A 110969-nucleotide genomic window follows, 5' to 3' on the forward strand; every position below is an offset into this window, starting at 1 on the left:
TTCCAGCAGCAGAACCACATTTTTCAACATCTGATAATATCTTCAAAGCATAACGTTTGGTTTTCTCAGAAAATCCTAGATCATTGGATAATTTAGTCAGAAATGAGGAGATATTGTATTGAGGCAATACAAGTCCAAATTCATTAATTAAAACTCTGACTGATTTTTGTAGATGTTTCTTTGTAATGTTGGCAATTTCAGAAATATCCTCCAGACTTCTAGGGGTCATAGTTTGTCTACATGAAACATACAAAGCTGCTGCCATCAAATCATCAGAACTTCTTCCTCGGATCAATTGATGTTTTTGTGCCCTTCTAAATAGTGACGATGTACCTTCTATTGTATTCTCAGAAATGCCTAACTTTCCTTTTAATCCGTTTAGAAAAGTTAGAGATTTTACAAGAGTTCTTTCTGATGATTTTCTTGCTTTGCTTCTACTATCTAATACTCTTAGTCGATTAAATCTTGATTTGTTAGATGAGCTTAATGATTTACCTTTAGCATCTTTATCTTTTCCAATGATAGATGACATTCCTTTGTCATGTATTGAAAGGGATTGCTTTGAACCAACTTGACTCTTACTCATGAAATCCTCTAAACTATGAACGGGTGTTTCATTATGATTATCTAATTTTTCTTCGATAACTGTGCCACAATTTGCACAAAAAATCTCTCCATTAAATGTGTCTGTGATTAATTTACTATTACTGCAATTATGAATTTGGTACTTTTGTAACATAAATATAATGCATGTCTTTGTCTTTTAAACCCCGACAAAATTAGTTCTAGCTACTATCAATACAAAATAAAACATAATTAATTAGATATTGTTGAATTTTCTAGAATAAAATAATCTTTTTTATTTTAGGGCATACAATATCAAAGTAAACAACTGACTGAAACTTAAGACCAATACAGGATGTATACTGGTGAAAGTTTCATTAATCATTACTATGTTAAGTGAGTATTTGTAGAATGCTGATAATTTTGTATGTCTTGTTTACATAACCATCAGTTTCTTTTAACTACTAATTTCACTATATGGTATTATGGAAGAGAAACAAATTAAAGATAATCACAATTCCGACAAATGTTTACATTGTATTGATATCTGCCGAATCTACTATGAACATAGAACCTACTATTGATGAAATAATTCGATCATTGAAGGATATGCCGTAAAAGGATTAGTCTAAAAAATTGTGTACAAAATTAAAGCAATAGTGAGAAATTCAACTTTGTCTGACGTCAAAAAATCTCTGATGGATATTTCGACTTTTTCAGCATATCAAGTTCAGATTACAGAAATATCTTATGCACATAAAGGATTGAAATCTGATATCAGTAATTACATTCCTAAATCAAAAATTGAACTTTTGTGTGCAGATAAAGATAAAGAGGAAATTATTAGCACTATACAAAAAACTGCAAGCACGGGCCAAAAAGATGATGGCGTAGTGGTTAGTTATAAAATTGATAAATTTGGAAAAATTTGTGATATTGGAGTTGACCTTATTACATACTAAGATATTGTTTCAATTTTTAGCACGATTGTAATTAATTTCCAAAGCAAAATGCCTCTTAAATTGTAGACTGGCTGTGCCTGCCTATTTGATACATGCTATAAGCAGTTATTTTGTATTGTGAGTAGGTTATGAATAATTGAGCAGAACTACCAGTCCTAAAGCAGTTGAAATTATAAAAAGAAAATCCATTGCGCCTACCTTTGATCCTAGTATGAAAACTTTGATGCGAATAGTAAAATTTATGACTGAACACCAATCTGAAGGTAAAACCCAGATGGCCCTTGATACCAAACTAAATTATGCAAGGCTTGCAAAACATATTGTTTGGATGGAGAAAAAAGGTCTGGTTAAATCTACCGTTAAGGATGGTAAAGTTCTCATTGTTCTGACCTCCCTGGTAGAGATTTTTCAAAAGTAATTTCTAAAATTTTTTAGATTAAAGTACTTACCAATATGTCTACTATGTTATCACATTTGTATGTCGAACCAACATTTATGTCAGCGTTATTCAAATGTACTTGCTTTATTAAAATAATGGTTAGATAATGAGTAAAAGTAGAAATTTTATTGGAATTGGTATTGCAAGTGTTGCAATAATCATGGTATTTCTTTTTACCAACATATTTGATCTTGCAGAACCTGCAGTTGGTCAATACGTTGTTTCTGCAAAGGAGAATGTCTCACAGGTAGATGGTGAAGATGTTGTATCTGGAGCGGAATTACTATCTTCAAGTATTGCAAACGAGACATCTAAAATAAAAATACAAAACCCCCTTCCTTAATTGCAAAATTTTATTTTATAAATAATAATTGTTAATAGCCCTCTAGATACAATATTCCAAAATTTGTAGATTGCACTAACAAATATGTATATGAAATAAACAAATATGTCAGCGTTTCTTAATTACTATTTTTTTGAATTAAAATAAGTTGACTCCTATTAACAGATGTAAAAGCATACAATACATATCACAATCAAAAAAATTTCTGGTATTATCGTTTATTTCATTAGCTATTGTTTATTCTATGTCTTCAGAAGCAAGTGCTGCAAATGCTCCAAATCCTCCAAACAACTTTTCTATTCAAGCAGTTTCAGACGATCAAATTAATCTTTCATGGTCCGCCCCATATGATGGAGGTTTCCCAATTACTGGATATGTGATAACATATGTAGTAGATAATGGGTCATTCGTAGAATTAGATACAATCGATGGGAATATCACAAACTATTCACACACAAATCTTGTGACGAATCACATTTACTTTTACCAGGTTTCTGCAATAAATTCAGTTGGCCAAAGTATTCCGACAAAGTTTTTGAGTGGTACAACATTACATGGCACTTCTGTTCCTGATTCTCCTACATCACTTCAAGCAAACCCTGTATCACCTACAAGTGTTTTTCTATACTGGAATGCACCTCAAAATAATGATGATTCTATAATTACAGGTTACATGATAGAATATGGCACTATAACGAATCAATGGCATGTTTTGGTTTCAAATACTGGAATTCCTCAGACATCGTATTATCATTCAGGTATTGATGCTGGTAAAAACTACAATTACCGTGTTTCTGCAATTAATTCTAATGGCGTTGGAAATCCCTCAAATGTCGTCTCTATTGTTCCTGAGGTAACAACTTCTCCTACAATAACATCCATCGTGATTAATCCTACACAAGTTACATTGAGCTGGATTGCTCCATCGTATACCTATGGTGAACGAATAATTGGATATGCAATTGATACAAAAATAGATGATGACGTATATGAGCACACAGTTGAAAATACTGGACTTGTAACAAGTTACACTATTTCAGGACTCACAACAGACAAAACATACACCTTTAGACTAATTGCTCTTTTCGATGAAGGCACTCGAAGTATCTCTTCCCGTGATGTATCTGTAATTCCAACTTATACATCGTATTATCCATTTCAAACACAAAATAATCTTCCAATTGGTACATCAGTTTACACAGGACAACAATCTCCACATTCTACTAACACTGTAGTATTTTCAAATCCTGGCACTCAGACGCAATACTTTCAATCGCCTAATACGGACATAGATGGCATCTGGGCAAATGTTTCAACATATGTTGATGGCGCAGTACTTTACTTTGATTCTGAAGGTAAAACATACTCTTTGGCAATTCTTCCAAACTCCAAGACATGGATTAGTTTTAACAATCCAATTGATGTATCAAATGTTAGACTGAATATAGATGATAGATTATATTCTAGTGACATAGGCCGTATCGCCTATGTTGATTTAGATACTGAAACACCATCTCCAGTAAGTCAACTTCCAATTGGTACATCAGTTTACACAGGACACCAATCTCCAGGATCCCTTAACACTGTAGTATTTTCAAATCCTGGTCCTCAAACCAAAAACTTTCAATTTCCTGATACTGTCAGTGAAGTGAATGGCATCTGGGCAACTGTTTCAACATATGTTGATGGCGCAGTACTTTACTTTGATTCTGAAGGTAAAACATACTCTTTGGCAATTCATCCAAATTCAAATACATGGATTAGTTTTAACAGTCCTACGACTATTTCAAATACAATAATAAGTATCGATGACAGAGGATATTCTAGTGATGTAGGTAGTGTTTCATATGTTACTCCAGATGTTACACCACAATCCCAATCAGCACCAGATGTACCCTTAGGCCTTCACGCAAATCTTTATTCTGACGATACTGTACAACTTACTTGGGTTTCTCCTTTAAACAATGACAAATATCCCATATTGGGATATAGAATAGAGTACAAAACCAATTCAGATAGTGATTGGAATGTTATCTCCCAAAATAATGGACTTCAGACAATATTTGTTCACTCAGGACTTTTAGATAACAAAACATACACGTTTCGAGTATCGTCCATGAATATCTATGGCATAAGTGATCCTTCAATTAATGCAAGTGTGACTACCGGAAGAGTGGTTCAACCAACTCCAACTAACACATACACGTCATCAGGTGTACTTCCAATATTTAATACCGACACATCAATTAGTTATGTCATTTCTGGTGGCAAAGTATTTGGTGTTGTACTCGACAGGGATGCAACTTCATTAGACTTCATGCTTGAAGGAGAAACAGCCGGTACACTCTATACCCAATTATCAAGAACTTTAATTGATGCTATACAATCCGATGAAAGTGACAGATCTTTCTTTGTAACTGTTGATGGTGTCAATGCTCAATTCACTGAAATTAAAACAGACGATTACAGAAACATGGTAATTTCATTCCCATCTGGTACAAACAATATATCTATAATCGGTACATCTGTGGTTCCAGAATTTGGAACAATTGACAAAGAGTATGTTTTACCTGAGCCTGGAACTACTCCTGATTCATTTGTATATGGATTCAAAAAAGCATTTGAAGGGTTAGACTTGTCATTTACATTTAATCAAAACGATAAAGTTTCAAAACATCTGAAATTTGCAGAACTTCGACTAAGTGAAGCTAAAGCAATGGTTCAAAAAGGAATGCCTGAACTAGTTGACGATTTAACAAAAGACTATGAAAAACAAGTATCTGGTGCAAAACAAATTGCCAACTCTGCTTCAGCATCTGTAGATAAAGCAGCATTAACTGAAACTATAATGTTAGCATCATCAAAACATATTCAAGTTTTAACTAGTCTCAAAGACACACTTCCCGAACAAGCACAATTAAGAATCCAAGTGATAATTGATAATTCTAAAAAAGACATTGGTATTGCAATGAAAGAATCCTCCAACCGTGCTGCTGATGCAATGGTAAAGTCAGAAGAAATGAAAAAAATAGCTGAATATAACAAGCCATAATCTAATTGATGATTGGTTCTATATGCGTAAAGTGAATACAATTAGTGGAAATACCGTAGAAAGAATGTGTGCTACATCTTGAATTTGAATTAACCATGTGGTGTTTCTATTATTTTTTCAGATGGCACAAGAATGGTTGAATGTGATTAGAAAATGAAAACTATGTTTCTTGCAATAATTAATGCAATTATAATTTTGGATAAGAGAAAATGAAATTCAAAAAATCATATTTACTGTTAATTATTTTTCCAATTTATGGAACGATAGCCTCAATAGGAGGACATTTACATGAAATGAATGCTCATGAAAGTTACATAACTTTATTTTTTAATCCCTTGGTGTGGATTTTTACAGATCCTCACATACGTTATTTTCCAGTTGAAAATTATCAGATTGTTTTAGGTCCTGAATTAATTTTATTTTTTATAATTATAAATATTATTTTTTGGATGCCAATTGGATTTATCATTAGTAAAATAATACAGATACGAAAACCCAAATTATCTAAATAAAATTAAAAAAAACATAATACAAAATAACAGCCATTGGTTGTGTAGAAAATGAAACCTAGACTTTCATGCGTGCCAATACTTTGTAAACAGTATTTGGTGTGCAAGCCTATTTTGAATACTTACGAAAAATTGACATAAATCATCTAAATACCCAAATGATTCATTATTCTCATGGACTCTCCTATCTCAGTTGATGAAAATGGCCTGAAAATTAAACCTGAAAAAATGGAAAAAGAGAAACTCTATCACTGTATTTTCAAAGAAAAAGCAATGTTAATTTTCAAAGATTCTCAGGATGTCATGAATTGCTATGAAATTGAAGAAAAAGATCTTGTTGAAAAAATTAAGAACATTAGTGACAATGACGATCTAGAAAAATTATTTGATGACTACCTCCATGAACAAGACCTGAAAAATTAAATAAAAGCGAGAGAGCATTTTGTTATTAAAGGAATAAAGAATTGAGTGACAGTAAAAAATCAAAAGACGCAGAAGATATTTTATCCGAATTTGATTCTAGAACTAAATCTGAGCCAGAAACATCTCCAGTCTAAAGAAACAAAATCTTCCAAATCTCCAGAAGAACGAGATGTAATTTTTGTTGGTACAAAACCTATCATGACTTATGTTTCTGCAACTTTGACTCAACTTTCAACAAGACCTACTGTTACCATAAAAGCTAGAGGAAAAAGAATTACACAAGCTGTTGATGTTTCTCAAATGATTGTAAAACGAATGGACTCTGTTGGGTATGTAATTAGTGATGTGAGAATCTCATCTGATTCACTAACTTCTCAAGATGGTAAGCAACGTAATGTCTCTACCATGGAAATTGACATTTCAAAAGAATAATTTTAAAATCCCAATTATAATTTTAGGTGGAATTTTAATTGTTGGACTTTTACTATTTTTTTCAAATTATTCTTGTGGTGTACAGCACATGCAGATTTTAAACGAAATAAATTCTTACGAACAAACACTTGATCCTGAATTCTGTGAAGTGATTGTTGAAAAAATAGATTTGTTTAATGATGATTGTGAACCTCAAATTGAAATTCTTGATTGTGGTTAAAACTCTATTTCTTGTAAAAATGTAATTCCAAAATAAATCAACATCATACTTAATCCTGTCATCAATATTTTGTAATTTTTGTTTGAAAGAATTTTTTTACTTTTTGAAGCCAAAAATGAAACTGCACCTAACCATGCAAAATCCATCCATATGTGCAATCCGAACATGATTAACATGCCTGAAAATGCCCAAATCAACATCGCATCTGAAATTAATTTGAATCCTATGGTCACCCACCATATGATGAAAAATGGATTTAATCCACTTAACAAAACACCTGTGATTAATGCACCTTGTTTTGAATTTGGATGTGAAAATTCTTTTTCTCTAAAAACTGTTCTAATTTGTAATATTGCAAATATGAACAGAGTTAATGCCCCTAAAATAGAAATGGTTGTTCTAAATTCTGGAAAACTTTCTAAGGAAAAAACACCAATTCCTAACAATATGACTAAGGGCAATTCTACTATTGCATGACCTGTGGCCATTTTGATTCCTGATTTTGCACCTCCTCTTAATCCGTATGATATGTTTGCTGCAAAAAGTGGTCCTGGCGCCATGACTCCTGATGCTGAAATAACTATGACCAGTATGGCAAATTCTAAAAATTGTTCCATTTACAAATTTTTGTTATTTTAATGAAATAAACATAATCTCAAGAACTTACATGTACATGGAATCTTTTAGGTGATGTGATTCTTCCTCTGCTTCTTTGATGATTGTTTCAGCTTTTTCAGCTTCTCGCTGTAATGCTGAAACATCACATGTAGATCCTGGAATCAATTTTGACATTGCTACACATAATTGTGCGCTAGAGTTAAAGTCAGGACCCTTTCCATCTGTATGAAAAATTATTACAATAACATCTTGTCCTGATATACTTGCTGCATTTAACAATGTGCCTGGAATTCCAGGTATTGTTCCATGTTCTAAAACTTTTAGTCCTGCATTTTTTATTTTTGCTCTTGCTGATTCAGTACTTCCAACCCCAATTATATCGTCATTTTCGTTGGGAGATTTTACCGCTATACTGCTTATGATTAATCCAATTTTGTGTTTTTTTGCCCAATTTAGCATTGTTTTAGCTGTTATTTTGTGCAATGATTGATCAAGTGTAAGATATGATGAGAATATGCCGACTTTCAATTCATCATTGACAAAAATTTTTGATGGGTAATTTGGCTTTCCATTTTTTATGATACTGATTGGTGGAAATATGTCTGAATCAATTATTCCTGCTAACTCAAATTGTGATGTATGTATCATTGATTCTGTTGCAATTGCACTGCTGAATCCTGCTGATGGAAAACCGTCAATGAGATATCCTCCCTCTAAGTTTAATGGTCTTAATTCTTTAACTTTAATTTTAGGAAACATGATTGGTTTTTGTTTTTATTAGATAATAGGTTTTATCTAATTTTGTAATTTCGATACTAGTGTTGCATAAATAAATGGCAAAATTGTTGTTACTTCTGCATGTAATGTTGTTTGTTTTGCTTTTTGTGTAACTTTGCCCCAAGAAATTGCCTCTCTTACTAATGCCCCACTAAGACTACCGTCAAATTCTTGTGCAGTTGTAATGTAAAAAGCATAATCTAACCCCTCTCTGTATTGATTCCACCATAACGTATGGTGTTTTGAGATTCCTCCGCCAATCATAAATGCTCCTGATTTTTTGGCTTTGAATACGTGTCCTGATAACAGATTTGCATCCCCTGCCATGTTTAATTTGAAATCTCCATGTTTTTGTGTAAACAACCAAATCTGACTTCCCACTGCTCCGTCCATAATTCCTGGAACAACAACATCTACGTTGTTTTTGTATGCCCAATAAAGAAATGAATCTTCACCTAAGTGTTTGCCAATCATCTTACAAATCTCTGTAGTTGTCATTTCTTTTGTGCCGTTTTGATATTCTTCTTCTAAAAATGACTGCATTTTTTCTTCTATAAGTGGACCATAACTATCCATAGGCACTAAAACATTGCCTAATCTGTGAATATCTTGGTCGGCTAATTCCTTATCGTCCATCGTAAATGATCCTTCTTTGTAATGTGAAAAATGTCTGGCAATGTCATGATCTAATGCCCCACATGTTGTAATTACTATATCAAACCATTTGTTTTTGATCATGTCTTTGATGATTCCTCTTAGTCCTGTTGAAACTACAGCACCTACAAATGAAAGAAATCTGAGACATTGTTTATCTGAAATCATTTCTGTTAAAATTCCTAATCCGTCTGAAAGGTTTACTGATTCGAATCCTCCTGATTGAGATAATTCCTCAAAAATTTTTTCTATTGGCATGTTTGGACTAATCTCTATATCTTTTACGGGACGACCTGGCTCTAACATGATCTTAAACGTTGATGTCAAGTATAAAATCCTGCCTTAATTTTCATTATTTTTTTAATTTCTCTAAGAAAACTTTAAACCCGTCCAATAACACCAATTTTCGAATGGCAGGTAGAATCAAGGTAGGGTTAGTCGGAATAGGTAATTGTTTTTCAGGTTTAATTCAAGGTATTGAGTATTATAGAAAAAATCCTGATCAAGAAGTTACTGGAATCATTCATGATAAATTAGCTGGTTATGGAATTCATGACATTGATTTTGTTTGTGGTTTTGATGTTGGTGAGAATAAAGTTGGAAAATCTCTTCACGAAGCAATCTATGCATATCCTAACATGGTTGATTGGATTCCAAAAGATGAATTGCCAAAAACTGATGCTAAAATTTACGAAAGCCCAATTTTGGATGGTGTTGGATTATGGGTGGAAAACAGAATCAAGCCTGTTGAAAATCCAAAATCTGTAGAAGAACTCACTAAAGAAATTAAGCAAGTAATCAAAGACACAGGTGTTGAAATAATTGTATCTTATTTGCCTGTGGGCTCTGACAAAGTCACTGAATATTGGGCACAGATCTGTCTTGATACAAACACTGCATTTGTGAATTGCATTCCTTCGTTTATTGCATCTGATGAAAAATGGGCAAAAAAATTCGCTGAAAAGAATATTCCTTGTATTGGTGATGATATTAAAGGACAAGTTGGTGCAACTATTGTTCACAGAACATTAGCTAAGTTATGTAATGATAGAGGAACTAAAATTGAAAAAACATACCAAATCAATGTTGGTGGCAATACTGATTTCCTAAACATGAAAGAACAAGATAGACTTGTTTCCAAGAAAATTTCCAAAACTGAAAGTGTTCAAAGTCAACTTGATGAAAGATTAGATGATGATCAAATCTATGTTGGACCTTCTGACTTTATTCCATTTTTAGGTAATACAAAACTTATGTTTATGAGAATTGAAGGTCGTCAATGGGCAAACATTCCTTACAATATGGAAGTTCGTTTAGAAGTAGATGACAAGGCAAATTCTGCAGGAATTGTAATTGATGCAATTCGACTAGCAAAAATTGCACTTGATCGAGGTGTGGGTGGGCCAATTAAACCTGCAAGTGCTTATCTGATGAAGCACCCGATTGAACAAACTTCTGATGTTAAAGCAAAAGCTGAATGTGAAAAGTTTGTTGCAGGCGACTAATTATTGAAATTTATTATAATCTGAAAATCTTTTTTTACGTTCTATCTCATACTTCTTAAGATCAAATTCTCGTGACACTCCTTGCTCTCCATTCACTTTGGTGATCTTTGTAGTGATTACTTTGTTATTTTGATGTAAATCTACTATCAAACTGTTGCCTCCAAATTTGTGATTCTCTACATTAGCTGCTAGAATGGGGATTCTGTTCTCCAGTGATCTGACTTGAACATACATTTGCCATGGGTCTATACCTCTCTTGACAATTCTGCTTGGAGATAGCAATACTTGGGCTCCTTTTTTTGCTAGAGTGTTTGCCACTTGCGGAAATACCATATCATAACAAATGATTATGCCAAATTTACAGGCAGTTTTGAAAATTTTTGCCTCTTTTCCAGGCTGGACATTATCTTTTTCATAGTCAAACGGGTGTATTTTTTCTTGTTTTCCTATGAATTCTCCTTTTGGCCCGATAATTGGCGATACTATGGATGACTTGCCTCTATTTGTCTCATAAAATGCGCCTGGAATTATGGTCATTCCAAAATCTCTGGCAATTTCTTTGAATTCTTTAAACTGTAAATCCCAGTCTGAAATATGATTATTTTTTAACCATTGCTCAGGCAAACATACAATCTCAGTCTCTTTTCTTCCTAACTTTTTTAAAATTTTTGAAACATTTGAAATAGATTTCTGATCTGTATTGTATGTAACAGTTTGAACTAATCCTAATTTTGTCATACTTGTAAACACATTACTTGGTAATTATAGGTAGGCACGAGAAGGTTATTGTAAAATATTTGTCTTTACCGTTACGAAAAATATCATACTAAAACAAGAAAAATTATGCAATAGTGTCAACTAAACTTGTTAAACATCGATTATCTCACCATTTGAGAGAATACTGCTATTGGTTCATGTAAAAAAAGTTGAGATCTTTGGTTTCAAGTCATTTGGTTTTAAGAATACCACTGTTCAGTTTGAACCTGGACTTGTATCGATTTCAGGCCCTAACGGTTCTGGTAAAAGTAACATTTTGGATGCCATCATTTTTGCAATGGGTGAAAATAAACCCAAAGTGATGAGAGTTGATAAATTAAGATCACTAATTCATGATATTGAAGGAAATAGACGTGGACCAAAAATGGCCCGATCTAGTGTTCACTTTGATAATTCTGATAGAAAAATTCCAGTTGATTCAGACACTGTTGAAATCACAAGAGAAATGGATGCCAATGGCGAAAACACATACTATTTGAATAAAAAGAAAACAAACCGAAGTCATATTCTCGATTTACTTGATATGGCAAATGCTGGATTGGGACAACTTAATGCTGTTCAGCAAGGAACTGTAACTAGAATTTCTGAATTTACCTCTGAAGAAAAAAGAAAGACCATTGAAGATTTGATTGGTCTGTCATATTTTGATGAAAAAAAGGCCGAATCAGTAAAACAACTTGATGAAGCAGACAGGAGATTGGAAATTGCTCTTGCAAAAATGGGCGAAATTAAGAAACGAATTGATGAACTTGAAGAGGAACGTAATCAGAAACTACGCCATGATATTCTTGAGCGCGAATTGAACAGGTATAAGGCAATAGCTGCTGCCAATAAACTAAAAGTCATTTCAAGTCAAAAGGATTCCAAAGAATCCACTTTGCACTCACTTACTTCTGAAATTACTACTTTTGATGAAGAAAGAAATGTTTTGAGAAATGAAATTGGAACTTTGGAAACTGAAAAATCAAAGTTGATGGCCGAGGCTAATGATTATACTCAAGCAAAATCTTCCCTTGACACAGAAATTGCCACTGCAATGGAGCAATATGAAATTGACAATAGTGCTATATCTGCATCAAAGAAAAGAATTGAACAAATTGATTCTAGAATTCCTGAAATACAAAAAGAACTTGAAGATATTAATGCTGCAAGAAGTGACATCGATACTCAAATTTTAAAAATTAAAGAATCAATTGAAGAAACAACTGCTAAGAAAAACAAAATTAATTCTGACTTGGAAATTGTTGACACTCAAAGAAATAAAATTTTAGATGAACAATCTCAGGCTGCAGCAAAAAAATCTGAGATTGATGAAAAAATTAGAACATTAACCACTCAATTAAATGATGCTAAACTAAAACTTTCTAAACTTCAACATGAAAAAGAGGATTCAAAAATAAAGATAGATGTAAACACTGCAAAGTTACAAGATCTTAAACACAGTATTGAGGAATTAACATCATCTAAATCTAAATTAGAATCAATGATTACAAATCATAATGCAGCAATTGTTGAATTAAAATCCAGAATCAAGAACTTACAACTGAAAAAATCTAAAATTATTTCTGATATGGATGAATGGGGAGAAATTCTAGAAAAGTCCAACAAAGCTGCAACACATTATGAATCAAAAATTAAAACTGTCAAAGGTTTCATGCATGAAGATTACACTGTTGCAAAATTAAAAGAAGATGCAGAAAAACTTGGTATTGATGGCTTAGTTTATGAAATGATTTCTTGGGACAAAGAATATGAACGACCAGTTTTAGCTGTGAGCTCTGATTGGATTAAAGCTATAGTTGTAAAAGACTTTGCAACACTTCTTGGAATTGCAGAATTTGCTAGATCCAAAAAATTACCCAAATTGAAAATAATCCCTTTGGATGCCATTCCTAAATTCAAACTAAAATTACCAAATGAGCCTGATGTGATAGGGGTTCTTGCAGATTTTGTTCACTGCAAACCTGCCTATTCTGAACTCAAAACATTCCTATTTGGCAATATTGTTCTCACAAAAACTAGAGAGTCTGCATATAACGTGTCTCAGTCCGGCTATAAGGCCGTCACTATGAATGGTGAGTATTTTGAAGCAAAAGGTGGAACTGTGGTTATTGATATTGATTCAAAAATCTCAAAACTCACAAAATTGATTTCAATGAGTAGTGATGTTGATGGTCTGTTCCAGTCAATTAATGCTGTAAAGAAATACTTGCTAATGAAAAAGAACTCTATCAAAAAGTTAGATGAGTCCATTCAGTCAAATTCAGACAGACTGTCAATTTCTGAACAAGCATTGACATCTGTAAATGAAAACTATTCCCACCTAAAACCTAGAATTGAGTCTGCATTGTCCATGAAAGAGCAACTTGCAAAAAGAATCTCTGATTTGACTTCCCGTGACAGTATCATTGAATCTGAAATTCTTACAAATGAATCTCACATTGAATCTTTACAAGAGCGTATTTCTATTGTTGAAGAAAACTATGCAAGTGGAGAACAAACACGTATTGCAAATGAACTATCTAGAATTAATATAAAGAAAGCAGAAATTGAAAAATTATACACTACTATTACAAATGAATACCGTGACAAATCTTCACAACTAACAACTTTAGAAACTCAAGATAATCGTGAAAAATCTCAATCTAATCGACTTAATGATGAAGAACGCTCTTTGAACTCTGAAAAAGAAGAATTGCAAACAAAAATACATGAATTAGAAAAACAAAAAGAATCTAAAAATGAAATTCTTGTTAAATTAAGACAAAAAGAACAAGAGCTCATTGAGACATCCGGTTCATCCATTGGTCAACTCAAAGAGTTTGATGATAAACTAAAAGTGCTATCTGAAAAAGATAGGGAGTTGACTAAACAGATTAACACCTTGGAAAGACAATCTGATTCTTTGAATAGGGATTTGCATGATTTGGTTGAAAACGAGGTTAAATTACAACAAATTCTTTCTGCATTTGGCTTTGATAAAGACATGGAAACCTTTGATGTGGAATCAATTGTTCAAGGTTTATCTGCAGAATTGGCATCACTAAACGCGTTAAATGCAAAAGCACCTGAAACCTATCTTGAAGTATCTTATGGTTATCGTTCAATGTCTACTAGAAAGAATTCCCTTGAAGAAGAAAGGAACTCTATTGTCAAGTTTATTGAAGATATTGAAAAAGATAAACGACAAACGTTCTTGGATGCCTTTGATAAAGTCGATAAAGAAATCAAATTAATTTTCAATAAGATGACTGGTGGTAATGCTTGGTTAGAACTGCAAAATGAAGACGATATCTTCAACTCTGGAATTTCTTACTTGATTCAATTTCTAAATAAACCAAAAAGAGAATCTACATCCATTAGTGGTGGTGAGAAAACATTGGCTGCAATTGTGTTTGTGCTTGCTCTACAAAAATTAAAACCATCTCCATTCTATTTGTTTGATGAGGTTGATGCTCATCTTGATGCGCCAAACTCTGAAAGATTGTCTAATATTTTGGAGGAACGATCAAAAGAAAGCCAATTCATCATGGTTTCTCTAAAAGATTCAGTTGTACAAAAAGCAAAATTGATCTATGGTGTGTTTCCAAAAAATGGTGTATCACACGTTGTTACTTACAAAGATAAGCGTATGCCTTCAGTTAGAAATTCTTAATCTATTTTGACATGACAAGCTGAATAATGTCCATTATCAATTAGTTCTAGGTCCGGCTCTACTTTGCATTTTTCTATGATGTATGGACATCGATTTCTAAATCTACATCCCTGAAGAATGTCTATGTTTGATGGCTCATTTATCCTGATTTTCTTTTCTCTGTGTAGGTTGTCAGGGTTTGGCTCAGATATTGCATCAATTAGTGCCTGTGTGTATGGGTGCTTTGGACTAAGTAAAACCTCGTCAATTGGTCCCATCTCTACAATCTTTCCTAAATACAAAATTCCTATCCTTTGACCAAAATACCTAGCTGTTGCCAAGTCATGTGTGATATAGATAAATGAAATACTGTACTTTTTTTGTAACTCGTGCATTAGTTCAAGCATTTCTGCTCTGATTGAGACATCTAACATGGAAACTGGCTCATCTGCTAAAATGATTTTTGGTTTTAATGATAATGCTCTGGCCAGAACAACTCTTTGCCTCTGACCTCCTGATAGCATATGGGGGTATTTTCTGATGATATCTTCTGCGGGTTCTAGTTTTACCTCTTGCAAGACTTCGATTACTCTTTTCTTTCTTTCATCTTTATTCCCGACATTGTGTATTTCTAGGGGCTCTGAAACAATGTCCCCAATTTTCATTCTTGGGTTGATGGAATCATACGGGTCTTGATGTATCATTTGACAGCCCATTCTGATTTTTTGCAAATTTTCAGGTTGGTTGTCTATCTCTTTATTTTCAAAAAATATTTTTCCAGAATCTGGTTCTATTGATCTTAAAATCAGTTTTGCAATAGTTGATTTTCCTGAACCTGACTCTCCTGCTAAAACAAAGACTTCTCCTCTTTCTACAGAAAAAGAAATATCATCTGTTGCTCTTACTGTGTCTGATTGTTTTCCAAACATTCCTTTCTTGATGAAATATTTTTTCAAATGTTCTATTCTGAGAATCTCACTCAACAAATACTGTTGAATTTAGAAGTATATCAAGAGATATAGTTATGCGTAAAAAATTGGCTTAAAGCTTTTAAGTCCATTAAATGAGATTTTAATACTTGAGTAATCCGGTACAGAAAAACAAAGAATACAAAAAATTTATTGTTGATTCTAGATTACAATATTTCAAACCTCATGCAACCAGAATTGAAAAAACATTTGCTGAAGAAATATCTTCAAGCTTGGGCAGGAACCTGAAATCCATTCCTCCAAAATTCTTTTATGACAAAAAAGGCTCTGACTTGTTTGAAAAAATTTGCTCTGTTTTGGAGTATTACCCCACTAGAACTGAAATTTCTATTTTACAAAAATTAAAAACAGAACTGTCATTATTTTTAGATGGTGATTTTAGACTAGTTGAATTAGGAAGTGGTTCATCAACAAAGACCCGGTTGCTTTTGGATTTTTTGACTGCTTCTCAAAAAACCACTGAATATTTTCCAATAGATATATCTGAAATTCTTGCAGAAAGTTCTGAAGAACTTCTAAATGATTACAAAAATCTTAGCATTACTGGAATAATTGATACATATGAAGGTGGATTAGAATTTTTAAAAACATACGATGATAAAAAAAATCTTATAATTTTTCTAGGTTCAAGCTTTGGCAATTTTTCTCCTGTTGATGGATACAAGTTTTTGGAGAAAATTTTCTCCACTATGAAACCTGGTGATTTGTTTTTGATTGGTCTTGATCTTGTAAAGGATACATCTATTCTTGAATCTGCATATAATGATTCCAAAGGTATTACTGCAAAATTTAATCTCAATGTATTGTCTAGAATCAATGATGAACTTGATGCAGACTTTAACCTCGAAAATTTCTCCCATTATGCTGTCTACAATGAAAAGGATCAGCGAATTGAAATGTATTTGAAATCTTTAACTGAACAATCAGTTATTATTTCAAAATCTGACCTAGAATTAAAATTACAAAAAGACGAACTCATTCATACAGAATATTCTCACAAGTATCGTTTATCTCAAATACATGATCTGCTTGATGATGTGGGATTTGAATTGAAACATACTTGGCTTGATGACAAAAAATACTTCTCATTGACCTTGGTATCTAAAAACTAGACATCTTCAGCACATCTAAAACCTGAAAATAACCATCTCTCGTCTAATCTGAAAAAGTTTCTGTAACTTCCACGAATTGACATTTTTGGAGTTCCAAAAGAGCCTCCTCTCAAAACTTTTTGATTCGTAAACCATTTGTCATTGTATTCATCAAACCCTGTTTTGAATCCTGGATACCCTGTAAATTCTGATGATGTCCATTCCCACACATCTCCAATCATTTGTTGACATCCTGAAGGACTTGCTCCATTTGGGTATGTTCCAATTTCAGTACATCCCCAATGATATGATTCAAGAAGATTGCATCTATCCTTTGATGGTTGTTCATTTCCCCATGGAAAAATTGTTTTTTCTTGTTTGTCTTCGTTCCAACATGCTGCTTTTTCCCATTCATCTTCAGTTGGTAGTCTTTTTCCTGCCCATTTACAATATGCATCTGCTTCATAGAAACTAACATGACAAACTGGTTCATTTGGATTAATTTCTCTAATGCCTAAAAAATCCCTAACATTCCATTTACCATCAATTTTTTCCCAATACATTGGTGCCTTCCATTTGTTTTCTTTTACTTTTTCCCATCCGTCTGATAACCAGTATTTGTATGTCTCATATCCACCATCTTCGATGAATTGTAAATATTGTTGATTGGTAATTGGAAAAACATCAATTTTGTAATCATTAAGGTAAATTTTATGTTCTGGAAGTTCAATGTCGTAACAGAATTCTTTTCCGTTAAATCCCATTGTATATAGTCCGCCTTTTACATGAACAGTTTTCTTTGCAACCTCGTTTTGTTTTTCAATTTTGTTTTTTTGTACTGGCCTATATTGTTCTGCAAGAAGATGTTGTAAATCATACACCAATAATTCTTGATGTTGACATTCGTGGTGAAATCCCATTGTAATTAATCTGATTGCATCATCACTCAAAGATTGGGTTTCGATAAATTTTTCTACTCTTTGATTGATCATGTTAAAGTATTGGAAAATTTGATCAACTGTTGGTCTGGATATGACTCCTCGTAATCCTTTGTCATGTGGAACTCCAAACTGTTGGTAGTATGAATTCAAATATTCTGAAAATTCTTTTGAATAAAATTCATAATTCTTATCTAATTTACTCATAATTGCTTCATAAATCCAACTAACATGTCCTACGTGCCATTTGGGTGGACTCATGAAAAACGCAGTTTGTACCACAAAATCGTCTTTTTCTAAGGTTTTCACTAACTCTAGAGTTCTTTTTCTTGTTTCTCTAAATTGTTCTAACAATGGTCTCTTTTCTTCCAATTGTGGGTTACTGGTCATATTGCTAATCAGTTTTTTCTATTATTATATTTGACCATGTTTTCATTGTTGAAAATTTGAAAATTCTTTTTATCTTTATTTTCTTATCAAAATGTATGTCTGATGATTCTTTAGCTTCAAAATGTGAACTTTTACTCAAAGAACCAGAAATTCGTTTTGCAGGATTTTTAGATATGATGGGAAATTTGATTGTAGGTTCATTTCGAGATAATGTAAAACCATTAAAAAATGAAGAAGAACGTAAAAAAATGTTCATAGAGGCTGTATTAAGAATTAGAACTAGACAGGATTTTGATAATAATCTTGGACCTGTATCTTATGCTGCTGCACGCAGAAAGAACATTGTTACATTTACGTTTCCATTAGATGATGTAGTCTTGTTTGTATCTACAGAATCTAATGTGGATATTGACAAGACTGCATACAAAATAATGGATTTGTGTTCTATTAAAAATAATTCTTAATACCCTCTAGCAAAAATTGGAACTGACTCACTTTGTCCTCCACAATACATGCATTTTAGGCCTGTATTTTCACTACCAAATGGAATAACTCGTATGTCTGCACCTGTTTCTTCTTTGATCTTTTCTTCACACTCTAATTTTCCACACCATGGAGCGTTGAAGAATCCTCCCTCCTCAATTTTTGATTTAAACTCTGTATAATCTGAAATATCTTTAGTATTTTCATTTGATTGAATTCGAGCATTTTCTAGCATGTTTTTTTGTATTTCATCTAAAATCAAATCAACATTTTCTATTTCACTAAAGTCTAAATTTGATTTTTCACGATTGTATCTTTTTGCAATTACAATGCTCTGCTTTTCAATATCTTTTGGTCCAATTTCTATACGTAAAGGCACCCCTTTCATCTCCCAATCGTTGAATTTGTATCCTGGAGATAATCCTTGCCTGTCATCTACTTGAACTCTGACATCTTTTGACTCTAATTTTTCTTGAATTTCTTTTACTTTTGGCAATACTTTGTCTCTGCCTTCATCATTTTTGTAAATTGGAACAATTACTACTTGTGTTGGGGCAACTTTGGGCGGTAAAACAAGACCTTGATCATCTCCATGAGCCATAATCATTGCACCGATTAATCTCCATGAAACTCCCCATGAAGTTTGCCATGCAAAATGCTCTACATTGTCTTTATCTGCAAATTTCACTTCAAATGGTTTTGAAAAATTTTGTCCTAGGAAATGTGATGTGCCCATTTGGAGAGCTTTGCCATCAGGCATTATGGACTCCATTGTTGTTGTATATACTGCTCCTACAAATTTTTCTTTTTCACTTTTCTTTCCAGTTGTAACTGGAATTGCTAATTCTTCCTCAACAGTATTTTTGTAAATATCTAAAATTTTCATTACCTCTTCCTCCGCTTCTTCTTGTGTTGCATGTACGGTATGCCCTTCTTGCCACAGAAATTCTGATGTTCTCAGAAATGGTTTTGTTGCTTTGATCTCTGCACGTAAAGCCGTATTCCAAAAATTAATTTTTAATGGTAGATCTCTCCAACTCTGAATCCATTTAGAGTATAATGTGTATGCCAATGTTTCAGATGTTGGTCTTAATGCTAATCTATCTCCAATCTCGTTTGTTCCTGAATGTGTTACCCAAAAAACCTCTGGGTTAAAACCTGCAAAATGCTTTTGCTCTTTTCCTAACAACGATTCTGGGATTAACACTGGAAGAAACCCATTTCTTATTCCGTTTTTTGCAAATTTCTTATCAAATGTGTTTTTTAATGATTCCCAAATTGAATAACCGTCTGGTCTGAGTACGATTAATCCTTTAACTGGTGCGTAATCTGCCAATTTAGCTTTTAACACGACTTGGGTATACCATTCGCTAAAGTCATCTTTTTTTGAAACTGTAATCCCTACGTCTTCTTTACTCAAACTAAAATTCCAAGAATAAATTAACTAATGAGCCTTTCGTGAATATTGGACTAACTTTTCTTTAGTGTTAAAGGGGGTCCCCTTTGCATAGTACTTTGCCTGTAACTCTACTTTGGAAGTTTGGACATACAAAGCATTGAATAAAATGAATGTCGTCCTTTAGAACTGGACAAGCAACAAATTCTTGTTTCATTCTTTTGAGCATTTTTGGACTGACGCCTTTTAACTTCAATTTTCCTTTATCGTCCATCATACCTGATGTTTTTAACTCAGCTTTGACGTTATCTGGTAGTTTTTGTCGTCCTTCTCTTTCTTGAATTTCTACTTCAAATTTGTGTTCTAATTCATCCATAACTATCCACATTACTCCGGTGATTTATTACTAGCGCTTTTTGGATCTCAAAAAAGTTTAAACTTTAATATAATTAGCAAATTTTTGCAAAACAGAAATCAATTGTTAGTAATTTTTGATGTGGAGGGAGTTTTGTATGATGAAGAATATCTGCCAATTCTTGCAGAAAAGATCAATAAGCAAGATGAGATTTGGGCAATTACCAAACAAGGAATTCAAGGTAAAATTAACTGGGAAGAAGGACTTCGAACTCGTGTTGCTGCACTAAAAGGGTTAGATCAAAAAACATGTCAAGAAGTTTCAGATGCTTTGCCTATCATGACTGGTGCAAAAGAAGCATGTAGAGCATTGAAGGCGGCAGGTTGGAAACTGATGGCTGTATCTGGAGGATTTACCTTGATGATGGAAAGATTACAAAAAGAATTGAACTTGGATTATGTTTATTCTAATGAACTGATTTTCAAAGATGGTAAACTTGACGGTGTAAAAATTAATGTTGATTCTGATAAATCAAAATCTGCAAAAATAAAAATTGAAGAATGGGGTGAAAAGAAGGAAGATATTGTCTGTGTGGTTGATGGCGCAAATGATGTCAAATTATTTGATATCTGTGGGCTGGGAATTGCATATAGAGCACAGGACATAGTTAAAGATTTAGCAACTACAACTCTAGAAGAAAAAGATCTTTCAAAAATATTGGATATTATCAACAAACATTACAAGTTAGAATTAGAAGTTCCAACACCTGCATAAACAATTTTTTAGTCCATAAACTCAGACATTGTACTTGGAAATTATTCCCATAACTATTGAAAAAGAAATTGATACTTCTGATGATCTTTCACAATTAATTCTCTCTTCAAATGAAATTCAAGATGGTGATATTCTAATAATTGCCCAAAAAATAATTTCAAAACAAGAAGGACGTTTAGTTGATTTATCTACTGTAAAACCCTCCTTGCTTTCTGAAGGGATTAGTTCTCAATATCAAAAGGATCCCCGAATAACTGAATTAATTTTGTCTGAATCAAAACGAATCATTAGAATGAAAAATGGAATTTTAATTGTTGAAACAAATGATGGTGTAATTTGTGCTAATGCAGGCATTGACGAAAGTAATGTTAAAGAAGGCTTTGCAACATTGTTGCCGGTAAATTCTGATAAATCTGCAAGTATTATACGTAAAAGAATTTTTGAGCAAACAAAAAAAGATGTTGCAGTAATAATCTCCGACACATTTGGCCGTCCGTTTAGAATGGGGCAAACTAATTGCGCTATAGGGATTTCTGGAATGTCTCCTATAATTGATTATGAAGGAACTAAAGATACTTTTGGAAAAACTTTACGTGTTACTGCAATTGCAATTGCAGATGAACTTTCATCTGCATCTGAACTAGTCATGGGTAAAACATTGCAAAATCCTGTGGCGATAGTTCGTGGTTACTCCTTCCAAAAATCTAATTGCGGGATAACTGAATTAATTCGTCCTGAACATGAAGATCTTTTTCGATAAACTATAATTGATTTCAATAAGATTATTACCTAAAGATGAAAAATTTCATTTGATATGCCAATAAACGTTGAATTACATTGTCATAATTCTTTTTCAAATTTTCACGTAGGTGATGATGAACCTCCCTATGATTGTGATATTTCAATTAGGGATCAACTTGAGCGATCATACAATTTAGGATTAGATGCAATTTTTGTTACAAATCACAACACATTGGATGGTTATCATCAATTACTGGAATACAAAAATGATCACTCAAAATTTAAAAATATAGATGTTTTTCCCGCTGAAGAAATTACTACTGATACTGGAGCACATGTCTTAGCTTATGGAATACATGATGCAATATCTCCTGGGTTGTCTCTTGAAGAAGTTATAGATGAGGTTAGAAAACAAAGTGGTGTTTCATCTGCCCCTCACCCATTTAGTTTACTTGATGCATTGCGTGACGGTGCTAAAAAATGTGATATGGTTGAAGTTTTTAATAGCAATAACGTTGATATTTTGTCTAATGCTCGTGCAACTGAGTTTGCTCTAGACAATAACATGATACAAGTTGCTGGAAGTGACTCTCATGTTTTGTCGACTCTGGGCAGATGTGTAAATGTAATTGATTCAGAAAACAACCTTGATGATATTTTATTTTCAATGAAACATGGGAAAATCAAAATTTCGCAAACCGGCTATGCACATCAGACTGAAACTCTTGATCACCTGCGATACAAAATTAATAATTCGAAAGAATATTTGATTGATTATATCTCTGAACACTATCCTAACGCAAAATGGCTTTTGACATTGTTATTGAGAATTTATGATTCCAATCAAAATAGTCACATGTGGTCTCTTTTTTACAAAATTGCAATTTATTTGATGAAGAGAATTTCACAAAAAATCAATTTCCAAAATCAGGATCCAAGTTTCATGAAAGACCGAAATCTTGCAACCATGTTCAAAATGGCATTGTAATCCAAATTGAATCTGAAAAACTCAAATAGCTTTTAATATGACAAAACGCCATTTTTTAATTATAATATGTCAGAATCAACAGAAAAAAAATTAGATGCAACAGGATTATTCTGCCCAGAACCTGTATTTAGAACAAAAATTGAAATTGAAAGAATGCAAGTAGGTGAAACATTAACTGTTTCTGCAGATGATCCTGCTGCTGAAGATGATATCTCTAGATGGGTGACAAGAAATGGTCATGAGTTATTAGATATGTCAAAAAATGGCGATGTAATTACATTTCAAATTAAAAAGGTGAAATAACCAAAATCATGACGACTGTAACTGATACAGATGTTTTGAATCGTGTTGGTAATACTCCTTTGGTACCGTTGACTTTGTCTCATGATAACGTAGAATATTCTGCAAAATTAGAAGGTCACAATCCATTTGGTTCAGTTAAAGATAGAGCTGCTTATTGGATGATAAAAGACGGTGAGGAAAGAGGCATCTTAACAAAAGGCAAGAGCATTATCATCGAACCTACTTCTGGAAATACTGGAATTGCATTAACTGGTATTGCAAATCTGTTAGGATACAAAGTTGAGATAGTAATTCCTGAAAAAGCAAGCAATGAAACTAAAGATATTATTCGAAATTTAGGTGCTAAGGTATTTGAAACAAGTGATGATTTGTGCCCTAAAGTTGGCGCAGGAACTGATCAAAGCATTGCACTTGCAACCTCTATTGCATCATCAAGACCTGATACATATTATTCTCCAAACCAATACGCAAATGAAGCAAATTTCAAAGGACACTATATTGGAACAGGGCCTGAAATCTGGAAGCAAACTGATGGTAAGATAACTCATTTCTTTACTGGTGTTGGTACTGGTGGAACAATTACTGGAATTGGTGCATTTCTTAAAGAAAAAAATCCAAATGTGAAAATTATTGGATGCCAACCTCAACAAAACCATCTGATTCAAGGGTGGAGAAATTTTGAGGAATCTGCAAAGCCTGACTTGTTTTTGAAACGAGAAAACGTTGTTGATGATTGGGTTTCTGTTGATAATGATGAAGCATTCTCTGTGGTGAAAGAAGTTTTTGAAAAAGATCAACTGTTGATTAGCCCTTCTTCAGCAGCAGTGTATGCATGTATGAAAAAATATCCTATTGAAGGGGATGCATGTGTAGTTGGAATTTTTGCTGATGATGGAAGAAAATTCAAGAGTGTATATGCTAAACAACATGTACTTTCTGAAGAAGAATTTGAAAATTATCTTAAAGATGCAAAATACATGTCAGAATTGGCCTACTGATTTACTCTAAAATAGATTTCAAGTGTTTTTCGTAAAAATTTCTAAAAAATGAATTCATGTCTCTTTCATGGTGTAGGCATTTGTTGCTTTGTTCTGTGATGTCATTTTTTATTTTTCTACTCCACTGACTTTGTTGTTTATCTTTGGAATCAATAATGGATGGATTGTCTTCAATCTGTTTCATTATTTCTATTAATGATGATGCTAACTGTCGAAATTTGCTTATTTGTAAAAGGAATCTTTCAGATTCTTCTTTGTTAATGATTTTCATCAAAGAAAATACTTGATTATAATATTCTAAGCCTTTTTCATTGTATTTTTCAAAATTCTCAATTCTTTTTTGCCAATATTCTTTTGATTTTTTATTCTCTACTTTGTAACTGAACTGAATTTTAGTTAATTCCTTGCCTAATTTTGCTAGTTTATCACTATGTTCTTTCACTGTTATTTTGTTATTCTCTGAGTCTTTGCTCATGTAAATTCGTGAGTCTTATTCCAATAAAGAGTTTAGACTTGTGATTTCTTCCATGAGTCAAGTGATTTTTTAGAATATTCTAACAAGCATTTCTCACAAAATGAATCCCACTCCCCAATTTCCATTTTCTTGAAATATTTCAGTGACCACTTGTATGGTGGCTCTTCTCTATATTGAAATTGTTGAATTGTAAAGATCTCTTTTTCTAAAAATTTGTTTAGACATTTTTTTGCATTGTGCATTTTTCATTCTTGTTTATCTGCACTTTCTGTTAGATATTTGTCTACATCAATTGCTGCCATACAGCCAAATCCTGCTGCAGTGATTGCTTGCCTATAATTTCTATCATGTACGTCTCCTGCTGCAAAAACTCCCTCCACATTTGTGTAGGTTTTGTTTTTTAGAATCACGTACCCTTCATCATCCAAGTCAATCTGATTTTTGAACAATTTTGTATTTGGTTCGTGTCCAATTGCAACAAAGAGGCCTCCAGCATCTAGTGTTGACTCTTCATTTGTTTTGAGATTTTTCAAAACTGCTTGTTGCATCTTTTGATCCCCTTTGATGTCTATTACTGCAGAATCCCAATGAAATTTTATTTTTTCATTGTTGAATGCTCTTTCTTGCATTACTTTGCTTGCCCGTAACTCATCTCGTCTATGGACTAGGTGAACTGTGGTTGCAAATTTTGTAAGAAATGTTGCTTCTTCAATGGCAGAGTCTCCTCCCCCCACCACAACTAATTCTTGATTTCTAAAGAAAGGTCCGTCACATGTGGCACAATATGATACTCCTTTGCCTCCAAATGTTTCTTCACCTTCTAATCCTAATTTTCTTGGATTTGCTCCTGTTGCAATAATAACTGCACGACCTTCATATTCTTCTGACGCTGTCAAAACTTTGAGTGGTTTTCTTCTAAAATCAACATCTACAGCTTCATCATCTATTATCGTAGTCCCCATTCTTTGAGATTGTTTTCTCATCTCAATCATCAAATCTGGCCCCATGATGCCTTTTTCAAATCCTGGGTAATTTTCAACCTCTGTCGTGTTAACTAATTGCCCTCCGGGCAATATTCCTGATAGAATTAATGTATCATAACCTGCTCTGGAACAATAAATTCCTGCAGTGTACCCTGATGGTCCAGCACCTATGATGATTACGTCAAATTTTGTTTTCTTTTTGTCTGGCATCTTTGGATTGTCGTCATTTGTTTCAAGTACAGTTGCACCTGCATCTGCTGCCATCATGATAACTCATCTTTAATTTCAATAATTTAAGTCAATATCTTTTTTCAGTCAATCATCTTTCATTCTCATTAGAATTTGATCACAAATCTTACGCATTTGAGAATCGGAACCTACACTGGAAATTCTGACAATATCTGTAGTCGTAATCACTCCTACAATTTGCTCATCTTCTTTTACTGGGAGTTTGTGAATTAAATTTTCTTTCATCATTTCTGAGGCTTCCCAAATTGTTTCATCAGGACTAATTGTGATTAGTGGTGATGACATCACTTCTCCAATTTCTGTAAATAGTGGTCTTCCTTCTGCAGCAACTTTTGTGACAAAATCCCTCTCCGTAATGATTCCAATTGGTTTTGAATTATCTGTAACGATTACACAACCTACATTCAATTTATTCATCTCTTGTGCTGCGTCTTGTAATGATGTTGATTTTTCTGCTGTGAGAACATTTTTGTTCATTACTTGGTTGACAAATGTATTGTCCATAATCTATTGATGTGTTCTAACTATATCTTATAAATTCTAAATTATCATGCCTGAAAATCATGTCAGATAATCATTAAACCCTTTTAATGATCATTTATTTAATTTCAAATATGGTAATTAAGACAAAAAAGATTTTGGTACCGCTGGATGGTTCAAAGAACTCTCTGCGTGGCTTGGACATGGCTATCCACATAGCTAGACAATCTCAAGGAGTAATTGTTGCCTTGACTATAAAGTCTGTACCTGGAATTTACGCTATTCATCCATTAGGATTCTTAGATTTTAATTCTTCAAAAGAAATGAAAAAAATTCTTGACAGTGCAAAATTAAGAGCTGCAAAAAAGGGAATTAAATTAATTCCAAAAGCCCTATCTGGAGATCCAGGATATGATGTTGCACGATTTGCAAATAACAAGAAAAACGGAATTGATTTGGTTGTAATTGGTGCTCGTGGAAGAAGTTCTGCAAAAGAGCTTTTCTTAGGAAGCGTTTCAAACTACGTATTGCACAAGTCAAAAAAACCAGTACTTGTTGTGAAATGACAAAAAGCATTTCTAACTTTAAAACAATTCTTGTACCATTAGATGGTTCAAAATATTCTGAGAAGGCACTACAACGTGCATGTGAATTAGTTGATGCATTTGATTCTAAGATAATTTTGGTTTATGTTGTTGAAAAATCAATTCCTATCAATCTTTTGGATCGTAAAGAATACTTGACCATTGTTAGAAAATTTGGAAAAAAAACTCTTGAACGTGCAACTAAAACACTTTCAAAAAAAGGAATAACTGCAAAACCTCTTCTAAAAGAAGGAAATATTGTTTCTGAAATTGAAAAAATTGTAAAAAACGAAAAATGTGATTTAATTGTAGTTGGCAACAAAGGTCTTGGTGCCCTCACAAGATTTCTTCTTGGTAGCGTTTCAAACAAACTTGCTCAACACTCTCCTTGTTCTTTGTTAATTGTAAAATAGATTAACTTGCTAGAACACTTACAATATCTGATTTTGTAATAATTCCTACTAATTTTGAATTTTTTACAACTGGTAATCCGCTAACATTGTGTTTAATCATGAGTGTTATTGCGTCTTTGATTTCTTTGTCGTGATTAATTGTGATGGGGTTTGTTGTCATGATGTCTGTAGCGTGAAATGGAAATAGATAACTCATTTGATTTACATGTCCTTCTGTAAGTCCTTTTTTGAATTTGTATTCTTGTACTTCTTTTGGGTCCGCTGATTCTGCAATCCATTGAGGAATTTTTGCAGGAACAAAATCTCTAAACGTAATAATCCCTACTGGTTTTTGATTTCTCTTGATTATTATTCTGGATATTCCATATCTTAGCAACAAACTTTCAACATGTAGTATGGGGTCACTTGGAGCTGCAGTGACTAAGTTTTTTTTCATTATTTGAGACACTTTAAGCGATTCAGAACCTTTCGTTAAGAATATCTTGACCAGATCTGTCTTCGTTATTATTCCCCCTAGTGTTTTATCTTCATTTAGAATAATCACAACACTGATTCTATGTTTTTTCATCATTGTTGCACATTCTTTAACTGAATTTTCTCTAGTAAGTGTGAATAATTTTTTTGGTTTGAAACTTTTTGCTTGGACTGATTTTATTGGATTGTTGCCTAACTCGTAAATTTTCTTTGCGATATCTTTTTCGGTAATTACTGCTATTGGATTTTTTTTATCAATTACAACTACTCTTTTGACTTTGTTTTTTAGTAACGTGTCTCTGACTTTTACCAAAGTTGAATTTGGCCCTACAGTAATTGGTTTTGTTAATAATTTTGTTAATTTTGAATTTTTGACATCCACAAGGTTCCTTTTTTATTATTCATTAAATATGTCATTGCCAATATCATCAATGAAAATCACGACTAATAATTATTATAATGCTTTTTAATTCAAGTTTATGAAGTTAATTTATGGCTCAAAAAATTCCTTTGTATATAGTTGGATTGGCAAAAGATGAACCTGCAAATGAGCTTTTGATGTCTAAATTTGGTGGAGCCCTGGAGAAAGTTCAACAGGTGTTGCCTGATATTATTGAGGCTAAAATAACAGTAAAATCTCAAAACCCTGAAGGTTCTAGAACTCATTATGATGTTACCGCAATAGTGAAAACATCAAAAAACCAATTAGTCTATACCGAATCTGATTGGGATATACTCAAAATATGTGATCAATTAATCAAAAAATTGGAAAGAGAAATGCCAAAACATGATGATAAACGTCAAAGAGATAGTATTCGTAAGAGAGAGGTTTAGACACTGTTTACAAATATTTTAATTCCATTTGATTTGTCAACACAATCTACTAGGGCTTTTAAAGTCGCAGTAGATATTGCAAAAAAATATGACTCAAAACTTACTCTTTTGACTTGTCTTGAAGGGGATGCTTGGCATCATAAATTCTATGATGCAAGAGCTGATTCTGAACTAATTAAAAAACAAAAATCAGTCTCACAAAAACACCTTGAAAAATTAAAAGTAATTGCAGATAAAAACAATGTTTCTATAAAATCTAATATTTTAACATCAAAATCAGTTGTTAATGATATTGTAAACTTTGCAAAATCTAGAAAGTATGATCTAATTGTAATTGGCTCTCATGGTAGAACTGGTTTTGATAAAGCTCTTTTAGGTAGTGTTGCAAACGGTGTATCTCAAAAAGCAAGATGCCCTGTTCTTATAGTAAAATAATCCAGTGATATTGTTGATTTCAATTGTCGGTAGCGGTAGAGTTGGCTCGTCAATTGGATTTCTTTGTGTTTCTAATGGATTAGATGATGTGTTATTTGTAAATAAAACAAAAGAAAAAGCTATTGGTGAGGCATTAGATATTGCAAATGCAATACCTGCCAACTCCAAAATTTCTATACGTGGCACAGATGATTATTCTGAATTAGTAGGATCTGATATTGTTGTGATTACTGCAAGTGTTGATATTTACCTCAAAGATCGAACTGAAAATATTGGTTTACAGGTTAAAATGGTAAAAGATATTGCAGAAAAAATTAAAGAATATTGTCCTTCTGCAATTGTTTTGATGGTTTCAAACCCTCTTGATGTTTTAACTTATTTTTTTCAAAAACAAAGTGGTTTTTCTAGATTCAAAGTAATTGGTATTGCCTCTAGTCTTGATACTAGTAGATTTCGTTATTATATTTCTGAAACATTGTCTGTTCCTCAATCATCAATTTCTAATGCACTTGTTTTAGGAGAACATGGCGATTCTATGGTTCCAATTTTTTCAGGAGTGTCTGTTGGTGGAAATCCTCTTTTTTCATTGATTGATAGTAGGGACACAATAACTGAAAATGTTCGAAATTATTGGAAAACATTACGTAATTTCAAGAGTAGATCTCAATTTGGTATTGCAAAAAATACATTTGATGTAATAGATGCAATCGTAAAGAAAAAAGAGATTGTGATTCCTGCATCTATAGTTCTTGAGGGTGAGTATGGCGAATACAACATTGCCATGGGTGTGCCTGTAAAGATTGATCAAAATGGTGTATCTGAAATACAAAAAATAAAACTTGATGACACTGAAGCATCCTCTCTAAAAAAAATCATCTGAAAAAATTCGAAATGATATAGACTCTGTTCATGAATAAGTTGTTATTTTTTTGAGACTTTCTTCATGTTTGTTGCAGTAGTTTTTTTTTCTTCATGTTTGTTGCAGAGTTTTTTGTTTTTTAATTGAGAATGAATGAGATCTTTTTGCCAATGTGAATTGTATAATCTGCATTCTTTGTTATCGCAAAACGCATCTCCTGTTTCATAGTACATAATGGCCTGTAAAAGATATCCTTCTACAATTTCTGACAATCTTGGATCGTTGTATTCTAGAAATTCTCCTTTGTATTTTTCTTTAATTTTTACCATTTCCTCTTTTGTAAAATTGGTCATCAAATCAAGATAGTACTTCTTTGGTTTTGCAGGCGCTTCTATTATTCCTGTAGTTGATATTATTGTAGGATTTGCACCAATCAACGCTCTTGCATGATATCTAAAGTCATCTTCGTCAAATGTACATGTTAGTTTATTTGTAAAAATTATGTGTAGTGTGTCTTGAATCTTTTCATTTATTGGTATAGAATCTGATATTATTTTTTGTAATTCAAATCCATCATAAAGAATTTTTTCTTCATTTTGTGAATTATCTGTGTTTTCCCTTTCTGTTTGTATTTCTAATTCTGTAGGTGTATGTCTTGAAAATGGTTTTTTTAATTCAAAAACCTTCGTCGTTGCAATTTTTTCAAAAATCTCCTTATCTGCGTTTTTAAAAAAATTCGGTCTAGTTTCTATATCTGTCTGAAATGTTTGTCTGAGAAATTTTTCAATTTGGTTAATTTGAATTTCTGGAACTGTGGGTTCATCATAAATGATAATTTTTCTTGTTTTCAATATGGAGACAAACGTCTGATTGCTTATCTTTCTAACTCTTTGATTTTCTCAGCTGCAATTTCAGCTGCTCTTTTTCCAGAATACAACATTGAACCAAATGTAGGGCCCATTCTTGCCAAACCATGAGTTTCTGTGACTGACATTCCTGCTGCAATAAGTCCTGGATATACTTCTCCTGTCTTGTGAACAACATGCTCTTCTCCGTCGTTTACAAACATTGGTTGCATTCCTTTCCATTCAGCTAAACCTCTATCAACTAGTCTTTTCACTGCAACAGAATCATGACCTGATGCGTCAATGATTACTTTGGCTTCAAATGCAACTGGGTCCACACATGTAATGTTACGTGGTAATGCTGATACTGGCATCCAGTTAACAACAATTCCTGCAACTCTTCCGTTTTTTAGAACCAAGTCGTCAAATTTTGTTAATTGTAAAAATTTCACTCCTGCATCACAAGCTCCTGCAATTAATTTTGATACTGCGTGTGGACCAGGTGTCAAATACAATCCGTCTTTTACTTTTTTGTATGGCACTCCTAACTCGTCCCAAATTTTTTGTGCAGGTTCTCTTACGGTAACTGGATTCATCATATATCCTCCTAACCAATACCCTCCGCCCAGGTAGTTGTTTTGTTCAATAACTAAAACTTTGAATCCCAAGTTTGAAAGCTCTCTGCTTGCAGTAAGTCCTGCAGGGCCTGCACCGATAATTATTACATCTGATTCTGATCTGTCAATTAAGACCTCGTGGAATTCATTTGCTATAGCTTGTGTAATTTCAACTTCACGAACATCGGTAAATATTTTTGATGACTTTTCTGCTACAGTTGCTTCTTGCATGAAAAAATTCTTGCCTAGAACCCATTAATACTTTCCCACATGTGTTAAAAATTAGGAGATACTAATTATACTCCATGAATTGATTTTTTCTTAAAAATACAGGAAATATTGCGCTAGCCTTGAAAGTTTGAGTCCTAAAAACTCCATTTCTCAAAAATTTATATCACAACTCAAAGGAATTTCCTTGTATTGACAGTATCTGATCTTAAACAATCTGCACCTGATTCATCTCAACCTAAAATTAATTGGGCAAGAATCGAAGAGGCAGATAATTTTGCAAAAACTGTAAAACTATTCCGTCAAGGAAAATATGATGAAGATAGTTTCAGACGATTTAGACTTCAACATGGTGCCTATGGCACTCGTATGACTGGGGATTATGCAATGGTTAGAATTAAACTCCCTGCAGGCGAGATCTACCCTCACCAATTTGAAAAAATATCTCAGCTTAGTGAGCAATATTCTATTGGCAGCGCCCACTTTTCAACAAGAGAGAACATTCAACTACATTGGGTGATCCTTGAGGATGTCTCAGAAATTTTCAGAGGGTTAGCCGAAGTTGGATTGACTTCAAGAGAAGCATGCGGAAATAGTGTCAGAAATGTAATGTGTAGTCCAATGGCTGGTGTGTGTAATGATGAAGAATTTGATTCTACACCTTACGCACTTGCTACTGCAAAATTCTTTTTAAGAAATCCAATGGCTCAGAACCTTCCTCGTAAATTCAAATTCAATTTCACCTGTTGTGAGAAGCATGGGATGGTAAGAATGGTTGATGTTGGATTAATTCCTCAAATAAAAGAAATAGATGGAACTCCTCAAAAAGGTTTCAAAATATTTCTTGGTGGTGGGTTAGGAAACAGATCATTTGTTGGACATCAATTAGAAGATTTTACTCCTGAAGAAGAATTGCTTTACACATCAATTGCTGTATTGAGAATATTTGATAGGTTAGGTGATAGAAAAAATCTTGCCAGAAACAGAATGCGTTACCTTGTAAATGATATGGGTTGGGAAAAATTCCAAAACCTTGTACTAAAAGAAAGAGCTGTTGTAAAAGCTACTCAATCTATAGTTACACAACTTGATCTAGATAACACTCCTGATGCAATTAAACGACCAATTAGAATTAGTGATGAGAGTGGTAGTGGAACTCCTGATGGTTATGCCAGATGGCTGAAAACAAACACTGAAAAACAAAAACAATCTGATTATCGTACTGTATTTATCACTCTTGAGGCAGGAGATATCACTTCAAACCAACTAAGATCTTTGGCTGAAATTATTCGTGACTTTTCTTCAGAGGGTAAGGCTCGTGCGGGTTTTGTACAAAATGTTGCATTACGTTACGTGCATGAAGATGATTTACCACGTTTGTATTCTAAACTTCTTGAAGTTGGATTAGCAAAATCAGGCGCTCTTACCATGACTTCTCCTATTGGATGTTCTGGTACAACTTCTTGTAATCTTGCACTAACAAATTCACATAGACTGGCAAAAGAAATTCAAAGAAAATTCTTGGAATTAAAACTTGATGAAGATGATGATCTTCGTGATTCATCTATCAAAATAAGTGGGTGTCCAAACTCTTGTGGTCAACATGGTATTGCAACAATTGGATTCTTTGGAGGTGGTGCACGTGTTGGAAAAGATATGTATGCAAACTATCAGATGTCTTTAGGTGGACGTTCTGATGGTGACACAATGTTGGGACAAATTTGTCACAGAATTCCTGCAAAAAGAGTAATCCCTGTAATTTTAAAGATTATTGAACTGTTTAAGGAAAACAAAAAACCTGATGACACTCTGAAATCTTGGATTCATAGAGTTGTAAATAACAGTGAAGATTCTGAAATCAAATCTGTTGCTGATATTAAAAAAGTAATTGATCCATTAACAATTCCTCCAACAAAAGAAGAGGATCCTGATTTCTATCTTGATTATGGCAGCGATACTAGTTATCATACTAAAACTGGAAAGGGTGAATGTGCTGCTTGACAAAGTCGTATAACATAACAACAGATGTAGACTCTTTACGTTCAGAAATCAGAGACAAAAGCGTTCGAGTAATTGATGTAAGACGTGAAGATGATTACAAAAAAGATCATATCTCTACTGCTGTCAACTTGCCTTTGGCAAATCTTTTGTCTGATGATTCACCTGAACGTGTTTTAAAATTAGTAAATTCAATGGGAATTGATGATGAGACTCGTGTTGTTGTTTATGATGATACTTTTGGTGCATTGGCATCTAGAGTTGCATGGACCTTAGAATATCTTGGACATTCAGACGTGAGTTTGCTTGAAACAACTTACAGTCATTGGAAATCTCTTGGACTTGAAAACGACTCTCAAACCCCTGAAGTGCATAACAAGGAACACTCTTTGAACTTGCAGCCTGATATTTTGGCCACATCTGACTATTTGGACTCTGCAAAACAAAGAGATGATGTGATTCTAATTGATAATAGGGAAAGACTCAATTTCCTTGAACAACATATTCCTGGTGCAATTAGCCTTCCATACAGAACTCTTGCATCAAATGATAAAATTTTACGCTCAAAAGAAGACATGAAACGTTTACTTGATAATCGTGGTATAACTGGTGATTCTGAAATTATTACATATTGTGGAAGTGTGGGTACTCTATCTGGATTGGCATATTATGCATTAAAAACTGCAGGATTGCCTAATGCCAAATTATATGTTCGTTCTTTTAAAGAATGGAAAAACCTTCAGAAACCTACTGAAAAACAAGAAGATGCAAATTATTGGGATTTATCTGCTGAATAATTAAGAAATTTCGTTTCTAAGTTTTTTTGTAATTGTAACTTCTACATTATCAAATAACGTCAACATTTTTTCTTTGTTTTCAGCAATATAGTCGTCCCCTCTATCTTTTAATCTGATTTTCCATAATCTTATTTCTCTGTGTTCATCAAAGAAGTTTTCAATCATAGGCTCTCCTGATTTTTTAGGATCAACAAACTCATCAAATATTTCAATTGCTTTTTCTGCATTTTCTTCTTCAATTGCTTCTTTTGCATCTTGGATTGCTTGACTTAGTTCTTTAAGATTTTTCACTGGTTTTGGCAATCTCTTTCGTGTGATTCCAAACAATCCCTTCTTTTCTTTACCCATTTTTTCTGCAACATTTGGAGCAAGATCATAAACAGGAATTTTACTTAGACCGTCTCTTTTTTCATTTTGAACAATCAATCCCTTTTCTAATAATTTTCTCAATGCACCTTCTGCATCAGCTTTATCTAGAAATGTTGTCCATACAATTGAACCCAGTGTGTGGTATCCTTGTCTTATTGACTCTAAAACTACAACTTCTTGAATTCTTTTGAATCCTTCTTCAATTCTGACATTAACAAAATCTTTATCTCTGATTGATTTTCTTGCATTCTTTACATCAATTTCGATTGAACGTTTCAATGCTTCTAGTGATTCTGGAACCTGATTGAGTAATGATAGAAAACATGCTTTGTTATACCAAGCCATTCCGTATGTTGGGTCTGTTTCAATTGCTTTCTCAACTGAATCCAGAGCTTTAGAATAATTTTTTTGTTCATAATGTACTAATCCTTTAAGATTCCATGCTTCGGGATTTGTAACATCGATATCTAGAATTTTATCATAAACTTTCAATGCTTCGTTATGATCATCAAGATGAAATCTTGCATATCCTAATTTCAATAATGTCTCTACATTGTCTGGATCTATTCTCAAAGCTTGTTCAAAGGCTACGATGGCTTCTTCGAGTTTTTCATCTGCCATCAAATTAACTCCTTTTTTAAATAATTTCTTGCGATTATAGTCGATATCAACTAGTGATGTCTCTTCTGTTTTTTCTTCTATCTTGAATTCTTCTTCTTTTTCCTTTGATTTTTTCCCAAACGGTTTTTTCACTAGCTCAAAATGCGCTTTTATCTAGATAAATACTATCCTCTGCGAGCCTGAAAATAATCTAATTTGGAATCTAATCATGCGATCTAAATACAGAAATACTTGAAGTATAAACAAACGATTGTGGCATCTCAGTCTAAATTAGAAATCCAAGGTCAGGCACCATTTAAACAGTCGGGTGTATATGAGGTTCAAATTGCAATTGTTGGAAGTAGACCTTCTGATGAACAGATTAAATCAAAACAATTTACTTCTCTATGGCGTGGTAATTTCCATCTTAGGGTAAAAGATGGATTCTTTTCTGAAACTATTGGTTCTGCTGAAAACCCAATTCCATCTTCTGTGTTAGAGCTAGATACAATTTGGATAATTGTGACTGATTTGTTTTCATCATTGCATTCTGTCTTTGATGTTCCATTATCAAAACCAAAATCTCAATCTACTCAAACATTTACTGAAACTAAAGATTCTACTGAAATCAAAACAAGTTCTGAAACTCCTAAACAAAAACGTGTGACTACAACAACTGCTGGAACTTCAGGACCTACAGGTCCTTCCGGTGACAAAGGCCCTACTGGTCCACAAGGTCCACCCGGTGACAAAGGTCCACAAGGTCCTCCAGGACAAATGGGTCCACCCGGTGACAAAGGCCCTGAAGGTCCACAAGGTCCACCCGGTGACAAAGGCCCAACAGGAGATCGTGGTTCTTCTGGTGACAAAGGAATTACTGGTGATAAAGGACTAACTGGTGACAAAGGAATTACTGGTGATAAAGGTGATAAAGGTGACAAAGGAGTACCTGGTCCTCCTGGAGAAAAAGGTGACAAAGGACCAACAGGTCCGATTGGTGACAAAGGCCCAACAGGACTAAAAGGTCCGATTGGTGACAAAGGAGAAAAAGGCCCAACAGGTCTCCCAGGTGACAAAGGATTAACTGGATTAAGAGGGTCTCCTGGAGATAAAGGTGACAAAGGTCCACAAGGTCCACCCGGTGACAAAGGATTAACTGGTCCCATTGGTACTCCTGGAGAAAAAGGTCCAACAGGACAAGTAGGTGTTCAAGGAGAAAAAGGAATTCAAGGTAAACCTGGTCCTATTGGAGAAAAAGGTCCATTAGGTCCACAAGGAGAAAAAGGTCCATTAGGTCCACCTGGTCCACTTGGCGACAAAGGACTTTGGAGCTGCCTTTCTTGTTGCGGCTTTTCTCTTTGGAGCTGCTTTCTTAGCTGCAGTTTTCTTTTAGCTGCCTTTCTCTTTGGAGCTGCCTTTCTTGTTGCGGCTTTTCTCTTTGGAGCGGCTTTTCGTTTAGCTGCCATGTCGAATCGACATTTTCATTGTTTTTCAGTGGTTAAACTAAAGAAATTTACACAAATTGATTACAATTTATCAAGCATTTTTTTTAAAAATGATCCTTGATCGTGATATTTTCAATAAACACTTTCAGCTGATGGCCTTCTACCTTGTAACCAACTAGTTTTTCCACATATTGTGCATTTGTATTTTCTTCTACGCTTGTATGTTGCCATTTCTGGCAGAAAAACTAATTGTTGTTTTGTTTTTGTCATGCAAAATTTACACCATCTGTGTTCTGTTTCTTGATCCATTTTGTATTTTATGTTCCGCGAGTTTTGATAATTGTCAATACATCTTCATCTTGTAATATGTGACTTAATCCTACTCTTTGTCCTCCAAACTTAACGCTTTTACCCCACACCAATCCGTATCTGAACTCTCTTTTCATTCTTCGATGGAGTTTGTTACAAATATCTTCAACTGAATCTCCTTCTCTGGCAATTAATGGTTCTTTGTAATCGGTTTCACCACCTTTTGGGCGCATGTAAATCCTGATGAATTTTAATTTTTCATAAATTTTTTCTTTTAACAAATCAATATTGATATCTGAATTTGCTGACACTTCAATGACGTCTGTTTTGATTTTAGTCTTTAGATCTTTCAAAAACTTTTCATCAACTAAATCAATTTTATTCAAAACTGTAAGCGCTTTTGAATAACTAATGTTTCCTGCAATGTGATCAGCTAATTGTTCTGATGTTATATCTTCTCTTACAACAACTCGTGCACTTACAATTCCGTAAAGGTGCAGAATGTCTTTTAGATGTTTTTCAGTAATTTTTGTAAGTTTGACTTGTTGTGCAATTGCAATTCCTCCCATTGATGCTTTTTCAATTGTAATGTTTGGCGGTAATTGATTAAGTCTTATTCCTATGTTTCCTAATTCGGTTATCAATACATCTTCGTGATATGGCTGAAATACATCTAACACTAACAAAACAAGATCTGCTGTTCTAGCCACTGACAGAATTCTTTTTCCTAACCCCTTCCCCGTAGATGCTCCTTTAATAATTCCTGGAAGATCTAGAACCTGAATTTTTGCTCCTCTGTATTCCATCATTCCTGGAACCACCGTAAGTGTAGTAAATTGAAAAGCACCCACAGCTGATTTTGCACCTGTTAATTTGTTGAGCAATGTGGATTTTCCAACACTTGGCAATCCGATAAATACCACCGTTGCATCTCCACTCCTTCTTACATCGAATCCATCTGATTTCATTCCTGATTTTTTTGCAACATTGTCTTCTTGCTCTCGCTTGAGCTTTGCAATTTTTGCTTTGAGTAATCCTAAGTGATGCTCTGTAGCTTTATTGATTTGTGTTCTTGCCATTTCATCTTGAATGGCTTTAATTTTTTCAGGAATTCCCAACGTTATTCACTTTTTACTGATTTCTTTTCAAATAAAACCGTATTATTTTTTTCAATCTTTTGAATTCTGCTTATTGGTATTATCTGATTGTCATCTGATTGAATCAAAAATTCTGGCAATGTTGTCTCTATTGTTCTGTTAAAATTTCGATAGAAAATTTTGTATGTTTTTGCATCATCTGCATACATAGCTTTACTAAAAATTTCTTCTATGATCCCTTTTTTCACCATTATGATGGAAATGTCTCATTAACTAACAATATGTATTTGCTTTATGTCTTGCATATCTTTGTTTTTCCAGTAGTAGCAAATATTATTCAGTGGAAAAAATCACAGATATGAAAAAAAGAACGTTTGCTGTAGATATTGATGGAACTATTACTGAAAATGGTGGGGGGAGAATACATCTTGATGCACTTGAAGCATTAAGACGCCTAACAAATATGGGCCATGATGTAATTTTTGTTACTGGCCGATCATCAGTAGAGGGATTTTTACTATCTGTGTTTGGTGGAACCACAAAAGTTGCTGTGGGAGAAAATGGTGGCTGTATTACTTTGGATTCAAACGATCATGTTTTGTTAGGGAATATTGATGAGTGCAAACATGCATTTAATGTTCTAAAAAATAATCTCAAAAATGTCGAAGAAAAATACGTTTTTCCTAGAATGACTGAGGTTGTATTGCAGAGAACTTTTGATCTTGATGTCGCACAAAAGATTTTGTCTGAAAACGATCTAGATGTGATATTATCTGATAGTCAATACGCATATCACATAAATTCTGCAGGAATAGACAAGGGATCTGGATTTAGGGAAATAATGAAGAGATTTTCAATTACAAGTGATGATGTAATTGCAATTGGAGATAGTGCAACTGATGTGCCTTTGTTTAAAGTTGCAAAAACAAGTGTTGCTTTAGGAAATGCTTCTGATGCTGTAAAATCTGAGGCTACAATGACTGTTTCTGCACATGCCGGTGATGGTGTTCTTGAAGCATTAGATAAATTAGCACCTAGATTATCTGAGATATAGTATGACTTTCAAATCTATAATTGATGAAATTGAAAATAATCTAAACAAGATATTGTCTGAACTTTCTATAATTGATGTAAAATTTTCTGTAGAGCCTGCTAAACCTGGTTTTGGAGATGTTAGTTCAAATGTTTCATTCTTGTTAGCAAAACAACTCAAAAAAAGTCCTAAAGAAATATCAGAAATGTTATCTGAAAAATATCTTCAATGTGCTAGTACATTAGTTTCAAAATCTGAACCACATCCCTCTGGATATCTTAACTTTTATGCCGACTGGAAAAAACTAAATCAATTAATTTTGTCTGAATCAAATCTGCCTGAATTTGGAGATGTTGATATTGGAAAAAATTCTACCATTGTAGTTGAACATACAAGTGTTAATCCCAACAAAGCATTGCATATTGGTCACATACGTAATATCATAATTGGCGACACTATTTCTAGAATCTTAAAAAAGGCAAACTATAACGTTAATGTTCTAAATTACATTGATGATTCTGGTCTTCAAGTTGCAGATATCATTGTTGGTTTCAAACATTTTGGGTTTGAAATAGAACCTCCTAGCGGGAAGAAATTTGATCATTATTGTGGAGATGATGTTTATGTAAAAACAACTGAAAAATATGAACAAGACCCAAGTCTTGAACAAATCAGAAAAAATGTGCTAAAGGAACTAGAAGATGGAAATTCTGATACTGCTCAATTTGCAGATAAGATCACTCGTCGTGTATTGTCAAATCAACTTGAGACCTGTTGGAATCTTGGGGTGTCATATGACTGTCTGAACTTTGAGTCTCAGATAATCCGATCTGGATTGTGGAACCATATTTTTGAAAAACTCAAAGAAATGCATTTGATAGAATTTGAAAATGATGGAAAAAATGCTGGCTGCTGGGTGATTCGTGGTGAAGGTAAGGAGGAGGATAAAGTGATAGTTAGGAGTAATGGGACTGCTACGTATATTGCAAAAGACATTCCGTATGCTGCATGGAAATTGGGATTGCTTGATGATCCATTCCATTATGAAAAATATGAAAAAGAACAACCAAACGCTCGTGTTTTGTGGCAAACCACATTAAATGAAAGTGCTTCAAAATCTCAGAATTTTTCAGGTGATAAGGTAATTACTGTAATTGATTCTCGTCAAGCAAGACTGCAAAAAATTATCACATCGCTTATGGGAAAATTCAAATCCATTCCTGATGCATATGTTCATCTTGGATATGAGTCAGTTACTTTGAGCTCGGATACTGCAAAAATCCTTGGATTAGAAACTGATGGAAAGCAAGCTCAGATGTCTGGTAGGAAGGGATTGTATGTTAATGCAGATTCCGTTTATGACCTTTTGAAAGAAAAAACAATTGAAGAAACAAAGAAGAGACATTCAGAAATGAGTGATTCTGAAATCAAAATGATTGCTCATAATGTGTCTGTAGCTACACTGCGTTATGAGATGATCAAACAAGATTTAGACAAAATTATTGCATTTGATTTAACAAAATCTCTAAGCTTGGAAGGGGACACTGCTCCTTACATACAATATACACATGCTCGTGCCTCAAGAATCTTGGAAAAGTCTGGTAAGGCACCTTCTATCGATGTTGATTTCTCTTTACTAAAAGAACCATCTGAAATTGATTTAGTAAAGACAATTGGTCTTTTTGATTTACAAGTTCGCGATGCTGCAAATAATTTATCCCCAAAAGTAATTTCCAGATATTGTCATGATTTGGCTGTTGCCTTCAACTCTTTTTATGAAAAATCTAAAGTTCTTGATTTGGGAGATGAGCAACTAGAAAACTCTCGTTTGTGTTTGGTTAATTCGTTTAAGATTGTTATTGAAAAGGCATTAAATCTTCTAGGTATAACTGCACCTGATAAGATGTAATGTCCCAGTGAGTGCACCACTAATACTGGCTGTCTCACTGGGTGTTGGCGTGCAAACCAACCATGTTTGATGTTCTTATCTTAAATCTATTGTTATTTGGAAAATGATTTGATTTCTTTTTAATCAATATACTGTAAGAAATAATTGCATTTCAAACATGGTTATCAATTTTGCCTGTTGATATATTATGGAATTCATTATGCTTGGTTTTTCTATTATATGCCCTAATCCTAATGCATGACCTAGTTCGTGTCGGATCAACATTTTTAATTGTGTTGGAGTAATCTCATCTGAATCATAAATACTCACAAAAGCATTTTGTATTTTCCCGTCTTTGTATGTTAATTCTGTAAATCCGTCATATTTTGAATTTATTTCATCTTTTAGGTATATCGTGATGTAATTTTGATTGTTAATGTGTCCAATTTGTAATGTTGGTATTTGTGAGCTAAACTTTGTGTTTGTATTTTTTATCGCATTATTCCAACTTGTAAATTGAGTTTTTGTTTGTCCACCATTGTTTGATTTTATTACTTCTTCCACAATGTCTATTTTGTAGGGTTGCACTGCTGCATCTCTCATGATTAGAACTGAAATTGTATCTTCTTGAATGTCCCATGGGGTAATGATGCTTTGTTCATCATATTCCATTCCGTATGCGTAATTGCTTATAGTAATCATAGCTACCGCTATTACTATTGCCAATGCCCCTACTCTCACTGTGATAACTTAGTTTGCTCATATATTATTATGATCATTCTATATTTTCAATTTTTAGATTTTTTTGGGATTAAAACATACATTTGTATTTTTTATTATATATGTGAATTTACATTTGTACAATTTTTTAATTAATTGCCTTTTATTCTTATGACCCCTCCACAACTTGTTCGAATGTGTTATAAGTTACTTATGTTCATAACATATGAGAGGGTGCATATTAGTAGTCCCTAGACCCACTATATTACTAATGTACCCTATCTGTTTCTTATTTTCTAAAACTGGGGTTTCTTGTTATATCTCATTTGTAGTTCTATCTGTACATTGATTTCTCAGTTGTTTCATCCATTGGATTTGCTTGTCCTGAAAAACCACTAAAATTAGAACGCAGGATTTTTTGAATATGTGCTGTTACTCTTGCAACATTGTCCCACGTGTCATGAAATGAGACTCTGTCAAGAATTTGTTCATCAACATGTGAGAATATTGCTAATCCTGCAATGTTTTCTTTATCTTTGACCCATTGGTGCCCAACTTTGCAAATTGTACAAATTTCACTAATGTCCATAACTGCTTTTGAAAATGATGGGTTTTTCATTACCAATAATTTTGCATCGTCTTCGGGAAATCTCATATTTACATTTAAATGAATTCTGTCTTTTCTGTTTGCATTTTTGCTAATTATGACATTTGTGCCAACTCTAAATTGCCATTCAATTAACTTGCTTTTCTCTCTGACTTTTTCTGTTTGATCTTCATAATTGATATTGGTTATTTTGATAAATTCTTCAACAAGATTTTTCATTTCTTCTGAAGTCTTTGCCATGAAACCACTCGTAATATCTACAATATATGCATATTATAGAAAAAAGAGACTAATGGCTGTGTCCACAACCACAGGAATCATGTCCACCATGACCTTCTGTTTCTTTTCCTGCGCATTTAGAACATTTGTCTGAACCGGTTGGTGAGAAAAATCCTATGCCGCATGAAACGCATTTTTGATTTGCCATATATCTAATCAAAAATTACTATATTTAATGATAGATAGAAAATATCTTGTTATTTGAGATATTTGTCAAGTAGTTCATTGATTACTCGTGAGTAACTTACAGAACTGTTTGATTCTCTTATCATTTTTGATTGGCGTTGTCTTAGTTTCTTATCTAATTCATCGTCTATCATGATTGTAACTCTTTTCATTGCACTGTTTATTGCACAATTATGAACTTAAGAAGTATGGACATTTTCTAATTGATCTTGTTCCATTGTGGAATTATTCTGATGGTCTTGCATTTCCAATTTCACCTTTCTTTTGGAATTCTCTATATTCGCCAATTATTGAATTGCATTTTTCACAGACGTATTGACCTCTTTCAATTAAGATCAGATTGTCTGCAACCTCCTCATTGGGGCTCTCCTCTAACTGAATTTTTGGGGGATTGTCAAACTCTGTCTCGCAATTATTGCAATAATGTTTGAGCATTTTTTCAGTTTCAATTTTTCCTATTGGGGCTAGAAATAATTTCCCCACTCCTAAATCTGCTTTTTTTGCTTGCTCATCAGTAAGGTCTGCTATCACGTATCCGCCAGAGCCTTGAACTTTTAATTCTGTCATTTCATATTGCTCTTGATTTTGGTATTAAAATACTATTTGTGTTGGGATGGATTGTTTAGAATACAACGAGACACACGGAAAGCATGTTTTTTCTAGGACGTTGACCTAACATGAGATGCTTTCCATACCGTTATTCTACGACGCAGAATAACAGTTTTCTCGTTACATATTATACGTCAAAATGATATTTAACCATATCTTGATTCTCACCTAATGCCAACCTTGAATTAAAAAATTTATTGAGATGTAAATTGATGAATACTTTGGACATACACTAAATTGCTTGTCCTTTGAATAGACACACTTGAAATCATTGTTGTTTTATTATGTGAAAATCAGTAGATTCTTATCTAAAATTTTTCAGCAAATCCTATGGATAAAATAAAACAAAATTCTCCTGTGTTATTCTACTTTAATCACTCAAAAAAATGGCTTGTAAAGATTACAAAAAAAGAGTCCCTTCATACTCATATTGGTGTCATCAAACATTCTGATGCTATAGGAAAAGAGTATGGCTCACGACTTGTTACAAATAAAGACAAGTATGTCTACCTGCTCAAACCCACGATGTATGACTATGTTATGAAAATACAACATGGTACTCAGATAGTTTATCCAAAGGATATTGGATATATTATTGCAAGAGCAGGAATTGAGAGTGGGCAAAAGATTCTTGAAATTGGAACTGGAAGTGGTTCCTTAACTTCTTGTGTGGCAAGTATTGTAAAACCACGAGGACATGTTTACACTTTTGATGTTGATGAAAATTTTATGAAAATTGCAGAAAAAAATATTCAAAAAGCTGGCGTTTCAAAATATGTGACACAGCATAATTTAGATTTGAAAACCGCAAAAAAGATGCCTCTTGATGATATGGATGTTGCTTTAATTGATCTTGGCGATCCTTGGTTGGTAATTCCTCAAGTGCGAAAAATGCTTAAGGGAAGTGGTGCCATATTTGCGATTTGTCCTACAATGAATCAACTAGAAAAACTAACTACAAGTTTAGTTGAAAATGAGTTCACGGATATTGAATCAACTGAGCATATTTTACGTACTATAGAGGCACGAGAAGGAAAAACTAGACATTCTTTTCAAGGAATTGGCCATACAACCTATCTATGCTATGCAAGAAAAGCGTTTTTTGGTAGAGAAACAAAAAAATCAACAAAACCCAAGGCTACCAAAACTACCAAAAAGTCTTCTTAAAAATTTAAGACAAGATTTATTCTGGTATTTTTTAGAATATTGTATATGGTTACAAAAAACCTTACACCTTCTATGGTAAAGAAATACATCCCTTCTAGAAAAGCAAAATCCAGAAAAGGCGATAATGGAACTGTTCTGATAGTTGGCGGAAGTTACATTTACCACGGTGCTCCTATTTTATCTTCAATTGCCGCATTACGATGTGGGACTGATCTAGTTTACACATGTGTTCCAAAAATCAATGTGTCTGCAACTCGTTCTGTTTCGCCCAATCTCATTGTGCTTCCACTAGTTGATCAAAAATTAACTCGTGGTGCTGTCAATAAATTACTTGGTATGCTTCCCCATAATCTTGATTCTGCAACAATTGGGATGGGTCTTGCCATTCAAGAAAAAAATTCGTTATTACATCTTGTAAAATCCCTTTTGTCTCAAGATGTAAGACTGTCTCTGGATGCAAGTGCATTAATTCCAGAGGTATTACCTCTTTTAGCAAACAAAAATGTCGTAGTGACTCCTCATGCTGGAGAATTTAAGAGATTGTTTGGTGAATCTCCGTCAAACATAAAAAAAGAACGAATTAAAACTGTGGAAAATTATGCAAAAAAATTTGGTATAACTGTATTGTTAAAAGGTGCTACGGATGTGATTTCAAATGGCTCTACAACATATCTTTATGAGAAAAAAACTCCTGGCATGACTGTTGGAGGAACTGGTGATGTTTTGTCTGGTTTAGTGGCAGGGCTATTATCTAAGAATAGAAATACCTTAGAATCTGCAGCAGCTGCAACTCTCATTAATGGATTGGCAGGAAAGGCAACTCAAAAAAAATTGGGGTTGCATATGACCTCTATGGACTTGTTAGAAGAACTACCATATGTGATGAAACAGTTTGATAAGATAGTGTGATTTCATGAATGTCCTAAAACATGTAGATTCCAACATGGATGGTTTGATTTCGGATCTGCAAACCTTAATTAGACAACCAAGTGTCTCTGCAAAAAATGAAGGCATTACTGAATGCTCCAAACTTGTTCAAAAATTATTACAAAAATCCGATATTAAATCTGAACTTTTACGCTTGAAAAAAGGAGTTGCACCTATTGTTTATGGTGAGGTCACATCAAAACAAAACCCAAACAAGACTTTGCTGTTTTACAATCATTATGATGTGCAACCTGCAGAGCCATTTGATTTGTGGGATGATCCTCCATTTAGTGGAAAAAGAAAAGGAAACAAAATCTTTGGACGAGGTGCAACAGACGATAAAGGCGAATTGATTACAAGAATAAAATCCGTTGAAGCGTACCTGAAAACAACCGGTGATGTGCCTTGTAACATAAAATTTGTTATTGAAGGCGAAGAAGAAACTGGCAGTGCACACATTGAAGATTATTTGAAAAAATACAAAAAAAAATTTTCTTGTGATGGGGTGATCTGGGAGTTTGGATATGTTGATTCAAAAAATCGGCCGATAATTGGTCTTGGGATGAAAGGATTGTTATTTGTTGAGTTGTCTGTAAAAGAATCAATCAGAGATGCTCATTCCAGCCTGGCAGTGTTGATAAAAAATCCTGCATGGAGATTGATTGAGGCTGTAAACACATTACGAAACACTGATGGAAAAATACTCATCAAAGATTGGTATAAGGAAGTAACTCCATTTTCAAAAAATGATTTAGATTTAATTCGTAAAGAACCATTTGATGCAAATACCTTCAAAAAAGAATTTGGGATAAAATCCTTTGTTGGCTCTAAAAATGGATTGGATGCAAAAAAAGCTCTAGTTGGTGATGCCACATGTAATATTGCAGGATTTGTTTCTGGATATACTGGAGATGGTGCAAAAACTGTTCTTCCTGGAGAAGCACTAGTCAAAATAGATTTTAGATTGATACCAAAAATGGATCCTCGCAAACAAGTTGTGAGACTAAAAAATCATTTAAAATCCAAAGGATTTGGAGATATCAAAATCAAAGTATTTCATGGAGAGGCAGCTGCCCGAACTAATTCCTCTGATCCTTTTGTCAGTCAGGTAAAACAAGCAGCTGACAAATCTTTTGGAAAATCAATCCTGAATGTTTCTAATGCTGGAACAGGCCCGATGTATTCGTTTGTCAATGTCTTAAAAGCTCCTTGTATTGCTATTGGAAGCACATACATGTTTGCTAGAATTCACTCTCCAAATGAATTTGCTAGAATTGATTTGCTAAAGAAAACAACAAAGTGTATGTGTCTAATTATGGATAATTTTGGAAAGAATCAGTGAATGAATCTTGGTAATTTCTTGACTATGTGAGACAGTGACACTCTTCCAGGACCTGCTGCAACAATTACTAGACATGATGCTAGCAAAATCAAATCAATACGATAACCACCATCTCCTGTCAAGCTTTGAGCTTCCTTGACTAGGAAAATTGCCCCTAGCATAATTATTGATAGTAATGATGCAGAAATTCTACTCAATACTCCTATGATCAAAAGAATTCCTGGAATTGTTTCTGCCAATCCAATAGGAATTTGCATTTCTGGTGGTAATCCTAAACTACTCAAAAACCCTCCAAATCCTGGATTGCCTAGTTTGGATGTACCTGCAACAATAAAGATCACACCAACTGCTGATCTTAAACCCATAAACGAAATGTCTACTAGATTTTTTTTACTAATCTCGCTAGTAGCCATGTTATCTGTTTGATTTTTTTTTAGTATAACTATTTTGCTTATTTTTTGCCGTAAGATGTAGAAAGCCCTTTATTATGCTCTAAAATTATTTGAAATATGTCCATGTATATGCCCGGAGCAACTGCTGTTGGGATTACTTTTGATGGCGGTGTAGTTTTTGCCAGTGAAAAAAGGATCGCATTTGGAAATTTTCTAGTAAGTAAAACAACAAAAAAGACATTTCCTATCACTCCTAAAGTTGGAGCAACATGTGCCGGACTCGTAGCCGACATGCAAATACTATCATTACAAATTGCCGCTCTTGCAAAAATAAGAAAAATGGAGCTCAAAAGAGACGTTCCACCAAATACAGTTGCTAAAATGATGTCAAATATGATGTATGAAAGAAGATACTTTCCATTATTGACTCAGGTAATCGTTGGAGGTGTTGTTGATAAACCAATTATGTACACTCTTGATCCATTGGGTTCTGTTTTGCCTGATGAATATGCTGCAGTTGGAACTGGAGCTGAAATGGCATTGGGTGTACTTGATCCTCAATTCAAACCAAACATGACCAAAGATGAGGCAATTGATTTGGCAAAACGTGCAGTACGCGCAGCATCTCTTAGGGATTCTGCAAGTGGTGACGGTTTGGATATTCTTGTTATTACCAAAGACGGTACTGAAGAATTCACAGAAGCCATCAAGTAAATTTTAATCGTAAATCGTTTTCCCAGTTTCCCAGAATTTGTCTGAGATGTAGTGAAGATTTTTTATAACTTCACCTTTATCCATTGCCTCTGCTTCTGAACTTGACACTACTGATTTACCTACTGCTAAAAATTTGTGTTGAGATTCTTCGACAATACAAACCAGTTTATCTTTTTCAAATTCTGTAAATGATTTAATTCCTGGCCTCATCAAATTTGCTCCTTTACACATGAATTTTACTGCGCCCATATCCACTGTTACATTTGGAAATTTTTCCAAGGTTTCAGTTTCTGATAAAAATGGTAAATAGTCATCATTGATTTTCAGAATTTTAATTCCTTTACCTGTAATGATTTGGGCATCATCTAAAATTTGATGAACTTTGAGATTTTTTATTTTTGGAAGATCCATTTCCCATTGTTCTGAAACTGTTTTTAAGAGTGCAGATGTCTCACTCTTTGAAATTAAATTTGACTTCAAGTTCTTGCAATCTCTTGTCTGATGTCTAGCAAATCTCTTAGTATGGAACTTGCAGTTTCCATGCCTCCCGCACCTCTTCCAATTATTGTCTGTGTGCCTGAATGTTCTGATGTAAATGCAATTGCATTAAGTGTTCCATTTACACAAAGCGGGTCATCATTTGGAACTTCTTTTGGTGCAACAATGAGTTCTTTGTTACATGATGCAATCAATTTCACTGCACAATTATTTTTAGCAGCTTTTTTAATATCCTCTGTTGTTACATTGCGAATCCCTGTGCAATTAATGTCTGGCATTGTAACTTTCATTCCCATAATCCAATTTGCAAGAATTACTAATTTGGCTGCAGCATCTAATCCATCTAAATCCAAAGATTCATCAGCTTCAACATACCCTTTATCTTTTGCATCTTTGAGGGCTTCCTCGTATGATATTCCTGTTGCCATGTTTGATAAAATGTAATTTGTTGTACCATTTAGTATGCCTGCAAATGATATGATTCTTTCCCCACTCAGGCTGTTTTTAGCATAATCTAAAATTGGTGTTCCTCCTCCAACTGTGCCGCTGAATTTGAATATTACTTGATTGTATGTGGCAAGTTCCAATAATGAAGGAAATGCTAACGCGAGAGGTCCTTTGTTTACTGATATGACATGCATTCCTTTTTTCATAGCTGTTGTAATGTGTGTCATTCCAGGCTCTGCATCTTTGTAATTGCTAGCAGTAGTTTCAATTAATACATCTGCTTCTATGTTTTTGAGCATGTCGATACCTGACATTGTATTTTTTGTATTAGCATAATTTTTTACGGTTCCAAACTTCTTTTTGACCTCGATGAGCTTGTTTAATTCCAATCCTGAAGAACTAACTGCACTGCCTTTGCTATCAAAAACTCCTACCACTCTGGGCTTGAGTCCATATTTTGCATACAAGTCCTCTGATCTTGAATCAAATAATTTCACTAAACTTTGGCCCACAACGCCAAATCCGCACAGTATTATTCTCAAATTTTTTCAGCCCTTTTGAATGTGTGTTTTTTCGTCATTTTGATTCTCTTTGATTTTCTTACCATTGATTGCGTTTTATTAATAATTTTTGAATTGCATTGATGAAAATATTTTATTTATGACTATGATTGATTTTCTGTGTCTTTTTCATGTTGTAATGAAACTGAATTGATACAATACCTTTGATTTGTTGGCTTGGGCCCATCATCAAAAACATGTCCTAAATGTGCTCCACACTTGTTACAATTGACTTCTGTTCTAACCATGCCATATGATGTGTCTGATATGTATTCGATTTTATCTTCAGAAATTGGTTCCCAAAAACTTGGCCATCCTGAACCTGAATCAAATTTTGCATCTGATGAGAACAAATCTTCCCCGCAACAGGTACACTTGAACTTTCCTTCTAGTTTTGAATCATTGTATTTTCCAGAAAATGGAGGTTCAGTTCCATGATTAATACAAATTTCATATTGATCGGGAGTTAACTTTTCTTTCCATTCTTCGGGTGTTTTTCTAATTTTTTCTGACATGTTTTATTTCATTTTTTAAAATATTTGAATTTTATTCTATTTCATCTTCTTTCTTTTTTCTTCTGTTCTTTTTTCTGATTCAAATCTTTCCAAATCATATTCTTTCATATCTACAAATTTCATGATCCTGCTTAATCTTGGGTGTACTTTGTTAATTTGTTTGAACATTTGCTGTGCCACTCTTCTATAATCGACATGTCCTTGTGGAACTGTTCTTAATTCAATCAGATGGCATGCCTCTCGTAAATTAAATTTCATAAAGTAAGGATAGTTGTATGCAAAGTTTACCACATATTGTCCTTGTTCTGGATATCTTTTTCTAATTTTGTCAAATGTTTCTTTAGTTTTATTCATACAATCTTTAAAGTCCTTGTCAATTCCAAGAATTTTGATTTCATTGGGAATGTTGTATCCATGATCTGTTGTAAGTAATTGTCGTTCTAATGTTAATGCTCTGTGTCTGTGAAAATCTCTGAACATCCCAAAATTATTGTACAAATCAAATGTGTAATAGACACTTTCAAATGCTCGTGAAGGCCTGTGTCTTCTATTTGTTCGGAGTTTTGCAAATTCATCAATAATCTTTGTTTTATTTTTGATTGGCATTTTTTTTACTTGCTGTAAAATATCATGATAAGAAGTACTTGGGGATTGCTCATACATTATACTTGTAATAATTTTATCAATTGCTGTTTTTTCTGATTCATAATCTACTAGTTTTGTTCGGGTTCCTTTTTTTGGTCTTGGCTTGATTTCTTTAGATGTTGTTTTTGATTTGTTTTTTACATCTCGAAGATATTTTTGAAATGCTTTTCCATATTTGTCATCTGCTCTTCGAACAAACGATTTGATGGTTTTATCAAGTTCTTTTTTGATTTTTGAGGCTAAATCTTGTTCTTCTTTGAGATCAGATGCACCTAAAACTGTAAGGAGATATTCAAATGCTCTTCCGTTACCTGTTATTCCAACATTTGTTAGGGTTGAAGCTGGCAGTAACCCTCTCAAAATATCTAATGCTTTAGCTTTTGTTGAACCTCTGTAAATCATATTGGCAGATTTTATGTCGTTTTCATCTTTTAATTTGGAAAATGATTTCTCCTTTCCGTCTTTGGAATCTTTAAAATTATATTTTTCAATTGGATATTTTTCTCTTACATAATTTATCATCGGTTCAATGTTTTTTGAATACACATCAAATGAAAAATTACATGTTTCTTCATACATGTCTGCAAATTTTGATTTCATAATTTCTGGGTCTCTGTAAAATCTGTATTTTCCATTTTCTTTTTTATTCCATGCAACATATCTTGATGATTTTTCTAAATATGACAATCCGATTCGTCTATCTTCGATTTTTTTTACTGCAATGTTTGATAATCCTTCAATTGCAATTTGTGCTTCGCCAAGTTCTGCAACCGAATCGTCTCCGTATTCTAGCAGAACCCTGTTGTAAAATTCTTCACCTCTGTTTTTATTTTTTAGAAATTCATCCAGAAATATACGTCTCATGCTTTTGTCTGTTCTACTATATCTTGACATCAGAGCTCCACGATCAACTTGTTGCGGAGTAATTATTGCAAACACATTGCCGTCAGTGTTGGAAAAATGTTCTGATAAAATCTTTTTTTCCTTAGTTGAAAATTCTGACAACACTGGTGTCCTGTTTTTCAATTATTAATAGTCTATTTCTTTTTTCCAATTTGAATTAGATCGGGACCTTTGTCTTTGTCACCGTCTTGACCTTTAGCTTGCCATCTGAGCAAAACTTCTTTGAATGCAGCTGCATCAGCTTCATTTTCAGTATACATCAAAGTGGTTACCCAAAAACCATTGTTGGCAGTTTTACCACCAACTGAATTCATCCAAAAATTACTTGGTAGATTTTCCATGATTTTACTGTCTTTTTCCTTGGTGACTTCGACCCATCGATTTGATACAAAATTCAAAATCTGTTCAAGTTCTTCTTTTTGAATCATGAGTCTGTTATATGCCCTCTAAATTTTAAAATTACTACAAAATACGTGATTTTGAGTTTGTGAAAATAATCTTACCAAAACAAAAAAGATTCCTTACCCTTTGTCGGTTATACAAATCCCTAAAGTTACTCACATGACCCAAGACGATATCGAGATAATCGGTAAAAACGTCAAAGACATGTACGGAACATTCATGGGCAAAGTCGCAGGAACTATAACTGACATCGATGGTAGTATTCAATCCGTCGGCATTGACTGCGGTTCTCAAGGATTACAGCAAATCCAATATGAGCAACTAGTAGTTCAAGGTGATGTTGTTATATTCATTCCAAAATGGAGACTCGACTCTCAAAGACTCATTAGAGAAAAACAACTAACTCTACGTCGTCTAAAGGCCTTGATTGACATTGTTTCAGAAAATGATGACATGAAAGAAGATGCTGAAATAATTCATGAAAAATACAAGTCAAAACTTGTATCATTAGATGAAACAGAAAGTAAAATCAAAGCCAAACTTGAGGCAAGACTGACTGAGTTAGATGAACAAATGAAGTCTGCAAAAATGTTATTGTTTGATGCAAAAGTACAATTCAAGAGTAATGAAATCTCTGAAACAACATTTGAAACTGTGAAATCATGCACAAATGAGGTAATTGAGCATGTGACTCACGAAACAGCAGAAATTACAAATGTTAAGAGCAGAATTTCAGACTTGGGATTGGAAGTGCAAGAGATAACATCTCCTCCAAAACCAGACATCCAAGAATCAGCCGTTTCATATCTGGAGACAAATGAGCAACAATCACAACAAGTTGTTCAAACAAGTCTTCCGGAAGCACCAACAGAACCCGTTACAACACCTTCAGAACACGTTGAAGTTGAGGCAACCCCTATACCTGAACCTCCAACAGAATCTGAAGTAACATTTGCATTTCCAGAACCACCCCAACAGGTGACAGCAGAAACTCCAAAAGACGACAACGATAATGATTGGCTTGCTAGAATGGAAGCACAATAATTTTTTTAATTATTTTTTTAACATTTAGAAAGATCCTAGTCCATACATTTTCTAATGTCTGATACCTATGATATTGGTCTTGGAAATCATGACGTTGAAACTAGAAAAAAGGCTTCTTCTAATTTTGTTTCTTTTTGGGATGAACAGGCAAAGAATCTGACCTGGTTTTCTCCTTGGAGTAAAACATTGGATTGGAACCCTCCTTTTGCAAAATGGTTTGTTGGAGGCACGATTAATGCCTCGTATAATGCTCTGGATGTACATCAGGAATCAAAATCTCAAAAACCTGCGATACTTTGGGAGGGAGAAAATGGGGATTCTAGGATTCTTACATACAGTGAGCTGTTATCTCAGGTTCAAAAATTTGCAAATGTACTCAAATCTTTAGGGGTGCAAAAAGGCGATCGTGTAACTCTGTATCTTCCAATGATTCCTGAATTACCTATCGCAATGTTAGCTTGTGCTAGAATTGGGGCGCCTCACACTGTTATCTTTTCAGGATTTAGTGCAACTTCTATTAGGGACAGAGTCGATGATTCAAAATCCAAAATTATAATCACTGCAGATGGGGGATATAGACGTGGAAAAATTGTGCCTCTCAAAGAAGTAGTTGATGAGGCAATACAAGATTTTGATTTTGTGAAAAATGTTGTAGTTGTACAAAGAACAAAAAATGAAATTTTGATGACACCTAAAGACAAACTGTGGAATGAATTGATGGATGATGCATCAGAAAGTTGTATTCCTGAAAAGCTAGACAGCACACATCCTCTTTACATTTTGTATACTTCGGGAACCACTGGAAAACCAAAAGGTGTTTTGCATGGAACAGGCGGGTATCTTACTCATCTTTATTCCACTTTCAAGTGGGCATTTGACATTAAAGACTATGATGTGTTTTTTTGCACTGCTGACATTGGATGGGTTACAGGACACAGTTATGTTGTTTATGCACCGTTATTGCATGGTGCAACTGAAATTATGTATGAAGGTGCACCTGATTTTCCAGATGCATCTAGGATGTGGGATATCTTGCAAAAATACAAAGCAACTATCTTTTACACAACACCTACCGCACTCAGAATGTTTATGAAATTTGGAGATGATATTCCAAATTCATTTGATCTTTCTTCTCTGAGATTACTTGGAACAGTGGGCGAGCCAATTAATCCTGAAGTTTGGAAATGGTACTTCAAAACTATTGGTAAAGAAAAATGTCCAATCATTGATACTTGGTGGCAGACTGAAACTGGCGGGATGTTGATTTCTCCTTTGCCTGGGCTGGAGACTATTCCTCTAAAGCCTGGTTCTGGAACTCTTCCTATTCCAGGTGTGAATATCTCTGTTGTAGATGAAAATGGCAAAGATGTTGCCTCTAACACAAAGGGCTATCTTGTAGTCAAAAATCCGTGGCCTGGAATGCTTTTGACATTGTGGGGTAATGATGAAAAATACAAAACTGTGTACTGGTCAAAATATGAAAATTGTTACTATCCTGGTGATTATGCACTAAAGGATTCTGATGGATATCTCTGGTTGCTTGGACGAGCTGATGATGTGCTCAAAGTAGCGGGTCATAGAATTGGCACTGCAGAACTTGAAAGTTGTATTGTGTCTCATGAGGATGTTGCAGAATCTGCTGTATGCGGTATTCCTGATGAGGTTAAAGGTGAAGTAATAATTGCATTTGTTGTACTTAAACAAAATGTCACTACCGATAGAAAAATTTTAGAAAAAAAATTGATAGAAAAAATCAGAGCTGATATTGGTGCAATTGCAACCCCTAAGCAAATCTATTTTGTAACCAAATTGCCAAAGACGCGTAGTGGAAAAATTATGAGACGGCTGTTAAAAGCAATTGGAAATAATGAAAAGATTGGTGATATCAGCACATTGGAAGACGGTGCTGCTGTGACTGAAGTACAAACTGCTTTTGATGAGATTCAAAAAACAATTCAAGAATCAAAATAACTGTTAAAGTTTTTTCAAATTAACAGTAGATAGAATTTCAAACATCTCTTTTAATCCATCATACTCTGATTTTGATTCTTCATCTAACCTGTTGTATTCTTTTTCTTTAATCTCGTCTAGTTTGTCATTTGCATCTTTGAAAAATTTCTCATACTCTACAATGTTTTCATCTGTCATTTGTGTCAGATCAAAAATCACTGTATTGCTGCCAAGGAGATTCTTGTTTTCATCATATAAGCTGGTTGCCTGTAACAGTCCTGGAAATGTGCTGCCATCTTGTCTCTTGAATGTAATTTTTCTATCTGTGACTGTTCCTGTCTCAAACCATGTTCTTAGAGAATTATTCATTGCCTCCCACTCTTCTTTAGGTACGTGCTCAAAGATTGTTTTACCTAAAACCTCTGATTTTGCGTAACCCAGATTTGCAGCATACGTTGAGTTACAGTCCAATATTACACCAATAGAGTTGATTCTTCTCCACATAACTGGTGCGTCTTTGAGAACCTTTCTTGCTTCTGTTTGAGGCATTTTTTAAAATTGTATTCACTAGTTATTAAACTGAAATCTTGTTAAAACCACTGATCTAGATTTTGGCTTTTTCTCTCTAGTGCTTTTTTTAATCTGTTTAATGTTGAACTAACTCTGTCTTCAGAAAAACTACGTTCCTTTACAAGGTAGTCTGTTATGCCTTTGTAATCTACATCTTTGAAAATAATTTCTTTTACATCTGCAACTTCGGGATTCAAAAATATTTTTCTGATTTGCTGAAAATCAATTTCTTGTAATTGCTCTTGAATTTGTGGTATGTCTTCCAATCTCGAATGTTGTTTGATCATCTTGAGTGCAGTCTTTGGGCCTATTCTTTCAAAACCATTTGGATTAAAATCAGTTCCAATTAGAATTCCAACATCGATGAGTTCTTCTCGTGTTAGTTCCAATGAATCCAATGTTTTTTGTGTTTCAATAATTTCTGGAACAATATCGATGTATGTGTTTTTGTTTGGTATTTTTCGTCTTCCACTATTTGTAAAATTTCTAACTAGTCTTTTTGCACCACACAAAATTGAATCAAAATCCTGACTTGCAGATGCATATGCTTGTCCTGTGTTTGTTAGATGTGCTGCAGTAGCTTCTCCCTCAGATGGGGCTTCAATGTATGGTATGCCAAAACAGGCTAAGAGATGTTTTGATTCTTTGACCATGCCATCCTTCATGCTTGTTGTTTGCTGAGCATATTTTCTTGCATCTTCCATGTTTCCATCTGCAATGGCTTTTTCGTATTTTATTGTGGCATCCATTTTGATTTGTTTTCTACGCTCAATTTCTGCAGTTTTTAGAGATGGTGGCTTTCCATCAAAGACATACACTGGTTTTATTCCTAATGATAGAAAATTTACATTTCTATAAAGCAGTCCACTAAGGTGACTGGTTATTCTGCCTTCTGCATCTGATAATTGTAATCCGTCTGGGCCTCTGATACTTGCTAAGAATTGGTAAATTGCATTGTATGCATCAATTGCAATCACTTTATTTGAAAATGACTCTAATGTTGTTTTTTCTCTGACCACCAAATCTTTTAGATTTAATCCCATGAATTTTGTTGAGATTTTGTGCTATTTTGTGTTTATCCTTTTTTGTTGATCGGTATTTTTGGTAAAATCGATTTTAATATTGATGTCTTTTCTAATTTATTATGGTAAAACTAGTACTTCCTCCTCATCTCCAAGACAAAATATTTGAAATAAAGTACGTTGATGATGGCGTCTCAAAGATAACCTCGTATTTTCCTTTAACTTCATCTGAAAAACAAGAGATTATATCAATTATGAATATGGATTTTTCTGGATTTCATTCTATTTTTACTGACACTGTTTCTGAGGAAGAATGGAATCAAACTAAAGAACAAATCAAAAAAAGATTCAACGATGAACTTTTTGACATTGATAAAAAACTCTAGTTCTGATTTGCTTTATTATGGAGAAAATCTGAGATCTTTTGCCGGGATAGCCAAGTGGTAAGGCGGCCGTCTCGAAAACGGCTACGCGCAAGCGTGCAGGGGTTCGAATCCCTTTCCCGGCGTGTTCATAATTATTAAGACCCATCAAGAGATAATCCATATGGTCAAAGGAATTGAATCAAAAATTCAGCAATCAGAAATTTCAACTGCAGAACTAATTCTGCATTTCCGTGAAAAATGTAAAATCTGCGGTCATCATAGAATCATGCATGATGCAGAAGGAAAATGTGAGGGTGTAATGAACAAACCATGTACTTCTGGTTGTGACAAATTTGAAGCAGAATAACTTCAAATTCTTTAATACTAATTTTGTTTACTTGTTTTGTGCCACCAGACATCAAAGAAGAAAAAACATATCCTTTGGGTTATGAACCAGAAATTGTTCCAGAATCATCTGATCCTAATGTGAGAAATCAATTAATTGATTTTATTTTAAAATCCGGTCCTACTGAGGTTGTTGATACTGACTTGTTTGCTGTAATGGCAAAGAGGCGTTCTACAAGAAAATTTTTGGACAAACCAGTTGAGACAACAAAAATTGATAAAATTATTGCAGCAGCTGATACTGCCCCTACTGCAGGCAACTATCAAGGATTTGAAATTTTTTACGTAAAAGGTCCTGAGAAGAAAAAACAATTAGTTGAAGCATGTAATAATCAACCTTATGTTGATGCCCCTGTAGTTTTGGTTTTTTGCAAGAACCCTTCTAGGGTAAAATTTGATTTTCCTGAATATGTTCTAAAGAAATTTGCCATTCAAGATGCAACGTTGGCTGCTGGATATTCACAATTAGCTGCGCAAGCTTTAGGGTTGAGTTCTATTTGGATTGGCATGTTTGATGAACAAAAAGTAATGGATGTTATTGGCACTGACTTGGTACCATCATCTGTATTGTGTATCGGGTATCCAAAACAAACTAAATTTCCAAAACCCAGACGAAATCTCAAAGACTTGGTTCATGTTGCATGGTAAGCTGTCCCTAAAATCATCCATCTTTAAATAATCAAAAATATTTGTTAGATTCATGACTGATGCCTATGTTATGTTAAATTGTGAGTTGGGTGCAGAGGCTGAAATTATTGAAAAACTCAAAGAGATTGAACAAGTCGTAGATGTCTTTGAAACTATTGGAACTCATGATATGCTAGTTAGATTGCAGGCAGAAAATTTTGAGAAGATCCGAGAGATTGTTTCATGGAATATCCAAAAATTGGATAAGGTTCGATCTACTGCCACACTCATAAAAAAGGATAATTAAGATTAATTTTATCTTAATTTATGCCTGATGAAAAAAATGAGATAGACAAACTCATTGATAATATGATTTCCAGTGGTGATGAATTAGTAGATAATCTAAAAACAGTCTTGCCAAATTCTCTTGCAGAATCAATGGTGATGTTTCATGAATCAAATGTCAAAAACCTGAAAAAAATTAAAGAGTTTCTCAACAAATAGCCTTAAACATAATCATATCATTACTACTATATCCTTTTTAATTATTAATGGAATCTGAAGACGTGTCAAGATCTAGAACTCTTAGCATAACAGTGAAGAAAAAAACCGGTGATGCATTTGATACAATCTTGCAAATTCCACCTAAAATGATGCCTGATGCAAAAATTAATGATAACGGATGGTGGTCCTTCACTGGCCCTCGTGGACAATCAAAACTAAAATTCAGTGAAAACAAATCCCTTGGAATTTTAGATCATAAATTTGTCGACAAAGAAGCAGTATGGGATGTTCCTATGAGGATTGTCTCTAGTGGTGATTTCTCTGAAATTTTGATTACTCTTAACAAACCCGATGAATTGACTGATGAGCAATTCAACCAAAGAGTAGATGAGGTAGGGGAAATGTTTGACCGTATGAAACAAATCATCGAGTCTTCCTAACTGAGCCCAGAAAGTACAAATCATCCCTTAAGCTTAAATGTAAATTTGGTAATTCTATATTGATAAAAATGCCATATGAAGAAGTCTATTTTCAAAGATTGGAAGAAGATAATCCTGAAGACTATGAGAAGGTAAAATCTAAAAAAAATTCTTAATCCTGTTTTCCGTCTGAATCTTTATTCTGTGTGTTTCCTGGCCCAACAATGTCTTCTGGTTTTACTTTGCTGTCCCAGTCTCCTCTTACACCTTTGATCAAAGCAATCCCTCCTGATACAAGTAATCCCATCACTAATGCAAAGAACACTGTTTGGTCCATTATCTTAAATGAACAATTGATTTCCTGTGGTGGTTTATCTTCAAAATATTCGTAACACGTACCAAATTCATTTGATTCAAAGGTTGCAGCTTGGTACTGACTTCCCATTACTCCCAAAACAAGAAATCCTGCAAAAGTAAGGCCTATTCCAATGAGAATAAAGCGCATATCGCTCATGATTTTTTTTACTGTTCACAGTATTTACATTTTAACCTGAAAATTCTCTAGTGTTATTTTTGTAATAATGATTTGAGATTTTCAAGTGATGCCTCATAAAATGATCCCATAAATGCGAGAAACTCTGTGAATTGTTTTTCAGACATTTTTTTACTGTTGATATATGACTGCCATGTCAACTCTACAAGATTTTTTGACTTTGGTTTAATTGATATTGTTGCAACATACGCTCTTAATGGTAATCCATCTGTTGCAACATATGTGAAATATTCTCCAGTTTTCCATGCAACTATGTGTTCTTCAATTTGATTCCCGTCTGCAAATGTGATTAATCTAACTGCTCCCACATCCTTTTTCTTTTTAGAAAGGTACACTGTTTTCTTTACATCTACTACCCATGTAGGGAGGCCCGCAATATTGCTAATTTTTCTCCAGACTTTGTCTTTTGATGCTTTAATCTTTATTGTTTTTTTACGGTGCCTGTGTGAAATGATTTTTTTGAAGTTTTTGCCATGTGACTCCTTCAAATATTGTGAGTTTTAAATTTTGTACAACCATTTTTAATCCCCCTGAGTAAATATTATCAAATGGTCTTTGGATGGGGAAAAAAGAAACAAGAAGAAAAACCCGTAGAGGAAATTCCTCAAACTAAGGAGGTTGCCTTGTCTGATGTGGGAGATATTGTGGCTGATTTGGAAAAATTAAGAGAATCACAAACTGTCTCTGAAGTAAAACGTCTCAGAAATAACACTGCCCCATTAATTGATGACTTGATCAAAGTTGGAAATATGCTTGAAAAAGATACTCTAAATGTTGATGATATTGATAAACATCTTGCAATAATTGTAGTTCGAGGAAAAAAACAGGTGATCAACATGATAAAGAAGGGTGTTGTGTCTCTACCTGAAATCTCTTCTATTGATGATGCAAAAAAACTCGATATGTCTTTGAACCAACTGCTCAAAAAAGTCGGTGATGTTTTAGGGCGTCAAACTAGGGTCATCCATATTTTTGCCAAAAAATATGCTGCTCAACTAAAAGATAATCTTGAAGTGATGAATCAAAACCATTCTGATATACATAACATTCTTCAAAATTTTGAGAACACAAAATCCAATTCTGAAGAAATTTCCAATGCCTTGAAAAAAATTAACACTCTCAAATCTACTAAAATAGAAAAAATCCAAAAAATTACTGACACAAATAATGAATTGGAATCTGCAAAGGAGCGTCTAGCCTCTTTAGAAAAATCAATTGAAGAAATAAAATCATCTGATAATTACAAAAAATATGTTGAATCAAAAAACGCTCTTAAGTTATTTGAAAATGAAAAATCAAAAATCAAAGATGAAATCAACACCCAGTTTACAAAAATATCAAGACCGCTTGGACGATATGAGTATGCTTCCTCTTTAGACAAAGAACAAAAAACTATTTTGACAAAGTTATTGGAAAGTCCATTCGATGTCCTAATTCCTGAAAACCGGGACTCGATAATTGTAATTTTGGAAAATGTTCGAAAAGGCATTGTTTCAGATTCCATATCTGTAAAAGATGTTGATAAGACGCTGTCTCAAATTACTGAAATTGAAGAATCTCTGGATGGATTTATCTCTCAAGTTTCAGGATATTTTCAAAAACATCAAAAAATGCAAGATGAATTAAATTTACTGCGCTCTGAAAAACTAATCTCTTTGGAAACAGAATTAGAAAAAGTGTCTGATTCTAAGGATGATCTAGAGCTAAAATCTGAAACATTTCAAGGCGAAGTTGATGAGATAGATTCTACTATTCCACAACTTGTGTCTGAAATAGAGAAAAAATTACGTTCATTTTCTAATACAAAGTACACTGTTTTGATGTCTTAAAATTAAATTAGTTCAAAACTCCAGAGACATCATGTTATTCAAAAAGAAGAAATTTGAACGTAAGGTGATACTTCAAAAAGATGTACTTGATAGCATTTTGTCTTACTGCCAAATGAAGCACCCTAATGAAGGAATTTTAATTCTAAAAGGAAAATCAAAAAACGGAGAAATTAACATTGATGGACTAGTAATTCCACCATTTAATTACACTGGACCTACTTTTGCAGGATTCCCGCATTCCTTCTTGCCATTTGATATGAGCTATGTTGGAATTGTTCACTCACATCCCAGCGGTTCTGCAGAACCATCTGTTACTGATTTACATAATTTCTTTGGACTAGTTTCAATAATTGTAAAATCTCCGTATTCTGATGATTCTGTTTTTGCATGGGACAGTGGTGGTAATGCAATCCCAATTTCAATAAAATGATGTTTTGAAATTCAAATGAGGTGTCACAATACTGACAAAACTTTATAAGGTTTTTGAAGGTACTTTCATTGAATTGTTTAATTACAAGACTTATTTGATATTCTTATTTGCATCACTTGCAATCAGCATTGGATTGCAGATGGTCTTGCCATTTCCATATGGCTTGGGGGCTGCACTTGCAATATTTATCGCATTTCCACTAATCTTGAGAAGACGATACATGAACCGTATGAGAGGTTATGGTGGCAGTGATTCTGGCACTGGCGGTGGTGGATTCTTTGGAATGGGTTCACAAGGCGGTTCTGGTGGTGTTCGTTACGTTTGTCTTGTGTGTAACAACAAACACAAAGGTGGATCTTGTCCACGATGTGGCTCCAAGATGCAACGTGCGGACTTTTAGAAAAAATGTCCCTTAATGAAATTTCTCAAAAAGTAATCTTTCATAATTCTGTTGATGTCTGGATTTCTGCATGTAATGAAAAAAACAAAGATTGGACAAATCCTGAAGAATATAAAAAATTCATAGCGTATTTGCTAAAAAATAATCTTAATCTCAAAGCTTTCAACCTTTGTACTCATGAAGCAGGTGCAACTGAAGAAGAGAAAACAAAATTCACTGAAATACTGGCACAAACAAAAGAAACTGATCCAAACTCCAAAACATATACCATTAAACTAAATGATTCTGCAATAGATGTTATCAGAAATTATTTCTGATTATCTTTTTAATTTCGGGTTGACAATTGCATCTAGTGCATTTCCTATAAAGACAAATGCCAGCCCTGCTATTGCAATCATTATTCCTGGTGGCATAATCCACCACCACAACCCTCTTGCTGCTGCGCCAAACGTATTTGCATCATGAAGAATATGTCCCCACGTTGGAAATGATGGGTCTCCCAATCCTAGGAAACTAAGGCCAGCTTCTGTGGTGATTGCAGCTGGCACTGATATTGCGATACTGGCAAACGCATACGGAAGTAATTGGGGCAAGATATGTTTGAATACTATTTTGGAGTTTTTTTGTCCCATCATGTTGGCTGCATCAACATATCCTCTGGTTTTAATCTGCAAAGACATGCTTCTTGCAACTTTTGCAATGCCTACCCATCCAAAAATCATTAAAAATCCAACTAGCACAAATATGCTATTGCTGATTGTGACTGACAAAATAATAAGAAACGGAAGTGCTGGTAATGCATAGATTACGTCATTAAAACGCATCATGACTTCATCTGTTTTTTTACCCTTGAATCCCGCATAGACTCCATACAGCAAACCCATTATCACTGATGCAATAGATACTACTAAACCGATGAATAATGCAAGAGGTGTTCCCCATAACAATCCTATTGTAAGGTCTCGTCTTAATTCATCAGTACCCATCATTCCAAATGCCTTTCCACCGATGATTAATTTTGATTCATGAGTTTTAATCTCAGAGTTGACAGAATATGTGTCCACTGAGAAAATATAGTTTCCTTTGAGTGGTTCATTTGTATTTGTTTTTGAAAATACAATGTCTTCAGCTGACAATCCATCTAAATCAAAATCAAAATTCTCTGATTGCAATACTAAATTCTTCTTTATTGCACTATCCGTTGAAAAAATTCTTTCACTGTGAATTGTTTTTGTATCTGAATACGGTAATGACGTTGATAGTAATTCTAGTTTAATTCCATCTGGTCTAGTCACTGACATTTTCAATAATACTGATTCAGAATACTCTGATGAGAAAACATAGATAAAGTCATTTGGAAAAGACTTGTAGTCAAAATTTACTCCAAACTTGTGCGATGATAACATGATCTCGCCTTGTGAGTTTGTTTGAATTGTTGGTGTTTCAAGAATTTTGTGTTCTGGAATTTTTTCAGTCATGAAGATATTTACCCAAACAGGAATTGCAACTTTTGGATACAGTATCCAGTTTCCTGGATTGTTCCATTCTTGAAATGTCTCTACTGGAATGGCAATTATTGCAATAATTGATGTTGCAACAAGAATGATTAGAATAGAAATTCCGGCAATTCCTATTTTGCTTCTAAGAAACTCTTCTTTGATTTCTTGTGGGGTGATACTGCTCATGAACCTGTTCTCACCCTTGGATCAAAGTATCCGTACAGCAAGTCTGCAATGAATATGCTCACTAGGAAAAATACTGTTAGAATGTATGTTGCTCCAATAATTACAGGCAAGTCCATGACTGTTATTGCCTCAAAGTACAATCTTCCCATTCCTGGCCAGTCAAATACAGCTTCAGTAATAATTGCCCCTCCTAGAGAACCTGAAAGACTCAGAGCTAAAATCGTAACAATTGGTGGTGCTGCATTTTTTAATGCATGTGTGTAGATTATCTTTTTTTGTTTAATACCAATTGTCTTTTTTGCCATTATGAAGTCTTCTTGCATTATTCCCACCATGAAGTTTCTTACAAGATATGCCCAGGACCCAAATCCTATCATTACAATTGTGATTAACGGCAATGCCATGTGGTACAACAATGAACCAATGTATCCTGGATCTGATGATGGAATGTCTGGTGTTGCCCTTGCTGGAAATATCTGGTATGTAAAGGCAAACAAAAATATCATTAGCATTCCTATCCACCAAACAGGAAAACTGGAACTGATAATTGCAAAACTTGATGTGATTCTGTCTATGACAGAGCCAACCTTGTTTGCAGATAATGCTCCTATGAATATCCCAATTATTGAAATTATTATTGTAGCTGTTGTAAATAGAAGAATTGTTCGTGGAAGTTTCTCAAATATGATGTCCTTTACATCTGATGATCCTTCGTCACTGGTAAGAAAAGTGGCATGACCAAAATCAAGCAATAAAATTTTGTACATTGTAATTCCTATTCTTTGAGGTGAATACCACGGCTCATCTAACCCTAAAATTTTGATTCTTTGGTCGATTTGACTTTGTATGAATCCTTCAAACTCATCAACTGATGAAAAACTTTCTGCAATGGCAGGATTCTCTGTTATCTCTGATCTGACCTGAAACACTATTCCCTGTTTGAGGATGGTGTCCATGTTTGAGCCAACTAGTGCAATTGTGATTAGCAGTGTAATCATTAAAACTCCAAACATTGTTGCCAACCGTGTTGCAACATATCTTTTCATGCTCAATAAGACAAAATACGAAAATCAGTTTATAATCATTTGAAATGAGTAAAATAGTTTGACGAGAGTGAAACGAACTCTAGGCACAATTCCGGGCAGAAAAGCAGTCTCTCGTCATTATAGTATAGTAGTAAAGTTATTTAAGAATTTATGAACATATTATTCTAAAAAATTATAATTTGGAACCCTGCTGGTAAAATATGGTAAATAGCGGCAAGAATCATTTCTTTGATCCTGATGAACTGGCACTGACAAAACCTGAAATTCTGGAATTTTGTGATAAGGTTATTAAAAAATGGAGCAAAAACCCTTCAAAAAACGCCAAGAACATCATTGCAATGAATGCAGTAAAGGCTAGCGTCTTGTGGACTGACGATGAATCTCTCAAAGCTATTTGGAGTGAAATTATTTTGTGGACATCTGAGCTTCTTTATGAGAATGCATTGGCACAAGATAACGAGTGGGCAAACATGCTAAAAAAATTAAAGAATAAAAAATGACTTTGATCATACTATTACAATGAGCGCAAATACAATTAGAAAAGCCAAAAAACTAGTTGAAAGTGGTGGTGTTTCAAAGATTGACGATGATCTTTTTCAAATAAAATCTTCATCTGATCCCGACAAATCCTATTTTGTTACATCTGATACTTGTGAATGTCCTGGTTTCAAAAATTTTTACAAATTCCATCATGGAAAGGGACTAAAAGCAAATTGCTCTCACTTGGAAGCAATACGAATATTCAAAAAAGAAAACTCTTAAAATTATTTTATTTTAGATGCATCAACTTTTCCAACATATGCCTTGTTTTTTGATATGATGATTGGTCTTAAGATCAACCCTGGATGTTTGACCATCAATTTGATAATCTGAGTGTCTGTCTTTTTGTTTTTCTCCAAGTCTAGTTCTTTGTACATCTTGTCTCGTTTTCTTAAAAGCTCATATGGCTTTTTTCCAGTCAATTTTATGATTTTTTTTAGTTCTGCCTCTGAAAATGGATCTTTGAAAAAATCTCTTTTCTCAATATCTGCACTCATCCTTTCAATTTCTGATATTGTTTTTTTGCATGTAATACACGTGGATTTGTGAAATATCTCCATTCTGAGACTAATTTATTGATATGATTAAAAATTGTTTAGAAAAAATTTGGTGCTGTTATGCACAGCAAATTGATTTTTTAAAATCTTCGGAATTTCTTTCAAAATTACATTCTTTGCACACTTGCCAACTTCTTTTTTTAACAACGAAAATGCTGATTCATAGCGAACCGAATACATTTTTCCACCACAAGTTGGACATGGTAATGGAATATCTATTTTCATAAATAATGTTGGTGAATTTGAAATATAAGGCGCACGTAGAATTTATCAATCGTTCTTTTCTTCAGATGCTTCTGTTTCATCCTCAGATGCTTCTGTTTCATTTTCAGTTGTTTCTTCTACTTTGTTTTCCATCTCTTCTAATTTTTCATTATTGAATTGCTCTAATTTCTCTTTTGGAATTGTCAACATTTCCAAGTATGCCTTTTGAGCTTCTTCGTATGTTCCACCTTCTGCTAAAATTTGTATTCTTACTTTTTGAGCTTCTTCAAACAAATTCTTTGTAAAGTTTAACTGGCTAGATACAAGATCCTTTATCTTGGGATTTAGGCTGTTTACATAGTTGTCATATTTGTATCCAGTAAATACGCCATAACCTGGCTTGAATTCTTCAACTGCCTGCTCTTTGGCATCATCTGCAATGGCTCTTTGCTCTTCTAAATACAATTCATCTGCAATTGGCTCTAGTGATTTTTTATCTTCTAATAGTAGTTGTTTTAATAATCCATGGTAATACTTGAATAGAGTTTGACCTATTGGGTCCTTTTCAAAATCTGATTCATTTGAACTAAGATACTTTGCTGCTTGTTCTGTGTTTAGTTTTGCCTGAAGTAATGATACAGGTGAGAAATCTCCTTTGACTTGGAATTGTGTTGTTTCTAATCCTGTCATTGCATACCATGTTGCAATTGCATTAACAGTATAAGTTCCTGGAACTTTATCAAAGTCTCTAAACTCTGCTCTAAAAACTCCCCATGGGTCAGTGAATGCTTTTGTTGTCTCAGAACCTGTTCTAAGTAGCACTTCTGCACCTTGAATGGGCTTGTATGCATGGTCTACTACCTTGCCTGTTATTACTACTGTCTCTCCTGAGACTATGGCTCCTTTCTCTACATTGAGGTCTATGATTAACTCCCATAATTCAGCCTCAGATGTCTGGACATATGAAAATAACATCAAAAATGAAAATATTCCTACTATTCCTGCTTTTTTGTACACTTGATGTTATGATTATTTTTGTTGTTAAGACAAAGTATGAATAAAAATTCGCTAATTTTCAATTTTATTTGATTAATCTTGACCTATTTTGTATGTGTTGGACTATAGTTTCAGACTGTTCTTAAACCCCCAAATTTATCTAATCTTGAATTATGGATTTAGAAAAATTCCGCAATGACGTGTATGCCATGACTGAGAAACTGTCAGCAAATCTGGAGCAAAAAGACCGCCCCAAACTAAACCATGTAAGACAGCAACTAATTGAAATGTATCAAAAAAATCTCGTTAAAATCAATCATTCTATTTTGGAGTTAATCTGTGCCAGCAATCTCATCTCACGCGGTTATGATGTAGATGTTGAAAAAGAGATTTCAAAAATTCTAGTCTGTGATATTTTTGCAAAAAAAGGCGGAGGTAACACTGTCATTGAGATTGAAACTGGATTTACTCCACCAGAACATGCCATGGATACTATAGATTATTTTACTGCAAGAATAATGAGTAAGATTGCAAGATATAGTCAGCACTGCTCAAAGTTTTCATTAGCTAGTCCTGCAACTGGAATCTTGCCTATTCCAAAAATTTTCTTACTTCCGCCTAATGCCAGAAAAAAAGAAGATATCCAAAAAGTAAAAGATTTGTGCGATCGATACTACAAGAATCCTCCTATAGAATACGATGATATTTTGAATGCACACTTGCATTCTATCTATCTTATCAACATTGACGGTGGATTTGTAACTGAATTAGATCCACAAGGATATGTTGATTTGACAACTGATCTGCTACGTAGAAGCGATATAGAATACTAGGTGACAAAAATAAGAAAAAATTCAAATTCATCTGATTATTATCCCTAGTAAGATGATATGTGCTGCATGTGAGACACGAAAGCATTTTGAATGCATTGATTGCATGAATAATCACAAAACTCACCTATGCTCTTGTGATTGTCATGATGAAAACACAGAACCTCATCCTGTAGGAAATTCTCACTAGGATTAATTTTTGAATTTTCTTTCAATTTCTTGAGCCATAATCTCCAGTCTACTTGTATCTCCAAATTTCCTGTAGGTTAGTTTCTCAAGGGTTTTGATGATGCTGATTGCTGCCCTGTATTGGGGTATTTCAGGCTCATTTAATTCCCCATACATGCCGATCCCATGAATTCCGTTCTTTTTTGCAAATCCCAAAATCAATCCGTTAAAACCTGTAATGATTGATTTTTGTGGCGTAATGTCCACTCCCAATCCTTTCATCTGTTTTGTTAGTTCTTGTGATGTTGTAGTGATGTATGTCCTGGGATTGTTGTCAATCATTCTGTTTGTGTGAAATCCACCTAACGTGTAAATGAATTTGGCAGAATACTTTTTTGCCACATCTATGACGTCTTGGCATAGTTCGTTTAGTTCACTAGTGCTTTGTGGTTGCCCTTTGCCTCCACCAAAAACAATCAGGTCTTCGGTGAACTTGTATTCCCAACTCTCATCTGGAAGATCAATGTATCCTCCTCTATCCACTACATATGTTGGAAATGGAGTTTTTGAAATTCTAAATGTTTTTGTCCTAAGTGATTCATTGATGAAGTTTATCACAATGTTGCCAACATTTCCCATGTCTTGCATAGCTGCAATTAGTATTGGTTTTTCAACATTTGGCTCTTCATCTTGTTTGAATTCCATGTTTTCATTACAAATCTCATGAACTTTAAACATATACTGATTTGAATGGGTTATTTTTTTCTGATGTGTAGATTTGCAATTTCATTAATTTTTGTATATGCCGTTTTTTTGAAAATTTGAGTTTACGCTCAAAACTGATCAAAACTCAAACAATGATTTTTTTCTATAACCTAAAAACGCTATCATATTTTAACTATTGGAGATTATTGCCTCTCTTTTTAATGATCGAGAAAAATATGAAGATTCATAAGGCAAAAAAACTTTCTATCGACAAATTATGGAAACATCCATGGAAAACATTGGTACCCTCGAGTATGTTCTTGACAAATACTCCAAAGTTTGGTGCTGGAAGATAACTGGTGAGCGTGCTGTGAGCATGATCTCTCGATTGGTGCCTGAGGCATGGTATGGTGAAAATGTCAATGAGGTGATAGTTACTGACAACACTGAAAATGTAAAACAGATCAAACTGATCCTTGATAGGTATCCTTTAGAGATTTTATCTAAAACCACCTGGCAGCGAAAAATCATCAAAACATATGCTCCAAAGCCAACTTTGCCTCCTGTTAAGCACAAGCTAAAGAGAGCAAAAACTGGGGAGCAATTCCGAGGAAAGTTGTTAAACTTCCAAAAAGAGGGACTAGATTTTCTGATGAAATCCTCTGGTAATGCATTACTAGCTGATGAGATGGGTCTTGGAAAAACTGTTCAGACATTATCTTATGTTGCTACTGAAAAACAGACGTTTCCTGTATTGGTTGTCGCTCCATTAGTCACATTAAACAATTGGGAAAGGGAGATTGAAAAATTCCTCAAGAAAAAAAGCAGAAACGGAAGAATAGTTGAAAATGAATCTCCTAGCGTCACTTTGATTCGTACTGGAAAACGAAAAGAACTTCCAAAAAGTGATATCTATGTAATAAATTATGAATTACTTTTCAAACGTTATGATGATTTGGCAAACGTCGGAATCAAGACAATTGTTTGCGATGAAGTACACAACTTGAGGTCCAAAACAACTCAGAAATACAAATCAATAAAAAAACTGGCTGCACTACCTTCTGTGTCTTACAGGATTGGTCTTTCTGGTACTCCAATTTACAATCGAGGTTCTGAAATATGGCCAATCGTTGACATTTTAAAACCTGGACTTTTGGGAAACTTTAAGGAATTTTGTGAATACTTTTGCTATGTTAATGAAAAAGGAAAAGCAATCGTACTTGAAAACAAACGTGCATCATTGAGAAATGAGTTGCAAAAACATGTTATGCTTCGACGAAAAAAATCTGATGTACTAAAAGAACTCAAAGATAAGGTTCGCTACAAGGAAGTCATTGCTGCAGACACTGATTACTATCTTGAGGAATTAGATAAAATCTGGAAGAAACTAGAAGAAGAGCAAAAAGATGCTGACTCTGAGTTTTCAAAATCTGCCTCATACCATCGTGCCATCCAAAGTGAAAGGCAAATTGCAGGACTGGCAAAACTTCCACACGTAATTAATTTTGTAAAAAACATTATGGAGATAGAGGAAAGCGTTGTTGTATTTTGTCATCATAAGGTAATTCACAAGTTGCTTCATGAAAGCCTTCAAGAGTTCGCCCCAGTATCTATTATTGGTGGGCAGTCTGATTCTGTAAGACAAGACCAGATAGACAAATTCCAAAAAGGCGAATCAAAACTAATGATTGCAGGAATTCGCGCAGGAAACGTCGGTATCAATCTTACTAAAGCAAAATACGTTATCTTTGCAGAACTTGATTGGAGCCCTGCAATACATAGACAGGCAGAAGACAGACTCCATAGAATAGGTCAAAAAAATACCGTATTTGCATATTATCTGATTGGAAATGGCACCCTAGATGATCATGTCGCAGATGTTCTAGTTGACAAAAGCTACGAAATTGATGAAATTATGGATGAGAGCGCTGAAAACTTTGAAAACAAGGACAAGGCAAAACTCATTCTTGCACAAATACAAGACAAAATACGTGCAAAATAGTCTAAATGTCTAATTTCTTTTTTAGTGCTGATAACTTTTCAACAATGTTTGTTTTCTTGTCTGGTTCTATTGATGAATCCTGAATCTCTTTTACTACTTCATCTATAATACTTAGAATCTCAACTTCTTGTGCTACTTGTCCGAACTTTATTTTATCAAACCCTTCTGTCTCTGTTTTATCAATCTCTTCTATTCCCTCTGGCAGTATTTCATACATTTTGATAATTTTTTCATCTTGTCTTTGCGGTGACATTAAGACAAATTGATTTTGTCTTAGCTTTTCTACTTGCTCTGAGATTTCACTTTCAGGCAATCTTAGAATGTCAATAATCTGCTCCATACTGCATGATCTAATCTGTAAAAGGCGTAAAATCTTGGCCCAAATAGGAATGTCTTTTCCCCAAAGAATCTCTTTTGCAACAGGAGTAATTGAAAAAGACCCGTCACTATTTAGTGAAATGAATTTTCTGTCTTTTAGTGAACCTAGGGTATCTAGGATTTTGCCTACGCCCAGTCGTTTTAGTTCAGAGTTTTCAAGATTTGTTTCATTAAATGTGCCGTTCTCTTTTACTGCCAAATGTAAAATTTCTAAATCAATTGTTCCTAGTTTTCTCATAATTTTTTCACCTTTTCAACTCTTATCATCTTTACTGTGAAATCTCTTTTTGAATTTGCTCTAGCGACTCTTTTATTTTTTTTAGATTTGAAAAATTTGTTTCAACCCATTTCTGATAATTCTCTATTGAACCTAGTTTAAAATCTGAATCTGTAATTTGGTTTGCTAAAAACCATGTCTCTCTGTATGCAAAGATAATTTTTCCAACAAGCAACTCCTCTTTATTGAGAAACATCTGCATTACTTGCTTTGATTTTTCATGATATTCGTGCTCTTTTGGAATGATTCTTTGAAACTCTTTTTGTAACTCGTGAAATCTTTGAAATATTTGGTTGCTTGTTCTTCTCATCTTTCTTATTTTCTCCTCATAGTTTTCTAAAAATTCACTTGCCCATACTTGCGATTCATTTTTGTTTGAAAAATTCACCATCTGTGTTTTTTCTATCTCGCTAATTACTTCTGAAATGACATCCAAATGCCATTTGAAAAACTCTTGTAATGTATTTGCATTGTTTATTTTTTCAGAGACCCATGAAAAAAACAAATTTGTTTTTTTATCCTCTGAAAAAACTTGTGTTATCTTTGGATGAATCACACTTTAACCAAACTTGATTTTGAATAAAAACTTGGTTTTTTCTTGAAGATTATATTGTAGATGCATCTTGGTTATTCATGGTTCGATATGAATTACCTAGACTGCCTTATGATTATGATGAATTAGAGCCATACATTGATGCTCAAACAATGAAAATACATCATCAAAAACATCATCAGTCATACGTTGATGGATTGAATAAATCCCTTGAAGAAATTGGCAGTGCGTCTCATCCTCAATACATCACATCTGTTCTATCTGATCTGAGCTTGATTCCAGAGTCTGGAAGAAATAAAATTAATTTTTTTGGAGGTGGATTTGAGAATCATAGATTGTTCTGGGAAACAATGAATCCTAATGGTGGTGGCTCTCCTGGTGGCAAAATAGAAGATGCAATAGATGTCTATTATGATAGTTTTGAGAATTTTAAAAAACAATTTTCAGAGACTGCCATTGGAATCCAAGGTAGTGGGTGGTGTTGGCTGGTCTTTAATTCGACCTACAACAAAATAGAGATACTCACTACTGAGAACCAAACAAGTCCTTGGACTCTGCAAAAGATGCCTCTCCTTGGACTGGATGTGTGGGAGCATGCTTACTATCTGAAATACCAAAACAAAAGACCCGAATATGTTAAAGAATGGTGGAATGTTGTCAATTGGGATTATGTTGAGAACCGTTTCTCTGAGATTTCAGTATAATTTGGACAAATTCTTTTAAAGAAATTTGAGTTTTTGGCTCTAATGAAAAAGAGTCTAAAGTACATTGCATTACTTGCAATCATCCCTGTGTTTACAGTTGGGATATCTACTGGTTCTTTCACAGATGCTGAAGCCCTTAAGGGTCAAGGTGTAGGTTCCTCAAAATACGGTTCTAGCACCAATATCTGTGGATTGCAACTGTGCTCTGACATTCCAGGCGGAAAATCTGCATGGATGGCAGAACAAGAAAAATCCAAACCTGTAACTCCAGTTATGGAAGAAAAAGACGACCATGATTCCAAAATGGAAGAAAAAATGACTGAAGATGACATGGGGTCTGTACTTAGATTATCAAGAGCAAACGTTCCAGCTACTATTCCGTTGCATCATGGATACTATGATGGCGGTGATGTTTATTTCATCATTACCGATTCAAGTGATCCAACACATGCAGACCTGATTACAAATAATCAAGGTTGGAAAGTAGAGCTTGCACCATTACTAAAGAATGCACCTGATGAAGCACTTTCAAAAACTTACATGTTTACTAACGGAATAAAAGGTGACGGTGTACATGGTTTCCAAGGAGAAGTTTTCACTAGCACTCCTGCACAATCAGATGTATACAGTGCATTGACATCACATGTTCATGTAACATGGAATGAAGGTATGACGCCAAGAATTTTAAATTCTGATGCAATGGTCATGCAAGCTGCAGACAATGGCGAGGTCACATTGACTCCTGTTAATGTGGTTTTGAACATGCCGCAGATTGTTTGGCCTGATGGACAAATGATGGTCAAAGAGGACAAAACTTTGACTGATGAAACACCATACGGTGGTGGACAAGTTCTTGATATCGATACAGAAGAGATGACTGTAACTTTCATAGCTCATCGCGGATGGGGTCCAGACGGTAGAACTATCTATTACATTGTAACAGATGCTACTCCTAGCGGTCCTGCCGAAATGATGGGTGTTGTAAGTACACCAACCTCTGCAAGTTTAATTGCAAATTCAGCAGCAGTTGATCTATTTCAGTTCAAGAATGGTTTGACTGGTTCTGGTCCACTTGGATTTCAACCTGGAATTGCTACAGGTGCTCCTGGTGATGAAAACTATTCTCCAATGTGGAGAATTTTCGTAACTGGCTGGGCTAATCCCGAAAATGCACAATTGCTAGAAACCATTGATGATCTGAATGCATACAGAGAAGCTGGATTGATCGATATTGGAATTGCACGTCCGATGGATAGTGACCACATAGTAAACTGTCCATTCATTGACCCATTCCAATAAGATCTCATTTTCTTTTTTATTTTTCAACATTTGTTTAATTTAATTAAAAAATTCTAACAAATTTTCAGAGAATTAACTACATTGTTTATCTCTAATTGTGTGTATAATACAGTATGAGTATCGCAGGAATGTATATGCTAAACACTCCACAGTATCAGGAGGAAAAAATCCAACAAGCACTAAACATGCTCTATATCGATAGGAAGAATGAATTTCGAGAGCTATCTGAGATCTTACTATCTGAGAAAGCTCGCAAATCAATTCCAAACTGGAAAGAATTTGTTTTGAATTTTAGTTTGGATGTTGAAGAGGCATTTAAGACTTGGTCAGGAAAGAATCCACTACTTTCTAGCTCTCCCCAAAAAGCACTTACTATTCTAAGGCAATTGGGACGTGGAAAAACGTCTATGAACCAACTTGCACATCTTCTTAACATGTCGTACAACATTTCATTGGAATTCAAAGAGATCTACAGACGACTAAAGTAATCTCTTTAATTCTTTTTTTGCTAAAACCTAAATTTGATTATAATTTCGATAATTTGTAATGGATTTCATGCTAGAAGAGGAACTAATTGACTTGATGACATTTTGTTTGCAAAATCCTGAATCTTCTGAAGTTGCTGAAAAACACAAACGAATCACTGAGATTGGACACGAGCTGTATGCAGACGGCGGCATTGATGCACTTGAGAATTTCTTTTTTGTACTCAAAAATAGAATTACTGAAGAAATAGAAAAAGATCCATCCCCAATGCGTTCGCTATGGAATGGCCTTACTGATGAATGGCAGTATTGAATTTCTGTAAGAAATCTATCCTCTGCCGATTCTGAAAATGGCTGTACTGCATGTTGGGCATGTGCCTTTGATTGCAGGTTTACCATTTTTCATTGTGTATGGTTTAGCGCCACCGATTTCTCGTTTGTCTCGGCATTTTACGCAGTATCCTATTGTCATACGTTCACTAGGCTCAAGGTTCTATTAGCAAGAACTTGTTGATTTTTTTTTACTAAGAGGCAAACCTCCGATCTTAATTATTGCGTTACTGAACAATTTTTTTCGTAACGGAGGTGATTTTCGAACAATTTCTACACATTTTTTAAATAAATGGTGTTTTTTCTAGTGATTTTACACCCTTTGTGTTTGTCATTTTTGATCAGTTGCACATCAAATACGTGTCGATTGAAATTTGCATACATGCAACTTGAATTCGTTTTTTTTGAATTTGATAAAACAAAATTAGTTTGAGATGATCATTTTTTTAAAAATTCTTTTGATGCGTTATGTAACTTACAACCTTTCAAGATTTTTAATTATTGTACTTTTATTTACAATTATTTTTCCTGGGTTCAAAACATTTTTTGGATCAAACAATTTTTTTATGTCTTTGAATGTTTCATAGTTTGTTTTTCCATATTGTTTTTTGATAAATTCTGAACGTGCTAGACCGTCTCCATGTTCTGCAGTTATGGTTCCGCCCATCTTGATAATTTTATCAAAAAATTCTACAGCAATGTCTTTGATTGATGACGTTTCTATTCTCTTTGCAATCAATCTGATGTGCAGGTTTCCGTTTCCAATGTGTCCGTATATGATTGATTTTGTCTTGAATTTTTTGTTGATATTTTCTATGGTTGAGAATAGCTCTGGCAGTTTCTCTATTGGTACTGCGGCATCTTCTATTACATGTGGTATCCTGTTTTCCTTCTTGATGCTTCTAAGGCTGTAATATAGTGAGGAATCTCTGTATTTCCACCACTTGTGAATCTCTTGCTTTTTTGTCAGTTTTTTGGCCATGCTGCCTGAGATTGTCTGTTTGATTTTTCTCTCGTTTTGGATGATTTTTTCATCATACTCTACAAAAAGCAAGCATTTTGTATTTTTTTGAAAATTATGGTCTATCTGTTGTAGTGTGGTGCGATCAACAAATTCTATTGCAGATGGATTGGTATTGTTTATTTTGATACAATCACTTGCAACGTTGCTAATTGAATCGTACTCTATGACAAAAAGAATTCTTTTTTTTGGAATGTTTTTGATTTTTAGTTTTGCAGCTGTTATGATTCCAAGTGTTCCTTCTGAACCGATAATGATTTTGTGACTGTCTTTTGCTGTTTTTATTTTGTCAATTCTGTATCCTGAAGAGTTTTTGGAAACTTCTGGGAATTTCTCTTTGTCAATTTTTATTTTGTTTTTAATTTTGTTAGAAAATTTTTGGTTTTTTGGAAGTACTACCTTGTTGCCGTTTCCATCAATAATTGTTATCTCAATTACATTATCAATCACACTTCCATACTTTAGACTCCTGCTTCCACTGGAGTTATTTCCAATCATTCCACCTATTGAACAAAAAGAACCAATTGATGGATTTGGTGGAAAAAATTTTTTGTTTTTCTCTAGTATCCTGTCTAGTTTTCCTTTAACTGCACCTGGACCTACAACTGCTTGATTTTCTTCTACTTTGATTGAATCAAAATTTTTCATATCTAAAACAATTCCGTTGTTTAGTGCACTTCCAACCAGGCCTGTTCCTGCACCGCGAACAGTTACCGTAGTTTTGAATTTTTTTGCAATCTTTATTGTGTTGATGATGTCTTTTTCATTTTTGGGAATTATTATGACCTTTGGAATAATCTGGTATGAGCTTGCATCAACTGAATAAAATTTCTTGAACTCTTTTTCTGTATGTATCTCTCCTTGAACTACTTTGGATAGTTCTGTGCTCAAAGAACTCATTTGATAAATCTAAATTCTGATTCGATAATAATCCCATCGTTCAGGATCAAACTTTGCGACAAACTCTGCCTGCTCTCTTTCAATTCTTGACTGAATGACGTCTCTGAGTGCAAAACTTGTAAGGTACTTGAATTTTTTTGCATGGGCTTGCATTACAAACATGTGGCGCATCTCGCTTCCGCCTTTTAGTCCCCAATAACCCATCTTGACTGCAATTGGTTCTAAAAATACGGTATTTCCTAGACCATAATTCTCATCTCTGACTTCTTCTCGCAGATTATAATTCTCAAGAGCTCCTCCTTTTGCATATCCTACAATCTCTCCTTTCTTGTTGTTTAATCTCAATGTGGTGATGATGGTCTCTGAATCTTTTATTGACTCTTCAAACTTGTCTAAGAACTGAAGCGGTCTAGGTAACTCTAACATGATTTCGTGCAATGAATTTATGAAATCTGGATCGTTTCTTGTGGGCATGCTTTCTATTGTTGGTACTAGTCTGAGATTTTTATACGCACAATCAGCTTGAATGGTGATTTCTTGCTGTCTGATTCTCATAAATGACAAAACAGTGTCAAAAAAAGTTTTTTCTCATCTCGTTTGAAAGTACTTTGAGTACTGGCTTTACCATTTCAGTCTCTTTGTTTAGCAGTTCTTCAAAGTATGCTACTGCACTTCTGACAATTAATGATGGCCTCCATGCAAGTGCATGTGCGTTCATCTTTGCCATTTCCATGGCTTTGGAAAAATCTCCCAGTGCATACCCGCTAATTCTGTCCACTACTGTAAGATACCATCCCATCTCCATGATGTGTTTTTGATACTCTATGTTGTTTCTTGTCAAATCTGAATTCTGAAAACACTGTTTAATTTGAGCCTCTGCATTTTTTTTCAACTCTCCGGCCCAAGGGTATGTTGTTCTTAGAATCAACACCTTGACAATTTCTAAATCAATGTTTGCATTTTTAATTAACTGGCCAAGTTTTCTGTCTGCTGAAATAAATTTTAAAACACTTTCTTCGTGTGGTTTGTCAACACTCTTTTCAGGATCAAAGTCATGAAACAACGCTGCAACATAGAGATATTTTTTATCATCCTGTGTGAATTTTATCTCTTCTATCTTTGTAGCTAGTAATGAAAAATATGTCACTTCTAATTCGTGATTGATGTTGTGATATCCGTAATAGTCTCTGCCAAGACCCCTGCTTTCAAACAAATCAATGGTGTAATCTAGCATCTCCACATAACAGTCGTCTTCTAGCCTGTTTTCTATTAGCAAATCCAGAATGTTACTTCGCATTACCTGGGTGTTTGCAAATAATTGCATTATCCCTCAATCTTTTATCTTGTTTTTAAAGTTGACCTGACAACTCTTGAAACTTCGTGTAGAAAGGTTCAATAGAATTGTAAATTTGCTATTTTTAAATGGCAGTAGACGAAGATCTCTTGAAAGTTTTAATTGATTCTGCTAGTGCTTCAGAGTTTACACTTTATCTAAAAGATTCTTCATACCCTCTTACCAATGTTTCAGTAGCTCATTCTCCAGTTCCTGTCAATGAACCTACTACTCGTGGCGGTGTGTATTTTTCAGACAAATTTGCCTACAAGATGAAGGCAACAGTACAAGACCTCTCAGTAGTTCCATTACTTACTAAAAAGATGCTTGGCCCAAACACAGAGTTTGGCGAGCTCAAAATCACTACTAGTATGACTATTGATGGGAGTATCAAAAACTTGGAAATCTTTACAAATCTTACAAACAGCGTTCAAACGCCTGACTCTATAGAACTCAGTATGATTATTGTAAAACTAGAATCTGTCTAGTCTACAAAGTACTTGTCGTATCTTTCTCTGCTTTCTTTGTCTGAAAGCACCTCGTATGCCTTGTTTAGTTTTGCCATTGTCTCTTCTGAGTCTTTTTTGGTTCTATCTGGGTGATTCTTTTTTGCAAGTTCTCTGAACTTTGTCTTTATCTCCTCTTGTGTTGCTTCTCTTGAAACTTCGAGTGTTTCATAATAGTTTGGCAGCTCGTTGTTTTTTGCAGCATCTCTGAACTCTTTGTCTTTAACGGTGTTTCTTCTTTTTCCAATCTCTTCGTAATCATCTCCCCAGTCTGAATGATACTTTTCTTGTGTCTTGTCTTTTTTTGATTCCAGCTCTTCTTTGTCGTATGATGTTTTTCGTCTAAGAATAATGTCTCTAGCTAAAAACAAGAACAATCCAATTACTGCTATTGCAAATCCGCTAAACAGAATAATCTTGTCATTATCTGATACTTCAAGATCCATGTCTAGCTCTTGGGTTTGCCCGTATGAGACTTGTGCTAAAAATATCATTGTTGAAATTAAAAAGATACTTGAAATTCTCAACTCTTCTTCACTATGTTAATCTAAAATCTTCTTTTGCCGTATTTAATACTACATGTGTGATTGTGTTTTCGACATTAGGCATTGCTCCAAGATCTTTTACAAACTTGCTTAGTTCATTTCTTTCCTTAAACTTTGCAATGATTACTGTATCAGTTGAGCCGGTAATGTCATACACTCCACAGACATTTTCAAATTTGGATATCTCTTCTTCAACGTCTAAGATGTCGCTTTTTGCAATGATTTCAATTATTGCAGTAAGGGAATAGCCAAGTTTTTCATGATCAATTATTGCAGAATACCCGTGAATTATCTTTGCTTTCTCCATTTTTTTATTCTAGATAGAACCGTTACAGTTGACATTCCAAGCTTTATTGCAAGCTGTCTTGCTGATAGTCTTGCATCTACCATCAGGTTTTTGAGAATCTTCTCATCTGTATTGTCCAAATCCACACTCTCATAACGGGAAAAATTTATTTAAATTTTCACTAGATTACTGAAAATTTGTTTAATCTGTCAGGCTCGCAATCTGTTGTGTCTTTTCAAATTTAAAACAAATAGGTTGCCATATCTCTTATGGATAAAATCGATGAACTTGTTTCTCAGGGCAAGTCATTTTTGGAAGACGGGAAATACGATGATGCCTTGGGGTTTTTTGAGCAAGCACTTCTTTTGAATCAAGACAACCCTGACTTGTGGAACTACAAGGGAATCACACTTCGAAGTCTTGGAAGATACGAAGAGGCAATGGACTGCTTTAACAAATCACTGCAAATTGACCCACGTGACCGACATTCCTCTTGATTTTATGTTGACAAACAGTGAATCTATATTATTAACAAAATATTATCTGATGTGTTGAATGACACAGAAAGAATGATGGCAGAAGCCTACGAATGTGTTGAAGAGGGTGATTTTCATGATGCGCTTAATCTCTATGATCTTGTACTAGAAAAAGAGCCTTCAAACGTTAGTGCCCTAATTGACAAAGGAGTAACTTTGCAAAACATGGGCAGAATCAAACTTGCAATTCGCTCATACGATAAGGCATTATCAATATCTCCTACAAACATTGATGCTTTGCTTAACAAGGGAACTGCATTGCATTCTGATCAAAAGTATGCTGAGGCAATGGAGTGCTATGATGCAGTACTGCAAATTGACAAAAAGTGTGCAATGGCACTTGCATACAAGGGACTTTCCTTGGGTGAGACTGGAAAACTGCAAGATGCCTTGAAGCATTTCAAAAAGGCATTATCCATTGACAATGAATTTGACTTGGCAAGCATCTCAAAGGATATGGCACAAAATTTGATAAAATCAATTAAAGAAACTAAAACACAGTAACGTCGCCAGGTGCTGGTTCTCGGTTCATCTCTTTTTCGTGTGACTCGAAAAATTCTTTGTGTTCTGATTTTTGATGTTCTCTGAGTTTTTCTAAATTCTCAAACCCCTCATGACACAGATAGCATTTTGGCTTGTGTTCGTCTACTAGAGGAAGTACCATGGTATGATATCTTTGCTTGGCTACTTATTTCTTGAGCCTAACTAAGGAATATATCATGAAAGAGACGCCAGACTGTATGCTAGAGCAGTTGGCAGGCGATTCTCAGGCACTAGATCGAGCCATAGCAGGAGAAGAACTGTCCTACAAAGACGGTCTTGAGCTGATGAATTATGATAACCTGCATTTACTTGGAGCAGTAGCTGATGCCCGCAGAAAAGAACTAGTTGGAGATACTGTGACTTTTGCAGCATCCTACTACATGAACTACACAAACGTCTGTGCTGCAAGCTGCCAAATGTGTGCATTTTACAGAAAAGAAGGTGCAGAGGATGCTTACACACTAACTCCTCAAGAGATTGAGCAACGAGTTGGAATTGCAAAACAGATGGGGGCAACTGAAGTTCACATCGTTGGAGGATTTCATCCAAAACTTCCACTAGAATACTATGAAGACATGATGAGAACCATAAAGAAAAGCCATCCACAACTAAACATCAAAGCACTAACTGCTGCTGAGATTTTCTATCTATCAAAACTTACAAAAAATTCCACTAAAGAAATTTTGTCTCGTCTAAAAGATGCTGGACTGGATTCAATGCCAGGTGGTGGTGCAGAACTGTTCCATCCAGACATTAGAAAAAAAATTGTTAGAGGTAAATGTACAGGACAAGAATGGCTAGATGTAATTGAAGAGGCCCATAACATGGGAATCAAAAGCAATGTGACAATGCTTTATGGACACATTGAAAAACCTGAACACATTGTTGATCATCTAATAAAAATCCGTGAACTGCAAAAAAAGACAAATGGTTTCATCACACTTATTCCTCTAAAGTTTAGCCTTGATAACACCGAACTAGAACAAGAACACTTGGTAAACAATGAGTGCTCTTCTGTTTATGACCTGAAAGTTATTGCACTGTCTAGACTAATGCTTGCAAATACACTAAACAACATCTCTGTTTATTGGGTGGCATACGGAAAGAAACTAGCTCAGGTTGCACTATCAAATGGTGGCAGTGATTTGGTTGGAACTGCATTTTCTGAGGAGATTTATCGCGCTGCAGGAAAGGCAACCAGTTCTTCTGTTGATGAGCTTGCAACTATGGTAAAAGAGATAGGACGTGTCCCTGCGCAAAGAAATACTCACTTTGATATATTGAAGACATTTTAGTTTCGCAATTCTAAATTCTGTTGGTACCATGGCAAAGAAAAAGACATTAAAAAAAAGAGAAAACCTTCAATGTCACTGGCATTGTCCTTGCGATGATTGCAGAGCAGCTGAAGAGCAGTCTTTTTGAGAACTAGTCTAGATGTTTTTTAATAGAGTCTACCTTTTCTTGCATCTTTAGGTGCTTGTCTCTTCGTGAATCAATCTTGATTATGACTTCGACCCTGTCGATTCCTAGATTGTGAACAGTCTCACTCATCTGCTTTGTTGCCTTGTAAATGGTATCCATGTCATCTGACTCTAAAATTGTCCCCATCGGGTTTATTTCGTATTTGAGGTTCTCGATTTTTTGAATCGATTCTATTGCCTTTGCAATGTAAAAACTGGCGCTGGTTGTTCTGGTAGCTATTGGATAGATGCTAATCTCTGCATGAATCAACTTATTTTCTGTGTTTAATTGGGATTAAAAAGTTTGAATCACTCTGCAGGTTTCTTTTCTGTTCTTTTTGCACTGCCTTTTCTGCGCCTTGCTCCAAAACTTATCAAAACCAACAAGAATCCTACGCCAATTAGCAATCCATACAGTAACTGTAATGCCTGATTCTCGTCTTCAGCTACCATCAAGTCAATAATCTCTTCTTCCGTCATTCCAGCTTGTCCTGTAGGTGGCTCACCTGTTGTCAATCCTATTATGATTCCTGCAGCAATCATGACAATGCCTCCTGCAAAAATTTTCTTGTCAATTAGTACCAATTTGACATTGTTTTGCATCTATCGTATATTAGGAAATTGGTTTTTGTTTTTATTTGAAATAGTTTGATCTAAAATCCTTCTGGTGGCTTTTGTACAAATACGTTGCAGACAAGTGCATCTGTTTTTTTGTCTCTGTATTGAACATTGCATGAAACAAATTTTCCTTTCAGTGCTCTTTCTAAATCCTCTTTTGTCTTTTCTTCGTATTGTGGTTGTTGTGGATCGTCAATCTTGCTCATGATTATTTTTTCTGTCTTGCCATACTCCTCTTTGTTGTCTTTTCTGACATGACTTACAAGCAACTCAAATGCGTTGTTAGTCAAAATTCCCACAACCGGACCGCCTATTCCGTCACCCATTGATTCTAAATTTTTTTTGTTCTATAATTACTTGATGAACTGTTCCCTCTCTGTTTTATATACTGAAATTCGTTTAGTTTTTCATTTTAGAAATGTTGTTTGGCAATCTCCAGTTCAACGTCTGTCAAACAAAATTTCAGGTAGTGGTCATTTGTAATCATTCACAAGACAATATCAAAAATCAATCAAACAGGCATTAAATTTTTTAAAAAATCAAAATTATGATAGTCTAATCTAAAAAAATAAAAAAATGGGTTTAGGCTATACAGAGTTCTATTACTCTATGGATAGCTATTGTTCCTGAATTTGTAATTGATCCATTACACAAGTTGAGTATGTTTCCCCAGTTGGTGATTGTGTTACTATTAGAAAACAATCCTTCATTTAGAATTGTATCAAAATTCATAACCGGACCACTGTTGGTGAATGTGCCTGATGTCATGATGGTGCCGCTGTTGACCAAGTTCAAAGAGTTGGTAAATGTGCCACTACTAATTAGTACGCCATCTATTCCTACTTTGATAGTACCGGATGTCGTAATTACACCAGTGCTTGTCAATTGACCTTCATTTTTTATAACACCTGTTGGGCCGTTAGTAATTGTTCCAGATGATGTTAGTTCACCAAGGTTCTTGAAAGGACCGCTATTTGTTATTGTACCTTTAGTGCTATCAATAACACCATTATTGGTAAATTCACCAGATGTTGTAATTACACCGCCACTTGCAATGAGGATTGTTCCATGGTTTACTATAACACCACTACTAGTGACGCTACCAATGCTAAAAGTGGTATCTGCACCGATAACTAGTTTATCAGTTGGGCCAATCACAAGAGTTCCAACTACACATGTTGAAGTAGCAGAGCTCCATGATCCGCCTATTGCTGGAGCATTACAAGATATTTTATCATGGACAGTAGAGACTACTGCTGATGCGTCTTGACCAGTAAAGGCTAAAACAGAAACTAATGCAACTAATACAGGAAGTATTAGAATTTGCTTTGTATTTGTCATTGTATGTTTTATGAAATTTATTGTATTAACTCACGCTGACATGAATGTTGGTTTGATGTACATATTTGATGGTATAGCAGACAAATATGTACGTATATTGAATGTTAACTAATTTTTGAAATTATTTTTGCAAAGTCTATGCCAGTACTAGTCAGAGAAATATTGATTTTGTTATCCTCAATTACAGACTCAACAAGACCCTTTTTCTCCATCCATACAATATGTTTTGCAAGTCGTGCATAGTTTAGTTTGGTATCAAGGGCTAGCTGCGTTTTTCCTTCAGATGGATTTTCTTTCATAAATTTTACTATGCGCATAAGAGTTTTCATGCTTGGATCAAAAGTTGGCACAAGAGATTTGGTTTTCAGAATTTCTACTACTTTAGGATTGATGGTTTTACTCAATATGTGCTCAATTATAATGCAAAACCACTGTTCATAAGTATGCCTCTTCATACAGGCAGGGACTAATTCCCTCTGCGATTTGTTTGGCAATATCGCTTGGTTTACCGTCTTAGAATTTGTAATGCAAGACATACCACTATAACGTAAAATTTCTCAAATGGTATTTGATTACTAGTTACAATCGATTATCTGACCTATCTGTTATCTAGTCACTTTTTAGATAAGAATCAATCATTTACTATCCCAAAAGTATCAAAAAGAGTTTAGAATCTAGTCGTCAGATTCTTCAAATTCTTCGTCTTGTTCATACCCATCTTTTAGTTCTAGTTGATGGTCTTCTTCTTTCATTTCTTCTTGTTCAGCTTTTTTCCATTCTTTTTCTTTGTCTTCAGACATGAATTACAAAATACGTTTCTGGCATATTAACAAATTCTCTATTTTCAGTTTTGAGACTATAAGGATCATTGATTTTCAAAGAATTTACCATTAACCTAGTTCATTTTTAATAGTACTGATTTTTAGAGGCAATACAAGGAAATTTTGTACTTATTTTGTGGCAATACTTAGCTCAAAGTCTGGAACAAGCCCCTTCTCTTTTGCCATCTCGAATACTTTTCTTATTGATTCTTCACCTGCATCGCCCATGTTGACTGTGACTTTGTTTACGTACATTTTTACAAATTTTTCAATCAAATCCCTTGGCTTTCCTCTAGAGTATTGCATTGCATATTCTAGTGCATCATCCATATTCTCTAATCCGTACTCTATTGAGGCCTGAAGATACTTGTCAAACTTGTGGATTGTCTCCATTCCCAAGTCTGTCTTCATTACATTGATTCCAAGTGGAACTGGGAGTCCGTTTGTGGTCTTGTCCCACCATTCCCCTACATCTAGAATCTTTACGTTTCCTTCTTGCTCATATGATAACTGTGTCTCGTGAATCACAAGCCCTGCATCGACCTTGCCTGACTTTACAGCCTCTGGAATGTCGCTAAAGTTCATCTCCACATAATCAAACTTTCCAATCATCAGTTGTAATAGCAAAAATGCTGATGTCATCTTTCCTGGAATTGCAATCTTGCATTTTTTTATCTCATCAATGCTCATCTGTTTTCTTGCAGTGACAATTGGACCGTACCCTATTCCAAAACTTCCGCCACTTCGCAAGATAGTATATCCTGGAATGTATGCACATGCATGAACTGAAACTGCAGTAACGTCTAGCTGTGGATCTGTAGCTTTGCGGTTTAGTTTCTCAATGTCTTCAATTACGTGATTTACTTTAAAGTCTGGTGATGGAACTTTTCCTGTAAACATACCATAAAACATGAATGCATCATCAGAATCAGGAGTATGTCCCACTGAAATTTCCATAATCCGTTCAGATACAGTCGTAATAAAAATCAAAACCTGTTGCAGAGAGATTTTCTAATATATGCCAAAAATTATTTTCTTTTATGAATACAATTGATGCATTTGAAAAGGACATATTCTCTCAAGTTGATTTTCTAAAATCATTTCAAAAACAAAAACCAATCTCACAATCTCTTCAAAAAAACACAATCTTTTCTGGAAGCGGTGATTCATTGGTATCTGCAATGCTTGCTGAATCTTTTTCTGGTGGAGTGGTAAGAGCAATTGATCCTTTGGATTTGTACAAAAACAAACTTCTTGTAAAATCAAAAAACGTCTATTTTGTCTCTATTTCTGGAAATACCATTACTAACGTTAAAACTGCAAAGATTGCACACAAATCAACTGCAATTACTGCCAAAAACAACAGCAGATTATCAAAATCTGCAGATAATACCATCTTGCTTTGCGCGCCTACCTCTGATGTATTTACTGCAGGAAGTATCACGTTTTTAGAAAGCGCACTTACTTGCATCTCTTTGGTAAAATCAATACGTCTTCCAAATGTGTCTAAGATATTTTCAAAAGCGAATATTGACTCTAAAAAAATCAAGGTATCAAAAAGAATCTATGTCTTGGGAAATCTATTCACATTTCCTCTTGCAATGTTTTGTGCAGCAAAGTTCTATGAGGTGATGGGTTATGATGTCCACTATTGCAGAATTGAGCAATTCTCTCACATGGAGTTGTTTTCAGCAAAGAAAGGCGACACTGTAATTATCTTTGAGCAAAAAAATGCACACAACTGTAATCTGGCAAAAAACCTCAAAAAAATTGGCATGCATGTGGTTCATCCAGACATACCATCTGACAAACTAGCTCAGATGCTGTACTGCACATTTTTCTCAGAACTGATTGCGCTAAATGAGGCAAAGAAGAAACGAAAAAAAGATTGCCACTTTGTCACTGCAAAAAATATTCGAAATGTTAGCAACCAAATGATTTACTGATCTTTTTTACAAGGAACGTTTAATAGCTGAATCTTAGGGTTTTGGGAATATGGTAAAATTCAAGTCAACCAGTGAGGTCCTGAAAATTATCAAAAACAAGGATCAGATCCGAAACTTTGGTGTTATTGCTCACGTTGACCACGGAAAGACTACCATGAGTGACAGTCTCTTGGCTTACTCTGGAATTATCGCTCCATCAGCTGCTGGAAAGGCACTTGCAATGGACTTTGATAAAGAAGAGCAACAAAGAGGAATTACAATTTATCAGGCAAACGTTACTTTGCTGTTTTCACAGAAAGGAAAAGAATATGTCATTAACATGATTGATACCCCTGGACACGTAGACTTTAGTGGAAGGGTAATTCGTAGCCTTAGGGCAATTGATGGTGCAGTGGTTGTATGTGATGCTGTTGAGGGTATAATGACTCAGACTGAAACTGTAACTAGAATGGCACTAGAGGAGAGGGTAAAACCTGTATTGTTTATCAACAAAGTAGACAGACTCATCAAGGAACTGCGATTGACTCCTGAAAAGATGCAGGCACAATTAGCAGAAGTCGTTTCAAACTTTAATCAATTAATTGACACATATGCAGAACCTGAATACAAAGAAAAGTGGAAGGTATCAATTCAGGATGCAAGTGTCACATTTGGTTCTGCAAAGGACAGATGGGCAATTAACATAGATTTGATGAAAGAAAGAGGAATCACATTCAAAGATGTCATTGATGCATATACAAATGAAAAAGTAGAAGAACTAGTAGAGAAAGCACCACTAGCTGATGCAGTTCTTGGAATGGTTGTAAAGCATCATCCTGCTCCACACGAGGCAGTCCAGTACAGAATTCCACAAATCTGGAAAGGTGATTTGGAGTCTGATGTTGGCAAAGCACTACTTGCATGCGATGATACTGGTCCGACAATTATGATGATTGTAAACATGGTCTTAGATCCTGCAGCAGGTCCTGTTGCAATTGGAAGACTGTTCTCTGGAACAATCAAAGACGGACAAACTATCAACATTATAGATGAAAAACGTGAAGGAAGAGTTCAGTCTGTAAACTTTTTCATGGGAAACCAAAGAGAGCAAGTTGGTGAGCTTGGCGCTGGAAACATTCCTGCATTATTAGGATTAACTGAAGCTAGAGCAGGAAACACATTATCATCTGTTAAGGGAATTCAAATGTTTGAAGGTGTAAAGTATGTCTCTGAACCTGTTGTTCAAGTTGCAATCGAGCCAAAACATCCTAAAGATTTACCTAAACTAGTCGAAGTTCTAAAACAACTAACAATTGAGGATCCTAACCTTATCGTAAAGATTGATGAGGAGAGCGGTGAGACAATTGTTGCAGGAATGGGTGTGTTACACCTTGATGTTGCCACTCACCGTATCCAGGATGCCAAAGTCGAGATTGTTACATCTGAACCTCTGATTAACTACAGAGAGACAGTAAAGTCTGCATGTGAGCCAATCATGGCAAAATCTCCAAACAGACACAACAAGATCTTCATGAAAGTCGAGCCACTAGAGCCTGCAATTGCAAACATGTTAAGAACAGGCGAAATCAGCGACATGAAAGACAAAAAAGTTGTTGCTGACTTGCTAAAGGGCGCTGGATGGGATACTGATACAATTAAGAGAGTGATGAAGTTTGATTCTCGCGGCAATGTCTTGATTAACGGAACAAAAGGTGTTCAATTTGTACAAGAGTCAACTGACTCTATTAACTCTGGATTTGAAGAAGTAATGAAAGAAGGACCTCTCTGCAGAGAGCAGATGAGGGATTGTAAATTCACGTTTACTCACTTTGTACCTCACGAGGACACTGCACACAGGGGTTTGTCTCAACTGGGACCAGCTTCTCGTCGTGCATGCATGGGTGCATTGCTTACTGCAGGAACTGCAGTGCTAGAGCCAACTCTGGCAATTGAGGTTCGTGTGCCAACTGACTTGGTTGGAAACGTCGCCACTGTTCTTTCTGGAAAACGTGGCAAGGTCTTGGACATGTCACAAAAAGGCGCATCAAGTATCGTTACAGGTGAGATTCCAGCCTCTGAGACATTTACATTGTCTGAAGAGATGAGAGGCCAGACTGCAGGACGTGCTACATGGAATACTTCCTTTAAGGCATGGACTGAGGTTCCAAAATCAATGCTTGCAACAGCTGTTGCTGATATCAGAAAGAGAAAGGGACTAGCACCAGATCCTCCAAGAGCAGAAGAGTTTATTGATAAAGAGTAAAAATAGAATCCCCCCATTCCGTTCCTAATTCACTGCTGTTTTTCGTTATGACTAGAGAATGATTTGGATTATGATTTGTTGCAATCTTTTGAAATACTAGGTATTGAATAATTTTTTATTAAATGAAACCTATTACAATTTTCAGATTTTTTTCACCAATCAGATATATTGAAATTATTGCAGTTCTTTCTGCTTTTCAAATTTTAGATATTGCTTGGCAATCAGACGTTATCATCTTCAATTTTTTCTTTCCGGTAATTATCGGAAGTGCTGCATTTGATGCAGTGTTTCACAAGGATGGTTTCAAAGCTGGTTTCAAAAGTGCAGGGATAAAATACTATACAGGAATGGGGATCCAATTTGTAGGAAGCGCTGTTTCAGCATTAGCCAGTTTCAATACAGATCCAGAAAAAATTCCAGTCATTATCATGTATACTGTGCTTCTGTTAGGAATAGGCGGAGCACTAGAAGGATTTCATTTTTTTTCTGAAAAGAAACTCAAAAACATTGTATTAACACCTGTTCAAAAAATATTGGCATTAATTGGACTTACTCTTCTGATATTTTTCTTTGGGCTTTACACAGTTCTTGAATTAGTTCCACGCACACCATGGTTTAATTGATTATGTTTTGACACTCAAAAATCAGAAAAACCACTACAATGTAAAATTCCTTAAAGGCTACGGTCACTCTATCTCGGTAAAAGATTCCAAAATAATTCTAAAGTCAAACCACGACCCATTTTCTCCACCAGAACAAGAAGAATGGTTTGTCAAAAACATGCCATATGAGAAAATAGTTCTTTCAGGCAAAGGATATGTCTCAACTGAAGCATTATCATTACTTTCAGAGAACAATCGCAATGTCATTTTGTTAGACAATCACGGAAAGCCTGTTACATTCTGCAATGGCATGATGGATTCTCTCACTGCCACAAAATACAGAATGGCACAATATGATACATTCCGAAATCCTGAGAAATGTGAGTATCTGCGTAAGCAGATTATATCTGCAAAGAAAGAATCTCAACTAAAGTTATTACGATTAATTGGAAGTGAAATTTCAGAACTTCCAGATTCAGAACACATTTCAGCCAAAGTCTATTGGACAGAATTTGCAAAATTTATCCCTGAAAAATATCAATTTCATTCCAGAAACCAATCTCACATCACATCATCAAAAAATAACGCAACTGACATCATCAATGCTCTGCTAAACTACGGATATTCTGTACTTGCAGGAGAAATTTCCAAGTTTGTATGTGGATTTGGTCTTGACCCGTACCTTGGATTCATGCATCGTTCTCATACAGGATTTCAGCCATTGGTGTATGATATCATAGAACCGTTCCGATGGTTAGTGGATTATACTGTTTATTCCATGGCAAATCATAGTTCCACAAGACAGAGAATTAAACTCAAAGAGTATAGTTTTACAAAAGATGGAACTGTAGTTTTGGAATATTCTTTGATCAAGAGATTTTTGGAGATGTTAGAAAGACAGTTTTCTCAAGAGAGAAAGTATTCGTTTAGACATGGAAAGAAGACAAAGGATGGTTTGAAATCCGTTCAAGAAATTACTGTTGTAAAGATTATAATTCAAAATTTAGTAGAATACAGTACAGGAAAACAAAAAAGTTTAGAATCTAATAATTTTGCTTTTTTCGATTTCTAAACAATGGAAAAATAATGACAATTACAGAAATTATTGCAAATACTATTCCATATGGAAATGGAAAAATCATTTGAAATCCAAAAAATGCTATTATGCTAGCAATGATTGCAAGTACACGGTTTGTTGTAGTTTGTGAGGAATTTTTCATGACAGCACCGGCAATTGTTAATCCAAGACCTACAACTACAATAACTGCAGAAATGGTTTGTATCTGATAAACTGTTTGACATCCACTGCTTATGTTTGTGGAAATTACCTGACCAAACTGTCCCACAAATGAGCCACAATTAGAAACATCAGGTTGAATCGTAAAATACACAAAAACTCCAATAACCATCAAAATAATACCAATAATCAGAATTGGGGTGTTCATAAAAATTAGAATATTAGTATGAACTTAAGCGTTTAGAAATAATCTAATATTGTCTATATTTCTGAAAAGATCCTTTTCTTTTACAGTTGGCACATTTTGCATTCTTTGACCAGCCCTCAACTGACCAACCATGACCAATTCTAACTGTGATTACTCTGTCACAGTTTGTGCAGATTACTTTTACCTGATAGGATTTCTTTGGGTCAGGTTCTCCTTTTAACCACTCTTTGAGCCCCACAATAGAATTTCATTGTGTATGAACTTAAGCATATTGAAGTTTACACTTAGGGGAAAATCTTATTCAATTCTGGGCTTTCCTCAATCTGTTTTTCTAGATTCACACACATATCACGATTAAAATCAGGATATTTCCAACAAAACTCTCTTGCCTCTTGGATGTATTCTAGTTCGCATTTGATCCATTCATCTCCTGATGCTCGCAAAATTTGGCATTCAGTATGACCAGTAGATAGTCTCTCTGCCCATTGTTGTTTTTGATATTCCTCATTGGCAATATATGCAATAATTGCAATTAGAAGTATTCCTCCAACAACCCCAAGAATAACTTGAATTCGATTCACAATCTCATTTGTTTAGTATGAACTTAAGCATATTGGCAAAGGAAATAAACTGGCAATCTATGATCATATTATGAAATTTGTACTATTGTTAATTTTGATAGGGATGATTACTCCTGTATTTGCACAAGAATCATCTTTTGATGAACAATTAATGAATAGTACAGAATATTCGAAAATCATAGATAGGTTATACCTCCTTGAAAATGAAAATAAACAACTTGAAAATTTAATTCATAATTTTGATGATGGAATTTCTTCAAAATTATCTAAAATTGATGAATCTTTAATTCAATCTGGAGATGTTGCAAACAAATCCCTTTGGTTGGGACTCTATATTTCCATGGTATTTGCAGGAATTGCCATTGCAGCAACAATAATTTATTCTATAAAATTAGGATCTCAAACCAAATTAATTGAAACTGATATCAAAACACGGATCAGACCAATTTTAAGTCGAAAAGAATTACGAAAAAAAATTACTAATTCAACAGAACAACACGTAGGTGAATTACACACACTTTCTAAACAAAAAGCTCTATTTCATTTTCAGAATACAGGTACATTGCCTGCGGTAAATATATCTCGGAATTATTATGCTGAGATTAGAGAAACACCTTCCAATGAAATCAAACTAGATCCTACAAAATATGTGGATGCCTTCAAAATGGCCTCATTGGCCCCAAATGAATACTATAGTACAGATATTTTTTGGCTTGATCCATGTTTTGATGATGCAGTGGATAAAAATACATGTTATTTTGGATTGATAATTTGGTATCATGATTCAAAAGGTACAAGATATCACTATCACATAGAAGGATATTTTGACAAAGGAGAAATGATGTTAAATCACGTAGATATGGATTAAACTTCACAATAAGGGCATTCGACTTCTTCTTTGTGTGATTTAACCAAACTTACAAACTGTGACAAACATTCAGTACAAACATACTTCAGTCTTTTTCTTTTCTGAGTCTTATAATACATTGCCATAATCCAATTCACTCTTTGAGTTCTAAAATTTCCTTCCTCATCATAATAGTAGATGTGCCATCGCTTCTTTGTGGATGTTTTGTGTCTGTGGTTTCCTCGATGTGTGTATGTTTTTGACACTGAAACAACTAGTTTCATGCTACCTCTATGCTACTTCAAACTAATAAGAACAGATTATGATGTTATTTTTTAATTTTAAATTCAGGACGGTCAACATTTAATGAAAATTCTAATTTTCTACTTGATAATATCTGCATCATGACGGGATAAACAATTTTGTAATCTTTGTCTTTTCTAACCAAATTAATGATTTTTCTAATTCTTTTTTTGAGTTTTATTCTTTCTTTTTTCAAAGATTCCTCACTAGGGTTCTCTAATGATTCCAATAAGGACAATTGAGAAATATTTTGTAATGCTAATTGTATTTGAAACAATGCTTCACCAGTTTTTTGCATTGTAGATAATTCAGAATATCTTTTTTCCAACATTTTTGTATCGTGCTCATCAAACATTGACCACACTAAAACAGATTTTCTCAAATCGTCTGGATTGATTTGCTCTTTTCCCTCATTAAATGAATACTGTGTTTGTCTCCCAACTTTATTTACAAATATCAGTCCTCTTGAAATTAGTGATTGTATTGCTCTTTGAGCAGTCTTTTTTGCCATGTATTTTGGAACAGAAAGATCTAAAATTCCATTATGATGAATATCGGGATTTTTTTGTATAATTTCCAGTATTTTGAACTCGTATTGAGTCATTTCAGAAGAATTTGGTCGTAATTGTGCGTAATCCATAGTAGGTTAACCTACCACTGGTAGGCTATACTTGCATTATAGTGTATAGTATGTTATGACTTTGAAGAAAATCAAACCCAAAGACATGATTTTAGAACCAGTAATTACTGACTTTGGAAACAGAAAGGTATCGCAACAGAATTTTTCAAAGATTGTTGCTCTGCCAAAGACTGCATTGGATAACTGTGGCATAACCACAGATGTCAATGTAAAACTGGTTCAGTTTGATGGAGAAAAGTTTCTGACACTTTCTCCAGTAATTGAAAAAGGAGGTGATAAAACTGAGTGAGACCCTCTATCCTCCATTTTTAAAATGGGGGCAGTACACATCTCAAGACTCTGAGAATCCTGACACCATAGAGCTCAAGGTTGCTGAAACCAATACCTTTGAGACAGAATTCTCAATCAATGTACTAGCATTGATTAAAGAAAAAAGACATGGAAAGAATACAACGTTAAACTGAAAAACCATGATTCAGCAAATGCTTCTTTCCTAAACCAGTGGAACAGGATTGCAAAGTCACTTCACAAAGGAGACATACTGGTTCTCAAGACGTGGCTTGGAACATCAAAGAATGGAAGAAAAATCAGGAGGTACAGTCTAGAGAAACTCTAGACTCTCCTTTTTTTGACAATAGTGATGGTATTATGGCAGAAGACAAAGATAAACTTTTGAAACAGTTAGACGCACTCAAGATTTTTCCAAACAACAAACTAGTAAGAGAATTAAAGAATCAAATTAAAACAAAATTAAAAAATTAGAAATTACAAAACCCATTCCACCAAAGAAAAATCCAAACCTTACACGCTCAAACAAACTAAAGCGATATCACAACTACATCAGGCAAATCAGAAACAACTTTCCAAATCTAAAATACAACCAGATAAGAAAACAGTTTGCAAAACGAAAGCGTGGCGATGACGTATCAATTCCTGATGCAGTATGGCAGAATCCGTCCCCGTAACTGACTGCAAGAATCTGAGAAGAGTATTTACAAAAAAGCCTCAGAACAGAGATCCTGCAACATCGCACAAGAGAAGAGTCTATGCAATTGATACAGAAACCTATAACGGCAACATCTTTCTGATTGCCGACTCTGATGGGAGATTCTTGGATAAAATCACGCCAAAATCATGCCTAGACTGGCTGTTTTGCAGAAAATATGAGGGTTCGTGGTGCTTTTTTTATCATCTCGGGTATGATGCAGAAGTAATTCTGAAACTTTTAGGCTCTGAACTATTCAAGTACAAAAATACTGGAAGACTGAAATTCTCCTTTGAAAATTACACCATAGAGTATCATCCAAACAAGTGTCTGAAAATATCAAAGGGACATCACTCTGTGATATTTTATGACATTGCGCAATTCTATCATGCAAAACTATCTGATGCATATCAAAACAATATCAGAAAACTACCTAAAGAGTATCTTGACATAAAGTCAAAAAGGAGTCAGTTCTCAATTACATTTTACAAAAGAAACACAAGAAAAATCAGAGATTACTGCATCACAGACTGCAAACTGACAAAAGAGTTGGCAGAGCACTGGATAAAATTATTCCATGATGCATTTGGATTCTATCCTGCAAGATGGGTATCCTCTGGATATCTGGCAGAAAAAGTCTTGATCAACAACGGAATCAATTTCCCAAAGTTTGATGATGTTCCATATGATGTTCAGGAGATGGCGTTTTCATGTTACTATGGAGGACGATTTGAAATTACAAAGCGTGGATTTATTGGAACTGCTTACAAGTATGATATCAACTCTGCATATCCCCATTCCCTGACAAAGATTCCTGACCTGACCAAAGGACGATGGATTAAAAGAAAGTCAATTCACAAAGATGCAAAACTTGGATTCTTTAGGATTATTGCAGACATTCCAGACTGCAAGTATATTCCACCGTTTCCGTTTCGTACCAATGGAATTATTATTTTTCCTAGTGGAAAGTTTGAAACGTATGTTACATTACATGAACTAAAAGTTGCAGATTCAAAACATTACAAAATTTTGGATTCATATCAGTTCATTCCAAACGGCAAGCCAGTCTATCCTTTTGAGAAATTTGTTCATTCAATGTATGATAAAAGACTGGAACTAAAGAAAGACGGAAACCCATTGCAGTTGCCAATCAAGATAATTCTCAATTCAATCTATGGAAAGACTGGTCAGAAAGTCAATAGAATAATGGGAAATCTGTTCAATCCTGTGATTTTTGCAAGTATTACAGGCATGACTCGTGCCTGCCTGTATGACTTTGTGATGCAAAATGATATTGAAAATGACGTGGTGTCTTTTGCAACTGATTCAGTATGCACTACCATTCCATTAGATATTGATTCAGAAAGATTAGGAGAATTCTCACTAGAAGAAAAAGCCGATGATGTGTTTGTATTGCAGAACGGATTCTATCGATTTAACGGAAAGTGGAAACAAAGAGGGATTGGAAAACTAGGTTCTAAGGAGATTGAGCATCTTGATACTTTTGAGAAAGATGGAAAACTGTACTATCGGTTCAAGGTATTGAGAAGTTCAAGATTAAGATCCTCAATATTGCAGGATTGCATTCCACAGATTGGAAAGATTAGAGAGTATGTGAGGGAAGTTAATTTGAATGCAGATAGAAAAAGACTTTGGCTAAATCAAATTCAATCTGTTGATTCTAGAACAAAAAATGATTCTGTACCTATATCATTAAGTCATTTTTATAAAGAGACAATTTAGTAGATCTTCATAACATATGATTGAAATTCCTGACGATGTTGAAAAATGGACTAGAGGAAAAGTAATAGATTTAGTTGATGAGGGATACGATGAGAACGACATATTAGAATTTAAAAAAGAAGTAAATTCTGATAGTGAACGATTATCAAAAACAGCATGTGCATTTGCAAATACAAATGGTGGTACAATTATTTTTGGAATTGATAATGATCGTGAAAAAGCATTACATGTTGATCAGAGAGTTGTAGGTTTAGAAGACTCAGATCAATTAAAAAGAAACATAATTGATAAAATAAAAAACATTCAACCCAGTATTCCTATCAAAAATCTTATTTTTAGAAAAACGAATATCAAATTACCAAATAAAAGAGTAATTGTTGTTTTGAAAATAGCATCATCCAATAACAAACCTCATCAATACAAACACATCTTTTACAAAAGATTGTCTGATGGGAATGAACCTATGGATGTTACTGAAGTTAAACAACTAATGCTAGAATCAGTTAAACAAACACATCACGAAGTTCTGATGATCTTGGAACTTAGTTATGTAAAAGAAGCACTAGAAAATACAAAAAAATCATTTATGGAAAATAAAAATTCTTTAGGCAGTCTGGATTATCTTGACATTACATCAACAATTCATTTCCAACATCATTTGGCATATGGATATCCGACAGACTTGCCTGTGACATTAATTGAATTGATTCATGAAATTACACGACTTTCTAACCTTCCAAACTCTTTTGCTTCAACACTAAATGGTAAACCTCCAAAATTCATAATCGATGATGCAAAAAGTGAAAATTTTTCCGACCCTAAAGAATTTGTCAAAGGGTTGATTTTAACACGAATTAATACTGCACTTGAGTGTCTTGAAAAAATATCTCTTATTTTAGAACGAGATTATGTAGAAACTGAATTTATTCATCCTATTCAAAATATGCAAGACAAATCCTAACTTCCATCATTCTCTAGTCATAACGAAAAACAGCAGTGAATTAGGAACGGAATGGGGGGATTCTATTTTTATTGATAAAGAGTAAAAAGGCAGTCCCCCCTCCTTACGTACGAAAACATGCGTTGTACTATAGCGAAACGACGGTGTGATTTGTTGGGATTTGTTTATTTTAGAATTGTATGGAATTTTAAAAGAAAACGAATTCGAATCATAGTGTAGAAAGATATTGAAAATAATTGTTATGCTATTGATCTAAAAGGCTTACTGATCAGAAGTATGGATCGAGGTATGTTTTTTTCGTATCTTTATCAATTACCAGTGCTTTTTTATTTTTAGGTATTGGTACAAAATGCCAATTCACAGATACTGTTTTCTCTCCCACCAATCCCAATAATTTCCATAGTTTGTTTGATAATTGAATTCCACTTTTGTCTGTAGTTATATTTTTTAGATCTTTTCCACATTCGGCTTGGGGTCTCTGTTTCTCTCTCCAGTAGGCATCATCAAATTTATCATCCCATCCCCCGCCATTCCAAGGACCAATATGACCGATTGGCACTATTGCACTTGAAGGAAATGACAAAGTAGTTAACTGAATCCATTTTCCTTTCATGTTTGCTGCTGGCAATCCTGCAAAAACACTCTCTGCCATACTGTAGCCGTATGCAGATTTTGATAGTTTTTTTGGAATTATTGATGCAAAAATATTAGCATTCAAATTATATCTCAGGTTTTTGATATTCATTACACTATTAACATGCGTGCAAAAGATATTAGTGTTGATTAGAACGTGTAGGATGCAATGTCATGATTTTAACAACGTAGTTTTTGCGCGATTATATCTATAGACAAATACAATAACATCAAAACATTTGCTAAATGTCGACATATTTGTACATTGTATTTACATAATCATCAGTTTCGCTTAATATGATACGGTTCACTATTACATCATGCCAATAGCAGAAAACTTTCCAGAAGGTCTGAAACCAATTGGAAAAATAAAACATGCTGACGGTGAAAACTTTCATCATGTTTGGGGCCCTGGCAGATCAAATGCAGAAGCATTCAAAGATGACAAGGTAAAAGCTGCTTATGCAAAGAGAGATGAAAAACAGGTTCCATTGGGGATAAGTGGCACAATGGTTGCAGTTGACTGGGACTCTTGTGTTGCAGATGGTGCATGTATAGAGTCATGTCCTGTCCAAGTATTCCAGTGGTATAGGACTGAAAAAGACACTCCTGCAATAGATGCAATCAATGAAACCTTTGAAGGAACTGGCAGTTCTGAGAAAGATGAAAGAAAGGACTATACCGACAAGGCAGACCCAATTCGAGAACACGATTGTATATGGTGCATGGCATGCGTTTCTGTTTGTCCTCCACAGGCAATCAAAGTTGAGCAGGGCAATCTGGAGTTTCATGAAAAGGAAGCTGGAACTTTTGTAAAGATGGAATCAGGTTCTGCAAATCCACATGCGCATGCTTGATTTTATTCTAAATCTTCACTTAAACATAGATTCTCATCCATAACTATGATTCTAAGACTTCTTTTAGTTTAACATATTCTTCAGGAGAAATTTTGCCTTTTGCCAATCTTTTCTTTAGGGTTACAAGAAGGGCTTTGCCTTTTTATCTGCAAAAATAGAAATTCCATAGAATTATGCGTAAAGTTCCGAGTGTATAGTGCTTAAGATTCTAAATATTACTTCAATTAGATATTGAATAATGCCTTTTTATTTTGATGAATGCCCATCAGAGAGAATTATGCATACAAACATTCCTTTGCCTGATATTGCCTGAGCGCTGTGAGTTAGGCCTTTTGGGATGAATATGGTACAGGGAGATGTCACAGTGTATGTCTCATCTTCTAGATCTATTTTGTACTTTAGCTTAGAGTCTTCAGACAAGATCAAGTTAATCTCATCATTGTCATGTTTGTGAGGGATGCTGTATTCTGGTAGTTTTTTTTCAGCATCAACAAAATGTACTGCAATATGCGTATCTGATTGCGGAATCATTTTTTTGCTTAGCATTGAGAGTCGTTTTATTGGTGCTTTTTTATGAAAGGGGACTTTATGTAATGGCTCATTTACTCCTTTTTTAATTAAATTCCGATACTTTCTCACAGTACTACATTGGATTTTCTATTAAATAACTAGACCTGTTTAGATGAATATTATATGCTATTACTATACTACTAGTATTATTGCAATCAGATAGAACCTCTGAATGGTTTGTTCCAAAGTTTGGTCCAAAAAACTTTCGCCGCAGTGTTGGAATTTTGTTTTTACCATACACTGCAATCGTTACATGTTTTGCAGTACTAGGTGCAACCTCTGGCAGTTTAGATGTTGGACGAATTGTTGCAATTAGCATAATCTATTTTCTGGCACTTGGAGTCAGTGCACATCTACTTGATGCAATAGGTGGAAAGACAAAGCCTTGGGGAGATCTTCCAAAGAGGAAATTATGGAGTATCTCCATGATTTCATTAGGTGCTGCATTTTCAATTGGGCTGTACTTTGCATTCTTGGATTCACCCTTGCTTTTTCCAATAGGAATTGCAGAGGGATTCTTTTTGTTTGCATATAATCTAGAATGGTTTGGTGGAAAATTTCACAACAAGATTACAACCATAATTTCATGGGGAATCCTGCCCGTATTTGCAGGCTCTGCCATCCAAACAAACTCAATCACGCTTGAGACAGTGGCAATATCAGGCATTACTGCATTAATCACATATGTGCTAATTAGAAACACCAGGCCCTACAAGATACTAAAGCAAAACAACGGAGACCAGCAAGAGATTAGACGCAGAGAACTATTTTTGAAGATACTGCCACTGGGAGTAATTATTGGAACAATTTTGTTTTTTATTGTAAAATATTATGTGATTTAAGATTTCAAATCATTTTTGCAAAAATAATTGATGATGTGTGCCAGGTCATATCATGTCTTGATACGATAAAGTTATTTTTCTCCAGAGTTTCTGTATAGTCATCAACCCATCTGCTTTCTCGGATTAGATTTGGCAGTTCTTTAAAGGCAAACTTCCAAGAGGGAACAAAGTTTCCTGCAAACAATAAAATCTCAAAGTAGGCATTCCACAAGTTTTGCAATAATCTGTTTTGTGGAAAAATAAAATCATGCAGTATTATGGTGCCCTTTGGATTCAGATGTGAAATGCATTTTTGAATTAAGGTTTTGGGATCACAGTATTTTGGAATGTATGATGAACAGATGCAGTCAAACTTTTCTTTTAGGTCCAACTCTTCTGCATCTTGATAAACAAATGAGATGTTTTCAAATCCTGTGGAGTTTTGTTTTGCGATTTGCAGATATGTCTGAGATATGTCTACCCCGGTTATTTTTGCGTGTGGAAATTTTTGGGCAATCATCCTAGTCAGGATTCCCGTACCACATGCAAGATCTAAAACAGAGTCAGCACTTGGAATATTTTGAATTATCTTGTCTTTCCAGTACTTGTCTTGTCCAAACGTTGCCCAATTTGCTATTTTATCATAGGTTTTTGCAGTGTCATTAAAAAAGCGCGGAACAAGATTTCTTGGATTTTGGTTCACTATTGGATTAACACTTCAAATAATTTAAAGAAATTTAAGAAAACTCGTACATTCTTAGCATTATTTCAAAGACTACATAGTATGCAGCATAAAACGCCAAAAGAACCACTCCAATCAGTAGGCAATTTTTTGCCTTTGAAGGGTCATCTTTTCGTAAGATAAAGTAAGCAATCAGTGCACCAGGCATGCTAAAGAATAGCGGTAGGACATACCAAAATAAACTGCGTTCTTTTCTCTCAGACATGTCTTAAGAATATCTTTTGTAGCATTTAATCTAAAAATCAAAAATTAGTAATAGGTGAGCTTTGCCTTTTACTCTTTGTCGATAAAAAGGCAATCCCCCCTTTTAGGTTCAAGAATCTGCGGCCTACTAAAACAAGACGAAAGTATGATTTGTTGGAAAGGGCTTATTTTCTAGAATCTTAGTGTTAAATCATGAAAGATTCTGAAAAACATCATTGCTATTCCATCCATATTATTATGTTCAACCACAATTAGATTTTGAGGGATATGAATTTGTGCATGGTTTTATATCAGAATTTGACTATTTTGACTTTGTTTTTACTGATTTTTTGTTATCCGACTTTGAATTGTTTGTATTTTTTTCGTTATTTGATGGTCCAGTTCTATCTGGTTTGCCAGGATCGTCTGGCTTTCCTACTTTGATGTCTGGCTTTCCAAGAGTTTCTGGCATTCCCCTTGTGTATTCACTTGCATGAGGCGAATCTCCATCATCTGGCTGTATCTGTGTTTCTTCACTTTTTTCTACGATTGATTCTGAGTCTTCTAGTGGGGCTCCCAATGCTTCTTCAAGTGTATATCCTTTCATTTCTTTGAGAATATCATCTACAAGAACTTTGATTATTGGATCATCTAATAATGCTCCAAATCCGCCCTCGTTTCCTTCTTGCATAGCAGATATCTTTCTTAATTCTAACATTCTTTGCATTTTTTCTTTGAGTTTCACAAGTTTTTCTTTTAATTTTTCATCATGTACCTGATTTAATGAACGCTCAATTGCAGGAATTACAAGATTCCATTCTTTTGACTTTGCAATTTCTTGTAGTGCTTCTTTGTGAAGGTCTTTGTCTAGTCTGTTTTGTCCTTGTTGCGCATTTCTTATTGCAATCTCATTAATCAGTTTCTGATATTTCTCTTCAGGTCCTTTTCTATCTAAATAATCTTGGATTTTCAACTTTTTGTTTTTAACTTCTTCTTGTTTTGATTCATTTATCTCAAAGTTCATTTTTTGCTTAGTTATTTTTGCTACTAGTTTTTTTTCTTGAATTAAAAGTCCAGACTCTCTTTCATGTTCTCGAATAGAATCAATATGGGTTTCTAGCGTTTTGATATATTCTTTTTTTAATGTATCAATATTTGTTTTGAATGGAAATAATGAAATATCTTCCATTTTATTTAATTCTAATAGAGAATCCTTGATTTGCATAAATTGAAATACATTGCCTGATAAAGTTATTTCATTGATATTTTCTGGTAAATTCTGCAAATGAGTTATTTGTAATTCTATGTTTTGTATCTTTTTTCCAATTTTTTCATGTGATTCACCATATGTTTCAGGTATGGCAGCAATTCCTATCAAAATTACTCCTAATGCACTCAATAAGAATAACTCTTTTTTATGTAAACAATGAGGGTCTGATTCTATCGAATTCACTTCAAATATGTTATTACATGTCAAGTAATTGGAGAGCCTCCATCATATGGGGCAGACCGTGAAAGATCAATTTGATCATCTGTAACTACTTTGATAGAAAAGTTGCTAAGTGTATTTGGAGCAGTTACTGCACTTGCTTCTGAAGACATTGAAAAAACATTAGCTATTGAAATAATAGATGATGCCAAAAATTTTGTTTGTAAGATGTTCCATATACTTTTACAATTATAAATTTGAGTCAACTTGTTTTAATTCGGAAAAATAGTAATTAAGAAAGGCTGACATGTTAGTTAGTATAGCATACATGTTTGTTAGCGTAATTTACAAATTTTGGAATATTGTATCTAGAGGGCTATTGACAACTATTATTTATAAAATAAAATTTTGCAATTAAGGAAGGGGGCTTTGCCTTTTTACTCTTTATCAATAAAAGGCACTATTCTCTTTTTACGAAAAGTTAGCAATAGCCTAAATCATAATGGGTGTGCGGTTTGTTGGAAAATCGTTATAATGATAGTATGAATTTGTGAAATATTGGGTTCAAAAACAACAATTGGAATTAGTTTGGCAACTGTATTTTTTGGCGTAATTGCATTAATCTGGTTTACTGGATACAGTTCTGACCATATTGAAAATGCAAATAGAAACTTGATGACAGCTCATGAAGAATTGAATAGAATTGTTGATGAGGCAATCATTCATTGTCAAACTGACGGTACTGGATGTGATACAATAATGCCTCAGTGGTTAGAAGAATGCAAAAAACCTGAGATGGAAAAAATTGCATCTTGTCATGATGGCCGAATCGAGCAACTAGTTCAACAACCCATTACCATGACAAAATAATGCTCTTTGATTTAACCTTGATCGTATTTACCAAATTACAAAACGGCAGAGCCCTTTCCAAAATACGCCTTGACATGCGGCCTGAACAAATAGTACAGGATTACAATGTCAATTATCAGGCCAATCACATTCATTGATGGCAGGTCCACAATCAAAGAAATTATGGTCAGAATCAGCGTTATGGTCCAGGCCCACGACTTTCCGCGGAGCAGCCCCCAGGCCATTACAAAAGAGGCAACACCAAGTACAATCATTGCGGCACTACCTGCACCCATTGCACCGCCGCCAAGATTCATTCCCATCGAACCCATCATTGTTCCAAAGAATGCTCCGACTGCTATTGCTATGGCACCGGAGACTATCTCAAGTATTGCAATGATTGTCACCCCGACTGGTCTTGTTCTGGCAGACAACTCTTTTGGTGGGGGATGGATTGTAATAAGCATTCATAACATCATATGGGATGAATTATTTTTTCATATGGTATGTTCTTGACAGATTGGAATAATTAATTTTATCACTTTATCAGCAATTATACAACACAGTAACTGAATTTAGAATCATTAAATACATGTCCATATACAAACATGATAAAAACATGGCAGTAATTAAGAAGCAAAATTCAAAGGTAAGAAAAGATAAAAATTCTAAAAATATTAAAAAAACACTAAAAACAAAAACCAACCCCAACACAAAGAAACTTACAAAACATGTTATCTGGATGGAGAAAAAAGGCAGGGTTAAAAAAAATAATGACTTGGATCTTAAAGAAAAATTTAGGAAGGAATTAGAAAAAAAGCAATTTGAACCAAGCATGAAGATGTTAATTCGCATAACAGAATCCATAAAACAAAAAGGTTCTAGAAACAAGACAACGCTATCGCGCGACACCAAGACAAACTATACAAGACTTACAAAACATGTTGTCTGGATGGAGAAAAAAGGCCTTGTGGAATCAGAAATAAAAAATCATAGTATTGCTATTGCTTTAACTAGTAAAGGCAGATTCTTTGTAGATACAATTTTGTAATGAATAATTAGTAAGTTAAACTTACATATGTGTAAGCTATACTTAACTATTTTACAGATTATAACTAAATGATCAACAATTTATGAAAAAACTAGTATGTGATACAGATGTACAACGAGAACCTCAAGTGATCATTTGGAACAACACTCAAATCTTAAAATGGAGTGATTTTAAAAAAAAATCCGATCCTGACTCAGAGGCATCAGCTAATGCAGCAATAGGGTTTGAGTCAAAACCCATAATTGAATATCTCAAAGTGGGAAAGCAACTCAAATATAAAATCAAAGATTTGCAATTAAATGCAATTTTCATTCCTAATTTATCTTGGGTAACAAAAAATATCAATCTAAAAGAAGGGAATTTACTTTTAAAACATGAACAGGGTCATTTTGATCTAGCAGAAGAAGTCATTAGAAAAATTAAAAATAAATCAACAGGCATTTACAAAGTATTTACGATCAAAGAAAAAAATAAGAATAATATGAAAGAAGCAACATTGCAAGTAAATAAAATAAGAGATGACATCGAATCAGAACTACAAAATGAGTTTAATATCCAAGAATCAAAATATGATAATAAAACTAATCATGGATTGATCAAAATACATCAAAAAAATATAATAAAAGATTCAAAAAACTAAGACTAAATTAATCAAGATCAAAGAATATTTGCACATCAAAGATGGAACCGTACTAATCTGTTTTAAGAATAATTTATACTCAATACTAAAAAATGAACTAATTCCACAGTTTTAGAATATTGTTAGTGGGCTAGAATCTATGTTTAAGTGGAGATTTAGAATAAAATCAAGCATGTGCATTGTTGGAAATTAGTTATTAATGGATTATTCAAATTCGATTTATGGCAAATGTTGAATTGATAAAACAGTTCTATCATGCTTTTAAAAACAAAGACAAGGAAACGTACCTTGGACTGTGTGATGAAAATATCACATGGCAGCTATCTGAAGGAATGCCAAATGGCGGAGTATACGTAGGAAAAGATGCAGTTTTCAAAGAATACTTTCCAAAAATGCTATCAAACTTTAAAGAATTTCATGCCATTCCTGAACAGTTCACAGACATGAAAGACCATGTAATGGTAAATGGAATGTATTCTGGAATCTCAAATACGGGAAAATCATTTGAGGTTGCTTTTTCTCATGTTTATCACATTCAAGATGACAAAATAATTCAGTTTAGACAGTTTACTGACACTCAAAAAATCCAAGAATCATTAAAGTAATTTTTTTGTCTATGGGATTAGAGAATTTCTTCCACTTACCATTCTTGGTCTGGATTCTCTAGCTGACTCCATTTGCTTTCAATTCTTTTGAATATCTTTTTTTGTTTACTTAATAATTGGAACATGACTCCATTATGCAAAATTTGTATTTAACCGCCACGTAGGAATTATCCTGTTGCATTCTGAACATCTTGTTTTTCTTAGATTGTCTTGTGATCTCTTGTATTCTCTTAAACGAGTCTTAATTCCTCTTATTTTCTCTTAGAAAATGCTTGAATCTGCTGTATTGTGATAGTTTTTGCTTAAACTGTGCCTAATTTCAGTCACAAACAAACCTGATTTTAGTAAAATCAAGTGAAATTAAGATATTTTAAGAAATTAAGAGATTACACAAACTTAAGTATCTTTTATTATAGAAATCGATTAAAAATGGCTGCCAAAACAAAACCAAAAACTCCAAAAAAAGTTACCAAAGTCAAATCTATGCAAGATGCAAAAAATAAAATTTATTCAAGAATTAAAAAAGGTGAAAATTTCAGTGAGATTGTCAAGACCAAATTTGACATTAATGGCAGTACAGTCAAAAATGGCCTGAATCTTAAATTCTAGAATTATTCTTCAACAAATATCCAAGATAATCCTCTAACTTCTTCCCAAGATTGATTTGAATTATTATCTTTCATGATGTTTGTTGTGCATAAATTGTTTATAATACTCATGAATGATTTGTTCAGATCATTGATCCATGTTGAATTCAAATTGCTCCCAATAATGGTTCGGGCCTCTAAGGATTCACATTTTGTAGAATTGAACTGAAATACTAGACTCTTTGATTGCCTGATGATTAAATAGAATTATTTTGTATAACAACTGTGTCATCATCTAAAAAAGAAAGAATCATCTCTGAAATTATAACAGCTAAAACCACGACTGAGGGTGATGGCTTTCAAGTCAATAGACCATTTCCAAATTATGCAGTAAGAGATTTTGATCCTTTTTTACTTCTTGATGAAATGGGTCCTGTAAATTATGCTCCAGATGAAGCAAAGGGTGCATCCCCTCATCCTCATAGGGGATTTGAGACAGTAACATACATGATTGATGGTGCATTTGAACACAAAGACTCGCAAGGAAATTCTGGAAAACTATTTCCAGGAGATGTGCAATGGATGACTGCAGGCTCTGGAGTAATTCATTCTGAACTACCTGAAAAAGAATTTGCAAAAAAAGGTGGAAGGTTTCATGGATTGCAACTATGGGTAAATCTGCCGAAAAAAGAAAAGATGATTCCTCCAAGATACCAGGAAATTTCTTCAAATGACATTCCTGTTGTAAAAACAGATGATGGCTCTGTTCAAGTTAAGATAATTGCAGGAGAATCAATGGGGAAAAAAGCAGTAATTGATACAAAAATTCCAATAATTTATCTGCATTTCACGCTTCAACCAAATGCAACATTTATTCAAAATGTGCCTCAAAATTACAATGCATTTGCATATGTGATAAAAGGAGATGCGATGTTTGGAAATGAAAAAATTCTTGCAAAGCAAAATCAAGCCGTATTTTTTGATCAAATAGGAGAAAATATTGCTATTTCAAGTGATAGTGATCCAACCGAAGTGCTACTAATTGCAGGTGTGCCAATTAATGAGCCTGTAAAACGATATGGTCCGTTTGTAATGAACACTGATGATGAATTACAACAAGCCGTAAAAGATTTCCAAAATGGTAAAATGGGAAAAATTGATTTTTAGAATAATTGAAAAAGTCTTGATACGCAATTAGTAAAAAACTCAGGTAATAATGAAGAATTTTTTAAATGATTTATGGATTAATTGTTTTGTGTATATCATTCAAAGATTGAATTATCTCATCAATTATTGGTTCTACCTTCATAGTAGTTTCTGCAGAAATCAATACAAGATAATTGTTAACAGGAATAGTGATTATCTTTATGTTTTTTCTTTTTGAAACTATGTAATCCAGAGGACCCAAAGTGCCATCAAGATCATTTTTCATGAATAATTCTAGTGCGTGCTCCATACAGATCTTGTATTGGTCTAGCTTTGCCATTGGCACCACTCCTTTTTTGTAATCTCCTACAACAAGATTACCCATGTTGTCTATGACTCCAACAAATCTAATTTCTGGAAAACTCAGAATATACTTACTTGCAGATTCCCACTGGGAATTATTTTCAAATGTTGATTTTAACACAACATTATATGATTAACATGCGTATTAAGACTTTAAAGGAATGATTTAGAAAAATCTAAAAATTGATTATGTGTGAATATCATTAATATGCAGTATCATGATTCTCTGACAAGTCATATCCTCCACCCTGTTCCAAATCATTTGATTCTATCTGAGGATCATCGTCTTGCATTTCACCTAGTTCTAGGTTTTTCCATTCTTTTTCTAATTTCGTTGCTTGTTTCTTTAACATAATCTTATGTAGTGAAATACACAATTAAACAGAACTGATATTATTGTACATTAGATGTACAAAACCATCAGCATTTTCTAAATACATACTTGTTATTGTAGTGATGATTGAAACCATCAAAATATGAAAAAGATGTGACTGACACCATGACTGACACCATGACTGACACCATGACTGACACCATGACTGACACCATGACTGACACCATGACTGACACCGTGACTGACACCGTGACTGACACCGTGACTGACACTGTGGCTGACAGTAATGCAATACTGCATCATCTCAATATTGATCCTGCCAGTTCAGATGATGATTGGGACTAGTCTCTAAACCATTTGGATTTGCATCTTTGATGGTCTCAAAATCAAAATTATTTGATGTTTTTTCTTAGGGACTCATTAACCACTCTGGAGAAACTTGCTGTCTTCTCGCTGATTACATGAATGCTTTATTTTTTATTTTAGGGCATATAATGTCAAAGTAAACAAATGACTGAGACTTAAGACCAATACAGGTTGTATACTGGTGAAAGCTTCATCAATCATTACTATGGTATGTGAGTATTTGTAGAATGCTGATGGTTTTGTATGTCTTGTTGACACAAACATACGTTTCTCTTAATAGCCTGTTTTATCCATTATGAACATGTTAATGAAAAATATCGCAGACTTGGAAAAAACATTAGAAGATAATAATATGGAATTGAATTTAAAATTCCTAAAAACATGCAAGAAGAATACTACACATGCCATAAAAAAAGAGATAATCCCATATGAATAATTACACATGTACCTGTAATTGTGGGTGTCAAAATTCAACTGGCGAATATCTTTGTCATAATTGTGTAATGGGTTTGTGTATTGCAAGCATGAAAAAAGCGGTGATATCTTAATTGTTACAATTAAAGCATAAATTAATCAATCATCCATCTTATGTTGTAACAATAATTACAATAATAGGGATTTCTATATTGTTTGCTTATTTTGGATGGGAACGATGAATTGTAAGTATTGTAAAAAAGAACTACAAAATAAAATAAAAGAATTTTGTACACTTGATTGTTTGATTGGATTCCGGAATGTGTAAAACATCATGATTATCAACAAACATGTTCAGACTGTAAGAGAACACATTGCCAAAAAGGATGTAACTGTGATTGTCATTGGGAGCAATAAAAAACAATTTTGACACACGGTATTTTTACTCAAGAAACATGTACTCATGATGCCAAAGTCAGGATGGCAGGATTCAAGGACATGTATGAATGCACTAATTGCCATAAATTTATCCCTGGTGTTGAATCAAAAATGATCGATGATAGAGCTCCACAATATTTAGAGAACAATTGGGAAGATGACTGGAATTAGAAAGTTGTTGTAAATACTCTCTGATTTTGAATAAGTTTGAACCTTCAAAGATTTGAACATTTTTTGGATAAAATTGTTGATTTGTATTGCTATGTTTTGTTTTTCCACGTCTCTTTCCAAGCATCAAAAAATCCTTTCATATAATCAGCATATGCATCTAACAAACTGATGGGTTTTTGGCATAGTTTGTGATTTAATGTTGCCTCGAAATTTTTATAATCCGATACAGAGGGTAAAGGACCTTTGAGAAATGTCTCATACTCATCTTTTATTTCTGAAAATGAAGAGGTGTTTTCAACATTAATATGTTCAAGCCACAAGGTTGCAAATTCTTTTCTAGTTTTTGTTGAACCATCTTTTGATTTTTCCATTACTTGTGAATATATTTTTTTAATTTCATTTGAAGACTTTTCTAAGGAATTTATAGACTCCTCAAATTTTTCTATGTTTTTATAATATTCATCTTGTAATTTTTTCCAAGACATTATTTGAGATGCTTCCATACTGTTGTTAGTACAACGTGAGTATTTGTAAAATGCTGATGGTTTTGTATGTCTTGTTTACATAAACATCAGTTTCACTTAACTGCTGATTTCACTATGTGGTATTATGGAAGAAAAAAAAATTAAGACATATGAAGAATCAGAATGGAATACTGTTGCAAAAAGAACTGTCATAGCAGCAGAAAACAAACCAATACCAGAAAAAAAAGTTCCAGACAAGAAAGGAAAGGAAGTTTCAGAAAAAGCTTTCAGTGACGCAGCAGAACGAACAGTTACCATTAGTGGAAAAGGTCCAAGAACACTATCCAAAAAACCTATTAAAAAAGGAAAGGAAGTTTCAGAAAAAGCTTTCAGTGAAGCCGCAGAAAGAACAGTTAATGGAAGAGAAGCTTAACAATCTTTGATCACTTCTGACAAAATCACAATTCTCTCGATTACAAAGGATTTGTATCGATTAAACCATCTTGGTGACATGGTGCGTCTTGCAATGGATGGCAACCATGACGGTGCAGAATTTTCTGAAAAAATGAAAAAATTTGAACTACGATATGGTTCTGTACCTGATGAATTCTTGGAATTATTTGGAGAAATAGACAATGACAGAAATATGTAATAAATGTGGAAATGAATACAAGGCAATTTGGCATTATTCGACAGACAGAAAGATGACAAATGGATATGCAGAATTATTATGTTGTAAAAAATAAAAAACTTTACATTGAGGATAGATAATCATGCGGGGAAGCGTGTTTTGTTAAATTGGTTAAACGCTCCATACTTTTGTCTACATGTAAAACTTGATTTTCAGACTTGAGTTGTTTTGTATTTAACATGATGTGACATTTATCTTCAAGAATACTATCGAACGGCAAATAGATGATATTGCTTTAAAACAATCTAAAATT

General features: G+C 34.2%; 145 protein-coding genes, 1 tRNA gene and 2 pseudogenes (1 of these 148 only partly in view). 77 read left to right on the forward strand and 71 right to left on the reverse strand.

The annotated features are described in order from the left end of the window. Positions 1–739: the 5' portion of a transcription initiation factor IIB gene (locus NKOR_RS03290; RefSeq protein WP_014962944.1), read on the reverse strand. Its footprint begins 155 nt before the window's first position; only the first 739 of its 894 coding nucleotides appear in the window; it begins with the start codon at positions 737–739; its stop codon lies beyond the left edge, outside the window. A 463-nt stretch (positions 740–1202) separates the two neighbouring features. On the opposite strand from NKOR_RS03290, the gene NKOR_RS03295 reads away from it, so the two are divergent. The 7 genes from NKOR_RS03295 to NKOR_RS10530 all read left to right on the forward strand — a co-directional run bounded on the left by NKOR_RS03295 (position 1203) and on the right by NKOR_RS10530 (position 6944). Further along, positions 1203–1526: a P-II family nitrogen regulator gene (locus tag NKOR_RS03295; protein WP_014962945.1), complete on the forward strand. Its 324-nt coding sequence runs from the start codon at positions 1203–1205 to the stop codon at positions 1524–1526. A 136-nt stretch (positions 1527–1662) separates the two neighbouring features. Continuing rightward, a complete protein-coding gene (locus tag NKOR_RS03300; RefSeq protein ID WP_014962946.1) occupies positions 1663–1944 on the forward strand; it encodes a hypothetical protein in 282 nt (93 codons plus the stop codon). Between the two features lie 127 nt (positions 1945–2071). Continuing rightward, a complete protein-coding gene (locus tag NKOR_RS03305; protein ID WP_014962947.1) occupies positions 2072–2308 on the forward strand; it encodes a hypothetical protein in 237 nt (78 codons plus the stop codon). A 244-nt stretch (positions 2309–2552) separates the two neighbouring features. Further along, the gene (locus NKOR_RS03310) at positions 2553–5360 is read left to right on the forward strand and encodes a fibronectin type III domain-containing protein (protein WP_014962948.1); all 2808 of its coding nucleotides are present in this window, start codon (positions 2553–2555) and stop codon (positions 5358–5360) included. 683 nt (positions 5361–6043) lie between these two features. Next, entirely contained in the window at positions 6044–6292 is a 249-nt protein-coding gene (locus NKOR_RS03320; RefSeq protein WP_014962950.1) for a hypothetical protein, read from the forward strand. A gap of 45 nt (positions 6293–6337) precedes the next feature. Next, positions 6338–6724, forward strand: coding sequence for an AlbA family DNA/RNA-binding protein (locus NKOR_RS10315; protein ID WP_238535976.1), 387 nt, complete (start codon positions 6338–6340; stop codon positions 6722–6724). A gap of 88 nt (positions 6725–6812) precedes the next feature. Beyond that, positions 6813–6944 carry a hypothetical protein gene (locus tag NKOR_RS10530; protein ID WP_255348577.1) on the forward strand — a complete coding sequence of 44 codons (132 nt, stop codon included), beginning with the start codon at positions 6813–6815 and terminating at the stop codon, positions 6942–6944. Here the strand turns inward: NKOR_RS10530 and NKOR_RS03335 are convergent. From NKOR_RS03335 to NKOR_RS03345, 3 genes are read right to left on the reverse strand one after another with little or no spacing between them, the layout of a single operon-like run. Further along, on the reverse strand, positions 6941–7561 hold the full coding sequence (locus NKOR_RS03335) for a LysE family transporter (RefSeq protein ID WP_014962953.1): 621 nt from the start codon (positions 7559–7561) through the stop codon (positions 6941–6943). The two genes, NKOR_RS10530 and NKOR_RS03335, sit on opposite strands and share 4 nt — an antisense overlap. 46 nt (positions 7562–7607) lie before the next feature. Then, positions 7608–8321, reverse strand: coding sequence for a proteasome assembly chaperone family protein (locus tag NKOR_RS03340; RefSeq protein WP_014962954.1), 714 nt, complete (start codon positions 8319–8321; stop codon positions 7608–7610). Between the two features lie 36 nt (positions 8322–8357). Next, complete coding sequence (locus tag NKOR_RS03345) at positions 8358–9299, reverse strand: deoxyhypusine synthase (RefSeq protein WP_014962955.1); 942 nt, start codon at positions 9297–9299, stop codon at positions 8358–8360. Positions 9300–9403: 104 nt separating this feature from the next. On the opposite strand from NKOR_RS03345, the gene NKOR_RS03350 reads away from it, so the two are divergent. Beyond that, positions 9404–10498, forward strand: a complete 1095-nt coding sequence (locus tag NKOR_RS03350) for an inositol-3-phosphate synthase (protein ID WP_014962956.1) — start codon at positions 9404–9406, stop codon at positions 10496–10498. Here NKOR_RS03350 and NKOR_RS03355 read toward each other — a convergent pair whose 3' ends face one another. After that, on the reverse strand, positions 10499–11236 hold the full coding sequence (locus NKOR_RS03355) for a carbon-nitrogen hydrolase family protein (protein ID WP_014962957.1): 738 nt from the start codon (positions 11234–11236) through the stop codon (positions 10499–10501). A gap of 169 nt (positions 11237–11405) precedes the next feature. Here NKOR_RS03355 and NKOR_RS03360 point away from each other — a divergent pair, with 169 nt between their 5' ends. Then, positions 11406–14930, forward strand: a complete 3525-nt coding sequence (locus tag NKOR_RS03360; protein WP_014962958.1) for a chromosome segregation SMC family protein — start codon at positions 11406–11408, stop codon at positions 14928–14930. Here NKOR_RS03360 and NKOR_RS03365 read toward each other — a convergent pair. Next, positions 14927–15892 (reverse strand): ABC transporter ATP-binding protein, encoded by a 966-nt coding sequence (locus tag NKOR_RS03365; RefSeq protein WP_014962959.1) that lies wholly within the window; start codon positions 15890–15892, stop codon positions 14927–14929. The genes NKOR_RS03360 and NKOR_RS03365 overlap by 4 nt on opposite strands. 95 nt (positions 15893–15987) lie before the next feature. Between NKOR_RS03365 and egtD the strand changes: the two genes are divergently transcribed. Then, complete coding sequence (gene egtD, locus NKOR_RS03370) at positions 15988–17010, forward strand: L-histidine N(alpha)-methyltransferase (RefSeq protein ID WP_014962960.1); 1023 nt, start codon at positions 15988–15990, stop codon at positions 17008–17010. Here egtD and egtB read toward each other — a convergent pair. Further along, complete coding sequence (gene egtB, locus NKOR_RS03375) at positions 17007–18317, reverse strand: ergothioneine biosynthesis protein EgtB (RefSeq protein WP_014962961.1); 1311 nt, start codon at positions 18315–18317, stop codon at positions 17007–17009. The two genes, egtD and egtB, sit on opposite strands and share 4 nt — an antisense overlap. A 95-nt stretch (positions 18318–18412) precedes the next feature. Here egtB and NKOR_RS03380 point away from each other — a divergent pair, with 95 nt between their 5' ends. After that, positions 18413–18781 (forward strand): DUF6659 family protein, encoded by a 369-nt coding sequence (locus NKOR_RS03380; protein ID WP_014962962.1) that lies wholly within the window; start codon positions 18413–18415, stop codon positions 18779–18781. Here NKOR_RS03380 and proS read toward each other — a convergent pair. Then, entirely contained in the window at positions 18778–20220 is a 1443-nt protein-coding gene (gene proS, locus NKOR_RS03385) for a proline--tRNA ligase (RefSeq protein ID WP_014962963.1), read from the reverse strand. The two genes, NKOR_RS03380 and proS, sit on opposite strands and share 4 nt — an antisense overlap. Before the next feature lie 67 nt (positions 20221–20287). Beyond that, complete coding sequence (locus NKOR_RS03390; RefSeq protein WP_014962964.1) at positions 20288–20572, reverse strand: hypothetical protein; 285 nt, start codon at positions 20570–20572, stop codon at positions 20288–20290. Between the two features lie 102 nt (positions 20573–20674). Between NKOR_RS03390 and serB the strand changes: the two genes are divergently transcribed. The 5 genes from serB (at position 20675) to NKOR_RS03415 (ending at position 24355) form a co-directional block, all read left to right on the forward strand. Next, positions 20675–21325 carry a phosphoserine phosphatase SerB gene (gene serB, locus NKOR_RS03395; RefSeq protein WP_026089957.1) on the forward strand — a complete coding sequence of 217 codons (651 nt, stop codon included), beginning with the start codon at positions 20675–20677 and terminating at the stop codon, positions 21323–21325. Between the two features lie 34 nt (positions 21326–21359). Continuing rightward, positions 21360–22085: a coenzyme F420-0:L-glutamate ligase gene (gene cofE, locus NKOR_RS03400; protein ID WP_014962966.1), complete on the forward strand. Its 726-nt coding sequence runs from the start codon at positions 21360–21362 to the stop codon at positions 22083–22085. Between the two features lie 54 nt (positions 22086–22139). Further along, positions 22140–23054, forward strand: coding sequence for a PHP-associated domain-containing protein (locus NKOR_RS03405; protein WP_014962967.1), 915 nt, complete (start codon positions 22140–22142; stop codon positions 23052–23054). Between the two features lie 66 nt (positions 23055–23120). Then, positions 23121–23357 (forward strand): sulfurtransferase TusA family protein, encoded by a 237-nt coding sequence (locus NKOR_RS03410; RefSeq protein WP_014962968.1) that lies wholly within the window; start codon positions 23121–23123, stop codon positions 23355–23357. An 8-nt stretch (positions 23358–23365) separates the two neighbouring features. After that, the gene (locus NKOR_RS03415; protein ID WP_014962969.1) at positions 23366–24355 is read left to right on the forward strand and encodes a cysteine synthase family protein; all 990 of its coding nucleotides are present in this window, start codon (positions 23366–23368) and stop codon (positions 24353–24355) included. 1 nt (position 24356) lies between these two features. On the opposite strand, the gene NKOR_RS03420 is transcribed toward NKOR_RS03415, so the two are convergent. Genes NKOR_RS03420 through NKOR_RS03435 form a run of 4 tightly spaced genes read right to left on the reverse strand, consistent with a single transcriptional unit; the run spans position 24357 to position 26566 of the window. Continuing rightward, positions 24357–24830 carry a hypothetical protein gene (locus tag NKOR_RS03420; protein ID WP_014962970.1) on the reverse strand — a complete coding sequence of 158 codons (474 nt, stop codon included), beginning with the start codon at positions 24828–24830 and terminating at the stop codon, positions 24357–24359. Positions 24831–24862: 32 nt separating this feature from the next. After that, a complete protein-coding gene (locus NKOR_RS03425; RefSeq protein WP_014962971.1) occupies positions 24863–25072 on the reverse strand; it encodes a hypothetical protein in 210 nt (69 codons plus the stop codon). Between the two features lie 3 nt (positions 25073–25075). Continuing rightward, positions 25076–26080 (reverse strand): thioredoxin-disulfide reductase, encoded by a 1005-nt coding sequence (gene trxB / locus NKOR_RS03430; protein WP_014962972.1) that lies wholly within the window; start codon positions 26078–26080, stop codon positions 25076–25078. Positions 26081–26128: 48 nt separating this feature from the next. Further along, positions 26129–26566, reverse strand: coding sequence for a CBS domain-containing protein (locus NKOR_RS03435; RefSeq protein WP_014962973.1), 438 nt, complete (start codon positions 26564–26566; stop codon positions 26129–26131). A 110-nt stretch (positions 26567–26676) separates the two neighbouring features. Here NKOR_RS03435 and NKOR_RS03440 point away from each other — a divergent pair, with 110 nt between their 5' ends. Then, on the forward strand, positions 26677–27108 hold the full coding sequence (locus NKOR_RS03440; RefSeq protein WP_014962974.1) for a universal stress protein: 432 nt from the start codon (positions 26677–26679) through the stop codon (positions 27106–27108). After that, complete coding sequence (locus NKOR_RS03445; RefSeq protein ID WP_014962975.1) at positions 27105–27539, forward strand: universal stress protein; 435 nt, start codon at positions 27105–27107, stop codon at positions 27537–27539. The genes NKOR_RS03440 and NKOR_RS03445 overlap by 4 nt, the downstream gene beginning before the upstream one ends. Before the next feature lies 1 nt (position 27540). Here the strand turns inward: NKOR_RS03445 and NKOR_RS03450 are convergent, their stop codons facing one another. Then, positions 27541–28395, reverse strand: a complete 855-nt coding sequence (locus NKOR_RS03450) for a CBS domain-containing protein (RefSeq protein ID WP_014962976.1) — start codon at positions 28393–28395, stop codon at positions 27541–27543. Between the two features lie 110 nt (positions 28396–28505). On the opposite strand from NKOR_RS03450, the gene NKOR_RS03455 reads away from it, so the two are divergent. Genes NKOR_RS03455 through NKOR_RS03465 form a run of 3 tightly spaced genes read left to right on the forward strand, consistent with a single transcriptional unit; the run spans position 28506 to position 30162 of the window. Then, positions 28506–28847, forward strand: a complete 342-nt coding sequence (locus tag NKOR_RS03455; protein ID WP_014962977.1) for an HPF/RaiA family ribosome-associated protein — start codon at positions 28506–28508, stop codon at positions 28845–28847. Between the two features lie 15 nt (positions 28848–28862). Then, positions 28863–29282, forward strand: a complete 420-nt coding sequence (locus tag NKOR_RS03460) for a universal stress protein (RefSeq protein ID WP_255348578.1) — start codon at positions 28863–28865, stop codon at positions 29280–29282. Between the two features lie 4 nt (positions 29283–29286). Next, positions 29287–30162, forward strand: a complete 876-nt coding sequence (locus NKOR_RS03465) for a malate dehydrogenase (RefSeq protein WP_232212262.1) — start codon at positions 29287–29289, stop codon at positions 30160–30162. A gap of 41 nt (positions 30163–30203) precedes the next feature. Here the strand turns inward: NKOR_RS03465 and NKOR_RS03470 are convergent, their stop codons facing one another. Beyond that, a complete protein-coding gene (locus NKOR_RS03470; RefSeq protein WP_014962980.1) occupies positions 30204–30992 on the reverse strand; it encodes a DUF6775 family putative metallopeptidase in 789 nt (262 codons plus the stop codon). Between the two features lie 23 nt (positions 30993–31015). Next, positions 31016–31834 carry a sulfide-dependent adenosine diphosphate thiazole synthase gene (locus tag NKOR_RS03475; protein WP_014962981.1) on the reverse strand — a complete coding sequence of 273 codons (819 nt, stop codon included), beginning with the start codon at positions 31832–31834 and terminating at the stop codon, positions 31016–31018. A gap of 189 nt (positions 31835–32023) precedes the next feature. Here NKOR_RS03475 and NKOR_RS03480 point away from each other — a divergent pair, with 189 nt between their 5' ends. Continuing rightward, entirely contained in the window at positions 32024–33832 is a 1809-nt protein-coding gene (locus NKOR_RS03480; protein WP_014962982.1) for a nitrite/sulfite reductase, read from the forward strand. After that, positions 33829–34626 carry a sulfurtransferase gene (locus tag NKOR_RS03485; protein ID WP_014962983.1) on the forward strand — a complete coding sequence of 266 codons (798 nt, stop codon included), beginning with the start codon at positions 33829–33831 and terminating at the stop codon, positions 34624–34626. The genes NKOR_RS03480 and NKOR_RS03485 overlap by 4 nt, the downstream gene beginning before the upstream one ends. On the opposite strand, the gene NKOR_RS03490 is transcribed toward NKOR_RS03485, so the two are convergent. Beyond that, a complete protein-coding gene (locus tag NKOR_RS03490; RefSeq protein ID WP_014962984.1) occupies positions 34627–35748 on the reverse strand; it encodes a tetratricopeptide repeat protein in 1122 nt (373 codons plus the stop codon). A 120-nt stretch (positions 35749–35868) separates the two neighbouring features. Between NKOR_RS03490 and NKOR_RS03495 the strand changes: the two genes are divergently transcribed. Beyond that, positions 35869–37161: a collagen-like domain-containing protein gene (locus NKOR_RS03495; protein WP_014962985.1), complete on the forward strand. Its 1293-nt coding sequence runs from the start codon at positions 35869–35871 to the stop codon at positions 37159–37161. Between the two features lie 11 nt (positions 37162–37172). Here the strand turns inward: NKOR_RS03495 and NKOR_RS09935 are convergent, their stop codons facing one another. From NKOR_RS09935 to NKOR_RS03510, 3 genes are read right to left on the reverse strand one after another with little or no spacing between them, the layout of a single operon-like run. Continuing rightward, on the reverse strand, positions 37173–37349 hold the full coding sequence (locus NKOR_RS09935; protein ID WP_016939612.1) for a hypothetical protein: 177 nt from the start codon (positions 37347–37349) through the stop codon (positions 37173–37175). Positions 37350–37357: 8 nt separating this feature from the next. Next, positions 37358–38467: an OBG GTPase family GTP-binding protein gene (locus NKOR_RS03505; RefSeq protein ID WP_014962986.1), complete on the reverse strand. Its 1110-nt coding sequence runs from the start codon at positions 38465–38467 to the stop codon at positions 37358–37360. Positions 38468–38469: 2 nt separating this feature from the next. Next, positions 38470–38697, reverse strand: a complete 228-nt coding sequence (locus NKOR_RS03510) for a DUF504 domain-containing protein (RefSeq protein ID WP_014962987.1) — start codon at positions 38695–38697, stop codon at positions 38470–38472. Between the two features lie 107 nt (positions 38698–38804). On the opposite strand from NKOR_RS03510, the gene NKOR_RS03515 reads away from it, so the two are divergent. Together NKOR_RS03515 and NKOR_RS03520 are read left to right on the forward strand one after the other, a co-directional pair. Continuing rightward, the gene (locus NKOR_RS03515; RefSeq protein ID WP_026089959.1) at positions 38805–39500 is read left to right on the forward strand and encodes a phosphoglycolate phosphatase; all 696 of its coding nucleotides are present in this window, start codon (positions 38805–38807) and stop codon (positions 39498–39500) included. A 1-nt stretch (position 39501) separates the two neighbouring features. After that, the gene (locus NKOR_RS03520; protein WP_014962989.1) at positions 39502–41388 is read left to right on the forward strand and encodes an arginine--tRNA ligase; all 1887 of its coding nucleotides are present in this window, start codon (positions 39502–39504) and stop codon (positions 41386–41388) included. Between the two features lie 123 nt (positions 41389–41511). Here the strand turns inward: NKOR_RS03520 and NKOR_RS03525 are convergent, their stop codons facing one another. The 5 genes from NKOR_RS03525 to NKOR_RS03535 all read right to left on the reverse strand — a co-directional run bounded on the left by NKOR_RS03525 (position 41512) and on the right by NKOR_RS03535 (position 43726). Further along, positions 41512–42093, reverse strand: coding sequence for a matrixin family metalloprotease (locus NKOR_RS03525; protein WP_232203032.1), 582 nt, complete (start codon positions 42091–42093; stop codon positions 41512–41514). A 328-nt stretch (positions 42094–42421) separates the two neighbouring features. Further along, entirely contained in the window at positions 42422–42934 is a 513-nt protein-coding gene (locus tag NKOR_RS03530) for a hypothetical protein (RefSeq protein WP_014962991.1), read from the reverse strand. 49 nt (positions 42935–42983) lie between these two features. Then, positions 42984–43121, reverse strand: coding sequence for a hypothetical protein (locus tag NKOR_RS09940; protein ID WP_016939614.1), 138 nt, complete (start codon positions 43119–43121; stop codon positions 42984–42986). 49 nt (positions 43122–43170) lie between these two features. Further along, the gene (locus tag NKOR_RS09945) at positions 43171–43311 is read right to left on the reverse strand and encodes a hypothetical protein (protein ID WP_016939615.1); all 141 of its coding nucleotides are present in this window, start codon (positions 43309–43311) and stop codon (positions 43171–43173) included. A 73-nt stretch (positions 43312–43384) separates the two neighbouring features. Further along, positions 43385–43726, reverse strand: a complete 342-nt coding sequence (locus tag NKOR_RS03535) for a hypothetical protein (RefSeq protein WP_014962992.1) — start codon at positions 43724–43726, stop codon at positions 43385–43387. Positions 43727–44098: 372 nt separating this feature from the next. Here NKOR_RS03535 and NKOR_RS03540 point away from each other — a divergent pair, with 372 nt between their 5' ends. The 3 genes from NKOR_RS03540 to NKOR_RS03550 are packed head-to-tail and all read left to right on the forward strand — an operon-like array spanning position 44099 to position 47204. After that, positions 44099–44935, forward strand: a complete 837-nt coding sequence (locus tag NKOR_RS03540; RefSeq protein ID WP_014962993.1) for a tRNA (adenine-N1)-methyltransferase — start codon at positions 44099–44101, stop codon at positions 44933–44935. 45 nt (positions 44936–44980) lie between these two features. After that, on the forward strand, positions 44981–45844 hold the full coding sequence (locus NKOR_RS03545; RefSeq protein WP_014962994.1) for an NAD(P)H-hydrate dehydratase: 864 nt from the start codon (positions 44981–44983) through the stop codon (positions 45842–45844). 4 nt (positions 45845–45848) lie between these two features. Beyond that, the gene (locus tag NKOR_RS03550; RefSeq protein WP_014962995.1) at positions 45849–47204 is read left to right on the forward strand and encodes a M20/M25/M40 family metallo-hydrolase; all 1356 of its coding nucleotides are present in this window, start codon (positions 45849–45851) and stop codon (positions 47202–47204) included. Here NKOR_RS03550 and NKOR_RS03555 read toward each other — a convergent pair. Further along, positions 47198–47617 (reverse strand): DoxX family protein, encoded by a 420-nt coding sequence (locus NKOR_RS03555; RefSeq protein WP_014962996.1) that lies wholly within the window; start codon positions 47615–47617, stop codon positions 47198–47200. The genes NKOR_RS03550 and NKOR_RS03555 overlap by 7 nt on opposite strands. A 96-nt stretch (positions 47618–47713) precedes the next feature. On the opposite strand from NKOR_RS03555, the gene NKOR_RS03560 reads away from it, so the two are divergent. Then, entirely contained in the window at positions 47714–48310 is a 597-nt protein-coding gene (locus NKOR_RS03560; protein WP_232203033.1) for an Ntn hydrolase family protein, read from the forward strand. A 3-nt stretch (positions 48311–48313) separates the two neighbouring features. Here the strand turns inward: NKOR_RS03560 and NKOR_RS03565 are convergent, their stop codons facing one another. From NKOR_RS03565 to NKOR_RS03585, 5 genes are all read right to left on the reverse strand, one after another. Then, positions 48314–48790: a PUA domain-containing protein gene (locus NKOR_RS03565; protein WP_014962998.1), complete on the reverse strand. Its 477-nt coding sequence runs from the start codon at positions 48788–48790 to the stop codon at positions 48314–48316. After that, on the reverse strand, positions 48787–49797 hold the full coding sequence (locus NKOR_RS03570) for a homoserine dehydrogenase (RefSeq protein WP_026089960.1): 1011 nt from the start codon (positions 49795–49797) through the stop codon (positions 48787–48789). Before NKOR_RS03570 ends, NKOR_RS03565 begins: the two co-directional genes overlap by 4 nt. A gap of 122 nt (positions 49798–49919) precedes the next feature. After that, positions 49920–50330, reverse strand: a complete 411-nt coding sequence (msrB, locus tag NKOR_RS03575; protein WP_014963000.1) for a peptide-methionine (R)-S-oxide reductase MsrB — start codon at positions 50328–50330, stop codon at positions 49920–49922. Between the two features lie 36 nt (positions 50331–50366). Beyond that, entirely contained in the window at positions 50367–51980 is a 1614-nt protein-coding gene (locus NKOR_RS03580) for an FAD-dependent thymidylate synthase (RefSeq protein ID WP_014963001.1), read from the reverse strand. A 32-nt stretch (positions 51981–52012) separates the two neighbouring features. Continuing rightward, positions 52013–52306 carry a hypothetical protein gene (locus NKOR_RS03585; protein ID WP_014963002.1) on the reverse strand — a complete coding sequence of 98 codons (294 nt, stop codon included), beginning with the start codon at positions 52304–52306 and terminating at the stop codon, positions 52013–52015. Between the two features lie 133 nt (positions 52307–52439). Here NKOR_RS03585 and NKOR_RS03590 point away from each other — a divergent pair, with 133 nt between their 5' ends. Beyond that, entirely contained in the window at positions 52440–53324 is an 885-nt protein-coding gene (locus tag NKOR_RS03590) for a CdvA-like protein (protein WP_014963003.1), read from the forward strand. Between the two features lie 54 nt (positions 53325–53378). Continuing rightward, positions 53379–55295 (forward strand): acetate--CoA ligase, encoded by a 1917-nt coding sequence (gene acs / locus NKOR_RS03595; RefSeq protein ID WP_014963004.1) that lies wholly within the window; start codon positions 53379–53381, stop codon positions 55293–55295. 3 nt (positions 55296–55298) lie between these two features. Here the strand turns inward: acs and NKOR_RS03600 are convergent, their stop codons facing one another. Together NKOR_RS03600 and fen are read right to left on the reverse strand one after the other, a co-directional pair. Continuing rightward, entirely contained in the window at positions 55299–55823 is a 525-nt protein-coding gene (locus NKOR_RS03600; protein ID WP_014963005.1) for a PAS domain-containing protein, read from the reverse strand. A 41-nt stretch (positions 55824–55864) separates the two neighbouring features. Continuing rightward, a complete protein-coding gene (fen, locus tag NKOR_RS03605) occupies positions 55865–56887 on the reverse strand; it encodes a flap endonuclease-1 (protein ID WP_014963006.1) in 1023 nt (340 codons plus the stop codon). 101 nt (positions 56888–56988) lie between these two features. On the opposite strand from fen, the gene NKOR_RS03610 reads away from it, so the two are divergent. The 7 genes from NKOR_RS03610 to NKOR_RS03635 all read left to right on the forward strand — a co-directional run bounded on the left by NKOR_RS03610 (position 56989) and on the right by NKOR_RS03635 (position 59207). Beyond that, positions 56989–57252 (forward strand): hypothetical protein, encoded by a 264-nt coding sequence (locus NKOR_RS03610; RefSeq protein ID WP_014963007.1) that lies wholly within the window; start codon positions 56989–56991, stop codon positions 57250–57252. A gap of 40 nt (positions 57253–57292) precedes the next feature. Continuing rightward, positions 57293–57374: transfer RNA gene (locus NKOR_RS03615), tRNA-Ser, on the forward strand. A gap of 38 nt (positions 57375–57412) precedes the next feature. Next, on the forward strand, positions 57413–57598 hold the full coding sequence (locus NKOR_RS03620) for a hypothetical protein (protein ID WP_014963008.1): 186 nt from the start codon (positions 57413–57415) through the stop codon (positions 57596–57598). Positions 57599–57636: 38 nt separating this feature from the next. After that, the gene (locus NKOR_RS03625) at positions 57637–58284 is read left to right on the forward strand and encodes a nitroreductase family protein (protein WP_014963009.1); all 648 of its coding nucleotides are present in this window, start codon (positions 57637–57639) and stop codon (positions 58282–58284) included. 52 nt (positions 58285–58336) lie between these two features. After that, positions 58337–58570 (forward strand): Lrp/AsnC ligand binding domain-containing protein, encoded by a 234-nt coding sequence (locus tag NKOR_RS03630; protein WP_014963010.1) that lies wholly within the window; start codon positions 58337–58339, stop codon positions 58568–58570. A 20-nt stretch (positions 58571–58590) separates the two neighbouring features. Further along, complete coding sequence (locus tag NKOR_RS09950) at positions 58591–58767, forward strand: hypothetical protein (RefSeq protein ID WP_016939618.1); 177 nt, start codon at positions 58591–58593, stop codon at positions 58765–58767. Positions 58768–58814: 47 nt separating this feature from the next. Beyond that, on the forward strand, positions 58815–59207 hold the full coding sequence (locus NKOR_RS03635; protein ID WP_014963011.1) for a hypothetical protein: 393 nt from the start codon (positions 58815–58817) through the stop codon (positions 59205–59207). Positions 59208–59358: 151 nt separating this feature from the next. Here the strand turns inward: NKOR_RS03635 and NKOR_RS03640 are convergent, their stop codons facing one another. Together NKOR_RS03640 and NKOR_RS03645 are read right to left on the reverse strand one after the other, a co-directional pair. Further along, the gene (locus tag NKOR_RS03640) at positions 59359–59691 is read right to left on the reverse strand and encodes a hypothetical protein (protein WP_014963012.1); all 333 of its coding nucleotides are present in this window, start codon (positions 59689–59691) and stop codon (positions 59359–59361) included. Between the two features lie 62 nt (positions 59692–59753). Next, positions 59754–60227 carry an SRPBCC family protein gene (locus NKOR_RS03645; protein ID WP_014963013.1) on the reverse strand — a complete coding sequence of 158 codons (474 nt, stop codon included), beginning with the start codon at positions 60225–60227 and terminating at the stop codon, positions 59754–59756. A 60-nt stretch (positions 60228–60287) separates the two neighbouring features. On the opposite strand from NKOR_RS03645, the gene NKOR_RS03650 reads away from it, so the two are divergent. From NKOR_RS03650 to NKOR_RS03665, 4 genes are all read left to right on the forward strand, one after another. Continuing rightward, the gene (locus NKOR_RS03650; RefSeq protein WP_014963014.1) at positions 60288–61568 is read left to right on the forward strand and encodes a coiled-coil domain-containing protein; all 1281 of its coding nucleotides are present in this window, start codon (positions 60288–60290) and stop codon (positions 61566–61568) included. A gap of 31 nt (positions 61569–61599) precedes the next feature. Further along, positions 61600–61998: a Mov34/MPN/PAD-1 family protein gene (locus tag NKOR_RS03655; RefSeq protein ID WP_014963015.1), complete on the forward strand. Its 399-nt coding sequence runs from the start codon at positions 61600–61602 to the stop codon at positions 61996–61998. Between the two features lie 73 nt (positions 61999–62071). Then, complete coding sequence (locus NKOR_RS03660; protein WP_016939620.1) at positions 62072–62398, forward strand: hypothetical protein; 327 nt, start codon at positions 62072–62074, stop codon at positions 62396–62398. 5 nt (positions 62399–62403) lie between these two features. After that, a complete protein-coding gene (locus NKOR_RS03665; RefSeq protein ID WP_014963017.1) occupies positions 62404–62715 on the forward strand; it encodes a hypothetical protein in 312 nt (103 codons plus the stop codon). On the opposite strand, the gene NKOR_RS03670 is transcribed toward NKOR_RS03665, so the two are convergent. After that, the gene (locus NKOR_RS03670; RefSeq protein ID WP_014963018.1) at positions 62716–64083 is read right to left on the reverse strand and encodes an ABC transporter permease; all 1368 of its coding nucleotides are present in this window, start codon (positions 64081–64083) and stop codon (positions 62716–62718) included. Next, positions 64080–65129: an ABC transporter permease gene (locus tag NKOR_RS03675; protein ID WP_014963019.1), complete on the reverse strand. Its 1050-nt coding sequence runs from the start codon at positions 65127–65129 to the stop codon at positions 64080–64082. The genes NKOR_RS03670 and NKOR_RS03675 overlap by 4 nt, the downstream gene beginning before the upstream one ends. Before the next feature lie 200 nt (positions 65130–65329). Here NKOR_RS03675 and NKOR_RS03680 point away from each other — a divergent pair, with 200 nt between their 5' ends. Then, positions 65330–65629 (forward strand): hypothetical protein, encoded by a 300-nt coding sequence (locus NKOR_RS03680; RefSeq protein ID WP_014963020.1) that lies wholly within the window; start codon positions 65330–65332, stop codon positions 65627–65629. 19 nt (positions 65630–65648) lie between these two features. After that, positions 65649–65891 (forward strand): hypothetical protein, encoded by a 243-nt coding sequence (locus NKOR_RS03685; protein WP_014963021.1) that lies wholly within the window; start codon positions 65649–65651, stop codon positions 65889–65891. Positions 65892–65893: 2 nt separating this feature from the next. On the opposite strand, the gene NKOR_RS03690 is transcribed toward NKOR_RS03685, so the two are convergent. From NKOR_RS03690 to NKOR_RS03700, 3 genes are read right to left on the reverse strand one after another with little or no spacing between them, the layout of a single operon-like run. Beyond that, on the reverse strand, positions 65894–66229 hold the full coding sequence (locus NKOR_RS03690) for an arsenate reductase family protein (protein ID WP_014963022.1): 336 nt from the start codon (positions 66227–66229) through the stop codon (positions 65894–65896). 24 nt (positions 66230–66253) lie between these two features. Further along, entirely contained in the window at positions 66254–66451 is a 198-nt protein-coding gene (locus tag NKOR_RS03695) for a hypothetical protein (RefSeq protein WP_014963023.1), read from the reverse strand. Positions 66452–66496: 45 nt separating this feature from the next. After that, positions 66497–67447, reverse strand: coding sequence for a carboxypeptidase-like regulatory domain-containing protein (locus NKOR_RS03700; protein WP_014963024.1), 951 nt, complete (start codon positions 67445–67447; stop codon positions 66497–66499). 152 nt (positions 67448–67599) lie between these two features. Here NKOR_RS03700 and NKOR_RS03705 point away from each other — a divergent pair, with 152 nt between their 5' ends. Further along, positions 67600–68259, forward strand: a complete 660-nt coding sequence (locus NKOR_RS03705; protein WP_014963025.1) for a hypothetical protein — start codon at positions 67600–67602, stop codon at positions 68257–68259. Between the two features lie 189 nt (positions 68260–68448). On the opposite strand, the gene NKOR_RS03710 is transcribed toward NKOR_RS03705, so the two are convergent. Continuing rightward, on the reverse strand, positions 68449–69129 hold the full coding sequence (locus NKOR_RS03710) for a PAC2 family protein (RefSeq protein ID WP_014963026.1): 681 nt from the start codon (positions 69127–69129) through the stop codon (positions 68449–68451). A 277-nt stretch (positions 69130–69406) separates the two neighbouring features. Between NKOR_RS03710 and NKOR_RS03715 the strand changes: the two genes are divergently transcribed. Continuing rightward, a complete protein-coding gene (locus NKOR_RS03715) occupies positions 69407–71131 on the forward strand; it encodes a DEAD/DEAH box helicase (protein WP_014963027.1) in 1725 nt (574 codons plus the stop codon). Position 71132: 1 nt separating this feature from the next. On the opposite strand, the gene NKOR_RS03720 is transcribed toward NKOR_RS03715, so the two are convergent. Both NKOR_RS03720 and NKOR_RS03725 read right to left on the reverse strand, forming a co-directional pair. Continuing rightward, positions 71133–71747, reverse strand: coding sequence for a hypothetical protein (locus tag NKOR_RS03720; protein WP_014963028.1), 615 nt, complete (start codon positions 71745–71747; stop codon positions 71133–71135). 31 nt (positions 71748–71778) lie between these two features. Further along, on the reverse strand, positions 71779–72342 hold the full coding sequence (locus NKOR_RS03725; RefSeq protein ID WP_014963029.1) for a hypothetical protein: 564 nt from the start codon (positions 72340–72342) through the stop codon (positions 71779–71781). A 77-nt stretch (positions 72343–72419) separates the two neighbouring features. Between NKOR_RS03725 and NKOR_RS03730 the strand changes: the two genes are divergently transcribed. From NKOR_RS03730 to NKOR_RS03745, 4 genes are all read left to right on the forward strand, one after another. After that, positions 72420–73043, forward strand: a complete 624-nt coding sequence (locus NKOR_RS03730) for a superoxide dismutase (RefSeq protein WP_014963030.1) — start codon at positions 72420–72422, stop codon at positions 73041–73043. Positions 73044–73085: 42 nt separating this feature from the next. Next, complete coding sequence (locus NKOR_RS03735) at positions 73086–74342, forward strand: DUF7482 domain-containing protein (RefSeq protein WP_014963031.1); 1257 nt, start codon at positions 73086–73088, stop codon at positions 74340–74342. Positions 74343–74455: 113 nt separating this feature from the next. Next, on the forward strand, positions 74456–74830 hold the full coding sequence (locus NKOR_RS03740; RefSeq protein WP_014963032.1) for a hypothetical protein: 375 nt from the start codon (positions 74456–74458) through the stop codon (positions 74828–74830). Positions 74831–74888: 58 nt separating this feature from the next. Then, a complete protein-coding gene (locus tag NKOR_RS03745; RefSeq protein ID WP_014963033.1) occupies positions 74889–75140 on the forward strand; it encodes a hypothetical protein in 252 nt (83 codons plus the stop codon). Positions 75141–75155: 15 nt separating this feature from the next. Here NKOR_RS03745 and NKOR_RS09955 read toward each other — a convergent pair whose 3' ends face one another. From NKOR_RS09955 to NKOR_RS03755, 3 genes and pseudogenes are all read right to left on the reverse strand, one after another. Then, entirely contained in the window at positions 75156–75299 is a 144-nt protein-coding gene (locus tag NKOR_RS09955) for a DUF5679 domain-containing protein (protein ID WP_012215116.1), read from the reverse strand. A 333-nt stretch (positions 75300–75632) separates the two neighbouring features. Beyond that, positions 75633–77078 (reverse strand): FAD-binding oxidoreductase, encoded by a 1446-nt coding sequence (locus NKOR_RS03750; RefSeq protein WP_014963034.1) that lies wholly within the window; start codon positions 77076–77078, stop codon positions 75633–75635. 9 nt (positions 77079–77087) lie between these two features. Next, positions 77088–78402: pseudogene (locus tag NKOR_RS03755) on the reverse strand (HD domain-containing protein). 98 nt (positions 78403–78500) lie between these two features. Between NKOR_RS03755 and NKOR_RS03760 the strand changes: the two are divergent. Further along, the gene (locus NKOR_RS03760; protein ID WP_014963035.1) at positions 78501–78899 is read left to right on the forward strand and encodes a hypothetical protein; all 399 of its coding nucleotides are present in this window, start codon (positions 78501–78503) and stop codon (positions 78897–78899) included. On the opposite strand, the gene NKOR_RS03765 is transcribed toward NKOR_RS03760, so the two are convergent. Together NKOR_RS03765 and NKOR_RS03770 are read right to left on the reverse strand one after the other, a co-directional pair. Then, complete coding sequence (locus tag NKOR_RS03765) at positions 78896–79444, reverse strand: DnaJ domain-containing protein (RefSeq protein WP_016939632.1); 549 nt, start codon at positions 79442–79444, stop codon at positions 78896–78898. The two genes, NKOR_RS03760 and NKOR_RS03765, sit on opposite strands and share 4 nt — an antisense overlap. Positions 79445–79454: 10 nt before the next feature. Beyond that, positions 79455–79894: pseudogene (locus NKOR_RS03770) on the reverse strand (Lrp/AsnC family transcriptional regulator). A gap of 123 nt (positions 79895–80017) precedes the next feature. Between NKOR_RS03770 and NKOR_RS03775 the strand changes: the two are divergent. Continuing rightward, positions 80018–80245: a tetratricopeptide repeat protein gene (locus NKOR_RS03775; protein WP_014963037.1), complete on the forward strand. Its 228-nt coding sequence runs from the start codon at positions 80018–80020 to the stop codon at positions 80243–80245. A 54-nt stretch (positions 80246–80299) separates the two neighbouring features. Further along, entirely contained in the window at positions 80300–80788 is a 489-nt protein-coding gene (locus NKOR_RS03780) for a tetratricopeptide repeat protein (RefSeq protein ID WP_014963038.1), read from the forward strand. Here the strand turns inward: NKOR_RS03780 and NKOR_RS09960 are convergent. Then, on the reverse strand, positions 80775–80948 hold the full coding sequence (locus NKOR_RS09960) for a hypothetical protein (protein ID WP_014963039.1): 174 nt from the start codon (positions 80946–80948) through the stop codon (positions 80775–80777). The genes NKOR_RS03780 and NKOR_RS09960 overlap by 14 nt on opposite strands. A 76-nt stretch (positions 80949–81024) precedes the next feature. Between NKOR_RS09960 and NKOR_RS03785 the strand changes: the two genes are divergently transcribed. Further along, positions 81025–82122: a radical SAM protein gene (locus NKOR_RS03785; protein WP_016939634.1), complete on the forward strand. Its 1098-nt coding sequence runs from the start codon at positions 81025–81027 to the stop codon at positions 82120–82122. 130 nt (positions 82123–82252) lie between these two features. On the opposite strand, the gene NKOR_RS03790 is transcribed toward NKOR_RS03785, so the two are convergent. The 7 genes from NKOR_RS03790 to NKOR_RS03815 all read right to left on the reverse strand — a co-directional run bounded on the left by NKOR_RS03790 (position 82253) and on the right by NKOR_RS03815 (position 86024). After that, a complete protein-coding gene (locus tag NKOR_RS03790) occupies positions 82253–82558 on the reverse strand; it encodes an MTH1187 family thiamine-binding protein (RefSeq protein ID WP_014963041.1) in 306 nt (101 codons plus the stop codon). A gap of 38 nt (positions 82559–82596) precedes the next feature. Further along, positions 82597–82890, reverse strand: a complete 294-nt coding sequence (locus NKOR_RS03795; protein ID WP_014963042.1) for a cytochrome c-type biogenesis protein — start codon at positions 82888–82890, stop codon at positions 82597–82599. A gap of 50 nt (positions 82891–82940) precedes the next feature. Next, positions 82941–83231 (reverse strand): hypothetical protein, encoded by a 291-nt coding sequence (locus NKOR_RS03800; protein ID WP_014963043.1) that lies wholly within the window; start codon positions 83229–83231, stop codon positions 82941–82943. A gap of 256 nt (positions 83232–83487) precedes the next feature. Then, positions 83488–84246, reverse strand: coding sequence for a hypothetical protein (locus NKOR_RS03805; RefSeq protein ID WP_014963044.1), 759 nt, complete (start codon positions 84244–84246; stop codon positions 83488–83490). 104 nt (positions 84247–84350) lie between these two features. Next, positions 84351–84650 carry a winged helix-turn-helix domain-containing protein gene (locus NKOR_RS03810; protein ID WP_014963045.1) on the reverse strand — a complete coding sequence of 100 codons (300 nt, stop codon included), beginning with the start codon at positions 84648–84650 and terminating at the stop codon, positions 84351–84353. A gap of 270 nt (positions 84651–84920) precedes the next feature. Then, on the reverse strand, positions 84921–85046 hold the full coding sequence (locus NKOR_RS10535; protein WP_016939635.1) for a hypothetical protein: 126 nt from the start codon (positions 85044–85046) through the stop codon (positions 84921–84923). Between the two features lie 150 nt (positions 85047–85196). Beyond that, positions 85197–86024: an MqnA/MqnD/SBP family protein gene (locus NKOR_RS03815; RefSeq protein ID WP_014963046.1), complete on the reverse strand. Its 828-nt coding sequence runs from the start codon at positions 86022–86024 to the stop codon at positions 85197–85199. Between the two features lie 83 nt (positions 86025–86107). Here NKOR_RS03815 and NKOR_RS03820 point away from each other — a divergent pair, with 83 nt between their 5' ends. The 4 genes from NKOR_RS03820 (at position 86108) to cas1 (ending at position 90929) form a co-directional block, all read left to right on the forward strand. Then, positions 86108–87013, forward strand: a complete 906-nt coding sequence (locus NKOR_RS03820) for a sugar isomerase (RefSeq protein WP_014963047.1) — start codon at positions 86108–86110, stop codon at positions 87011–87013. 49 nt (positions 87014–87062) lie between these two features. After that, on the forward strand, positions 87063–89255 hold the full coding sequence (locus NKOR_RS03825; RefSeq protein ID WP_014963048.1) for an elongation factor EF-2: 2193 nt from the start codon (positions 87063–87065) through the stop codon (positions 89253–89255). Positions 89256–89377: 122 nt separating this feature from the next. Further along, positions 89378–89878, forward strand: coding sequence for a hypothetical protein (locus NKOR_RS03830; RefSeq protein WP_014963049.1), 501 nt, complete (start codon positions 89378–89380; stop codon positions 89876–89878). 7 nt (positions 89879–89885) lie between these two features. Beyond that, entirely contained in the window at positions 89886–90929 is a 1044-nt protein-coding gene (gene cas1 / locus NKOR_RS03835; RefSeq protein WP_014963050.1) for a CRISPR-associated endonuclease Cas1, read from the forward strand. Here cas1 and NKOR_RS03840 read toward each other — a convergent pair. The 3 genes from NKOR_RS03840 to NKOR_RS03850 are packed head-to-tail and all read right to left on the reverse strand — an operon-like array spanning position 90901 to position 91883. Next, positions 90901–91302, reverse strand: a complete 402-nt coding sequence (locus NKOR_RS03840; protein WP_014963051.1) for a hypothetical protein — start codon at positions 91300–91302, stop codon at positions 90901–90903. The genes cas1 and NKOR_RS03840 overlap by 29 nt on opposite strands. 43 nt (positions 91303–91345) lie before the next feature. After that, positions 91346–91540: a hypothetical protein gene (locus NKOR_RS03845; RefSeq protein ID WP_014963052.1), complete on the reverse strand. Its 195-nt coding sequence runs from the start codon at positions 91538–91540 to the stop codon at positions 91346–91348. A 46-nt stretch (positions 91541–91586) separates the two neighbouring features. Continuing rightward, positions 91587–91883: a hypothetical protein gene (locus NKOR_RS03850; protein WP_014963053.1), complete on the reverse strand. Its 297-nt coding sequence runs from the start codon at positions 91881–91883 to the stop codon at positions 91587–91589. 70 nt (positions 91884–91953) lie between these two features. On the opposite strand from NKOR_RS03850, the gene NKOR_RS03855 reads away from it, so the two are divergent. Then, complete coding sequence (locus NKOR_RS03855; RefSeq protein ID WP_014963054.1) at positions 91954–92751, forward strand: hypothetical protein; 798 nt, start codon at positions 91954–91956, stop codon at positions 92749–92751. Here the strand turns inward: NKOR_RS03855 and NKOR_RS03860 are convergent. Continuing rightward, on the reverse strand, positions 92748–93014 hold the full coding sequence (locus NKOR_RS03860) for a hypothetical protein (protein WP_014963055.1): 267 nt from the start codon (positions 93012–93014) through the stop codon (positions 92748–92750). The genes NKOR_RS03855 and NKOR_RS03860 overlap by 4 nt on opposite strands. A gap of 44 nt (positions 93015–93058) precedes the next feature. After that, the gene (locus tag NKOR_RS03865) at positions 93059–93673 is read right to left on the reverse strand and encodes a hypothetical protein (RefSeq protein WP_014963056.1); all 615 of its coding nucleotides are present in this window, start codon (positions 93671–93673) and stop codon (positions 93059–93061) included. 55 nt (positions 93674–93728) lie between these two features. Here NKOR_RS03865 and NKOR_RS03870 point away from each other — a divergent pair, with 55 nt between their 5' ends. From NKOR_RS03870 to NKOR_RS03890, 5 genes are all read left to right on the forward strand, one after another. Continuing rightward, positions 93729–93962 (forward strand): hypothetical protein, encoded by a 234-nt coding sequence (locus tag NKOR_RS03870; RefSeq protein ID WP_014963057.1) that lies wholly within the window; start codon positions 93729–93731, stop codon positions 93960–93962. After that, positions 93946–94137, forward strand: coding sequence for a hypothetical protein (locus NKOR_RS10320; protein ID WP_014963058.1), 192 nt, complete (start codon positions 93946–93948; stop codon positions 94135–94137). The genes NKOR_RS03870 and NKOR_RS10320 overlap by 17 nt, the downstream gene beginning before the upstream one ends. A 37-nt stretch (positions 94138–94174) precedes the next feature. After that, on the forward strand, positions 94175–94435 hold the full coding sequence (locus tag NKOR_RS03880; RefSeq protein ID WP_014963059.1) for a hypothetical protein: 261 nt from the start codon (positions 94175–94177) through the stop codon (positions 94433–94435). Positions 94436–94616: 181 nt separating this feature from the next. Then, positions 94617–96401, forward strand: a complete 1785-nt coding sequence (locus NKOR_RS03885; RefSeq protein ID WP_014963060.1) for a DNA polymerase — start codon at positions 94617–94619, stop codon at positions 96399–96401. Positions 96402–96417: 16 nt separating this feature from the next. After that, positions 96418–97362, forward strand: coding sequence for an AlbA family DNA-binding domain-containing protein (locus tag NKOR_RS03890; RefSeq protein ID WP_014963061.1), 945 nt, complete (start codon positions 96418–96420; stop codon positions 97360–97362). Positions 97363–97630: 268 nt separating this feature from the next. Here NKOR_RS03890 and NKOR_RS03895 read toward each other — a convergent pair whose 3' ends face one another. After that, positions 97631–98080, reverse strand: coding sequence for a hypothetical protein (locus tag NKOR_RS03895; protein WP_014963062.1), 450 nt, complete (start codon positions 98078–98080; stop codon positions 97631–97633). A gap of 235 nt (positions 98081–98315) precedes the next feature. On the opposite strand from NKOR_RS03895, the gene NKOR_RS03900 reads away from it, so the two are divergent. Continuing rightward, positions 98316–98852, forward strand: coding sequence for a 4Fe-4S dicluster domain-containing protein (locus NKOR_RS03900; protein ID WP_014963063.1), 537 nt, complete (start codon positions 98316–98318; stop codon positions 98850–98852). A 246-nt stretch (positions 98853–99098) separates the two neighbouring features. Here NKOR_RS03900 and NKOR_RS03905 read toward each other — a convergent pair whose 3' ends face one another. Beyond that, on the reverse strand, positions 99099–99491 hold the full coding sequence (locus NKOR_RS03905; RefSeq protein ID WP_016939639.1) for a cupin domain-containing protein: 393 nt from the start codon (positions 99489–99491) through the stop codon (positions 99099–99101). Between the two features lie 80 nt (positions 99492–99571). Here NKOR_RS03905 and NKOR_RS03910 point away from each other — a divergent pair, with 80 nt between their 5' ends. After that, on the forward strand, positions 99572–100264 hold the full coding sequence (locus NKOR_RS03910) for a UbiA prenyltransferase family protein (protein ID WP_014963065.1): 693 nt from the start codon (positions 99572–99574) through the stop codon (positions 100262–100264). Positions 100265–100268: 4 nt separating this feature from the next. On the opposite strand, the gene NKOR_RS03915 is transcribed toward NKOR_RS03910, so the two are convergent. The 4 genes from NKOR_RS03915 to NKOR_RS10540 form a co-directional block, all read right to left on the reverse strand. Beyond that, positions 100269–100946: a methyltransferase domain-containing protein gene (locus NKOR_RS03915; protein WP_014963066.1), complete on the reverse strand. Its 678-nt coding sequence runs from the start codon at positions 100944–100946 to the stop codon at positions 100269–100271. Between the two features lie 34 nt (positions 100947–100980). Continuing rightward, complete coding sequence (locus tag NKOR_RS03920; protein WP_014963067.1) at positions 100981–101190, reverse strand: hypothetical protein; 210 nt, start codon at positions 101188–101190, stop codon at positions 100981–100983. Between the two features lie 300 nt (positions 101191–101490). Next, complete coding sequence (locus tag NKOR_RS03925; protein ID WP_014963068.1) at positions 101491–102567, reverse strand: hypothetical protein; 1077 nt, start codon at positions 102565–102567, stop codon at positions 101491–101493. Between the two features lie 74 nt (positions 102568–102641). Further along, a complete protein-coding gene (locus NKOR_RS10540) occupies positions 102642–102770 on the reverse strand; it encodes a hypothetical protein (protein WP_255348574.1) in 129 nt (42 codons plus the stop codon). A 385-nt stretch (positions 102771–103155) separates the two neighbouring features. Between NKOR_RS10540 and NKOR_RS03930 the strand changes: the two genes are divergently transcribed. After that, positions 103156–103467 (forward strand): hypothetical protein, encoded by a 312-nt coding sequence (locus tag NKOR_RS03930; RefSeq protein ID WP_014963070.1) that lies wholly within the window; start codon positions 103156–103158, stop codon positions 103465–103467. 35 nt (positions 103468–103502) lie between these two features. On the opposite strand, the gene NKOR_RS03935 is transcribed toward NKOR_RS03930, so the two are convergent. Continuing rightward, the gene (locus tag NKOR_RS03935) at positions 103503–103880 is read right to left on the reverse strand and encodes a hypothetical protein (RefSeq protein WP_232203036.1); all 378 of its coding nucleotides are present in this window, start codon (positions 103878–103880) and stop codon (positions 103503–103505) included. A 185-nt stretch (positions 103881–104065) separates the two neighbouring features. Here NKOR_RS03935 and NKOR_RS03940 point away from each other — a divergent pair, with 185 nt between their 5' ends. The 5 genes from NKOR_RS03940 (at position 104066) to NKOR_RS03960 (ending at position 107496) form a co-directional block, all read left to right on the forward strand. Continuing rightward, complete coding sequence (locus tag NKOR_RS03940; RefSeq protein ID WP_016939908.1) at positions 104066–104497, forward strand: hypothetical protein; 432 nt, start codon at positions 104066–104068, stop codon at positions 104495–104497. 82 nt (positions 104498–104579) lie between these two features. Beyond that, positions 104580–105137 carry a hypothetical protein gene (locus NKOR_RS03945; protein WP_014963073.1) on the forward strand — a complete coding sequence of 186 codons (558 nt, stop codon included), beginning with the start codon at positions 104580–104582 and terminating at the stop codon, positions 105135–105137. A 221-nt stretch (positions 105138–105358) separates the two neighbouring features. Continuing rightward, positions 105359–105742, forward strand: coding sequence for a nuclear transport factor 2 family protein (locus tag NKOR_RS03950; RefSeq protein ID WP_014963074.1), 384 nt, complete (start codon positions 105359–105361; stop codon positions 105740–105742). 429 nt (positions 105743–106171) lie between these two features. Next, complete coding sequence (locus NKOR_RS03955; protein ID WP_016939643.1) at positions 106172–106351, forward strand: hypothetical protein; 180 nt, start codon at positions 106172–106174, stop codon at positions 106349–106351. Positions 106352–106614: 263 nt separating this feature from the next. Further along, positions 106615–107496 carry a pirin family protein gene (locus NKOR_RS03960; RefSeq protein ID WP_014963075.1) on the forward strand — a complete coding sequence of 294 codons (882 nt, stop codon included), beginning with the start codon at positions 106615–106617 and terminating at the stop codon, positions 107494–107496. A 70-nt stretch (positions 107497–107566) separates the two neighbouring features. Here NKOR_RS03960 and NKOR_RS03965 read toward each other — a convergent pair whose 3' ends face one another. Together NKOR_RS03965 and NKOR_RS09970 are read right to left on the reverse strand one after the other, a co-directional pair. Next, positions 107567–107959 carry a DUF6659 family protein gene (locus NKOR_RS03965; protein ID WP_014963076.1) on the reverse strand — a complete coding sequence of 131 codons (393 nt, stop codon included), beginning with the start codon at positions 107957–107959 and terminating at the stop codon, positions 107567–107569. Between the two features lie 82 nt (positions 107960–108041). Continuing rightward, positions 108042–108191 (reverse strand): hypothetical protein, encoded by a 150-nt coding sequence (locus NKOR_RS09970; RefSeq protein WP_016939645.1) that lies wholly within the window; start codon positions 108189–108191, stop codon positions 108042–108044. Positions 108192–108298: 107 nt separating this feature from the next. On the opposite strand from NKOR_RS09970, the gene NKOR_RS03970 reads away from it, so the two are divergent. Both NKOR_RS03970 and NKOR_RS03975 read left to right on the forward strand, forming a co-directional pair. Continuing rightward, positions 108299–108517: a hypothetical protein gene (locus NKOR_RS03970; protein WP_014963077.1), complete on the forward strand. Its 219-nt coding sequence runs from the start codon at positions 108299–108301 to the stop codon at positions 108515–108517. Positions 108518–109378: 861 nt separating this feature from the next. Beyond that, positions 109379–109561, forward strand: coding sequence for a hypothetical protein (locus NKOR_RS03975; RefSeq protein WP_014963078.1), 183 nt, complete (start codon positions 109379–109381; stop codon positions 109559–109561). 89 nt (positions 109562–109650) lie between these two features. Here NKOR_RS03975 and NKOR_RS03980 read toward each other — a convergent pair whose 3' ends face one another. Beyond that, the gene (locus NKOR_RS03980; protein ID WP_014963079.1) at positions 109651–110064 is read right to left on the reverse strand and encodes a hypothetical protein; all 414 of its coding nucleotides are present in this window, start codon (positions 110062–110064) and stop codon (positions 109651–109653) included. Positions 110065–110170: 106 nt separating this feature from the next. Between NKOR_RS03980 and NKOR_RS03985 the strand changes: the two genes are divergently transcribed. Continuing rightward, positions 110171–110458 carry a hypothetical protein gene (locus NKOR_RS03985; protein ID WP_014963080.1) on the forward strand — a complete coding sequence of 96 codons (288 nt, stop codon included), beginning with the start codon at positions 110171–110173 and terminating at the stop codon, positions 110456–110458. Between the two features lie 6 nt (positions 110459–110464). After that, positions 110465–110677, forward strand: coding sequence for a hypothetical protein (locus NKOR_RS03990; RefSeq protein ID WP_014963081.1), 213 nt, complete (start codon positions 110465–110467; stop codon positions 110675–110677). The last annotated feature ends 292 nt before the right edge of the window (positions 110678–110969 follow it).

It is taken from the genome of Candidatus Nitrosopumilus koreensis AR1, assembly GCF_000299365.1.
Taxonomy (GTDB): Archaea; Thermoproteota; Nitrososphaeria; order Nitrososphaerales; family Nitrosopumilaceae; genus Nitrosopumilus; species Nitrosopumilus koreensis.

What these genes read in the sequence shown, in the direction of transcription:
- NKOR_RS03980 (WP_014963079.1), bottom strand. Translation starts at nt 110,064, where the DNA reads ATGGAAGCATCTCAAATAATGTCTTGGAAAAAATTACAAGATGAATAT.
- NKOR_RS03705 (WP_014963025.1), top strand. Translation starts at nt 67,600, where the DNA reads ATGGATTTAGAAAAATTCCGCAATGACGTGTATGCCATGACTGAGAAA.
- NKOR_RS03640 (WP_014963012.1), bottom strand. Translation starts at nt 59,691, where the DNA reads ATGCGCTTTATTCTCATTGGAATAGGCCTTACTTTTGCAGGATTTCTT.
- NKOR_RS03690 (WP_014963022.1), bottom strand. Translation starts at nt 66,229, where the DNA reads ATGGAGATATTTCACAAATCCACGTGTATTACATGCAAAAAAACAATA.
- NKOR_RS03335 (WP_014962953.1), bottom strand. Translation starts at nt 7,561, where the DNA reads ATGGAACAATTTTTAGAATTTGCCATACTGGTCATAGTTATTTCAGCA.
- NKOR_RS03940 (WP_016939908.1), top strand. Translation starts at nt 104,066, where the DNA reads ATGGCAGTAATTAAGAAGCAAAATTCAAAGGTAAGAAAAGATAAAAAT.
- NKOR_RS03555 (WP_014962996.1), bottom strand. Translation starts at nt 47,617, where the DNA reads ATGGCTACTAGCGAGATTAGTAAAAAAAATCTAGTAGACATTTCGTTT.
- NKOR_RS03320 (WP_014962950.1), top strand. Translation starts at nt 6,044, where the DNA reads ATGGACTCTCCTATCTCAGTTGATGAAAATGGCCTGAAAATTAAACCT.
- NKOR_RS03305 (WP_014962947.1), top strand. Translation starts at nt 2,072, where the DNA reads ATGAGTAAAAGTAGAAATTTTATTGGAATTGGTATTGCAAGTGTTGCA.
- NKOR_RS03820 (WP_014963047.1), top strand. Translation starts at nt 86,108, where the DNA reads ATGAATACAATTGATGCATTTGAAAAGGACATATTCTCTCAAGTTGAT.
- NKOR_RS09960 (WP_014963039.1), bottom strand. Translation starts at nt 80,948, where the DNA reads ATGGTACTTCCTCTAGTAGACGAACACAAGCCAAAATGCTATCTGTGT.
- NKOR_RS03735 (WP_014963031.1), top strand. Translation starts at nt 73,086, where the DNA reads ATGAAAAAGAGTCTAAAGTACATTGCATTACTTGCAATCATCCCTGTG.
- NKOR_RS03435 (WP_014962973.1), bottom strand. Translation starts at nt 26,566, where the DNA reads ATGGACAATACATTTGTCAACCAAGTAATGAACAAAAATGTTCTCACA.
- NKOR_RS09955 (WP_012215116.1), bottom strand. Translation starts at nt 75,299, where the DNA reads ATGACAATAGGATACTGCGTAAAATGCCGAGACAAACGAGAAATCGGT.
- NKOR_RS03545 (WP_014962994.1), top strand. Translation starts at nt 44,981, where the DNA reads ATGGTTACAAAAAACCTTACACCTTCTATGGTAAAGAAATACATCCCT.
- NKOR_RS03600 (WP_014963005.1), bottom strand. Translation starts at nt 55,823, where the DNA reads ATGCCTCAAACAGAAGCAAGAAAGGTTCTCAAAGACGCACCAGTTATG.
- NKOR_RS03520 (WP_014962989.1), top strand. Translation starts at nt 39,502, where the DNA reads ATGACTTTCAAATCTATAATTGATGAAATTGAAAATAATCTAAACAAG.
- NKOR_RS03405 (WP_014962967.1), top strand. Translation starts at nt 22,140, where the DNA reads ATGCCAATAAACGTTGAATTACATTGTCATAATTCTTTTTCAAATTTT.
- NKOR_RS03665 (WP_014963017.1), top strand. Translation starts at nt 62,404, where the DNA reads ATGTCCCTTAATGAAATTTCTCAAAAAGTAATCTTTCATAATTCTGTT.
- NKOR_RS03900 (WP_014963063.1), top strand. Translation starts at nt 98,316, where the DNA reads ATGCCAATAGCAGAAAACTTTCCAGAAGGTCTGAAACCAATTGGAAAA.
- NKOR_RS03350 (WP_014962956.1), top strand. Translation starts at nt 9,404, where the DNA reads ATGGCAGGTAGAATCAAGGTAGGGTTAGTCGGAATAGGTAATTGTTTT.
- NKOR_RS03630 (WP_014963010.1), top strand. Translation starts at nt 58,337, where the DNA reads ATGACTGATGCCTATGTTATGTTAAATTGTGAGTTGGGTGCAGAGGCT.
- NKOR_RS03985 (WP_014963080.1), top strand. Translation starts at nt 110,171, where the DNA reads ATGGAAGAAAAAAAAATTAAGACATATGAAGAATCAGAATGGAATACT.
- NKOR_RS03420 (WP_014962970.1), bottom strand. Translation starts at nt 24,830, where the DNA reads ATGAGCAAAGACTCAGAGAATAACAAAATAACAGTGAAAGAACATAGT.
- egtB (WP_014962961.1), bottom strand. Translation starts at nt 18,317, where the DNA reads ATGACCAGTAACCCACAATTGGAAGAAAAGAGACCATTGTTAGAACAA.
- NKOR_RS03715 (WP_014963027.1), top strand. Translation starts at nt 69,407, where the DNA reads ATGGAAACATCCATGGAAAACATTGGTACCCTCGAGTATGTTCTTGAC.
- NKOR_RS03730 (WP_014963030.1), top strand. Translation starts at nt 72,420, where the DNA reads ATGGTTCGATATGAATTACCTAGACTGCCTTATGATTATGATGAATTA.
- NKOR_RS03590 (WP_014963003.1), top strand. Translation starts at nt 52,440, where the DNA reads ATGACCCAAGACGATATCGAGATAATCGGTAAAAACGTCAAAGACATG.
- NKOR_RS03475 (WP_014962981.1), bottom strand. Translation starts at nt 31,834, where the DNA reads ATGCAAGAAGCAACTGTAGCAGAAAAGTCATCAAAAATATTTACCGAT.
- NKOR_RS03685 (WP_014963021.1), top strand. Translation starts at nt 65,649, where the DNA reads ATGAGCGCAAATACAATTAGAAAAGCCAAAAAACTAGTTGAAAGTGGT.
- NKOR_RS03355 (WP_014962957.1), bottom strand. Translation starts at nt 11,236, where the DNA reads ATGACAAAATTAGGATTAGTTCAAACTGTTACATACAATACAGATCAG.
- NKOR_RS03760 (WP_014963035.1), top strand. Translation starts at nt 78,501, where the DNA reads ATGGCAGTAGACGAAGATCTCTTGAAAGTTTTAATTGATTCTGCTAGT.
- acs (WP_014963004.1), top strand. Translation starts at nt 53,379, where the DNA reads ATGTCTGATACCTATGATATTGGTCTTGGAAATCATGACGTTGAAACT.
- NKOR_RS03920 (WP_014963067.1), bottom strand. Translation starts at nt 101,190, where the DNA reads ATGTCTGAGAGAAAAGAACGCAGTTTATTTTGGTATGTCCTACCGCTA.
- NKOR_RS09970 (WP_016939645.1), bottom strand. Translation starts at nt 108,191, where the DNA reads ATGTTAAAGAAACAAGCAACGAAATTAGAAAAAGAATGGAAAAACCTA.
- NKOR_RS03425 (WP_014962971.1), bottom strand. Translation starts at nt 25,072, where the DNA reads ATGCACAATGCAAAAAAATGTCTAAACAAATTTTTAGAAAAAGAGATC.
- NKOR_RS03380 (WP_014962962.1), top strand. Translation starts at nt 18,413, where the DNA reads ATGTCTGATGATTCTTTAGCTTCAAAATGTGAACTTTTACTCAAAGAA.
- NKOR_RS03750 (WP_014963034.1), bottom strand. Translation starts at nt 77,078, where the DNA reads ATGAGTTCTTTGAGCACAGAACTATCCAAAGTAGTTCAAGGAGAGATA.
- NKOR_RS03775 (WP_014963037.1), top strand. Translation starts at nt 80,018, where the DNA reads ATGGATAAAATCGATGAACTTGTTTCTCAGGGCAAGTCATTTTTGGAA.
- msrB (WP_014963000.1), bottom strand. Translation starts at nt 50,330, where the DNA reads ATGTCAGAAAAAATTAGAAAAACACCCGAAGAATGGAAAGAAAAGTTA.
- NKOR_RS03815 (WP_014963046.1), bottom strand. Translation starts at nt 86,024, where the DNA reads ATGGAAATTTCAGTGGGACATACTCCTGATTCTGATGATGCATTCATG.
- NKOR_RS03535 (WP_014962992.1), bottom strand. Translation starts at nt 43,726, where the DNA reads ATGACAGAATTAAAAGTTCAAGGCTCTGGCGGATACGTGATAGCAGAC.
- NKOR_RS09940 (WP_016939614.1), bottom strand. Translation starts at nt 43,121, where the DNA reads ATGGCAAATCAAAAATGCGTTTCATGCGGCATAGGATTTTTCTCACCA.
- NKOR_RS03415 (WP_014962969.1), top strand. Translation starts at nt 23,366, where the DNA reads ATGACGACTGTAACTGATACAGATGTTTTGAATCGTGTTGGTAATACT.
- NKOR_RS03865 (WP_014963056.1), bottom strand. Translation starts at nt 93,673, where the DNA reads ATGGATTACGCACAATTACGACCAAATTCTTCTGAAATGACTCAATAC.
- NKOR_RS09935 (WP_016939612.1), bottom strand. Translation starts at nt 37,349, where the DNA reads ATGGATCAAGAAACAGAACACAGATGGTGTAAATTTTGCATGACAAAA.
- NKOR_RS03610 (WP_014963007.1), top strand. Translation starts at nt 56,989, where the DNA reads ATGGTAAAACTAGTACTTCCTCCTCATCTCCAAGACAAAATATTTGAA.
- NKOR_RS03855 (WP_014963054.1), top strand. Translation starts at nt 91,954, where the DNA reads ATGAAATTTGTACTATTGTTAATTTTGATAGGGATGATTACTCCTGTA.
- NKOR_RS03950 (WP_014963074.1), top strand. Translation starts at nt 105,359, where the DNA reads ATGGCAAATGTTGAATTGATAAAACAGTTCTATCATGCTTTTAAAAAC.
- NKOR_RS09945 (WP_016939615.1), bottom strand. Translation starts at nt 43,311, where the DNA reads ATGAAAAGAGTTACAATCATGATAGACGATGAATTAGATAAGAAACTA.
- NKOR_RS03635 (WP_014963011.1), top strand. Translation starts at nt 58,815, where the DNA reads ATGGAATCTGAAGACGTGTCAAGATCTAGAACTCTTAGCATAACAGTG.
- NKOR_RS09950 (WP_016939618.1), top strand. Translation starts at nt 58,591, where the DNA reads ATGCCTGATGAAAAAAATGAGATAGACAAACTCATTGATAATATGATT.
- NKOR_RS03410 (WP_014962968.1), top strand. Translation starts at nt 23,121, where the DNA reads ATGTCAGAATCAACAGAAAAAAAATTAGATGCAACAGGATTATTCTGC.
- NKOR_RS10530 (WP_255348577.1), top strand. Translation starts at nt 6,813, where the DNA reads ATGCAGATTTTAAACGAAATAAATTCTTACGAACAAACACTTGATCCT.
- NKOR_RS03670 (WP_014963018.1), bottom strand. Translation starts at nt 64,083, where the DNA reads ATGAGCAGTATCACCCCACAAGAAATCAAAGAAGAGTTTCTTAGAAGC.
- NKOR_RS03680 (WP_014963020.1), top strand. Translation starts at nt 65,330, where the DNA reads ATGGTAAATAGCGGCAAGAATCATTTCTTTGATCCTGATGAACTGGCA.
- NKOR_RS03675 (WP_014963019.1), bottom strand. Translation starts at nt 65,129, where the DNA reads ATGAAAAGATATGTTGCAACACGGTTGGCAACAATGTTTGGAGTTTTA.
- NKOR_RS10540 (WP_255348574.1), bottom strand. Translation starts at nt 102,770, where the DNA reads ATGTCTTCAGAAGCAAGTGCAGTAACTGCTCCAAATACACTTAGCAAC.
- NKOR_RS03390 (WP_014962964.1), bottom strand. Translation starts at nt 20,572, where the DNA reads ATGGATGAATTAGAACACAAATTTGAAGTAGAAATTCAAGAAAGAGAA.
- NKOR_RS03740 (WP_014963032.1), top strand. Translation starts at nt 74,456, where the DNA reads ATGAGTATCGCAGGAATGTATATGCTAAACACTCCACAGTATCAGGAG.
- NKOR_RS03870 (WP_014963057.1), top strand. Translation starts at nt 93,729, where the DNA reads ATGACTTTGAAGAAAATCAAACCCAAAGACATGATTTTAGAACCAGTA.
- NKOR_RS03710 (WP_014963026.1), bottom strand. Translation starts at nt 69,129, where the DNA reads ATGGAATTCAAACAAGATGAAGAGCCAAATGTTGAAAAACCAATACTA.
- NKOR_RS03510 (WP_014962987.1), bottom strand. Translation starts at nt 38,697, where the DNA reads ATGGTGAAAAAAGGGATCATAGAAGAAATTTTTAGTAAAGCTATGTAT.
- NKOR_RS03785 (WP_016939634.1), top strand. Translation starts at nt 81,025, where the DNA reads ATGCTAGAGCAGTTGGCAGGCGATTCTCAGGCACTAGATCGAGCCATA.
- NKOR_RS03890 (WP_014963061.1), top strand. Translation starts at nt 96,418, where the DNA reads ATGATTGAAATTCCTGACGATGTTGAAAAATGGACTAGAGGAAAAGTA.
- NKOR_RS03440 (WP_014962974.1), top strand. Translation starts at nt 26,677, where the DNA reads ATGGTAATTAAGACAAAAAAGATTTTGGTACCGCTGGATGGTTCAAAG.
- NKOR_RS03955 (WP_016939643.1), top strand. Translation starts at nt 106,172, where the DNA reads ATGGCTGCCAAAACAAAACCAAAAACTCCAAAAAAAGTTACCAAAGTC.
- NKOR_RS03455 (WP_014962977.1), top strand. Translation starts at nt 28,506, where the DNA reads ATGGCTCAAAAAATTCCTTTGTATATAGTTGGATTGGCAAAAGATGAA.
- trxB (WP_014962972.1), bottom strand. Translation starts at nt 26,080, where the DNA reads ATGATGGCAGCAGATGCAGGTGCAACTGTACTTGAAACAAATGACGAC.
- NKOR_RS03795 (WP_014963042.1), bottom strand. Translation starts at nt 82,890, where the DNA reads ATGCAAAACAATGTCAAATTGGTACTAATTGACAAGAAAATTTTTGCA.
- NKOR_RS03540 (WP_014962993.1), top strand. Translation starts at nt 44,099, where the DNA reads ATGGATAAAATAAAACAAAATTCTCCTGTGTTATTCTACTTTAATCAC.
- NKOR_RS03620 (WP_014963008.1), top strand. Translation starts at nt 57,413, where the DNA reads ATGGTCAAAGGAATTGAATCAAAAATTCAGCAATCAGAAATTTCAACT.
- NKOR_RS03825 (WP_014963048.1), top strand. Translation starts at nt 87,063, where the DNA reads ATGGTAAAATTCAAGTCAACCAGTGAGGTCCTGAAAATTATCAAAAAC.
- NKOR_RS03945 (WP_014963073.1), top strand. Translation starts at nt 104,580, where the DNA reads ATGAAAAAACTAGTATGTGATACAGATGTACAACGAGAACCTCAAGTG.
- NKOR_RS10535 (WP_016939635.1), bottom strand. Translation starts at nt 85,046, where the DNA reads ATGTCTGAAGACAAAGAAAAAGAATGGAAAAAAGCTGAACAAGAAGAA.
- NKOR_RS03840 (WP_014963051.1), bottom strand. Translation starts at nt 91,302, where the DNA reads ATGAACACCCCAATTCTGATTATTGGTATTATTTTGATGGTTATTGGA.
- NKOR_RS03830 (WP_014963049.1), top strand. Translation starts at nt 89,378, where the DNA reads ATGAAACCTATTACAATTTTCAGATTTTTTTCACCAATCAGATATATT.
- NKOR_RS03515 (WP_026089959.1), top strand. Translation starts at nt 38,805, where the DNA reads ATGAAAAAAAGAACGTTTGCTGTAGATATTGATGGAACTATTACTGAA.
- NKOR_RS03720 (WP_014963028.1), bottom strand. Translation starts at nt 71,747, where the DNA reads ATGAGAAAACTAGGAACAATTGATTTAGAAATTTTACATTTGGCAGTA.
- NKOR_RS03340 (WP_014962954.1), bottom strand. Translation starts at nt 8,321, where the DNA reads ATGTTTCCTAAAATTAAAGTTAAAGAATTAAGACCATTAAACTTAGAG.
- NKOR_RS03860 (WP_014963055.1), bottom strand. Translation starts at nt 93,014, where the DNA reads ATGAAACTAGTTGTTTCAGTGTCAAAAACATACACACATCGAGGAAAC.
- NKOR_RS03695 (WP_014963023.1), bottom strand. Translation starts at nt 66,451, where the DNA reads ATGAAAATAGATATTCCATTACCATGTCCAACTTGTGGTGGAAAAATG.
- NKOR_RS03745 (WP_014963033.1), top strand. Translation starts at nt 74,889, where the DNA reads ATGGATTTCATGCTAGAAGAGGAACTAATTGACTTGATGACATTTTGT.
- NKOR_RS03800 (WP_014963043.1), bottom strand. Translation starts at nt 83,231, where the DNA reads ATGGGTGACGGAATAGGCGGTCCGGTTGTGGGAATTTTGACTAACAAC.
- fen (WP_014963006.1), bottom strand. Translation starts at nt 56,887, where the DNA reads ATGGGATTAAATCTAAAAGATTTGGTGGTCAGAGAAAAAACAACATTA.
- NKOR_RS03805 (WP_014963044.1), bottom strand. Translation starts at nt 84,246, where the DNA reads ATGACAAATACAAAGCAAATTCTAATACTTCCTGTATTAGTTGCATTA.
- NKOR_RS03585 (WP_014963002.1), bottom strand. Translation starts at nt 52,306, where the DNA reads ATGATTCAAAAAGAAGAACTTGAACAGATTTTGAATTTTGTATCAAAT.
- NKOR_RS03885 (WP_014963060.1), top strand. Translation starts at nt 94,617, where the DNA reads ATGGCAGAATCCGTCCCCGTAACTGACTGCAAGAATCTGAGAAGAGTA.
- NKOR_RS03655 (WP_014963015.1), top strand. Translation starts at nt 61,600, where the DNA reads ATGTTATTCAAAAAGAAGAAATTTGAACGTAAGGTGATACTTCAAAAA.
- NKOR_RS03345 (WP_014962955.1), bottom strand. Translation starts at nt 9,299, where the DNA reads ATGTTAGAGCCAGGTCGTCCCGTAAAAGATATAGAGATTAGTCCAAAC.
- NKOR_RS03310 (WP_014962948.1), top strand. Translation starts at nt 2,553, where the DNA reads ATGTCTTCAGAAGCAAGTGCTGCAAATGCTCCAAATCCTCCAAACAAC.
- NKOR_RS03650 (WP_014963014.1), top strand. Translation starts at nt 60,288, where the DNA reads ATGGTCTTTGGATGGGGAAAAAAGAAACAAGAAGAAAAACCCGTAGAG.
- NKOR_RS03530 (WP_014962991.1), bottom strand. Translation starts at nt 42,934, where the DNA reads ATGGCAAAGACTTCAGAAGAAATGAAAAATCTTGTTGAAGAATTTATC.
- NKOR_RS03560 (WP_232203033.1), top strand. Translation starts at nt 47,714, where the DNA reads ATGTCCATGTATATGCCCGGAGCAACTGCTGTTGGGATTACTTTTGAT.
- NKOR_RS03550 (WP_014962995.1), top strand. Translation starts at nt 45,849, where the DNA reads ATGAATGTCCTAAAACATGTAGATTCCAACATGGATGGTTTGATTTCG.
- NKOR_RS03445 (WP_014962975.1), top strand. Translation starts at nt 27,105, where the DNA reads ATGACAAAAAGCATTTCTAACTTTAAAACAATTCTTGTACCATTAGAT.